Annotated in this window: 90 protein-coding genes, 1 tRNA gene and 1 pseudogene (2 of these 92 running past the window's edge); 44 read left to right on the forward strand and 48 right to left on the reverse strand. The window is 64.1% G+C overall.

What is annotated here, in order from left to right:
* The 8 genes from FHS31_RS01380 to mbfA form a co-directional block, all read right to left on the reverse strand.
* On the reverse strand, window positions 1–13 hold the 5' portion of the coding sequence (locus FHS31_RS01380; RefSeq protein ID WP_167071285.1) for a caspase family protein. Its footprint begins 3,587 nt before the window's first position; 13 of the gene's 3,600 nt are visible here — the first part of the coding sequence; it begins with the start codon at window positions 11–13; its stop codon lies beyond the left edge, outside the window.
* 97 nt (window positions 14–110) lie between these two features.
* Window positions 111–1,001 carry a hypothetical protein gene (locus FHS31_RS01385; protein WP_167071287.1) on the reverse strand — a complete coding sequence of 297 codons (891 nt, stop codon included), beginning with the start codon at window positions 999–1,001 and terminating at the stop codon, window positions 111–113.
* A 29-nt stretch (window positions 1,002–1,030) separates the two neighbouring features.
* Window positions 1,031–2,116: an NAD(P)/FAD-dependent oxidoreductase gene (locus tag FHS31_RS01390; RefSeq protein ID WP_167071289.1), complete on the reverse strand. Its 1,086-nt coding sequence runs from the start codon at window positions 2,114–2,116 to the stop codon at window positions 1,031–1,033.
* A complete protein-coding gene (locus FHS31_RS01395) occupies window positions 2,113–2,820 on the reverse strand; it encodes a methyltransferase domain-containing protein (protein WP_167071291.1) in 708 nt (235 codons plus the stop codon). The genes FHS31_RS01390 and FHS31_RS01395 overlap by 4 nt, the downstream gene beginning before the upstream one ends.
* Window positions 2,817–3,917: a type III polyketide synthase gene (locus FHS31_RS01400; RefSeq protein ID WP_167071293.1), complete on the reverse strand. Its 1,101-nt coding sequence runs from the start codon at window positions 3,915–3,917 to the stop codon at window positions 2,817–2,819. The genes FHS31_RS01395 and FHS31_RS01400 overlap by 4 nt, the downstream gene beginning before the upstream one ends.
* Window positions 3,914–5,134, reverse strand: coding sequence for a beta-ketoacyl-[acyl-carrier-protein] synthase family protein (locus tag FHS31_RS01405; RefSeq protein WP_167071295.1), 1,221 nt, complete (start codon window positions 5,132–5,134; stop codon window positions 3,914–3,916). The genes FHS31_RS01400 and FHS31_RS01405 overlap by 4 nt, the downstream gene beginning before the upstream one ends.
* Window positions 5,131–5,403 carry an acyl carrier protein gene (locus FHS31_RS01410; RefSeq protein ID WP_243843195.1) on the reverse strand — a complete coding sequence of 91 codons (273 nt, stop codon included), beginning with the start codon at window positions 5,401–5,403 and terminating at the stop codon, window positions 5,131–5,133. The genes FHS31_RS01405 and FHS31_RS01410 overlap by 4 nt, the downstream gene beginning before the upstream one ends.
* A 164-nt stretch (window positions 5,404–5,567) precedes the next feature.
* On the reverse strand, window positions 5,568–6,524 hold the full coding sequence (mbfA, locus tag FHS31_RS01415) for an iron exporter MbfA (protein ID WP_167071297.1): 957 nt from the start codon (window positions 6,522–6,524) through the stop codon (window positions 5,568–5,570).
* Window positions 6,525–6,831: 307 nt separating this feature from the next.
* Between mbfA and FHS31_RS01420 the strand changes: the two genes are divergently transcribed.
* The 4 genes from FHS31_RS01420 (at window position 6,832) to FHS31_RS01435 (ending at window position 11,399) form a co-directional block, all read left to right on the forward strand.
* Complete coding sequence (locus FHS31_RS01420; RefSeq protein WP_167071299.1) at window positions 6,832–8,439, forward strand: ATP-binding protein; 1,608 nt, start codon at window positions 6,832–6,834, stop codon at window positions 8,437–8,439.
* Between the two features lie 424 nt (window positions 8,440–8,863).
* Window positions 8,864–10,324, forward strand: a complete 1,461-nt coding sequence (gene sthA, locus FHS31_RS01425) for a Si-specific NAD(P)(+) transhydrogenase (RefSeq protein ID WP_243843196.1) — start codon at window positions 8,864–8,866, stop codon at window positions 10,322–10,324.
* Between the two features lie 56 nt (window positions 10,325–10,380).
* A complete protein-coding gene (locus tag FHS31_RS01430) occupies window positions 10,381–10,902 on the forward strand; it encodes a GAF domain-containing protein (protein ID WP_167071301.1) in 522 nt (173 codons plus the stop codon).
* A 53-nt stretch (window positions 10,903–10,955) separates the two neighbouring features.
* A complete protein-coding gene (locus tag FHS31_RS01435) occupies window positions 10,956–11,399 on the forward strand; it encodes a hypothetical protein (protein ID WP_208408483.1) in 444 nt (147 codons plus the stop codon).
* Window positions 11,400–11,418: 19 nt separating this feature from the next.
* Here the strand turns inward: FHS31_RS01435 and FHS31_RS01440 are convergent, their stop codons facing one another.
* Window positions 11,419–12,255 (reverse strand): ATP-grasp fold amidoligase family protein, encoded by an 837-nt coding sequence (locus FHS31_RS01440; protein WP_243843197.1) that lies wholly within the window; start codon window positions 12,253–12,255, stop codon window positions 11,419–11,421.
* Between the two features lie 381 nt (window positions 12,256–12,636).
* Here FHS31_RS01440 and FHS31_RS16230 point away from each other — a divergent pair, with 381 nt between their 5' ends.
* The 3 genes from FHS31_RS16230 (at window position 12,637) to FHS31_RS01455 (ending at window position 18,540) form a co-directional block, all read left to right on the forward strand.
* Window positions 12,637–15,996, forward strand: coding sequence for a PAS domain S-box protein (locus FHS31_RS16230; protein WP_208408484.1), 3,360 nt, complete (start codon window positions 12,637–12,639; stop codon window positions 15,994–15,996).
* A 633-nt stretch (window positions 15,997–16,629) separates the two neighbouring features.
* A complete protein-coding gene (locus FHS31_RS01450; protein WP_167071303.1) occupies window positions 16,630–17,754 on the forward strand; it encodes an FAD-dependent monooxygenase in 1,125 nt (374 codons plus the stop codon).
* Between the two features lie 15 nt (window positions 17,755–17,769).
* Window positions 17,770–18,540 (forward strand): SDR family NAD(P)-dependent oxidoreductase, encoded by a 771-nt coding sequence (locus FHS31_RS01455; protein ID WP_167071305.1) that lies wholly within the window; start codon window positions 17,770–17,772, stop codon window positions 18,538–18,540.
* Window positions 18,541–18,618: 78 nt separating this feature from the next.
* On the opposite strand, the gene FHS31_RS01460 is transcribed toward FHS31_RS01455, so the two are convergent.
* Entirely contained in the window at window positions 18,619–19,221 is a 603-nt protein-coding gene (locus FHS31_RS01460) for a glutathione S-transferase (protein WP_167071307.1), read from the reverse strand.
* Window positions 19,222–19,225: 4 nt separating this feature from the next.
* Window positions 19,226–19,750, reverse strand: coding sequence for a 2'-5' RNA ligase family protein (locus tag FHS31_RS01465; protein WP_167071309.1), 525 nt, complete (start codon window positions 19,748–19,750; stop codon window positions 19,226–19,228).
* 366 nt (window positions 19,751–20,116) lie between these two features.
* On the opposite strand from FHS31_RS01465, the gene FHS31_RS16690 reads away from it, so the two are divergent.
* The 5 genes from FHS31_RS16690 (at window position 20,117) to FHS31_RS01490 (ending at window position 26,044) form a co-directional block, all read left to right on the forward strand.
* On the forward strand, window positions 20,117–23,056 hold the full coding sequence (locus FHS31_RS16690) for an intermembrane phospholipid transport YdbH family protein (RefSeq protein WP_481883016.1): 2,940 nt from the start codon (window positions 20,117–20,119) through the stop codon (window positions 23,054–23,056).
* Between the two features lie 50 nt (window positions 23,057–23,106).
* Window positions 23,107–23,283 carry a YnbE family lipoprotein gene (locus FHS31_RS01475; RefSeq protein ID WP_167072022.1) on the forward strand — a complete coding sequence of 59 codons (177 nt, stop codon included), beginning with the start codon at window positions 23,107–23,109 and terminating at the stop codon, window positions 23,281–23,283.
* 41 nt (window positions 23,284–23,324) lie between these two features.
* Window positions 23,325–23,663: a YdbL family probable chaperone protein gene (locus FHS31_RS01480; RefSeq protein ID WP_243843239.1), complete on the forward strand. Its 339-nt coding sequence runs from the start codon at window positions 23,325–23,327 to the stop codon at window positions 23,661–23,663.
* 348 nt (window positions 23,664–24,011) lie between these two features.
* A complete protein-coding gene (locus tag FHS31_RS01485) occupies window positions 24,012–24,800 on the forward strand; it encodes a dienelactone hydrolase family protein (RefSeq protein ID WP_167071314.1) in 789 nt (262 codons plus the stop codon).
* Window positions 24,797–26,044 (forward strand): MFS transporter, encoded by a 1,248-nt coding sequence (locus FHS31_RS01490; protein ID WP_167071316.1) that lies wholly within the window; start codon window positions 24,797–24,799, stop codon window positions 26,042–26,044. Before FHS31_RS01485 ends, FHS31_RS01490 begins: the two co-directional genes overlap by 4 nt.
* Window positions 26,045–26,251: 207 nt before the next feature.
* Here the strand turns inward: FHS31_RS01490 and FHS31_RS01495 are convergent, their stop codons facing one another.
* The 4 genes from FHS31_RS01495 to manD form a co-directional block, all read right to left on the reverse strand.
* Window positions 26,252–28,651: a glycoside hydrolase family 31 protein gene (locus tag FHS31_RS01495; RefSeq protein ID WP_167071318.1), complete on the reverse strand. Its 2,400-nt coding sequence runs from the start codon at window positions 28,649–28,651 to the stop codon at window positions 26,252–26,254.
* A gap of 1 nt (window position 28,652) precedes the next feature.
* Window positions 28,653–29,903 carry an MFS transporter gene (locus FHS31_RS01500; protein WP_167071320.1) on the reverse strand — a complete coding sequence of 417 codons (1,251 nt, stop codon included), beginning with the start codon at window positions 29,901–29,903 and terminating at the stop codon, window positions 28,653–28,655.
* A gap of 136 nt (window positions 29,904–30,039) precedes the next feature.
* Window positions 30,040–30,966 carry a sugar kinase gene (locus FHS31_RS01505; RefSeq protein WP_167071322.1) on the reverse strand — a complete coding sequence of 309 codons (927 nt, stop codon included), beginning with the start codon at window positions 30,964–30,966 and terminating at the stop codon, window positions 30,040–30,042.
* A gap of 151 nt (window positions 30,967–31,117) precedes the next feature.
* The gene (gene manD / locus FHS31_RS01510; protein ID WP_167071323.1) at window positions 31,118–32,326 is read right to left on the reverse strand and encodes a D-mannonate dehydratase ManD; all 1,209 of its coding nucleotides are present in this window, start codon (window positions 32,324–32,326) and stop codon (window positions 31,118–31,120) included.
* A 90-nt stretch (window positions 32,327–32,416) separates the two neighbouring features.
* On the opposite strand from manD, the gene uxaC reads away from it, so the two are divergent.
* Genes uxaC through FHS31_RS01525 form a run of 3 tightly spaced genes read left to right on the forward strand, consistent with a single transcriptional unit; the run spans window position 32,417 to window position 35,923 of the window.
* Window positions 32,417–33,832 (forward strand): glucuronate isomerase, encoded by a 1,416-nt coding sequence (gene uxaC / locus FHS31_RS01515; RefSeq protein ID WP_341786258.1) that lies wholly within the window; start codon window positions 32,417–32,419, stop codon window positions 33,830–33,832.
* Entirely contained in the window at window positions 33,829–35,139 is a 1,311-nt protein-coding gene (locus FHS31_RS16695; RefSeq protein ID WP_167071325.1) for a mannitol dehydrogenase family protein, read from the forward strand. Before uxaC ends, FHS31_RS16695 begins: the two co-directional genes overlap by 4 nt.
* 31 nt (window positions 35,140–35,170) lie before the next feature.
* On the forward strand, window positions 35,171–35,923 hold the full coding sequence (locus FHS31_RS01525) for a FadR/GntR family transcriptional regulator (protein ID WP_167071327.1): 753 nt from the start codon (window positions 35,171–35,173) through the stop codon (window positions 35,921–35,923).
* On the opposite strand, the gene FHS31_RS01530 is transcribed toward FHS31_RS01525, so the two are convergent.
* On the reverse strand, window positions 35,920–37,419 hold the full coding sequence (locus FHS31_RS01530) for a glycerol-3-phosphate dehydrogenase (protein ID WP_167071329.1): 1,500 nt from the start codon (window positions 37,417–37,419) through the stop codon (window positions 35,920–35,922). The genes FHS31_RS01525 and FHS31_RS01530 overlap by 4 nt on opposite strands.
* A 121-nt stretch (window positions 37,420–37,540) precedes the next feature.
* Here FHS31_RS01530 and glpK point away from each other — a divergent pair, with 121 nt between their 5' ends.
* Window positions 37,541–39,034: a glycerol kinase GlpK gene (gene glpK / locus FHS31_RS01535; RefSeq protein WP_167071331.1), complete on the forward strand. Its 1,494-nt coding sequence runs from the start codon at window positions 37,541–37,543 to the stop codon at window positions 39,032–39,034.
* A 114-nt stretch (window positions 39,035–39,148) separates the two neighbouring features.
* Here the strand turns inward: glpK and FHS31_RS01540 are convergent, their stop codons facing one another.
* The 3 genes from FHS31_RS01540 to FHS31_RS01550 are packed head-to-tail and all read right to left on the reverse strand — an operon-like array spanning window position 39,149 to window position 44,744.
* Window positions 39,149–41,044 (reverse strand): glycoside hydrolase family 2 protein, encoded by a 1,896-nt coding sequence (locus FHS31_RS01540; protein ID WP_243843198.1) that lies wholly within the window; start codon window positions 41,042–41,044, stop codon window positions 39,149–39,151.
* A gap of 21 nt (window positions 41,045–41,065) precedes the next feature.
* A complete protein-coding gene (locus FHS31_RS01545; RefSeq protein WP_341786259.1) occupies window positions 41,066–42,379 on the reverse strand; it encodes an alpha/beta hydrolase family protein in 1,314 nt (437 codons plus the stop codon).
* Window positions 42,380–42,434: 55 nt separating this feature from the next.
* Window positions 42,435–44,744 carry a TonB-dependent receptor gene (locus FHS31_RS01550; RefSeq protein WP_167071335.1) on the reverse strand — a complete coding sequence of 770 codons (2,310 nt, stop codon included), beginning with the start codon at window positions 44,742–44,744 and terminating at the stop codon, window positions 42,435–42,437.
* Window positions 44,745–44,978: 234 nt separating this feature from the next.
* Between FHS31_RS01550 and FHS31_RS01555 the strand changes: the two genes are divergently transcribed.
* Entirely contained in the window at window positions 44,979–46,295 is a 1,317-nt protein-coding gene (locus FHS31_RS01555) for an MFS transporter (RefSeq protein ID WP_167071337.1), read from the forward strand.
* Between the two features lie 69 nt (window positions 46,296–46,364).
* On the opposite strand, the gene FHS31_RS01560 is transcribed toward FHS31_RS01555, so the two are convergent.
* Window positions 46,365–48,689, reverse strand: coding sequence for a beta-glucosidase family protein (locus FHS31_RS01560; RefSeq protein WP_167071339.1), 2,325 nt, complete (start codon window positions 48,687–48,689; stop codon window positions 46,365–46,367).
* A gap of 82 nt (window positions 48,690–48,771) precedes the next feature.
* Here FHS31_RS01560 and FHS31_RS01565 point away from each other — a divergent pair, with 82 nt between their 5' ends.
* A complete protein-coding gene (locus tag FHS31_RS01565; RefSeq protein ID WP_167071341.1) occupies window positions 48,772–48,912 on the forward strand; it encodes a hypothetical protein in 141 nt (46 codons plus the stop codon).
* Between the two features lie 117 nt (window positions 48,913–49,029).
* Here the strand turns inward: FHS31_RS01565 and FHS31_RS01570 are convergent.
* Both FHS31_RS01570 and dld read right to left on the reverse strand, forming a co-directional pair.
* A pseudogene (locus tag FHS31_RS01570) lies at window positions 49,030–49,179 on the reverse strand (DDE-type integrase/transposase/recombinase); the annotation flags it as partial.
* 43 nt (window positions 49,180–49,222) lie between these two features.
* Complete coding sequence (gene dld, locus FHS31_RS01575) at window positions 49,223–50,920, reverse strand: D-lactate dehydrogenase (RefSeq protein WP_167071342.1); 1,698 nt, start codon at window positions 50,918–50,920, stop codon at window positions 49,223–49,225.
* A gap of 135 nt (window positions 50,921–51,055) precedes the next feature.
* On the opposite strand from dld, the gene FHS31_RS01580 reads away from it, so the two are divergent.
* Window positions 51,056–51,925: a glucosamine kinase nucleotide-binding domain-containing protein gene (locus tag FHS31_RS01580; protein ID WP_167071344.1), complete on the forward strand. Its 870-nt coding sequence runs from the start codon at window positions 51,056–51,058 to the stop codon at window positions 51,923–51,925.
* Between the two features lie 32 nt (window positions 51,926–51,957).
* Here FHS31_RS01580 and nagA read toward each other — a convergent pair whose 3' ends face one another.
* Together nagA and FHS31_RS01590 are read right to left on the reverse strand one after the other, a co-directional pair.
* Window positions 51,958–53,109, reverse strand: coding sequence for an N-acetylglucosamine-6-phosphate deacetylase (gene nagA, locus FHS31_RS01585; RefSeq protein ID WP_167071346.1), 1,152 nt, complete (start codon window positions 53,107–53,109; stop codon window positions 51,958–51,960).
* Entirely contained in the window at window positions 53,106–54,224 is a 1,119-nt protein-coding gene (locus FHS31_RS01590) for an SIS domain-containing protein (protein WP_243843200.1), read from the reverse strand. Before FHS31_RS01590 ends, nagA begins: the two co-directional genes overlap by 4 nt.
* A gap of 29 nt (window positions 54,225–54,253) precedes the next feature.
* On the opposite strand from FHS31_RS01590, the gene FHS31_RS01595 reads away from it, so the two are divergent.
* The 6 genes from FHS31_RS01595 (at window position 54,254) to FHS31_RS01620 (ending at window position 62,352) form a co-directional block, all read left to right on the forward strand.
* Window positions 54,254–55,099 carry a protein phosphatase 2C domain-containing protein gene (locus tag FHS31_RS01595; protein WP_167071348.1) on the forward strand — a complete coding sequence of 282 codons (846 nt, stop codon included), beginning with the start codon at window positions 54,254–54,256 and terminating at the stop codon, window positions 55,097–55,099.
* Between the two features lie 10 nt (window positions 55,100–55,109).
* Window positions 55,110–56,204 (forward strand): anhydro-N-acetylmuramic acid kinase, encoded by a 1,095-nt coding sequence (locus FHS31_RS01600; protein ID WP_167071350.1) that lies wholly within the window; start codon window positions 55,110–55,112, stop codon window positions 56,202–56,204.
* A 104-nt stretch (window positions 56,205–56,308) separates the two neighbouring features.
* On the forward strand, window positions 56,309–59,077 hold the full coding sequence (locus FHS31_RS01605; RefSeq protein ID WP_167071352.1) for a TonB-dependent receptor domain-containing protein: 2,769 nt from the start codon (window positions 56,309–56,311) through the stop codon (window positions 59,075–59,077).
* A gap of 63 nt (window positions 59,078–59,140) precedes the next feature.
* Window positions 59,141–60,703, forward strand: coding sequence for a sodium:solute symporter (locus tag FHS31_RS01610; protein ID WP_167071354.1), 1,563 nt, complete (start codon window positions 59,141–59,143; stop codon window positions 60,701–60,703).
* Window positions 60,704–60,722: 19 nt separating this feature from the next.
* Window positions 60,723–61,616 carry an N-acetylmuramic acid 6-phosphate etherase gene (locus tag FHS31_RS01615; RefSeq protein ID WP_167071357.1) on the forward strand — a complete coding sequence of 298 codons (894 nt, stop codon included), beginning with the start codon at window positions 60,723–60,725 and terminating at the stop codon, window positions 61,614–61,616.
* Window positions 61,609–62,352, forward strand: coding sequence for a GntR family transcriptional regulator (locus FHS31_RS01620; RefSeq protein ID WP_167071359.1), 744 nt, complete (start codon window positions 61,609–61,611; stop codon window positions 62,350–62,352). Before FHS31_RS01615 ends, FHS31_RS01620 begins: the two co-directional genes overlap by 8 nt.
* A 375-nt stretch (window positions 62,353–62,727) precedes the next feature.
* On the opposite strand, the gene FHS31_RS01625 is transcribed toward FHS31_RS01620, so the two are convergent.
* The 9 genes from FHS31_RS01625 to FHS31_RS01665 all read right to left on the reverse strand — a co-directional run bounded on the left by FHS31_RS01625 (window position 62,728) and on the right by FHS31_RS01665 (window position 77,902).
* The gene (locus FHS31_RS01625) at window positions 62,728–63,378 is read right to left on the reverse strand and encodes a hypothetical protein (RefSeq protein ID WP_167071361.1); all 651 of its coding nucleotides are present in this window, start codon (window positions 63,376–63,378) and stop codon (window positions 62,728–62,730) included.
* Between the two features lie 26 nt (window positions 63,379–63,404).
* Entirely contained in the window at window positions 63,405–64,100 is a 696-nt protein-coding gene (locus tag FHS31_RS01630; protein WP_167071363.1) for a hypothetical protein, read from the reverse strand.
* A complete protein-coding gene (locus FHS31_RS01635) occupies window positions 64,097–67,309 on the reverse strand; it encodes a beta strand repeat-containing protein (protein ID WP_167071365.1) in 3,213 nt (1,070 codons plus the stop codon). The genes FHS31_RS01630 and FHS31_RS01635 overlap by 4 nt, the downstream gene beginning before the upstream one ends.
* A 1,872-nt stretch (window positions 67,310–69,181) precedes the next feature.
* Entirely contained in the window at window positions 69,182–72,283 is a 3,102-nt protein-coding gene (locus FHS31_RS01640) for a two-partner secretion domain-containing protein (protein ID WP_167071367.1), read from the reverse strand.
* Complete coding sequence (locus FHS31_RS01645) at window positions 72,283–72,885, reverse strand: ShlB/FhaC/HecB family protein (protein WP_167071369.1); 603 nt, start codon at window positions 72,883–72,885, stop codon at window positions 72,283–72,285. Before FHS31_RS01645 ends, FHS31_RS01640 begins: the two co-directional genes overlap by 1 nt.
* Complete coding sequence (locus FHS31_RS01650; protein WP_167071371.1) at window positions 72,846–73,964, reverse strand: ShlB/FhaC/HecB family hemolysin secretion/activation protein; 1,119 nt, start codon at window positions 73,962–73,964, stop codon at window positions 72,846–72,848. The genes FHS31_RS01645 and FHS31_RS01650 overlap by 40 nt, the downstream gene beginning before the upstream one ends.
* Before the next feature lie 286 nt (window positions 73,965–74,250).
* Window positions 74,251–74,412 (reverse strand): hypothetical protein, encoded by a 162-nt coding sequence (locus FHS31_RS01655; RefSeq protein WP_167070888.1) that lies wholly within the window; start codon window positions 74,410–74,412, stop codon window positions 74,251–74,253.
* 16 nt (window positions 74,413–74,428) lie between these two features.
* Window positions 74,429–75,541 (reverse strand): LLM class flavin-dependent oxidoreductase, encoded by a 1,113-nt coding sequence (locus FHS31_RS01660; protein WP_167071373.1) that lies wholly within the window; start codon window positions 75,539–75,541, stop codon window positions 74,429–74,431.
* A gap of 36 nt (window positions 75,542–75,577) precedes the next feature.
* Window positions 75,578–77,902 carry a TonB-dependent receptor gene (locus FHS31_RS01665; RefSeq protein ID WP_167071375.1) on the reverse strand — a complete coding sequence of 775 codons (2,325 nt, stop codon included), beginning with the start codon at window positions 77,900–77,902 and terminating at the stop codon, window positions 75,578–75,580.
* A gap of 158 nt (window positions 77,903–78,060) precedes the next feature.
* On the opposite strand from FHS31_RS01665, the gene FHS31_RS01670 reads away from it, so the two are divergent.
* Genes FHS31_RS01670 through FHS31_RS01690 form a run of 5 tightly spaced genes read left to right on the forward strand, consistent with a single transcriptional unit; the run spans window position 78,061 to window position 82,532 of the window.
* Complete coding sequence (locus FHS31_RS01670; protein ID WP_167071377.1) at window positions 78,061–79,017, forward strand: aldo/keto reductase; 957 nt, start codon at window positions 78,061–78,063, stop codon at window positions 79,015–79,017.
* A 4-nt stretch (window positions 79,018–79,021) separates the two neighbouring features.
* On the forward strand, window positions 79,022–80,098 hold the full coding sequence (locus tag FHS31_RS01675) for an ABC transporter substrate-binding protein (protein ID WP_167071379.1): 1,077 nt from the start codon (window positions 79,022–79,024) through the stop codon (window positions 80,096–80,098).
* The gene (locus FHS31_RS01680; RefSeq protein WP_167071381.1) at window positions 80,098–80,928 is read left to right on the forward strand and encodes an ABC transporter permease; all 831 of its coding nucleotides are present in this window, start codon (window positions 80,098–80,100) and stop codon (window positions 80,926–80,928) included. The genes FHS31_RS01675 and FHS31_RS01680 overlap by 1 nt, the downstream gene beginning before the upstream one ends.
* Complete coding sequence (locus tag FHS31_RS01685) at window positions 80,925–81,668, forward strand: ABC transporter ATP-binding protein (RefSeq protein ID WP_167071383.1); 744 nt, start codon at window positions 80,925–80,927, stop codon at window positions 81,666–81,668. Before FHS31_RS01680 ends, FHS31_RS01685 begins: the two co-directional genes overlap by 4 nt.
* 15 nt (window positions 81,669–81,683) lie before the next feature.
* Complete coding sequence (locus FHS31_RS01690) at window positions 81,684–82,532, forward strand: NADPH-dependent oxidoreductase (protein ID WP_167071385.1); 849 nt, start codon at window positions 81,684–81,686, stop codon at window positions 82,530–82,532.
* A gap of 75 nt (window positions 82,533–82,607) precedes the next feature.
* Here FHS31_RS01690 and FHS31_RS01695 read toward each other — a convergent pair whose 3' ends face one another.
* The 14 genes from FHS31_RS01695 to FHS31_RS01760 all read right to left on the reverse strand — a co-directional run bounded on the left by FHS31_RS01695 (window position 82,608) and on the right by FHS31_RS01760 (window position 96,463).
* Window positions 82,608–82,886 (reverse strand): DDE-type integrase/transposase/recombinase, encoded by a 279-nt coding sequence (locus tag FHS31_RS01695; protein WP_167072026.1) that lies wholly within the window; start codon window positions 82,884–82,886, stop codon window positions 82,608–82,610.
* A gap of 100 nt (window positions 82,887–82,986) precedes the next feature.
* Window positions 82,987–83,541: a cupin domain-containing protein gene (locus FHS31_RS01700; protein ID WP_167071387.1), complete on the reverse strand. Its 555-nt coding sequence runs from the start codon at window positions 83,539–83,541 to the stop codon at window positions 82,987–82,989.
* A 16-nt stretch (window positions 83,542–83,557) separates the two neighbouring features.
* Complete coding sequence (locus FHS31_RS01705; RefSeq protein ID WP_243843245.1) at window positions 83,558–85,129, reverse strand: FAD-binding oxidoreductase; 1,572 nt, start codon at window positions 85,127–85,129, stop codon at window positions 83,558–83,560.
* Window positions 85,130–85,169: 40 nt separating this feature from the next.
* Complete coding sequence (locus FHS31_RS01710; RefSeq protein WP_167071390.1) at window positions 85,170–86,147, reverse strand: fumarylacetoacetate hydrolase family protein; 978 nt, start codon at window positions 86,145–86,147, stop codon at window positions 85,170–85,172.
* Complete coding sequence (locus FHS31_RS01715) at window positions 86,144–87,094, reverse strand: NAD-dependent epimerase/dehydratase family protein (RefSeq protein ID WP_167071392.1); 951 nt, start codon at window positions 87,092–87,094, stop codon at window positions 86,144–86,146. Before FHS31_RS01715 ends, FHS31_RS01710 begins: the two co-directional genes overlap by 4 nt.
* Window positions 87,091–87,792, reverse strand: a complete 702-nt coding sequence (locus FHS31_RS01720) for an EthD domain-containing protein (protein ID WP_167071394.1) — start codon at window positions 87,790–87,792, stop codon at window positions 87,091–87,093. Before FHS31_RS01720 ends, FHS31_RS01715 begins: the two co-directional genes overlap by 4 nt.
* Before the next feature lie 19 nt (window positions 87,793–87,811).
* Window positions 87,812–90,223 (reverse strand): TonB-dependent receptor, encoded by a 2,412-nt coding sequence (locus FHS31_RS01725; RefSeq protein ID WP_167071397.1) that lies wholly within the window; start codon window positions 90,221–90,223, stop codon window positions 87,812–87,814.
* A gap of 109 nt (window positions 90,224–90,332) precedes the next feature.
* On the reverse strand, window positions 90,333–90,860 hold the full coding sequence (locus FHS31_RS01730) for a hypothetical protein (RefSeq protein WP_167071399.1): 528 nt from the start codon (window positions 90,858–90,860) through the stop codon (window positions 90,333–90,335).
* Window positions 90,857–92,014 carry an alpha/beta hydrolase family protein gene (locus tag FHS31_RS01735; RefSeq protein WP_167071401.1) on the reverse strand — a complete coding sequence of 386 codons (1,158 nt, stop codon included), beginning with the start codon at window positions 92,012–92,014 and terminating at the stop codon, window positions 90,857–90,859. Before FHS31_RS01735 ends, FHS31_RS01730 begins: the two co-directional genes overlap by 4 nt.
* 5 nt (window positions 92,015–92,019) lie before the next feature.
* Window positions 92,020–92,922 carry a VOC family protein gene (locus FHS31_RS01740; protein ID WP_167071403.1) on the reverse strand — a complete coding sequence of 301 codons (903 nt, stop codon included), beginning with the start codon at window positions 92,920–92,922 and terminating at the stop codon, window positions 92,020–92,022.
* An 11-nt stretch (window positions 92,923–92,933) separates the two neighbouring features.
* Window positions 92,934–94,043 (reverse strand): FAD-dependent oxidoreductase, encoded by a 1,110-nt coding sequence (locus FHS31_RS01745; RefSeq protein ID WP_167071405.1) that lies wholly within the window; start codon window positions 94,041–94,043, stop codon window positions 92,934–92,936.
* 122 nt (window positions 94,044–94,165) lie between these two features.
* Window positions 94,166–95,083: a LysR family transcriptional regulator gene (locus FHS31_RS01750; protein ID WP_167071407.1), complete on the reverse strand. Its 918-nt coding sequence runs from the start codon at window positions 95,081–95,083 to the stop codon at window positions 94,166–94,168.
* A 435-nt stretch (window positions 95,084–95,518) separates the two neighbouring features.
* Complete coding sequence (locus FHS31_RS01755) at window positions 95,519–96,133, reverse strand: PEPxxWA-CTERM sorting domain-containing protein (RefSeq protein ID WP_167071409.1); 615 nt, start codon at window positions 96,131–96,133, stop codon at window positions 95,519–95,521.
* 186 nt (window positions 96,134–96,319) lie between these two features.
* A complete protein-coding gene (locus FHS31_RS01760; RefSeq protein WP_167071411.1) occupies window positions 96,320–96,463 on the reverse strand; it encodes a hypothetical protein in 144 nt (47 codons plus the stop codon).
* Between the two features lie 68 nt (window positions 96,464–96,531).
* On the opposite strand from FHS31_RS01760, the gene FHS31_RS01765 reads away from it, so the two are divergent.
* The 8 genes from FHS31_RS01765 to ppk2 all read left to right on the forward strand — a co-directional run bounded on the left by FHS31_RS01765 (window position 96,532) and on the right by ppk2 (window position 104,970).
* Window positions 96,532–97,677 carry an aminotransferase class I/II-fold pyridoxal phosphate-dependent enzyme gene (locus FHS31_RS01765; RefSeq protein ID WP_167071412.1) on the forward strand — a complete coding sequence of 382 codons (1,146 nt, stop codon included), beginning with the start codon at window positions 96,532–96,534 and terminating at the stop codon, window positions 97,675–97,677.
* Window positions 97,674–99,071 carry a class II fumarate hydratase gene (fumC, locus tag FHS31_RS01770; protein ID WP_167071414.1) on the forward strand — a complete coding sequence of 466 codons (1,398 nt, stop codon included), beginning with the start codon at window positions 97,674–97,676 and terminating at the stop codon, window positions 99,069–99,071. Before FHS31_RS01765 ends, fumC begins: the two co-directional genes overlap by 4 nt.
* Before the next feature lie 166 nt (window positions 99,072–99,237).
* Window positions 99,238–99,435: a hypothetical protein gene (locus FHS31_RS01775; RefSeq protein ID WP_167071416.1), complete on the forward strand. Its 198-nt coding sequence runs from the start codon at window positions 99,238–99,240 to the stop codon at window positions 99,433–99,435.
* 181 nt (window positions 99,436–99,616) lie between these two features.
* Window positions 99,617–100,183 (forward strand): vgr related protein, encoded by a 567-nt coding sequence (locus FHS31_RS01780; protein WP_243843201.1) that lies wholly within the window; start codon window positions 99,617–99,619, stop codon window positions 100,181–100,183.
* Between the two features lie 4 nt (window positions 100,184–100,187).
* Complete coding sequence (gene glmS, locus FHS31_RS01785; protein WP_167071418.1) at window positions 100,188–102,011, forward strand: glutamine--fructose-6-phosphate transaminase (isomerizing); 1,824 nt, start codon at window positions 100,188–100,190, stop codon at window positions 102,009–102,011.
* Between the two features lie 113 nt (window positions 102,012–102,124).
* The gene (locus FHS31_RS01790) at window positions 102,125–103,720 is read left to right on the forward strand and encodes a flavin monoamine oxidase family protein (RefSeq protein ID WP_167071420.1); all 1,596 of its coding nucleotides are present in this window, start codon (window positions 102,125–102,127) and stop codon (window positions 103,718–103,720) included.
* 1 nt (window position 103,721) lies between these two features.
* Entirely contained in the window at window positions 103,722–104,162 is a 441-nt protein-coding gene (locus FHS31_RS01795; RefSeq protein ID WP_167071421.1) for a c-type cytochrome, read from the forward strand.
* Window positions 104,163–104,205: 43 nt separating this feature from the next.
* Window positions 104,206–104,970 carry a polyphosphate kinase 2 gene (gene ppk2 / locus FHS31_RS01800; protein ID WP_167071423.1) on the forward strand — a complete coding sequence of 255 codons (765 nt, stop codon included), beginning with the start codon at window positions 104,206–104,208 and terminating at the stop codon, window positions 104,968–104,970.
* Window positions 104,971–105,082: 112 nt separating this feature from the next.
* Here ppk2 and FHS31_RS01805 read toward each other — a convergent pair whose 3' ends face one another.
* Window positions 105,083–107,806, reverse strand: coding sequence for a TonB-dependent receptor (locus FHS31_RS01805; protein ID WP_167071425.1), 2,724 nt, complete (start codon window positions 107,804–107,806; stop codon window positions 105,083–105,085).
* A 167-nt stretch (window positions 107,807–107,973) separates the two neighbouring features.
* Here FHS31_RS01805 and FHS31_RS01810 point away from each other — a divergent pair, with 167 nt between their 5' ends.
* The 6 genes from FHS31_RS01810 to FHS31_RS01835 all read left to right on the forward strand — a co-directional run.
* On the forward strand, window positions 107,974–109,836 hold the full coding sequence (locus FHS31_RS01810; protein WP_167071427.1) for a M3 family oligoendopeptidase: 1,863 nt from the start codon (window positions 107,974–107,976) through the stop codon (window positions 109,834–109,836).
* Between the two features lie 217 nt (window positions 109,837–110,053).
* The gene (gene lon / locus FHS31_RS01815; RefSeq protein WP_167071429.1) at window positions 110,054–112,459 is read left to right on the forward strand and encodes an endopeptidase La; all 2,406 of its coding nucleotides are present in this window, start codon (window positions 110,054–110,056) and stop codon (window positions 112,457–112,459) included.
* A 170-nt stretch (window positions 112,460–112,629) separates the two neighbouring features.
* Entirely contained in the window at window positions 112,630–112,902 is a 273-nt protein-coding gene (locus tag FHS31_RS01820; protein ID WP_167071431.1) for an HU family DNA-binding protein, read from the forward strand.
* Window positions 112,903–113,002: 100 nt separating this feature from the next.
* Window positions 113,003–113,077, forward strand: a tRNA-Val gene (locus FHS31_RS01825).
* 165 nt (window positions 113,078–113,242) lie between these two features.
* Complete coding sequence (gene zapE / locus FHS31_RS01830) at window positions 113,243–114,352, forward strand: cell division protein ZapE (RefSeq protein WP_167071433.1); 1,110 nt, start codon at window positions 113,243–113,245, stop codon at window positions 114,350–114,352.
* 50 nt (window positions 114,353–114,402) lie between these two features.
* Window positions 114,403–115,343 carry the 5' portion of a glycosyltransferase family 39 protein gene (locus tag FHS31_RS01835; RefSeq protein WP_167071435.1) on the forward strand. It continues 655 nt past the right edge of the window, so the window shows 941 of its 1,596 coding nt (coding positions 1–941); its start codon is at window positions 114,403–114,405; its stop codon lies beyond the right edge, outside the window.

Below are 115,343 nucleotides of genomic sequence, written 5' to 3' on the forward strand. Positions count from 1 at the left end.
GTGCCGCGGCCAAAGGGCGTATCATTAGCGCAACATGCTGTCCTGCAAACCGCAGGGCAAGACGCCGTATCAATTGCCACCGAGGCTTCCGTTTAAGCCCGCGAATGCGGTCAATGTCTTGCGGAGCGCGGCCCGTGATAGTCGGCGAAATAGCCGATCAAGCCATAGTCTTCAGTGGCCCGGCTGTAGCCGCCGGTCATCTGCGCATAGTAATGTGCCGGCGAAAATCGGAATTCCGCCTCGCGGGCAACGGGAACGATTTTCAGGTTCGCATCCGGCATGATGATATGCGCAAAGCGGATCGCACCTCCCATTACCGTAATGTAAGGCCGACTGGCTTTATCGGAATATGCTGAAGCGTCGTTGCGGCCCATCGTCACGACAATCCCGTTATCGGCAACGTGAACCGCGGTGAGCTTGCCGTAGAGCTGCGGGGCAGGAAACATTCCGGACACGGGGATGATCAGGGAATCGCCGTCGATCCGCAGCACGTTTGGATCGTGGGATTTGATCAGGGCGGCCGTGCCGAGGCCAATCCTGTCGAGAAATCCTTTGGAAAAGACACCCGCCGCTTTCATGCGGATTATGCGCAGCCGCAAATCGCCCCGGGGCGTAACCTCCGGCACGGATACGGCAGTGAAACCAAGCGGCAATCCGATCTTGTGGAGCTTGCCCTTGATCAGGATTGTGTTGCCGGCGAACGAAATGCGCGCATCCGTTATGCCCGCGCCGGACGCCGGCACGACGTGGCGGTTTATCAGCGCTGCCATGGTCGCGGCTGGCACGACGACGCGGCACTTGGTGATTTGGATGCCATAGGAATTCACATCGTTGAGATCGATGATCTTTCCTGGCTTGGCCGCGACCAATGTGCCTTCGAGATCGTCGATCTGGGAACTTGCATCATCGAATTGAAATAGCCGGATGTGCCGCATCGAGATATGCGGAGCGGCCCGGTGTGGCGCGGCGGCCGGCACAGATGCCGCCAGCGAAAGCGCCACGATGGCTTCGCATCCGAGGCGCCCGAGACTCACTGCGGCACGCGGGTCAACTTGGCGAGGTGACCCGCCATGGCAGGGTAGAGGCTGAGCATGGCCCAGACCGCGTTACGCGACCAATCCTGCTTCCCGGCGCGCTGAAGCAGCATAGCGAGCCGGACCCGGTTGCCGAATTCTTTGCGGACGGCGGTGGCATGATCCCGTGACGTTCCGCCTGCGGAAACCATCGCCGCTCCCATGACCGCGCTGCGCAGCGCAATCGCCATGCCCTCACCGCAAAAGGATGGGATGACCGTTCCTTGATCGCCAAGCCTGAAGAAGCCGTCGAGTGCATCTCCTGCGTGGAGAAAGCCGTAGGGTACGCCGGCGATCGCAAGGGGCTTCGGCGATAGCGGGACGGCGTCACCCAGCAGCGCCTCAAGGTGCGGTTCGAGCAGAAGGCGTGCGAGCAACTGCTCCCAAGTCCCGCCAACGCTCGCCAGCTGGCGCTTGCCGATCAGTAAGCAGAGATTGGCCTTGCGGTCTTCGACCAACTGGAGCCCCGCATAGCCGCCCTCGAAGAGGATAACGACGATCAGGCCCTCAAGCTCTGCGCCGGCGGACGGCGAAAGCTGCCAATACGTCTTGAAGCCCACATAGCCAATCTCGCAGCCGCCGGTATCGCGCGCCGCGCCCCGAACCTCATGCTTTCCGCTGGCGAGCATCAGCACCGCCGGGCGCAGACTTCCGGCGGCCGTCTCAACACAGGTCGAGCGTATTTCCCGCGCCGCCGTACCGCGTTCGATGGTGGCGCCCGCCGCCGCCGCCCTATCGAGCAATGCCGCGTCCAACCGCTTGCGCGTGATCCCGCGCGCGATGAAAGGCAGCGGCGCTTCGATGGTGTGGCGCCCGTTGACGAGGCGCAGCGTGGTGATCGCGGACGCGCCGAGGTAATCCAGATCAACGCCCAGCCTCGCGAGGGTCTGTTGCGGGCCCTCGGAAAGAAATTCGCCACAGATCTTGTGCGCCGGTTGGCTGTCCCGCTCCAGCAAGCGGACATGACGCCCGGCCCGCGCCAGCAAGGTGGCGGCAGCTCCCCCGGCAAGACCGCCGCCGACAATGACGACATCATCCGTCATTTCAGCCGCTCAAGGCACCAGCGAAAAGGAAGGCGCCAGCGCAGTCTCACCGCCTGGCTGGGAAGCCCGGCCGAGGCGATCAGGCGCGTCCAATCGGCCTGCGTGAAACTTCGAGCGACGGATAGAGCGCCGTCATGCCGCACGATCGGGTGCCAGCGAGCCAAAGCCGCCAGCGCGCGAAAGCCATGATAAGCGATCGGGTGGCGGTGAAGATCGTTGATGAACCATCCGCGCAGGGCGCGACCGTCCATCCAGCGGAGGAACGCGACAATCTCGGCGTCGGTCATATGATGGGTAACCAGCGAGCTAATGATCAGATCGATCGGCTGCGCTGGGTCCAGGGAGAAGGCATCGCCGGTGATATAGTCGATCGGCATGTCCGCCGGTGTGCGGGCGCGTGCGGCGGGGGCACTTCGGGGGTTGATGTCGTAGCCCATTAGATGCACCGATGGACGGTGTTTGAGGCTGCGTGCCAGCGCACGGAGCATGTCGCCGTCGCCGAAGCCGACGTCGAGGATCGTGATCGGGGTATCGATCGGCACATTCCGCAACGCGCGTTGCACGAACCGGAGCGTAGGCGGTCGCGCGCGCGTCACGCCGTTCACCCGCGCCAGATCGGCAAGCACGGCCGCGAATGTCTCGGCTGAGAGATCATCGCCGTCCATCTGTTCGGGTTCCGTCGAGCGTGCGGCGAGCGAGGTCATCGCTTGGCAAGCCGCGTGAAGCGAAAGCTCTCTGCAGCCAGCCCTGGCCCGAACGCAATTGCGAAACCCGCTCTCTCTACCACATCGGCCTTTTCGATCATGGCGGCCAAGACGAACATCAACGTCGCCGAAGACATGTTGCCGAAGTTTCGCAATATCTCGCGCGACCAATCGAGCGCTTGCGGGGCGAGCCCGAAGCCCTGTTCGACCGCATCCAGGATCGATCTTCCCCCGGCATGAACTGCCCACAAGCCATAGTCCGCCGGCTTGCGACCACGCAGCAGTCCTTCGACCGCGCCGTCGAAGATCTCGGCGGCCAGCGCACGGCCGATGTGGCCCGGCACCTCGCCGCCCAGATGCATATCGAAGCCCTGGTCGCCGATCTGCCACGTGATCGATCCCGCGGTGTCGGCGATCGTCGCGGCGCGGAAATCTTGAAGTGCGATGCCATGCGGCTCGGCGGTGACGATCGCGGCTGCACAGCCGTCTCCGAACAGCAGCATCGACAGCATGCGTTCGAGATCGGGCGTGCGCTGAAAGTGCAGCGAACAAAGCTCGATATTGACGACAAGCACACGGGCGAGGGGGGTTGAGCGGACGATATGGTGCGCGAGACGAAGCGCGTTGACGGCCGCGTAACAGCCCATGAACCCTACCAGCGTTCGCTCGACGCCGGGATTGAGGCCAATATCCGTGACGATGATCTGATCGAGCCCGGGCGCCACGAAGCCGGTGCAGGAGGCGACGACAAGGTGGGTTATGCCTTTGATCTCGGCCTCATCCATCCGCAACGCACCGATCGCCTCGGCGGCGAGCTGCGGCGCCCAGCGTGCGTAGCGCGCCATCCGCGCGGCGGTGCTAGGCCACTCGCCGAGCCCGTAGAAGCCCTCGCTGTCCGTAACCTGGCCATCGGGGAGCAGCACCGGCTCGAGAAAGGAAAAGCGGCGATCGATGCCGGCACGGGCGACCATGCGCAGGAAAACCTGGCGGCGCTTGTCATCGGTTATGGTGCCCGCAACGAAACGCACAAACGCCTCATGCACCTCGTGCGGCGGAACGGCCGTAGCGATGCGGTTGATATGCGCGACCGCCGTCATGCCCGGCGGCCGATCAACACGGCGTTGAGGCCGCCGAAGGCGAAGCTGTTCGAGACAAGATGATCATAAGCGATATCCGAGCGCGCGAGGGCCAGCGGAATATCGCAGGCGGGATCATCCCCGACATGGTTGAGGATAGCCGGCGCGCGCCCAGCCTGAAGCGCTTTCAGGCCGAGCAGAAACTCCAGCGCGCCCGATCCGCCGATCAGGTGACCGTGCGCGGATTTGGTGGCGATCACCAGACTTTCGGACAGCGCATCGCCATAGACCGCGCGAATCGCCGCAGCCTCGGTCGCGTCATTAAGGCGGGTGCCGGTGCCATGGCTGGAGATCAGCACCGGCACGTCGAGTGGGAGCCCGGCATCGGCGTGCGCCGCGCGAATGGCCGCCTCTATGCCAGTCTGATCGGGCATGGTGATATGCGCGGCATCGCTGGTCGCGCCGTACCCGATCAATTCGCCGTGGATTGTGGCTCCGCGCGCGACCGCATGATCCCACGCTTCGAGCACCAGGATCGCCGCACCCTCGCCGAGTACCATCCCCTGCCGGTCGATCGAGAAGGGCCGGCAGGTGTCGGTCGCCAAGGCGCCGAGGGATGACCATGCGACCCACGAGCCCAAGGTCAGGCACGCCTCGGTGCCGCCGGCGATCACCACATCGGCGCGGCCGGCACGGATCATGTGCATGGCTTCGCCGAGCGCGTGGGCGGAAGAGGCGCAGGCGCTGGCGATGGTTAGGGCAGGGCCGTGGATGCCGAACAGCATCGCCAATTGGCTCGCCGGCGCCGATATCATCGCGGTCGGGATCGTCTGCGGGTGCACCTTAGTCTGCCCACGCTCGTAAAGCCGCCGGTACGCGCCGTCGAAGGTCTCGTTTCCGCCGCTGCCGCAGCCGATCAGAATGGCGGTGCGCCGGTTCAGGACGGGATCGCCGATCAGCCCGGCATCTTCGATGGCCTCGGTCGCCGCCACGAGAGCGAATCGCGTCAGCGGATCGATCTGGCCAACGGCGCGGCGATCGAAATGCACCGCCAGCCCGGATTGGTCCAGTTCTCTGATCGGCGCAGCTGGGCCCGAAAGACGAGGCTCGCCATCGCGCGGCAAGGCGAAAGCGGTGATCGCGCCGTGGCCTTCGATGGTGCGTGACCAGTTCGCCGCCAGGCCCTGGCCGAGGCCGCTCACGCACCCCATCCCGGTGACGGCGACCCGGATGGTCAAGCGGCACCGACCTTTGCCATGATCAGGTCAACGAACTGCCCCAGCGTCTCGCATACGGTCACATCCTCGACAGCGATTTCCACGCCATATTTGTCCTCAACGGCGAACAGCACGCTGACCACATCCAGCGAAGCAATGTCGAGCGAAGCCAAGGTGGCGGAGGGATTCAATCTTTCCGGGTCAATTCGCGCTTCCTCCGCAATGATGGCGATGATTTCGGCGGTGGTGGGCGGGACAGTCATGGGGTCGACACGTGTTTTTGTTTCCATTTGCCTGCGGGATTAACGGATCAGAACGATCGATATCAGACCTTGGCACCATCTGGTGCCGAATGCGCGATTTTGAAATGGCTACGTCGCTTACCGACATAGACATAGCGCGGTGCACCGCTGCTGTGCATGCGGCGGGTCGCCATGCATCGGTGCGAACTCGGCTAAGCGCCACCGATCAGGATGCCGGCCGCCAGCACGAGCATGCCGCCCAGCATGACCTTGGCGGCCGCCGCGATTGGCGGCGTATCCATGTAGCGATATTGGATCCAGGCAATCGCGCCGAGTTCGATGGCAACGACGATGCCGGCGACGATCAGGGCCAGCTGAAAGTTGGGGATGAGGAACGGCAGCGTGTGCCCGATGCCCCCCGCCGTGGTCATCGCCCCGCAGACGATCCCGCGTAGCAGGGGCGCACCACGCCCGGAGAGCTTGCCATCGTCCGCCAGCGCCTCAGCAAAGCCCATCGAGATGCCGGCGCCGATGGATGCCGCCATGCCGACGAGGAAGGCGTTGAACGGCTGGTGCGTCGCAAAAGCGGCGGCGAACACGGGCGCCAGGGTCGAAACGGACCCGTCCATCAGTCCGACAAGCCCGGGTTGCACGATCTGAAGCACGAAGCGGCGCTGCGCATGATCGTCTTCGGCGGCTCGCTTACCAGGCGGCAACCGCTTTCCTTCGACCTCATTCGCGGTGGCGATATGCTCCATCTCGACGGCGGCGAGATCGCCGAGCAACTTGCGCACGGCGGGATCGGTCGTGCGGGCCGCCGCCTGACGATAGAAGCGGCTCGCATTATGCTCCATGGTGCTGGCCGCGGCGCGGATCGCGTCGACCCCCCGCCGGATCACCTGCTTCGGCGAAGGCGGGCAGGGTGCGCCGCGGACTTCCCGCCGGGTGATGTAGGGAAGATGCTTTCCGAACCGACCCTGATAGAGATCCAGAAGGGCGCGGCGGTGGGTGTCCTCTTCCGCCGCCATCTCATCGAAGACTTTTGCCGAGTCCGGGTAATCCGTCCGAAGATATTCGGCGAAGTCACCGTAGATGCGACTATCCTCCTCCTCATTGCTGATCGCCAGTGCGAGCATTTCGCGCTCGGTCAGCTCGTCAAACGCCCGCATGGTATCCTCGGCTATTTGGGTTGCGCACTGGTCTTCGGGGCATGCCTGTCGGTGCGGGCGCTGCCTACTTTCTCACCGGCGTCAACTTGGTGGCTCTGCTCTGTGGTAATGGCGGTAATCGCGATACCCTCCTAGATCGTCGGCGGCGAGAGGGATTCCATTCTTTGCTGCTTCTGGGGTCGGTTTCTGAGTGCCGTGATCAGTTTTCAATGATGTACCGGCCCAAGTTAAGGTAGCGCATGTCCCACTAAGATAGGATCCTCGGCAATCAAAGTGATCACGGTCAATCGGCCGACGGGAGGCGATAGTGTTACAGGGGTTCCAGCAGTTCATCTCGGGCGGATACGAGCCGCACGGCTACTGCCTTTTGTGGCAGCCGGGCCTGATCTGGACCCACGTGATTTCGGACGCTCTGATCGCGGCGGCCTATTTCTCGATTCCGCTTGCGCTGGTCCGCTTCGTCCGGAGGCGTCCGGACATCGCGTTCGGATGGATCATCTGGCTGTTCGCGCTGTTCATCCTCGCCTGTGGAACGACCCACCTGATGGGGATCTGGAATCTCTGGCACGGCGATTACGGTGTGGAGGCGCTGGTTAAGGCGATTACCGCCGCCGCCTCCGTTCCGACGGCTTTCCTGCTATGGCGGCTGGTCCCGCAGGCGCTCGCCATCCCTTCGCCGCTTCAATTGCAGTACGCCAACGAAGAATTGCGGGCCACCGTCGCGGATCGTGACCGTGCCCTCCAGCAGGTCCAGGCCGAGATCGCGCATCGCGAGCGGGCCGAGGCCGCCTTGCTGCAGGCGCAAAAGATGGATGCGATCGGGCAGCTGACCGGCGGCATCGCCCACGATTTCAACAATCTCCTTCAGGCTGTAGGAGGCAATCTGGATCTCATCCGGTCTCAGCCGGGCAATCCGGAGAAGATCGCTCGCTGGGCCGACAATGCCAGCAAGGGCGTTGTTCGCGGGACGAAGCTGACCGGGCAGCTGCTTGCCTTCTCACGCACGCAGCGACTGGAACTGCGGCCTCTCGAACTGAACGCCTTGCTTCAGGGCATGCAGGAGCTGATCCGGTCGAGCGTTGGCTCGTCACTGCGCTATGATCTGCAACTCGAGCAGGATCTCTGCCATGTCCTCGGCGATCCGACGCAAATCGAACTCGCTGTTCTGAACCTGGCGATCAATGCGCGTGACGCGATGCCGCAGGGGGGCGCGTTGGCGATATCGACCCAACAGGTGGCCATCGACGTGGGCCACGCGGATCTGTCTCCTGGTTCCTATGTGGAACTCGCGGTCACTGACACCGGGGTTGGAATGCCCCCCGAGATTCTCGCGCGCGCGCTTGATCCGTTCTTCACAACCAAGGGCATTGGTTCCGGCACGGGGCTTGGATTGAGCATGGCCTTCGGCGTCGCCAAGCAGTCGGGTGGCACGCTTACGATCCGGTCGACCGTTGGCGAGGGGACCACGGTCGCGCTGCTTTTGCCGTGCGCCGAGGCGGAAGAGGCGAGGCCCGCGTCGCCGCCAACGCTGACCGACATAGCGCCTGATGGCTTGCTCGGGCTGCGCATCGCGGTGGTCGACGACGATCCTGACGTACGTCAGTTCGTGGTGGACTGCCTATCGAGCCACGGAGCGACATGTGAGGCTTTCGAGGAAGGAGCGGCGTTCCTGACCCGGTTTACGGATGGATTGGTCGACCTAGTGTTTGTCGATTATGCGATGCCCGGCCTGAGCGGGGCTCAGGTCGCCCGCCGCACAAAGGAAATCGATTCCCAGGTACGGGTCTTCGTCATGACCGGCTACGCGGACAGCCGCGCGCTGGATGAGATACTGGGCGACGTCGAGGTGATGAGAAAACCGTTCTCGGCCGAAGTGTTGCTGGCAGCGGCTAAGTCTGGATTCATACAGCGATAGGCTGGGAGGCGCTATCCCCCAGCTATCAGCGTCGCCGCGAAAGGAACAGGAAGACCAAGCCGATCACCGCGAGTAGCGCGCCGCGCACAGCCCAAGGACGCTGGTCAATCATGAAGCTGGACGCTGGCCACTTTATCAGACCCACGCCTTGACCAATCCATAAGAGTCCGGAGAGCAAGGCCGCTACACCCAGGATCTGCAGAGCAATCTTCACGCTTGTTCCCCCTAAATTATCGTAAGTTAGCGCTCAAACAACTCACAGCAGAAGGATACTGATCAGATCCGCTCCGCGAATTGCTTGTAGCGATGTGATCCGGTCTTTCAACTTACTTACCGCAATATGGGTCGACGACCCTATTTTGAATCGGGGGCTCTGTCACTCCACTTACCTTTCCGTAACCATATTCCGCCAGGGTCGCGCGCTATGCTAATGACCCCCATCGGTGTGCCGGTGCCCGCGAAGCCTGCCATGCGACCGCATTACGATCTGGTCGTAATCGGCAGTGGGCCGTCAGGCCGACGCGGGGCCGTACAGGCGGCGAAGCTCGGGAAATCGGTATTGGTGGTGGAGAAGGGGCGGCGCGTCGGCGGCGTTTCGGTTCACACCGGCACGATTCCGTCCAAAACGATGCGCGAGACGGTGCTCAATCTCTCGGGCTGGCGCGAGCGGGGCTTCTATGGACGCAGCTATCGTGTGAAGCAGGATATCTCGGCCGCGGACCTGATGGGCCGGCTGCACAAGACGCTGAGCTACGAAGTGGAGGTGCTGGAGCACCAATTCCATCGCAACGGCGTCCAATGGGCGCATGGCATGGCGCGCTTCGTTGATCCCCATACGATCGAGATCGTTGCCGATGATGGCGATTGCCGACGGGTGAAGGCGGACCGCGTGTTGCTCGCCTGCGGCACCAAGCCGTTTCGTCCCGATTATGTGCCGTTCGATGGATCGATCGTGCTCGACGGCGACGAAATCCTCGATATCGAGCGGCTGCCGAGGAGCCTGACCGTGATCGGCGCGGGTGTGATCGGGGTGGAATATGCCACGATCTTTTCGGCGCTGGACGTCGCGGTCACGCTGATCGAGCCGCGCGAGACCTTCCTCGATTTCATCGACAAGGAGCTGATGGAAGAGTTTGTTCACGAGCTGCGCGATCGCAATGTCGGTTTGCAGCTCGGATCAGCGGTCAAGGAAATCGCCGTTGCGAACGGTCGCGCGCGGTGTCGGCTGGAGAATGGTCGCAGCGTGGTCAGCGACATGCTGTTGTTCGCGGCGGGCCGGGTCGGCGCCGTGCAGGGGCTGGACCTCGAGAATGCCGGGCTTACCGCCGATCATCGCGGCCGGCTCTCGGTCGATGGCCAAACGATGCAGACCACGCAGCCCCACATCTACGCCACCGGCGATCTGATCGGCTTTCCCAGCCTTGCCTCCACCTCGATGGAGCAGGGCCGTTTGGCGACATTGCATGCTTTCGGCCACCAGCCGCCGTCGCCGCCGGAATTCTTTCCGTACGGTATCTATTCGGTGCCGGAGATATCGGTGGTGGGGATGAGCGAGGAGGAGGTGCAGCGCCGCGGTATCGCCTATGAAACCGGTATCGCCCGGTTTCGCGAAACCTCGCGCGGCCACATCATGGGGCTGGAGAACGGGATGATGAAGATGCTCTTCTCCATCAAGTCGCGCCGCCTGCTGGGCGTCCACATCATTGGCGAAGGTGCGACCGAGCTCATCCATATCGGCCATGCGGTGCTCAACCTCAAAGGCACGATCGATTACTTCCTCCAGAACACGTTCAACTACCCGACGCTGGCGGAAGCCTATAAGATCGCCGGCCTGGATGCCTGGAACAAGCTGCAAGCGGCGGTCCCGCTGAAAGTGTCGAACTGACCAAATCCGTCGTTTTGACCTGGCCAGAGGCGGCTTTGGCCCGCTAGGGGTGGCCTATGGCAAACGGCTGGATCATCGATGAAGAGGCGCGGCTGCAGACGCTGCGCTCCTTCGGCATATTGGACAGCGCCGCCGAGGACGCATTCGACACTTTGGTCGAGAAAGCCTCCGCGCTTTGCGAGACGCCCGTTGCGCTGATCACGCTGCTCGATCGGGACCGCCAGTGGTTCAAGGCGGCGATCGGAACGGAGATTCGTGAGACACCTATAGAGCTGGCGATCTGCACGCATGCCCTGGCGCACGGCGGCACTTTGGTGATCACGGACCTCAGCGAAGACGAGAGGACCAGCAGCAATCCCCTCGTGGCCAGCGAGCCGCACGCACGCTTTTATGCCGGATCGCCGATTGTGGTGGAGGGTCAGGCGCTCGGCACGCTCTGCGTGCTATCGTTCGCGCCGAGACCGAAAGGGCTTTCCGAGGTGCAGCGATCCGGCCTGGAAGGCTTGGCGACCGAGGCCGCGCGACTGATCGTCAAGGATCGGTTGGAAGGGAAAGCGGTGCCTGCGGACAGGCGTTGAAAGGCGCCCGGTCCTCGGCATGGTTGCGCGGACGAAGATCGGCTCTGGAGACGATGATGGCGAACCTGTCCGCTAAGGCCCCTTGGCACCTTTGGCTCGTCGGTATTGTGGCGGTCCTGTTCAACGCAATAGGCGTGTTCGATTTTGTGATGAGCATGGCACAAGGCGCCGCCTATCAGGCGCGGGCCGGCATGACCGCCGAGCAAATCGCGCATTATCAGGACTTGCCAGCGTGGATGATTATCACGTGGGCGGTAGGTGTGTTCGCGGCTTTCGCGGCATCGATCCTGTTGCTGCTGCGTCGGCGCGCGTCTTATCCCGTGTTCGTTCTGTCGCTAGCCGCGTTTCTGATCAGCCTGGACTACACATATCTGCTTACCCACGATGGCGCGATTATGGGACCGCAGATGGCGATTACCAGCGCTGTCATTACCGTGTTTCTGCTACTCTTCTGTTGGTATTCGCGCTGGATGATCGGGCGAGGCAAGTTGGTCTGACGGAACAAGGCACCTGCCGCTAGGCGCGCAATTGTCGTGCGATGCAGCCTTTTGCCTGCGCGGCCAGCCACAGGCGTCCCATACCTTCGTTCAGCGCGGGCGGATCGATGGGGCATAAACCGGATCCAGGGTAGAAGCTCATCTCGCCGAACAGCGGCTGTTCATCGGGCTGATAGAAATCCACCCTCACAAAGTCGAAGTCGGCGGCCAGGGTTTCGGCTGCGTCCAGCATCGCTTGCAGGGCGGTCGGACGTGCGACCGTCGACTTGTCACTGCCCAAAGCATGCCAGTCTCGATCATACAGTACCCAGCGGTGGCGCCGTTCGCGATCCAGGTGAACTTGGACGTGCGTCGCTTGTCCGCCGAATACGAAAACCTTGTAGTCGAGCGGCAGCTCGCCATCCCTACCGATCATCGGCTCGATCAGCAGCCCGCGGGGGATGTGGGCGTAAGCCCACTCATCAAGCCACCATCCGTAATGGCCGCGCATCCATTTGGCCGACGAAGATCGCGCCCTGCGCCAGTCGGCTGCACCGCTCCGGACGAAGACGTTCTGATTGCAACCATGGCGCGATTTGACGACAATCGGCCCGTCCACAGGGGCTTGCAGCGGCAGCTCGATCCCTGACCAGAGCAGAGGTACGACCCACTCCCGTCCCAACTGGCTCGCCGCAAAAGCCTTTGCGGTCACCTTGTCGGCTAACAACGGCATTCTTGGATCCCGGTCGAACAATTTTCTTACCTGGATCAACTCGGTCAACAACGTCGGAACGGTAAGCTTTGGCACGCGCCCATGACGCCACAAATAGGTCAGGCCTATACGCACGCGCGCTGCAGTCTCGCTTTCAAACATCATCGGGCTTTTGCAATCGTCGACACTTAAGCAGCCCCAAGCCTGATTGTTCTACGACCGATCCCGCAATCGGCCATCAACTTGGCTCCCTGCGACGGTGGGTTGATGAGATGGTATCAACCTGCCAGCACGCTGAAATGTTCAGGAGTAACGCAGAAGATGAAGCCCAGCCCGCCTGGGGCAATCAGCATTTGGGCGCCGCTCATATCTCCGCGATGCTTCCAGCGGAACCGGTTGATCGCATCATGCCACTGCGTTCGACCGCCCGGCGGCCAAGCGCCGAACCTTGCGGTGACCTAAGGTGATTGCCGCCGGTCATAACGAACGAGCTTGGAACCGGCAGGATCGGATACCAGTTTCGTACCTAGTAGGCCGGGGGATTGCGTGACCAAACTCGCCGATGTCTTTCCAGGATCTGGCGAGATGGCCGCGCTCATGCGCAACAACGATTGGGAGCGGTCGTCACTCGGGCCCGTCGATCGGTGGCCGGAAGCCCTCAAGACGGCGGTACGCATCCTGCTGACCAGCCGGTTCGATATGTGGGTTGGCTGGGGTGACGATGTCGCATTTCTCTACAATGACGCCTACCGCCCGACGCTCGGCAGCAAACATCCGGCGTCACTCGCCAAACCGACCAGAGAGTTGTGGGCGGAAATCTGGCCCGACGTCGGCCCGCTGATCGAGCAGGTGTATCGTACAGGGGAGGCTACGTGGAGCGAAGCGATGCTCCTGTTGCTCGAGCGCAATGGCTATTCGGAAGAGACCTATCACACCTTTTCCTACAGCCCGATTTTCGATGATGACGGCAAGGTAGGTGGGCTCCTTTGTGCGGTCGTCGAGGAAACCAACCGGGTCATCGATCGGCGCCGATTGGAATCGCTGCGTATTCTGGGAGCAGAACTGACGAGCGCAGAGTCCCCGCAAGAGGTTCTCGGTGCGGCCCAGAATGCGCTGATGAGCAATACCAAGGATATCCCGTTCAGCCTGACCTACATGTTCTACGATGGCGATGCGCACCTTATCGATCGTTCGGGGTTCGCAGGCGCGCCGTCGGATCGTGTCGAGCGGCTGATCGCCAAGCAAAACAAGCGGTGGCCGCTTCACGATGACGGCGCTCTCATCAATCTCGATCCCGGATGGCCGAGTGGTGCCTGGAGCCGATCGCCTCATCAAGCCACCGTCGTCTCGCTACGAGGGCAGGGCGGCGAGGACGCTCATGGCGCCATCGTGATCGGTCTTAATCCTCATCGTCCGGCGAACGCGGAATATTTCAGCTATTTGAAATTGCTTGGAGCGCAGATCGCATCCGGCCTTGCCAGTTCCCAGGCGCGTGACGCAGCGCGTCGCCGCGCGGCGGCGTTGGCTGAAGTGGCGTCGCTCCGCGAGCAGGCCGAACAGACGCTGCGCCAGGTCAATGCCCAGCTCGCTGTCGAAGTCGAAACGCGAACGCTGGAGCGTGACCGTCTTCGAAATCTGTTTCAGCGCGCGCCGGGCTTCATGTGCGTGCTGCAGGGCCCGGACCATGTCTTCGAGTTCATGAATGAGGCCTATTACCAGCTGGTCGGTCATCGCGACCTGATCGGCTTGCCGGTGGCGGTCGCGCTCCCTGAAATTCTGGGACAAGGCTTCATCGAGTTGCTCGATGAAGTTTTTCACAGTGGACGGCCCTTCATTGGCCGAAAGATGGAAGCCAATCTTCAGCGCGCGCCCGGCAGTCCGCTCGAAAAACGGTATCTTAACCTTGTCTACCAGCCGATCGTCGAGGCCGACGGCAGCATTTCCGGCATATTCGCCGAGGGTCATGACGTTACCGATCAAGTCGTCAGCGAAGCCGCTCTCCAAGAACTGAACGCTGAACTTGAGCGCAAGATCATCGAACGGACCCAGGCGCGCGGTCTCACCTGGCAACTGAGCCCGGATTTGTTGGGGGCACTTAACTCCGAAGGCTATTTCGAGACCTCGAATCCAGCCTGGCAAACGGTGCTCGGTTGGAGCGAGGCCGAGGTCGCCAGCCACTCCATCTTTGATTTCCTTCATCCAGATGACGTCGAACGTACGCGCGGAGGCTTCCTGCTAACCCAACAGGGGCAGGCCGCGATCCGCTTTCCAAACCGATTTCGATGTAAAGACGGGAATTATCGCTGGATCAGTTGGGTCGGCGTCCCTGAGGAAGGGATGGTCTATTGCTCGGGCCGTGACATCACCGAAGATGTTGCCGCGCAGGAAGAGCGCGATCGCCTCTGGACGCTGACCGAGGATTTGCTGGCTCGGGCGGACTATGCGGGCAACCTGATCGCGGTCAATCCGGCATGGACGCGCGTGCTGGGCTGGTCGGAGAAAAAACTTCTTACGGAGCCGTATGCAGCGATAATCCATCCCGATAACGTGCCGGACGTCACAGCTGCTCTGGCGGAAATGGGGAGGACTGGGCAGCCGACGCGCTTCGAGAACAAGATCCTTGCGGCTGACGGTCAATGGACACCGATCGGCTGGACCGTTTCTCCCGAACCGGGCGCTGATTTCTTCATTGCCATCGGCCGGGACCTTCGCAGCGATAAGGCACGGGAGCGTGAACTTATCGAGGCGCAGGAAGCGCTGCGCCAATCTCAGAAGATGGAGGCCGTCGGCCAACTCACGGGCGGAATAGCGCACGACTTCAACAATCTGCTCGCCGGGATCAGCGGTAACCTGGAATTGCTGGAGCTTCGCCTGAGCCGCGGCGAAACGACCAGCCTCGATCGCTACGTTAGCAACGCCCAGGACGGAACACGACGTGCCGCATCGCTGACGCAGCGCCTGCTCGCTTTTTCACGCCGCCAGACGCTCGATCCCAAGGCCATCGATGTCAATGCTTTGATCAGCGGAATGGAGGATCTCATCCGCCGCACGGTTGGGCCGGCGATAGAGGTGGAAGTGGTCGGCGCCGGTGGGCTGTGGACGACCATGGTCGATCCATCGCAGCTTGAGAATGCCTTGTTGAATCTGGTGATCAATGCCCGCGATGCCATGTCGGGCATGGGCCGGATCACGATCGAGACGGCCAACAAATGGCTGGACGACCGCGCCGGCAAAGCCAGAGAACTCCCGCCGGGTCAGTATATCTCGCTCTGTGTCACCGATACCGGCACGGGGATGTCGTCCGACGTGATTGAGCAGGCGTTTGATCCCTTCTTCACCACCAAGCCGCTTGGCCAAGGAACTGGGCTCGGCCTTTCGATGATCCACGGCTTTGTCCGCCAGTCCGGTGGTCAGGTGCGGATCTATTCGGAATTGGGGCAGGGCACGACGATGTGCCTTTATCTTCCGCGTTTCGCCGGTGCCGCCGAGGCCGAAGCCGGCGCCGAAACCCACCAATCGCCCGAGGAGGGGCACGGCGAAACGATCGTCGTCATCGACGATGAGGAATCAGTCCGCGCATTGGTGGTCGAGGTTCTGAATGACGCGGGATACACCGTCGTCGAAGCCAAAGACGGCCCTTCCGGGCTGGAGGCGTTGCGATCGGAGCGTAAGGTGGATCTCCTGATCACCGACGTCGGGCTACCCGGCGGGTTGAACGGGCGGCAGGTCGCGGACGCGGCAAGAGTATTCCGGGAAAACCTGCAAATCCTGTTTATCACCGGTTATGCGGAGAATGCAGCGGTGGGCAATGGCTTCCTGGAGCATGGCATGGAAGTCATCACCAAGCCCTTCGGGGTTACAGCGCTTGCGGCCAAAGTTCGCGATATGCTCGATCGGCGGCTGTGATCTGCCGGTCATCGCTCGGACCGTCTCGCGCTGAATCAGATGGGCGCACCCTCGATAATGTGAACGGTTAGACCGCCTGCCGTTCGCGCCTTTTGCCGCATGATGCGAAGATCGTCCACGCCCGGCTGTTGAGGCAAGCAGGCGCCGCCACCTGCGCGGCGCGGCTCTCGATCGGCTCGGGCTTTCGTTGCCGTCTAGCGGGCGTGCAGTGGAAGGCTGAAGGCCAGCATAGCCGTGCAGGCGCACGGACAAGGCGTCGACCTCCTGGCGGAGCGGCGAGGCGACCATTTTCACGAGTGAGATCTGCGGACCGGGCTTGCGGCCCCGTGACCGCTCAGAGAGGACGCTGGTGTGGACCGGCCCGAATTGATCGATGGACCCAACCGCTACGTGTGCCCAGCACGCTCAGTTGCAAGCGGCGGCGACGCACAACAAGTCGCAGTTTGCGATAGCAGCTATCGCAGCCATCAATTCGACGGCGTCGCGCGCGGCGCATACGCCGGTCATAGCTGAAGGGCCGGTCCGCCCTAACGGGAAGTTCGGACCTCGACCTGATGCCTCACGCCTGTCAGAAACCGCGAAGACCATAACGGGCGCAGTGTTCATCATCCTGTGCTGTCCGGAGGGGACGTCATGATCGTGCAGAAAGTCCTGGTTGTGGGCGCGGGCCTTGCCGGCCTGTCGGCGGCGATCGCGCTCGCGCAGCGCGGGGTACAGGTCACGATTGCGACGCTTGATCCGCGGGCCGAGGGCACATCGATCACGATCACCAATCGTGCAGTCGACGCGGTCGAGGCGCTCGGCGTGCTCGACGCCTGCTTGGCCGAGGGCCTGACGCCGGCGGACGGGAAGTCGATCTTCTCGGCCGTGTGGGACGGCGCGGGCAACCCTGTGCCGGTGCCGACGTCACCGATCCCGCCGACGCGGCTGCCGGCCTACATTGCCATCTATCGCCCCGATCTCAGCCGCATTCTCACTGACGCCGCAGAGGCGGCCGGCGTCACGATCCGCGCGGGCGTCTCGTTCACTGCGCTGGAGGACAAGGGATCGCATGTCGACGTCGCGTTCACCGATGGCGCGCGCGACCGGTTCGATCTGGTCGTCGGCGCGGACGGCGCGCATTCCGCGGTACGCCGTGTCATCCATCCCGGCATTGCGCCGATCTATACCGGCTGGATGAGCTTTCGCCTGGTGCTGGAAGACGGCCCGGACGGCCCGGCGGGTTTTTACACCCTGCCCGCCGGCAGCGGCATGCTGGCGACCGTACGATTGCCAGGCAACCGGCTCTATCTCGCGGCGGGCAAGCAAATGGAGAATCGCCGGATCGACCAGGCCGAGGCGGTGGCGCTGCTCGATACGGTGCTGGCGCCGTATAGCGCACCGCTGATCCGCGCGATCAGCAACCGTCTGCAAGACCAGCCGAAGGTCTTCGCGCGCCCGTTCGATTATGTGCTGGTGCCTTCGCCCTGGCATCGCGGGCGCGTGACGGTCATCGGCGATGCCGCGCACGCGACGACGCCCAACCTTGCCTCGGGTGGCAGCATCGCGCTCGAGGACGGCGTCGTGCTGGCGGAGGAGCTGGAAAAGGCCGACAGCGTCGCGGGGGCGCTCGATGCCTTCATGGCGCGGCGCTATGCGCGCTGCGCGATGGTCGTCGAAACCAGCCTCGCCATGATGCGCCGGGCGGATGACGGAGACCCTGCCGGGAACGCCGCCTTGCGCGCCCAGGCGATGGCCGAACTCGTAAAGCCCTATTGAGCCGAAGGATATGCAATGACCCGTCCCATCGCCCTGATCACCGGCGCCTCCGCGGGCATTGGCGCGGCATTCGCGCGGCAGATCGCTGCGCGCGGCTACGATCTGGTCCTCGTCGCCCGGCGCGAAGACCGGCTGCGCGCGCTGGCTGGCGAATTGGCCACCGATAGCGAAATTCTGGCCGCCGACCTGGAATCGGATGCCGGCATCGCGCTTGTCGAAGCCCGAATCGCAGACGGCCCGGCGCTGACGCTCGTCATCAACAATGCCGGATTCGCGGCGCGCGGCGCGGTCGCGACGCTCGATCCGGACCGCCTGACCGCGATGCTGCGGCTCAATGTCATCGCACTCAGTCGCCTGTCGCACGCCGCGATGCAGCGCATGGTGGCGGACGGCGCGGGGGCGATCATCAATGTCGCATCGGGGACGGCCTTCCATCAAATCCCCGGCAATGCCGGGTATGGCGCATCGAAAAGCTATGTGACCGCCTTCACCCGCCACATGCAGGGAGAGGCCCGCGGGACGGGAGTCGCCGTGCAATTGCTCGTGCCGGGTGTGATCGACACCGAGTTTCACAGCATCGCTGCGACCTCGATCGACCGTTATCCGCCGGGAATGGTCATGCAGGTGGACGACCTGGTCGCCGCCTCTCTGACCGCACTGGATCGCGGCGAGGCCGTCTGCATTCCCTCGCTCGCCGATGTCGGACTATGGGATGGATTTACCGAGGCCGAAGCCGCGCTCGCGCCCAACGTGTCGCGGCAAAAGCCGGCCGAGCGCTATCGCTAGGCCATGCGGCCGAGCCCGCGGTATGGACAATTCACCAGCGCCGTCCTGTCCGCATATAGTCGGACAGCTGCGGTCCGCTTAAGCGGGTTGCCAGGCCTTCAGCCGTACCATGATCTGCCCGAACAAGGGCGACGCGGTCTGGTCGGTGAGCCATCGCTGTATTCCGGGCAGATGCTGGTCGCCAAACCAGTCCGGATCCGTGGCCGCGAATTGGCGCACGAACGGCATCAGCGCGGCGTCCGTGAACGCCCGCGTCGGGCCGCACAGATACGGTTGGTGACAAAGCCGCGTTTCTAAAGGCGTAAGCAGATCGAGTGCCGCAGCGCGATGGTGCGAGGCATTCGATCCGTATCGCTGCGGATATTTGTAACGATCGAGGTGGAATTTGAAGGGGCCGTCGTTGGCATCGATCAGCGCGCGGTCTTCGCCATCAAGCCATCGTTCCGGATCGTGGCGTACCAACGCCCAGCGCATGATATCGAGGCTCTCCTCGATCACCGCGCCGTCCGGAAGCACTAACACCGGGACGGTGCCTTTAGGTGAGGCCTCGATCATTTGAGGTGGTTTGGCCGAGAGCTTTATCTCTCTGATCTCGAAGGCTGCGCCGCTCACCAGAAGCGCCATGCGCGCCCGCATCGCATAGGGGCAGCGGCGAAAACTGTAGAGGACCACGCTGACCATAGGGTTACCTGAACATATGCTGCGAGATCGGCTCCCATGGGCCGCCGCGGTATCGCCATACCGCAAGTCCCGTGAACCCAATCCCGCGCGGCTGAAAATCGCCTGCCAAGCTTGTTAAGAGCGTCTTCGCTTCGGTCGGCTGAACCTTATTCTGGATCGTGACGTGGGGCCGCCAGCCGGCTGCGTCTTGCGGGACAAGCAGGCCGGCAAATGCGTCGGCCAACTCGGCGCGCAAGGATTCAAGCTCCGGCGCCTCAATCCTTATCGCCACCCCGCGCCCAAGGTTGATCAGACCAGAGGCTGTAGCGGGCGGCCTTGCGCGTTGCGTCGCTTCCGAAAGCCGTCGTTTCAGCTCGCCCTCGATCGACGGCGGTAGGTGATGAAACAAGGTAAGGTGGGCGGGGAGCTGATTTCGATCTGGGGGGAAATGCGCTCGGCGAAGCCCATCCAGCCATGCAAAATCATCTCGGCCGAAGAGCGCCGACACGATGATTGGCGCGGCTGGGGCGCTGACGGGAAAGTCGGTCATGCCGCAGCCTACGGCGCAAACGCTGGCCGAACCAGCTTAGCCGGGCGCACGGTCGGCGCGACATTCCTCAACGGCTTGCCCTTCCAGACGTAATTGTCGGCAAGCAAAGACGGTGTTGCCGCTGCAGGCTATGGAGGACCAGCCCTCCTTTTACCCGAAGAGGGAAGTGCCCGCCGTCACACCCCCCCAAGTAGGTGACGGTGGGCGCCACCTGCCCGCTGCGACCCGACGATCGCCGTGGTAATCAAGCGTCCTTCTATGCCGCCATCCGGCTTCGCGTTCGCCGAACCCAAAACCCTCAATTTATCCGTCGGCTCAAATGAACCGATTCATTCTCGGGCAGAAGGTCGTTATCCTACTCTCCGAATGAAGCACGTTCGCGCACTATCAATAGCTGTGGCTGCGTTCGTTGGCGTGGCCGCTTTAGGGTCGTGGTGGTCTCGCGTACGGATTGCGACGGCGCTCGTCGATCAAAAGCTGGCGGCTGTGCATGTCACGGCTCACTACAGGATAACGCGCCTCGGCCCATTTCTGGAGCGTCTGGAAGACGTTCGGATCGGGGATCCGGCTCGACCGGATCTGACCGCCAAGCAGATCGAGGTGGCTATCGGCTATGGCCTTCATGGACCGATTGCTACCGGCGTGTCGGTCACCGGCGCGCAATTGCATGCGACGCTCGATTCAGCGGGCCTCCATCTCGGTGCCATTGACCGGCTCCTACCCAAATCGACCGATGGCGCAACGACCCTTCCCAAGCTCGTGCTTTCGATTGCCGACAGCCGCCTGCTGCTTGATACACCCAACGGCGCGATAGCATTGCAGCTGGACGGCACCGGCAATCCCGGCAAGCGGTTCGCGGGAAGGGCGGTGGCAGAAGCCCCCGCGCTCCGCTTTGCATCCTGTTCACTGGGCGCGGTTCATGCGACCGTGACAGTCGTGATCCGAGAGGGCCGACCGACTGTCTCTGGCCCGATCACGATCGGCGCGACCAAGTGCCCGTCGCTGTCGCTGGGCAGAGGCGTGGCGCAGGTTGCCGCCACCTCTAGTCCGACATTCGAGCAGGTTGACCTTCAATCGAAGCTCGAGGGCTTCGGCGGCGTCGCCGGGCCGGCGCGCTTCGCAAGCGTTCATGGTGCTGCTCAAGCAAGCGGGATGCTCGGCAATCTCGTTGTCCGGACCGAACTTGGCCTCGATCGGCTCGCCTTGCCAGCTTTGGCGAAGGAGATCGCCCACGCGGGCAAGATGCCGGCCGGTTTACCGATCACACCGACAGCCGTGCGGGCTTCGGCCGCCCTTGCGATGCTGCTGTCAAACTCCCAAGCGGATGCCGATCTCGATGTGGTGATCACCGGGCGGCAGGTGGCGTTACACGTCCGAAAAGCCGCGCTGGCGGATGCGACCGGCGCGCGATTCACCGCACTCGCGCGTGGCGGGATGCTGTGGAGCGCCGGAGGTTGGCGGCTTGACGGCGATGTGACCGCTGGGGGCGGCGACCTGCCGGATGCCGGGCTTGAACTCCGTCAGTCGGCGCCGGGCGCGTCGCTCAACGGCACCGCGCAATTGGCATCCTACAGCGCCGGCGCGGCGCGGATCGCGCTTCCGGCCGGGCGGTTTGAATGGCGCGAACAAGCGATACGCTTCGATGGGCGCGTGCTGGCTGATGGTCCGATCGGCGATGGCTTCGTGCGCGGTCTGGAGCTGCCGGTGCGTGGCCGCGTGTCGCGTACCGGCGACATGGTGGTTGGCGAGGGATGCCAGCCGATCGCCTTTCGATCGTTGCGCTTGGCGGGCGTCGCCTTCGCGCCGTTCAGGACGACGCTCTGCGGGCGACCGCTGGTAAAACGCTCCGCCGGGGCCCCGCTACGTCTGGATGCGACAACACAGCCTTTACAGCTCACCGGCCTAACCACCGGCGGGGCGCCGGTCACCCTCGATATCGAGGGCACGCACCTGACTAAGAAAGGCTTCGAGGCTCAGGCATTGCGTGCGGCATTTGGTGACAGCCGGCTCCAGATCGCGCGCCTGAACGGACGCCTGGGCGGAACGATCGGCGGGACATATTCGAACGCGGGCGGCGCGATCGCCAACGTGCCGTTGCGCCTGTCTCAAGCTGATGGCCATTGGGCCTTTGCCAACGGAAACTTGACGTTAAGCGGCAGCCTGCAGGTTGCCGACGCTGCCGTCCGCCCGCGCTTTCTGCCGCTCGTCACCAACGATCTTCGTTTCCTGCTCCATGATGGGTCGATCGATGCCACAGCAACGCTGCACGATCCGAAATCCCGCGCCAAGGTCGGCGATATCGCGCTTGTTCACCGGCTTGCGGACGGCGTCGGCCATGCGACCATTGCCGTGCCCGGTCTGGCGTTCGCGCCCAAAGGCCTCCAGCCCGAGGCGCTGACCCCGCTAACGCTCGGCGTCGTCGTCGATGTCGCCGGTTCGGTTTCGGGGAGCGGGCGGATCGATTGGTCGTCCGCAGGCACCAGCAGCGCGGGCGTGTTCGGAACCGACCACCTCGATCTCGCCGCTGCCTTTGGTCCGGTGTCCGGCATCAAGGGCCAGATCCGGTTCACCGATCTGCTCGGGCTGGTCAGCGCCCCGCATCAAGAGATGACGATCGCCGAGATCAATCCCGGGGTGGCAGTCGCAAACGGGGTCGTCCATTTTCAACTGATATCCGGCAACCGTGTGGCCATCGAGGATGCACGCTGGCCCTTCGCGATGGGAGCATTGCGCCTGGAGCCGACCACACTCGATTTCAGCGGAGAGGCGGCGCGGCGGCTGACCTTCAGGGTCGATGCGCTCGACGCTGCCGCCTTCATCCAGCAGCTGGATTTTCCCAATCTCGCCGCCACGGGACGGTTCGACGGCGCCCTTCCGATGATCTTCGATGACAGGGGCGGCCGCATCGAAGGCGGTTCGCTCGTCGCGCGCAAGGATGGCGGCACGCTGGCGTATGTCGGCGAGCTCTCCAGCGCTCAGCTGGGCACGATGGGCAAGCTCGCTTTCGATGCGCTGAAGGCTATCCGCTATTCGTCGCTTCAAATTCGCTTCGATGGGCGGCTCGACGGCGAGATGATCAGCCAAGTCAATTTCACTGGCGTCCGGGAGGCGACGCCGGATCAGGCGCTGATCGCGCGGATGATCCGCAATCTGCCTTTTCGGTTCAATATTCGGATCCGCGCGCCTTTCCGCGGGCTGGTCGGCTCCGCACGGGCCTACATGGATCCGCGGCTGCTGCTCACGCAACCGCCGACAACGCCGGCTGAACCCGCCGTTCAGTCCGTCGTAAGCGAGCCGGTGCGATGATTATGTCATGCTTGACGCTGTTAGCTTTGGATGCGAGCCCATGGACCATGATGCGGAGGCTATTACCCGGTCTTGGACTGGCATTGGCGGGGTGTGTGACCGTGAAGGCGCCGGACAAGCCGATCGAGATCAACCTCAATATCAACGTCAAGCAGGAGGTCGTCGTCAGCCTGAAGAAGGATGCCGAGGACTTCATTACCAACAATCCGGACCTGTTTCCAAAATGATAAAGCGCAAACCCCTGCTGATTGCTGCCGCCTTTGTGGTGATGCTGGGCGCGGGCGTGCCTGTCGCCGCGCAGATGAGCAGCGAGGTCGAGGCGGCCCTCGAAAGCGGCGCTGTCGGCGAGCAGGCCGACGGCTATATCGGATTCACGCGACCGCCCCCGGCAGCGCTCAAAGCCCAGGTCGACGCGATCAACATCAAGCGCCGAGAGGGCTATACCCACGTCGCCCAGGCGAAAAATGTGCCGATCGAGGCTTTTGCCGCCTCAGTCGGCTGCCACACGCTGACATCGCTCAAGCCCGGTCGTGCTTACCAAATTGGCGGCGCCTGGGCCGTGAAGGGCGCTAATCCGATCTCGTTGCCTGCCCAGTGTGGGAGCTAAGTCGCGCGACCATCAAGCGTTCGTTGGGTAAGCGGCCCGACCGCTGCCATCGCTAAGATCATCGATACTTCCCAGCCAACGACGGCGCGCTTCTCCCCTGTCCGAACACGCGATTGCGTTCGTCCGGTCGTTTGGGCGAGCAAGCTTACTTGCGATGTCGGGGCAATCGAGTATCGTCAGTGGTCTGTCGGTATCGACATATCGTGCGACGGCGTCGTTCTTCGAAAAGGGACGAAATAAGGGACTTCGAGAGCATGCTTCTGGCTCGCATCATTGGCTCATAACCGGGATTGATCGGCCACCGGCGCAAAGGTGCGCAAACATGATAATCGTCGACGGAGGGGCAGCATGCAGGCGGCTGAGGTTATAATTTCGACGCCGTCGGGCCCGATGCGATGCTTTATCGTCCATCCCGAACCGGACATCCCGTATCCTGTTGTGATCCTCTATATGGACTTCTGGGGATACCGCGACGAGCTGAAGACCCTCGCGCGCCGGCTCGCCAGCGTCGGTTATTATTGTGTGGTGCCCGATTTTTACCATCGCGAAGACGCGACCGTGCTGAACCAATTCTTCGATGCCAACGGTCGCACGGTGTCGGTCTTCAACCTCGACAGGGAGCAGCTTGCTATCGCGGCCGCGCCGCTGCGCAGACTTACCGATGCCATGGTGCTCGATGATACAAGCGCGGTCTTGACCTATGTCGATCAAGATCGTCGCGCCCTGGCGACCCATGTCGGCGCGATCGGCTTCTGCATGGGCGGGCGCCACGCGATCGAGGCGGCCCAGCGCTGGCCGGAACGCTTCGTCGGCACTGCCTCGCTCCACGGCAGTTATCTGATCTCGGACCGGCCTGAATCTCCGCACCTCGCACTCGGCCGACTGCGGGGCGAGCTGTACTGCGGATACGCCGAGAACGATCTGACCGCCGAAGGCGACATGATCCCGCGCTTCGAAGCGCTGCTGGCCGACAGCCCGGTACGCTACAGCCGCAGCCTTCATGCCGGCGCGCATCACGGCTACGCGCTACCGTCCCGCGACGTCTATGACCAGGATGCGACCGAACGCGACTGGGAACTCATCCTTGCGATGTTCTACCGGACCATGCCGCCCTATGGCGGCGTGGTGCCGCAGTGACCGCGCCGCGCGTCGGCGAGCGTGCGCTGCTGCTCCTGCTATTGCTGGTCGCCACCTTCAACCTCGTCGATCGCCAGATCATCAATATCCTTGCCGACCAGATCAGCCGCGAACTTCACCTGAGCAACACTCAACTAGGCATCCTGACCGGGCCAGCGTTCGCGATCTTCTACGCGCTGATGGGGGTGCCGATCGCGCGGTATGCCGATCGGCCCGGTACCGATCGCGTCCGCCTGATTGCCGTCGTGGTTGCGCTCTTCTCCGCGATGACCGCGGCGTCCGGGCTGGTGACCTCCTACGCCCAGCTCGCCATCGCGCGCGTGGGCGTCGGGCTCGGCGAAGCAGGGTCGGCGCCAGCTTCCTACGCGCTCATCGCCGACCGTATCCCGCGGGAGCGCCGCGCACGCGCCATCTCGCTGCAGGGCCTGGGCGTGCCGTGCGGCATCCTGTTGGGCCTCGTGATGGGTGGGATCGTCGGGCAGTCGCTCGGCTGGCGCGCAGCCTTTCTGATCTGCGCCGCACCCGGTCTGTTCATCGCAATGGCGGTAAAGCTTTTGCTGAAAGATGTTCGCACGGCCGAGCCGCACGGTCTCAAGGTGGCTCCGGCCGCGCATGGACGTCTGCGCGTGGTGATGCAGTCGCGCGCGCTCATCCTCCTCATCTGCGCGACAGCGACGAGTTCGATCGTAACAATGGGCCAGACGGTATGGGCGCCGGTCGTCTTCATCCGCGCATTTCACGTGCCGATCGCACAAGTCGGGCTGTGGCTGGGCATCGTCAGCGGGCTGAGCGGTATCGTGGGCATGTTGGCCGGGGGCGCGGTCGCGGATCGGCTGGGAGGCAACAACCCGAAATATTACATGATCGTGCCGATGTTCGCGGTTCTCGTCGCGCCGCCATTCTACGCGCTTGCTTATTCAGCGCCGGACTGGCGGATCGCGCTTGCCCTGCTGATCATACCTAGCACCCTTGCACTCTTCTTTTACGCCCCAGTCTTCGCCAGCGCGCCGCGGCTGGTGCCCCCTGCGTACCGGAGTTTCGCCGGTGCCCTGGTGCTGCTGTTCATCAACCTCGTCGGCGCGGGCCTGGGACCGCTGGCAGTCGGCATAGCGGCGGACGCGCTGACGCCGAAAGCGGGCGATCAGGCGCTGCGCTGGGTTCTGATGGTGTTTCCCCTGCTCAACGTCATTCCGGCCTTTTTCTACTGGCGCGCTAGCCGGCACATTGCCTCAGAGCTAAAATGACCAGCGCGCATGATGCGTCGCGTGCTGCGCGTGCGCTTATCGAAGAGAGCGAATGAGGCCTGCAACCCTCCGCAACCCTTTGAGCTCGATCGCTAAGCGCAAGCAAGAATGCCTTCGGGAACGAGCCAAACGAGAGTACGTCGTCTGGCGGTTTCCTCATCATAGCGGACCAGGTTAGTGGCGATGCCTGTGAACGGCGTTCGGCGTTCAGTCCAGCATCAGCGTGACACCCTGCCGGCCAGCGATTTCGACCGTGGCGCTCTGGCCGCCCGAAACCGCCAGCCGCCGCCGCTCGCCCGGCGGCAGCAGGATTGCGATACAATTATCGCCGAACAGCCCCGGGCCCGTGCGCTTCACTGCGACGCGGATCACGTCGCCTTCGCAAACGCAGTCGCCCGTCCAAATATCGCGCGCAGGTCCGCGATCACCCTGATCCTCGCAAAAGCGCCACGAAAACGCGCCGTCACCGACGCTCGGGAACATCCAGAGGCCGCGGCGGAAAGGATCTGGCCGAAAGCCACCCGGCGCCAGATCGACCGGAATGCTCGATCCCGCCCGCGCCAGCAGCGGCGGAGGACGGTCGAGCTCGGCGGCGAGCGCCACCGTCTGGCCGCCACGGACATGCGCGCCGCTCCAGACGTCGATCCAGTCCGATCCCGCCGGCGGCCGTACCTCGCGTCGCGTCACGCCCGGATCGCACACCAGGGGCACGAGCAGATCGCGGCCGAGCAGATGATCGTCGCCATCCGCCCACGCTTCCGGATCGCCTGGGAAATCGAGCCAGAGCGGCCGCACGACGGGTTCGTAATCGTCATGGTAGCGCCGCAGCAAATCGTAGAGATAAGGCGTCAGCGTCTGCCGCAACGCCATCAGATGGCGGATAGCGGGCAGCAGTTCGGGATACATCCATGGCTCGTTGACCGAACGATCGTCGTTCCAGCTGTGAATGCTGAATCGCGGCATGAAGATGCCCGCCTGCACCCAGCGCAAGAATAGCTCGGGTTCGGGCTTGCGCCCCGCGAAGCCGCCGATGTCATGCCCGCTGTTGGAAACGCCTGAGAGGGCCAGGCCGAGGCCCATCTTGGCGTTGTAGCGGATCGTCTTCCAATCGGTGCGATTGTCGCCGCTCCAGGTCTGGGCGTAGCGGTGAAGCCCCGTCATTCCGGATCGGGTGACGACATAAGGCCGCAGCTCGGGATCGTGCGCGATCTGCGCGGTGCGAGAGGCGCGGCTCATCAGCAGCGCCATCAGAGGGCGCGCCTCGGCGGCGGGGCGGGGATCGCCCCAGAATTCCAGGCGCGCGTTCTTATCCCACACGCCATATTCGTTATTATCGTTCCAGGTGGCGCGGATGCCGTGATCGAGCAGCGCGCTTTTCACCTGGCCGCGCCACCAGGCGGCGGCTTCGGGGTTGGTGAAATCGATGAAGGCGCCGAGCTCGTCCCAAAATTGTCCTTCAACCGTGCGCCCATCCTCGTCAGCGATGAAAAGGCCCTGCGCATCCAGCGCGGCATATTGCGGATGATCGCGGAGCAGGGCGGGCTTGATATTGGGGACGAGTTCTATGCCTGCATCGGCGTAGCTTTTGACGAACGCGGCCGGGTCGGGAAATTTGTCGCGGTTCCAGTGGAAGACGTAGCGTTTATCGCCGATCGACGTGTAGCCGGAGGAGAGGTGGAAGCTGGAGCAGCCGATGTCGTGTTCTTCCAGCTTGGTGATAAACTCCGCCATCTGTGCCTGCGCGTCGGGCGCGTCAGTGTACGTCATCGTCGATCCCGAATAGCCGATCGCATAGCGCGGCATCAGCGCGGGGCGACCGGTCATCCAGGTGAAGCGCCTGGTGACCGTCAGCGCATCGGGCCCGGCGATCATCGTCAGATCGAGATCGCCGCTCTCCGCGACCATATGGCGATAGGGACCGTGATAATTGTCATGCTCGCGTCCGAAATCGAAGGCGACATCGGCCATCGTGTCGTAGAATTCGCCATGCGCGCGGCCCTCGGCGTCGACGGCAAGAATGTAGGGGATCGACTTGTAGAGCGGGTCAGACGTCTCGGCGTCATAGCCCATTGGATCAAGGTTGGTGAGGCGGAAGCTGTTGCCCGCCCGGTCCATCGGCCCAGCGCGCTCGCCGAGCCCATAAAAGCGCTCGCCGGCGTGACGCGCTACATAATGATGCACCTTGCGGTCGAACCAGCCGAAGTCATAGGCTTGGGTCGGTCGATCCTCGGCCATGCGCACCCAGCCATCGCCGTGCCGCTGCAGCCAGCGGCAATGGAGGCCGTGCAGGCGGATTTCGAGCCGGATCTGCGCGGTTTCGATCGCCAGCGCGTCTATGGTCTGATCCACAGCGAAGTCGGGGCAGGCGAAGCCCTCGAGGCTCATACGATCGCGACCCGGCTCCGTGATATCCTCTGCGCCCGGCGCGATCGCCCAGCTCGGCGGCCCCTTTACCCGGCCATCGGGCAGCACCAGCAGGCGGACGACATCCTCCTCGAGCACGAAGACATGGGCGACCGCGCCGGTATCGGCGGTGAGCGTGATCTGGCCCGTGGTCCGCCGGGTGACGGCGAACAGCGGTGGGTTGGAAAGCGTGGCGCGGCGCATGTCAGGCCCTTGCTGTGGCTGGCGTCAGCCGGCCGATCATGGCGATCAGCACCGCGGCGCCGATCAGGTCAAAAAACGAGAGGCAGGCGAACAGCGGTGTGTATCCGATCGTATCGGCAAGCTGCCCGATCGCGAGGCTGAACAGCAGCCCGCCGAGCCAGCCCGCCTGGCCGACGAAGCCGTTGGCGACGCCCACTTCCTCGGGCGCGAAAACGTCCGTCGAAAGCGTGTTGATAAGCACCGAAATCATCTGGTGGGCAAAGCCGCCGATGCAGAATAGTCCGATCGCAAGATAGGGGCTGACGGCGAGCCCGATGCAGCCTGGCGCGATCATCAGCAGCGCGCCCAGGCAGATGCCGGCCACACGCGACGGGATCAGCGGCACGCCCCTCTTGATGAGCGCAGGGGAAAGGTAGCCGCCAAGCACGCCCCCCAGATCCGCCGCCAGAAAGGGCAGCCAGGCGAACATCGCGATGTGCTTCAGGTCCATATGCCGTTCGGTGGCGAGATAGAGCGGGATCCAGAAGCTGAAGGTCTGCCAAGCGGGTTCGGCGAGGAAGCGCGGAATGGCGATCGTCCAGAAACGGCCGCTGCGCAGGATGTCGCGTGCGCGCGCCTTGTGCTGGGGTGCGGCGGGCCGATCGGCGGCGATATAGGCCTGCTCTTCGGGGGTGATCGCGCGATGCTTGAGGGGCGAGCGGTAGAAAATGTACCAGGCCGCCGCCCAGATCAGCCCGACGCCGCCCGTGACGACGAACGCCCAGCGCCAGCTCAGCGCCAGCGACACCCCGATCACGATCGGCGGTGCGATCAGCGCGCCGAGCGAGGTGCCCGCATTGAACCAGCCTGTCGCCACCGAACGCTCGCGCGCCGGAAACCATTCGGCGATTGCCTTCATGCCGCTCGGGATCGCCGCCGCCTCGCTCAGCCCCAGCAGTCCGCGAAAGAAGGCGAGCCCAGCCCATCCGCCTGCCAGCGCGTGCGCGACATTGGCCAGCGACCAGGCCACCGCGAACAAGGCGAAGCCGAGTTGCAGCCCGATGCGGTCGACGATCAGTCCGCAGATCGGCTGCATCACCGTATAGGCCGCCTGAAATGCGCCCACCACATAGCTGTATTGCTGCGTCGTGATATGCAGCTCGCCCTTGAGCTGCGGGGCGAGCACACCGAGCGAGTTGCGCGCCAGATAGTTGAGGATCGTGCCGACGCTGATCAGCGCGACCATCCACCACCGCAAGTGGCGGATTTTCATACGCTGCCACCGTGGCAAAGGAAACCCGCTCTCCCCCGTTCGTCCCGAGCGCAGTCGAGGGACGTGCCCCAAGCGCCGCGCCTAGCCGCACGTCCCTCGACTGCGCTCGGGACGAACGGAGAGCTAGACCGAATGGTCACACCCGCCCGTCCGGCTGGATATGGATCACCGTGTGGCGCGCCGGGATCGCGCCCTTATGCTGCACCGTCTCGCCGGCCAGCCGATGGCCGAAGCGGGCCGCAGCCGCCGGGCCGTGATTTGCCAAACGCGCGGCGAGATAGCCGGCATCGAAGGCATCCCCGGCGCCGCTTGTATCGACGGGTGTAACCGGTCTGGTCGGCACCAACTCCCGCACGCCATCGGCCGAAACGAATGCGCCGTCCGCCCCCAGCTTGACGATCACCTCGCGCACGCCGTGCGCGTGCCAGCGATCGGCTATGGTTTCGGCCGTTTCGGTTTGGCCGTGCATCAGCGCCTCATCGTCCAAGGTGGGCAGCGCAAGCGTGGCGTGGGCGGCGAAATCGAGAAAGGCGGTCTCGGCTTCAAACGGGCTTTCCCAGCCGCGCAGGCGGAAATTGCCGTCGAAGGCGACGATGCCGCCACGCGCCCGAACCCGATCGGCAAGGCCGGCGATCAGGCCGCGATCGACGCTGTTGAACAGCGAAAGCGTTATGCCGGACAGGAATAGCAAATCGGCATCGGCCGCCTGCTCGAACAATATCGCGCTTTGCGGCAGCGCGAAGAAATCGCGCGCCGCCGAACGATCGCGCCAATAGGTGAAGCTCCGCTCGCCGTGATCGTCGACCCGGATCGCATACAGACCGGGCACGCGTGAAGGATGTCGCGCGATCAGCGAGCAATCGACGCCCTCCTGATCCCAGCGATCGAGCAATTCCTCGGACCATGCATCACTGCCCAGAGCGGTCATGAAGGCCGGGCGATGGCCCAGCCGCGCCAGCGCCACCGTCATGTTGAGGACATCGCCGCCGTAGGTAATCGGGCCGGTCGCACCGATGTGACCGGAGATTTCGATCATCCCTTCGCCGAAGGTGACGATCTTCATCACATCCGCCCCCGCAAGGGGGAGGTGAGGCCGAAGGCCTCGTCGGGGGAGGATTGCGGCGCCTTAGAGGACATTGCTTCCTCCGTCTCCGTCAGCTTCGCTGCCACCTCCCCCTGGCGGGGGAGGATTGGTTCATGGAACGCCACGGCGCCTACCAGTTCCACATCGTGCCATCTTCCAGGCGCGCGATCGGCAACTGACGCTGGTCGTAGGGATATTTGGCGGCCAGTTCCTCGTTGATATCCACGCCGTGGCCAGGCGTCTCACCGCAGATCAGGAAGCCCTTGTCGAAGCTGTAATCGTGCGGGAAGACGTCGTCGGTTTCGGGCGAGTGGCGCATATATTCCTGGATACCGAAATTGGGCACCCAGGTATCGAAATGCAGCGCCGTGCCCATCGTTACCGGCGAGAGATCGGTGGCGCCGTGGCAGCCGGTCCGGATCTGATAGAGGCTGGCGAGATCGGCGATCCGGCGCAGATGGGTGACGCCGCCGGCCCCCACGATGGTGGCGCGAATATAATCGATGAGCTGGTTCTGGATCAGATCCTTGCAATCCCAGATCGTGTTGAAGATCTCGCCGACGGCCAGCGGGGTGACGGTGTGCTGGCGGATCAGCTTGAACGCTTCCTGGTTTTCGGCCGGCGTCACGTCCTCCAGCCAGAAAAGCTGATAGGGCTCCAGCATCTTGCCGAGGTTGGCGGCTTCCTGCGGCGTATAGCGGTGGTGGCCATCGTGTAGCAGGTGATGATCGAAGCCGTAGGTGGCGCGCAGCATCTCGAACAGCTTGGGCACGGTGTTGAGCGCCTTGCGCGTATCCCAGCCCGTGACGCTGGCAAGCGTCGCGTCGGCGGGCTCGTAGAAGAGCTTGCCGCGGCCGACGCCATAGGCATCCTTCACGCCGGGAATGCCGGTCTGCGCGCGGATCGCCTTGTAACCCATGTCGATATATTGGCCGACCGCATCCACGGTCTCAGCGATGTCGCCGCCATTGGCATGGCCATAGACCATCACCTTTTCGCGGCTGCGGCCGCCGAGCAGCTGGTAGAGCGGCATATCCGCGCTCTTGGCCTTGATATCCCACAAGGCGACGTCGACCGCGGCGATGGCGCGCATCGTTACCGGGCCGCGCCGCCAGTAAGCACCGCGGTAGAGAAGCTGCCAGATATCTTCAATCTGCCGGGCATCGCGCCCGATCAGCAGCGGGCAGACATGATCCTCCAGGTAGGCGACCACGGATTTTTCACGGCCGTTGAGCGTGGCGTCGCCGATGCCGTAGACGCCTTCTTCGGTGACGATCTTGAGCGTCACGAAGTTGCGCCCAGGCGAAGTAACGATCACCCGCGCGTCCTTGATTCTCACGCTATCCTCCCAAACTGTTTGCAGGGTGCTAGACGTGGCCAGCGTGATTGTCCATATTGGTCAGGCCAGATTGGAAAGGCCGTTTAGATTGTGAGCGCTCCGTTGATCCTCCATCCCGATCGCCTGTTTCCGGCCGATTTGACGACGCGATCGATCGCTAGGCGATTGTATGCGGAGGTCGCCAGCCTGCCGATCATCAGTCCGCACGGCCATACCGATCCCAGCTGGTTCTCATCAGACGCGCTGTTCAGCGATCCGGCCAATCTGCTGATCGTGCCGGACCATTATGTCTTCCGAATGCTGCACTCGCAGGGCGTGCCGTTGGAGGCTTTGGGGATCGCGCGGCGGGACGGCGGCGCGGTCGAACGCGATCCGCGGACGATCTGGCGGCTGTTCGCCAAACAGTATCATCTGTTCCGCGGCACGCCCTCGGCGATGTGGCTGAACTGGGTGTTCGCGGAGCTTTTCGGGCTGGAGGAACGGCTCTCGCCCGAGACCGCCGATCTGTATTATGACCGCATCGATGCGGCGCTGGCGACCGACGCCTTCCGCCCCCGCGCGCTCATGGACCGCCTCAATATCGAGGTGCTGACCACCACCGAAAACCCGCTCGATCCGCTTGAAGCGCATCAGACGATCCGGGCCAGCGGCTGGCAGGGGCGCGTCTTAACCGCCTACCGCCCCGATCCGGTGGTCGATCCCGAGTTCGAGGGCTTCTTGGCAAATCTCGACAAGCTAGGAGCGATCACAGGGAAAGATGCCCGCAGCTGGCAGGGCTATCTCGACGCGCACCGCGATCGCCGCGCTTTCTTCAAGGCGATGGGCGCCACCTCAACCGATCACGGACACCCCACCGCGCGCACCGCCGATCTCCCTTTTGCGGAGTCGGAGTCACTTTTCGCGCGCGTCCAGTCACCTTCCGTCACGGCTGCAGACGCCGAACTCTTCCGCGCCCAAATGCTCACCGAGATGGCGCGGATGAGCACGGAGGATGGGCTCGTCATGCAGCTTCACCCCGGCAGCTTCCGCAACCATAGCCGCAACACCTTGGCCAACTTCGGCCGCGACAAGGGCGCCGATATCCCGACGCAAACCGGCTACGTCGAAGGCCTTAAACCCTTGCTCGATCGTTTCGGAGACGCGCCCGGCTTCACCCTCATCCTGTTCACCCTGGACGAGACCGCCTATTCCCGCGAACTCGCCCCGCTGGCGGGCTTCTATCCCTGTTTGCGTCTCGGCCCGGCGTGGTGGTTCCACGACAGCCCCGAAGGCATGATGCGCTTCCGCGAGCAGACCACCGAGACCGCCGGCTTCTACAATATGGTCGGTTTCAACGACGACACCCGCGCCTTCCTTTCGATCCCAGCCCGCCACGATGTCGCACGGCGAATCGACTGCAGCTTCCTCGCGCGGCTCGTCGCCGAGCATCGGCTCGACGAGGATGAGGCGGCAGAACTGGCCTACGATCTCACCTATCGCCTCGTGAAAGAGGCCTATCGCCTGTGAGCTGCGAACGCCTTTCCAACGCCAGCTTCTCGGCACGCTACGATCGCGGCGCGGTCAAGGCGGGCGTCGTCCACCTCGGCCTCGGCGCCTTCCACCGCGCACACCAGGCGCCGGTGTTCGATGCGCTGATCGCGGGCGGCGATCCGCGCTGGGGGATCACCGGCGTGGCGATGCGCTCGCCCGATGTCGTGACGGCGCTGGGGGCGCAGGATGGGCTCTACAGCCTTTCACGACGCGGCGGGAATGAGGGCAAGCCGCAGGTGATCGGCGCGCTCAAGGCGCTTCAGGTCGCCGCGTCAGAGCCCAAGGCGGTGATCGCTTCGCTGGCCCATGCCGATACGCATCTTGTGACCCTTACTATCACTGAAAAGGGCTATCTCGATTACGGGCCGACGAGTGCTGCGGGGCTGATCGCCCGCGCGCTGGACCAGCGACGGGCGGCGGGTCTCGCACCGCTGACAGTTCTTTCCTGCGATAACCGAGCGTACAATGGCGCGGTGGCGCGCGACGCCGTGCTGGCCGCGGCGCAAACGGCGACCCTCGCTGACGCCACCCTCAGCTGGATCGCCGAGGAGGTCGCCTTCCCCTCGTCGATGGTCGATCGCATCACCCCGGCCGTCACGGCCGCCATGATCGCGGAGAGCAGCGATGCGCTCGGCCTGCGCGATCAAGCGGCGGTGTGGACCGAGCCGTTCTGGCAATGGGTGATCGAGGATCGCTTCGCCGCCGCGCGGCCTGATCTTGCCAGTGCCGGCGTTCAGATGGTTTCCGATGTCGCGCCTTGGGAAACCGCCAAACTGCGCCTGCTCAACGGCGCGCACAGCACCTTGGCTTATCAAGGCCTGCTGCGCGGGCATCGCTTTGTCCATGAGGCGATCCGTGATCCGGTGCTGGCGGGCCTGGTTGGTCGACTTTGGGATGAGGCGACTACGACGATTGATCGGTCCGTGGTCGACGTAACCGCCTATCGCAGCGCACTCCGCAAACGCTTCGCCAATCCGGCGTTGCCACACGCGCTAATCCAGATCGCCGCCGATGGATCGCAAAAGCTGCCGCCGCGCCTGCTCGCTCCAATGACGGAGCGGGCGGCGATGGGCCTTTCCAGTCCGGCGTTGGCCGAAGCAGTGGCCGGCTGGATCGCCGCGCACATGCGGATCGAGGGCCTCGCCGATCCTATGCTCACCGATCTGCAGTCGCTCGCAAATGAGAAAGCACCCGTCGAAGCGCTGCTCGCCTGTATAGCCCCGGATTTCGGCCAATCGGCTGAAATCACCGCGGCTTTGGCCAAGTTGCGTGAGATTGCTTGAAATGCGGCTGCGAACACCACAGGCTGGCCTCATGTCTCCCGCCACCACCCGTACCGAAGGCCGTCTCTACGAGCGGATCGCAAACGACATCCGCCAGGCGCTCGCCACGGGGCGATACGGGGTCAGCGATCGCCTGCCTTCGGAGCGCGATCTGGCCCAGCAATATAGTGTGTCGCGGCCTACGATCCGCGAAGCGATCATCGCGCTGGAGCTGGATGGGCTGGTCGAGGTCCGCACCAACTCCGGCGTCTATGTCATCGCGCTCCAGCCACACGGCGGCAAGCTTACCGAGACCGATGTCGGGCCGTTCGAGCTGCTGGAAGCGCGCCGCATCTTCGAGGCGGAGATTTGCGGGCTCGCCGCGCAAATGATCGACGACGAACAGGTCGCCCGCCTGCGCGCACTGACCGTCGATATGGAGAGCGGCGATTTGCTTCGCGCTGAAGCCGCCGATCGCGAGTTCCATATCGAGATCGCGCGGATCACGCAGAACAGTGCGATGGAGAAGACTGTCTCGATGCTGTGGGATGCGCGGATGAAGTCGCCGCAATACGCGCTGCTGACCGGCAAGGCGCGCGCCGCCGGTATCGCGCCGCGCGTCTCCGAGCATCGCCGCATCGTCGCCGCGCTCGCCAGCCGCAATGCTGAAACGGCGCGCGAGGCAATGCGCGATCACCTCGGCCGGGTCATCGCACATCTGCTGGAAGCGACTGAGGTCGAGGCGATCGAGCGCGCGCGCGCCGAGGTGGATGCCAAGCGCCGTCGGTTCGGCGCGATCGGCTAGGCGGCTTTGTTGGCGAGATATGCGTCAATCCGTTCGGCGGTGCCCTTGGGTACATGCAGGCCGAGTTTGCTGCGACGATAGAGGATGTCCTCTCCCGTTCGTGCCCATTCGTGGCGGACGAGGTAGTTCACTTCGGCGAGATACAGCCCGCCGCCGAAATCCTCGCCCAGACCTTCAACGCTCCGGGCCTCGCCCAACACCAACGACGTCCGCGTACCATAAGAGCGCGCCAGACGGCGAAGCAGGGGAAACGGCAGGACTGGATATTGGCCGCGCAGGCGCTCCAGAAAGCTGTCAAAATTCCCATCGGCGATGTCGCCGCCGGGCAGCGCCGCGCCAGCGGTCCATCCCGACTTCGACGAGGGGAGGAAAGGCGCCAGCTTTTCCAGCGCATGTTCCGCGAGCTTACGATAGGTAGTGATCTTGCCGCCAAAGATGCTGAGCATCGCGGGGCGTCCTTCGCCGCCCTCGACATCCAGCACATAGTCCCGCGTTACTGCCGAGGCGCTGGCGGCATGATCGTCATAGAGCGGGCGGATGCCCGAGTAGGTCCAGACCACGTCCTCGTCGGTCAGCGCCTTGGCGAAATAGCTGTTGGCAGCGTCCAGCAAGTAGCGGGTCTCTTCCGCCGAGATGATCGGACGTCCGGGCGCTTCCTCCCAGGGCAGATCGGTGGTGCCGATCAGCGTGAATTCGCGCTCATAGGGGATGGCGAAGACCACGCGCTTGTCGGGCATTTGAAGCAGGAAGGCATGGTCGCCAGGATAGAGACGGGACACGACGATGTGGCTACCCTTGACCAACCGGACGCCGCGATCGTTGCGCGCATTGCCGGTCTTGCCCAGCACGTCCGCAACCCAAGGGCCGGCGGCATTGACGAGGATGCGGGCGTGTACCTCGCGTGGGCCGCTCGCGTCCTCGATCGTCGCGTGCCACAGGTTCGCCACGCGATCGGCGGAGAGCAGTCTGGTGCGCGTCAGGATCGTCGCGCCGCGCTCGGCGGCGTCGAGCGCGTTGAGCGCGACCAGGCGGCTGTCCTCCACCCAGCAGTCCGAATAGACGAAGGCGCGGCCCATGTTCGGCTTAAGGCCGTCGCCCTTGCTATCCTTGTCGAGAAGGATGGTGCGCGTCGCGGGGAGTGTCTTGCGGCCGCCGATGTGGTCGTAGAGTAACAGCCCCAGCCGGACCATCCAGGCGGGGCGGGGCGAATTTTTCTGAGGAAGGACGAATTCGAGCGGCCAGATGATGTGCGGCGCGATGGCGAGCAGGCGTTCACGCTCGATCAGCGACTCGCGAACCAGCCGGAATTCGCCATATTCCAGATAGCGCAGGCCGCCATGGATGAGCTTGGTGCTGGCCGAAGAGGTATGGCTGGCGAGATCATCCTGCTCGACGAGCAATACCTTGAGGCCGCGCCCGGCGGCATCGCGGGCAATGCCTGCGCCGTTGATGCCACCGCCGATGATCAGCAGGTCATAGACACTGGTTTCGGGCATAAGCACATTTCCGGAAGGTGAGGCGAAAGTGAGGCCAACGCGGCTCGCTTGACGCAGACCCAAGGACTGGTAGTGAATTGGCCTGACCAATTCAACGATAATATGCCCGGAGGAGAGCAGAGTGACCGCCGCAAAGCACATCCTCGCGATCGATCAGGGCACGACCTCCACGCGCTGCATCGTCTTCGATGGCGCGGGCGCACCCGTCGCCACCGCACAGCGCGAGTTCGAACAGCATTATCCTGCCCCCGGCTGGGTCGAGCATGATCCTGAGGATATCTGGCGCGATACACTGGCCACGGCGCGCGAGGCGATCGCGCAAAGCGGGGTCGGCGCGGCGGGGATCGCCGCGATCGGCATCACCAACCAGCGTGAGACGGTGGTGGTCTGGGACCGCGCGACGGGGGTGCCGATCCACAACGCCATCGTCTGGCAGGATCGCCGCACCGCCGAGACCTGTGCCGCGCTTAAGGCACAGGGCCATGAAGAGATGGTGCGGGCCAAGACCGGGCTGCTGCTCGATCCCTATTTCTCCGGCACCAAGCTCGCGTGGATGCTAGACCATGTCGAGGGCGCACGGGCGCGGGCGGAAAAGGGCGAGCTCGCGTTCGGCACGATCGATTGCTTCCTGTTGTGGCGGCTGACCGGCGGCAAGGTTCACGCCACCGACGCGACCAATGCCAGCCGCACCCTGCTGTTCGATATCCATGCACAGCGCTGGGACGAGGAGCTTTGCGCGCTGATCGGCGTGCCGATGGCGCTGCTGCCGGAGGTGCATGATAACAGCCATCACTTCGGCGACACCGCGCCCGATCTCCTCGGCGCGGCGATTCCGATCGCGGGGATGGCCGGCGATCAGCAGGCGGCGCTGTTCGGCCAGGCCTGTTTCGAGCCGGGGATGGCCAAATCCACCTATGGCACGGGCTGCTTCATGCTGCTCAATACCGGCGAAGAGGCGGTCAGGTCCGAGAACCGGCTGCTGACCACGTCGGCCTATCGGCTCGATGGCCGCACGACCTATGCGCTCGAGGGATCGATCTTCGTGGCGGGGGCGGCGATCAAGTGGCTGCGCGACGGCATCGGCGTGATCGCGCGGGCGAGCGAGACCGACAGCCTCGCCACGCGCGTGCCCGATAGCCACGGCGTCTATATGGTGCCGGCCTTCGTCGGCCTCGGCGCGCCGCACTGGGATCCCGATGCGCGCGGCGCGATCTTCGGGCTCACGCTGGGCGCGACCGCCGCGCATCTGGCGCGCGCCGCGCTGGAGGCGGTCGTCTATCAGACGCGCGACTTGTTGACGGCGATGGTAGAGGATGGTGGCGCGAAGCCGACTGTGATGCGCGTGGATGGCGGCATGGCGGCGAACGACTGGCTCTGCCAGTTCCTCGCCGATCTGCTCGAGGTTGAGGTCGAGCGGCCCGCGCATCTGGAAATCACCGCGCTGGGGGCGGCGTTTCTGGCAGGCCTTTGCGTGGGTGCGTGGAAGGATCTCGATGCGCTGGCGGCGACGCGCGCGGCTGGGCGACGGTTCAAGCCTGGGATGGATGCCGATTTGCGGCGGCAGCTGATCGCGGGTTGGGAAGATGCTTTGTCGCGGACATTGCGGCATCCGTAACGCAATCCCCCTCCCTGGAAGGGAAGGGTTAGGGGTGGGTTGATCAGAGGCGGGCGGCATCAAGGGGAGGCGACCCACCCCCAGCCCCTCCCTTTCAGGGAGGGGGGCTAGCGGTCACTTCGCCTTCGCAGCCTTCGCCAGATAATAATCCGACAGCACATAGAAGGCCATCTTCCGCACACCTGTCTCAGAAATCAGGCCCTTCCGGTTCCAGCCCATCTGGAAATCGGGGTTCTGGCGGCGGGGGGAGCGGAAGTCCTTGAGGATCCAGGGCGACATACCGCGCAGCGTCGGCATTTTCGCCGCCATCGCCAGCGTCGCACGATAATAATCCGCCTGATAATCCTCGGAGAATTTCTGCGGCTTGTGAAATCCCGCCAGCGCATCCGCGCCGAATTCGGAGAAGACGATCGGCTTGTTGTTGGGCACGTTCCATGTCGTGGCCGGCAGATCGCTCAGGCGATCGGCGGTGTACCAGCCATTATAGGTGTTGAGCGCCAGCACATCGACCGAATCCGCCAGCGGATCGGCCAGTGTCATCACCGGCGCGCCGGGGCCCTTGCCATGGTCCACGAGCAGCGCCGCGCTCACCAGCCGCGTATCGTCCAGCTTCCGGACATCGGCGATCAGCGTGCGCAGGAAGCTGTTGCGCGCATCGCTGACCGGGGTTTCGTTTGCGACGCTCCAGATCGCGATCGATGCGCGGTTGCGATCCCGCAGGATATTCTCGGCGAGCATATTGCGCGCGGTGGCCAGCGTGCCGGGATTGTCCCAGGCGATCATCCAATAAACCGGAACCTCGCTCCAGACGAGCAGGCCGAGTTCATCGGCGGTGCGCGTCATCAGCTCATTGTGCGGATAATGTGCGAGGCGGACGTAATTGCCGTGCAGCCCGTCCTTCACCTCGCTCAGCAATGCGCGTGCCGATGCCGGCGTGATCGCGCGGGTCGGCTCGGCGCCGATCTCTTCCTCGTGCAGCGAGATGCCGCGCAAGAAGATCGGCTTGCCGTTGAGCAGGATGTCGGTGCCACGCACTTCGATGGTGCGGAAACCGACCCGGTCCTTCCAATGATCCTCGCCGGCATCGACCACCACATCATAGAGCCTGGGGTTTTCGGGCGACCAGCGGACGAGCTTTGCCGGAGCGGGGCGGAGCGCATGCCAATCGCCCTTGGCATCCGTGGTGCCAGGAAGATCGACACCGAGCGCAGCGATCTTCAGGCGCAGCGGATGATTGACGGCGTCCGCGCCGTTGAGATGGACGTCCACTGCTAGCTTGCCGTCTCGCGTCAGGCGCACCCAGGCATCGTCCACGAAGGTGTCGGGCGTCTCAACGAGGCGCACGGGCCGGGTGATGCCGCCGTAATTCTCCCAATCGGTCACAGGAGGCGGCACGCTTGTGGGGGTGGCAACGGAGTCGACACCAATGGTGATCTGATTGTCACCGTCACGCAGCAGCTTGGTCACTTCGAACGAGAAGGGCGTGAAACCGCCCTCGTGCCGGCCGACCGGTTTGCCATTCAGATAGACGTAGCTCGCGTAGTTGGCGGCGCCGAGGCGAAGGAAGATGCGGCCTTTGCGGGTGGCCGGCGCATCGAAGTGGCGCTGATACCAGACGAGCCCCTGATAATGGCGCATCTGTGGCGCCTCGGTCAGCCAGGACGATGGCAGCACGGCGATCGGTGCATGATCGAGATTGAACTCGTAAAGTGTGCGATTGTCACTGGCCATCGCCTTGGCGACATCGATATCGATGAAGCGGCGCTGCCCGGGATCGGGGGTTTCCCCGTGAAATCCTGCCAGCCCCGCGCGATACGGATCGATCGAATAATGCCAGGGTCCGGACAGGTCGAAACCCTGCCGCATGTCCGCGGAGACAAGTGCGGGCTCGGTCTGCACCGTCGCCAAGGGCAGCGAGGAGATGACGGTCGAGGGCGGCTCGACCGCCGCCATCGCCGGGCTCGCGACGAGAGCGATCAGGGTTGCAAAGCCGGGGCCGACCATCCGCATAAACATCTCCTGCTGTGCCGCTCAGTTTGCCGGCTTGGATTCGAACATAAGCCCCCCGATCCGGCTCGGCTGGAAGCCCTTCCAGATGGTGGAGGCAGGCGCGCCGGGGCTGAAGCCCGCGTAGCGGCCGGTCGGCGCGTCGGCCCATTTGCCGTCACGCGCGTCTGGGACCAAGCCGTCGATATAGGTGGCTTTGTCGGCCTCGCCCTTAACGTAGCGATCAAGGAAGGCGGTAATGAAATGCGCCTGGATGGGCAGCAGTCTGTCCTTGCGCCAGACCGGATCCTCGAACCAATCCTCGTTCCAGAAGGTGGCCCGCATTTCCGGGGGCGCGCCAATCAGGGCGATACTGTGCCCCGCCTCCTGGAAGGTCAGCAGATAGCGTGGGGCATGCACTTCTTCGTCAAACAGCGAGCGGACCCCGGGATCATAGCCAACGACATGATCCTGACTGCCGACGATGAACAATGTCGGCGTATGGATCGTGCCGACGCCCGGTTCGGCCCACATATTGATGCCGCGCACCAGCTTGGGCGGCGAGATCGCCACCACCGCCTTGAGATCGGCGATCCGGATATCGCCCTGCTTCGCGCCGTCTTTGACATAAGGTGCCAGCGTACCCCGGGTCATGGACGCGAGCGCCGGATCGAGTGGTGCGCCGGCTGCGGTGAGCACGCCATAACCGCCCATCGAATAGCCGATCAGAGCCGTGTGCGTGGGATCCGCGCTGGCGAACGGAGCCTGCCCGGTGCGGGCACGGCGCTGCGCCTCGGCCGCCAGGAAGACGATGTCGAGCGGGCGGCGCGTCACCGGGCCGGACATCGCCTGGACCGTGCGGATGCTGATCGGCGGATCGCGGAAAGCGGGCGCCACGACGACATAGCCCTTGGTCGCCAGATTCTCACCCAGCCATGACAAAGCCTCCGGCACATTGCCGTAGCCATGGGCCAGGATGATGAGCGGGAATGAGCCCTTGGCGGCGGGTGCCGCGGGCGTGGCAATCCCGGGAACGGTGAAGGGAATCTCGGCCCCCGTCTCGCCGGTCATCGAACTATGGTAGGTGGTGCCGGGCCCAGGGTTGGCTGCCGGATACCAGACCTTCGTCGTCAAATGGCGATCGGAGACCTCAGGCTTGTCCGTGCCATAGGCCGGATTGGCCTGGCCCGGCTGTACGAACTCGACATCGGCCACGCCGATCGGAAAAGGCCCCAGCGCCGCCAGCTGCGGAGAGTCCACAGCCGGCCTCGCCGGGGCTTCCTGCGCCGTTACCGCGACCGGGTGAGCCGTGGCCAATGCGATAAAGGCCGTGAGGACGCGGACGGCGTGACGGGGCACTGCGCAGCTCCTCGAGGAGAGGGGAAGGGGCGGGGCCGTGTGCCCCGCCACAGGATCAGAAGTTAAAAGCGAGGCGGACGCCGCCGTAGCGATGGAAGTCCCGCGGCAGCACCGCTTGCGTCGCGATCTGGTTGCCGAAATTGCCGGCGGTGTTCACCAGCGATCCGTAATATTGCTTATCAAGCAGATTGTTGACGAAGCCGATCACTTCCCAACGGCGATCCGCGGCGCGGACACCGATGCCGACGTTGACGATGCTGTATGCCGGCTGGATCGTTTCGGGATCGCGCGGCGTGAAGAACAGGCTGCTTTGATACTGCCAATCGACTTGCACCACGCCCTTCAGCGTATCGGTCAGCGATGGCGCATAATCGGCACCAACCTGGAATTTCCATTTCGGCGCCTGCACGGCCCGCGTGCCGGTCAAATTCTGGAAGGTGGGCGAGGCGGTGGTGACGCAGCCTGTCGCCGCGGTCTGCAACGGATAGCATTGTGCGACGGGATAAGAGCTATATTTGGCATCGAGATAGGTGACCGATCCGCGCAGATTCACATCCTGACCAATCCGTGCGCTGGTCTCGACCTCGACGCCCTTGGTTGTCAGACCGCCGACGTTGGTGAGGCGAAAGTTGGAGGTGCCGTCAGCCAGTGTCTCGATCGTCTGCGCCTGCAGATCGGTATAGTGCGTGCTGAACAGGGTCACATTGGCCGTCAGGCGATGATCGGTTGACTGCCAGCGAACGCCGACCTCCTTGTCGCGCGATTTCTCAGGCCGGATCGGGCCGGCAGCGGCCCGATTGGCGTTGAAGCCGGTCGTGAGATCGTAGGTCTGGCCCTTATACCCGGTCGCATAGGTGCCGAACGCCATCAGATTGTCCGTGATCTGATACCGCAGGCTGACCTTCCAGGTCGGCGCCGTCTTCTGGGCACCGCCGCTGAAAAACGAGCGCGCGGGCGCCACCGCCAGATTATCCTGGTACGTATAATCAACCTTCTCGTTCTGCACGCGGACGCCGCCGGTCAGCGTCAACTTGGGCAGGAAGGTCCAGTCGACCTGCGCAAAGCCGGCGATTTGCCGGGATTCGATCGTGGCATACCAGTTCGCCGCCGAGAAAGCGGGCCCCCGCACGAACGGCCGCGCGAAGTTCACATCGGCATAATAAGCGCCGATGGTGTAGCGGAACGGCTTTTCGGCGGGCGACTGCAGGCGCACTTCCTGCGTGACCATATGCTCCTTGAATTCGCCGACCTGGTTGTTGTTGCCGAGCGCTCCCGAATAAGACGTGTCGTCCTGATCGAGATAATCGGTCTGGTGGAAGTGATCGTATGAGGTGATCGAGGTCAGCGTCATATCGCCGAGGCCGAGCTCACCGCGCAGATAACCGCCATAGCCCTGATATTTGGTGCGCGAATTGAAGTTGTTGCTGACGTCGGTGTTGTCCGGGCTGACGACGACTCCCGGCATCACGACCGCCTCGGTCAGGCCCGCGGTGTTGCGGAGCAGCGCGGTCGGCGACATGTGCGTGAAGGGCCGGCCGACGGTGGTGTTGCCATTGAGATAATTGCCCGACAGCGTGATCTTGAGGTTGGCATCCGGCGTCCAGCGGATCTTGCCGCGGAAGTTGCCTGCCTCGTGGCCGTTAACGCGCTTGCCGTTGAACAGGTTTTTGACGTTGCCGTCCCAGTTCGAATAGCTGCCCGATACGACATAGCCGAGATCTTCGCCCATCGGACCGGACAGGCTGACGTTGCCGCCATATTCGCGATCGCTGGTCGCCAGCGCATTGGCCTTCGCGTGGAATGTCGAGGTCGGATCCTGTGTGATGATGTTTATGAGACCGGCCGAAGCGGATTTGCCGTAAAGGGTGCTCTGGGGCCCGCGCAGCACTTCGATGCGCTGCACGTCGGGCAGATCGGTGAAAGCCCGCGCCGCAAAAGCGAGCGGCACTTCGTCGACCAGCACGGCTACCGAAGATTCGACGCCGATACCGAATGCGAAAGTGCCGACGCCGCGCAGCGATACGTTGGAATTGACCGGCTGCTCGGCGGTGCGGATCACCAGCGAGGGAGAGACGCGGCCGAGATCGCTGAACTGGGTGACGCCTGCCGCTTTCAGCTGCGTCGGCGCCAGAACGGAAACCGCGAGCGGCACGTTTTGAACGTTTTCCGCGCGCTTGTTCGCGGTGACGACGATCGTACCCAAGTCCGCGCTGTCCGTTACGGCCGGGCCAACGTTGGCTGGCGCCTGCGAAGACGGGGTGGTCGTGTCGTTGCTGGGGGTCGTCTGAGCCGATACGGCCGTCGCGGCAAGCGCGGCTGCCAGCGCGAATGCGGACGATCCGATACGAATGGAATTAAGCGCCATGGCTGCCCTCTCCTGATATCTCGCCTGCTGCTTCTGGCAGGCCTGTGGTATGACCGCGTTACGATGTGGTCAGGCCAAATGCAATCCTGCGATGAAATCTGCTCACTGCTGTGGTCTTCAGGACACGATGCGAAGCTGGCGAAGGAGAGGATGCTTGCTTTGGCTTGACCAAAATTGCGCAAATTGGCAGACCAGATCGGCCGGCGCGCGATCGGCACCACGTAGGAGAGCGCGATGACGGCAACCGATGAGCAAAAGCCTGCGCACGTCGGGCGGCGCGGCAAGATCCGCTGGATCGTCTGCGGCTTTCTCTTCTTCGCGGTCGTGCTCAGCTATGTCGATCGCCTCGTCCTGCCCGTGCTCAAGCCCGATCTTCAGGCGCGCTATGGCTGGAGCGAGTCGGGCTATGCCGATCTCGCGATCTGGTTTCAGGCGGTCTACGGGCTTTCCTATGTAGCGTTCGGGCGGCTGGTCGATCGCGTCGGCGCACGCACCGGCTATGCGATTGCAGTCGTCCTCTGGACGATCGGGCATGTCGCGCACATCGCCTTCACCTCCACGCGCGGCCTTTTGATCGCGCGCATTCCGCTGGCGATGGGTGAAGGCGGCGCTTTCCCCGCTGCGCTCGCCGCCACCAACGAATGGTTTCCGGCGCGTGAGCGCGCGCTGGCGATCGGCATCTTCAACGCGGGTTCGAACGTGGGCGCGATCGTCACGCCGCTGATCGTGCCGTTCATCGCGGTTTCGTTCGGCTGGCGCATGGCGTTCATCGCCACGGGGTTGCTGACCGTGGTGTGGCTGACCGGCTGGCTCGCTTTTTATCGGTCGCCGCGCCAGCAGCCCCTGGTCAGCAAGGCGGAACTGGCGTGGATCGGATCGGAGCCGGCCGACGCCGTGAAACCCCCGCGCGTGCCGCTGGCCCGGCTGCTGCGCCTGCGCCAGACCTGGGCCTACATCCTCGGCCGCTTCATGATCGATCCGGTGTGGTGGACCTTCCTCTTCTGGCTGCCCGACTTCTTCAGCCGCCGCTACCATCTCAAGATGACCGAGTTCGGCCCGCCACTGGTCGCCATATATCTATGCGCGGATGTCGGATCGGTCGCAGGCGGATGGTTTTCGTCGCACCTGATCGGCCGGGGCCGGGCGCTGGGGCGAGCGCGCAAGACGGCGATGTTCGTAGCGGCGCTGTGCGCGGTGCCGATCGCATTCGCCGCGTCCGCGCCGGGCATCTGGACGGCGGTCGCGCTGATCGGTCTGGCCTGCGCGGGCCATCAGGCCTTTTCCGCCAACCTTTATGCTTTGCCGGGCGATCTCTTCCCACGACACATGGTGGGCTCGGTGGTCGGTTTGGGCGGGCTGGGCGGCGCGCTCGGCGGGATGCTGATGGCGAAATTCGCGGGCGCCATTCTTGAAAAGCTCGGCAGCTACCAGCCGATCTTTGTTGCCGCCGCCTTCGCCTATCTGACGGCGCTCGGCATCATCCAGCTCATTCTGCCGGGGTATTCGTCGGCGCACGGGAAAAACAACACCGGCAATGGCATTAAGAGCTAAGCGAGCCTTCAGGGTGCCGAAGACCTGTGCCGCAACCATGTGCGGACACTGAGGCGAAGAAGGTGTCGGCTAGCGCTGAAACGTGCCCGCTTTTACCAGATCGCCGGGCGATGCTGAGTTGCCGGCCCAAACGGTAAACCGGCCCTTCGGAATGACCCACGCCTTGATGGCGGCGTTCCAGACGCTGAGCGGGTGGTTGCTGCCGGCAGGGTCGATCGTGATTTCGACCGCCTTCGAGGCCCCCGGCGCCAGGTCAATATGTTGGAACCCGATCAGGCGCTTGGGCGGCTGCGGCGCGCCCAATGCGTCCGCGCTGGGCGGCAGAGAAAGATAAACCTGCATCACCTGCCTTCCGGCGTTCTGGCTGCTGTTCTTCACGGTCGCCGATACGCGATATCCGCCCGATTTGGCTTCGGGCGACAGCCTGGGCTTTGTCGCGGTGAAGCGGGAATAGGACAGACCGTGGCCAAACGGAAAGGCTACGCAGGGATTGGAGGCTGCCGTCACGGCGCAGGAACCGCTCACATTCGCGTCATACCACCGATAGCCGATGGCAAGCTTTTCGCTGTATATCACTGTCTGCTTGGAGCCGCTGGGCACTCCGGGATATTGCTGCGCGGTAACGGCATCGAGGAATGTTTTGCCCGCGATCGGAAAGGTCACCGGTAGGCGGCCGGAGGGGTTGACCTTGCCTAGCAAAAGATCGGCGGTGATATTGCCATCCTCCTGCCCCGGGAACCAGACCTCGAGGATTGCGGGGCCTTGGGCGCCCACCAATGCAGGATCCATCGCGATGCTGGCATTGTCCTTAAGGACCAGCACGGTCTTCTGCGCCATCTTCGCTGCTGTGGTGGAGTTGGCGGAAAGGATCGCCTTGATCATCGCGGTGGTGCCGCTGAGCTTGGCCTGATTGTCGGCCGGATTAACGGTCGCAATTTTGCTGGGCTTGGCCACATACCAATCGAGCGACATGCCGGCGGAGGCCAAGGCGGCGAGCTTCTGGCCATCGGCCGTTGCAAAGGTGGCGCGGTCTGCGCCCTCTTCGCTGTTGGTGCCGGCCATGATGACGATCGAGTCCGCTTTGGCGATGATCACCAGGGCCTGATCGAAGGGTACGGATTTTCCGTCGATCGTCGCGGTGGCGTTGTCGTCGTCAACCAGCACCAGCTTTACCGTGGCGCTTTCGGGAAGGCCGCCGCGCAGGCCCTCGATCGGGCTGACGGCATAATGCGGCACCACGTCCGAGCTGCCGCCGCCCGCGCCGATCCATTTGCCCAAGATCGAGCCGCCGGTGATCGCTTGCTGGGCGTAAGGCTGCGATGCCTTGCCGACGAGGACGATGGTTTTGGCCGTTGCCGCAATCGGCAGAGCGCCGTTGTTCTGGAGCAGGACGGCGCCGCTGGCGCCGATTTCGCGCGCAATTTTGCCATTCGTGACGAAATCGATCGGCGTCTGCACCAGCGGGCGATCGAAAATGCCGGCCTTGAACATCTGCGTGTAGCGGCGCTCCAGCGCGGTATCGATCTCGGTCTGCGTGATCGTTCCGGCCTTCAGCGCGGCGCGGATTTTCACGGGCGTCCAGTGAAGCGGTGTCGGCATTTCATGATCGGTGCCGGCGGCAAGCGAGGCCTCGGTCGTCTTCATCGCGAAGAAGTCGCTCTGGACGTAGCCGGAGAACTTCCAGTCGTCGCGCAGCACCTGCGTCAGCATCGGCTTGTTGTCGCACGCCTGCAGGCCGTTGAGGAAGTTATATGAGCACATGATCGCTGCGACGTGACCGTCTTTCACGCTCATCTCGAAAGGGATGAGATAGAGTTCGCGGAGCGTCTGCTCGTCAACCGTCTCCTGGATGGTCATCCGGTTGGTTTCCTGCTCGTTGGCGACGAAATGCTTCGCCATGCCGATCAGGCCCTTTGACTGGACAGCCTTTATCTCTGCCACCGCCATCGTGCCGGCGAGATAGGGATCCTCGCCATAATATTCGAAATTGCGGCCGCCGATCGGCAGGCGAGCGAGGTTCATGCCCGGCGCCTCAAAAACGTGCAGCGCGAGGTTGTTCATCTCCCTGGCGATGACGCCTCCGAACGCCGCGGCAACGCGCGGATCGAAGGAGGCCGCAACCGCCATAGCCGAGGGGAGGGCGGTCGCCTGGGCGGAGGTCGGATCGGTATAGGGGCGCCAAACCGGTTCCTTGCCGCCGTCCATCGCCGCCTTAACGCTTGTTGAGATGCAATCATTCTGGCCGACGCCCACCGGCCCGTTCGTGATGCGGAAGGTGGGAATGGCGAGAGCCTTGATCCCGCTGACGTGACGCGCGCCATAGCAAGCGGGCAGTTCCGGGAGAATCTCGGGCGTGCTGCCGGTGAGCTGCTGCAGCTTCTGGTCTAGGGTCATTTTCGCGATGAGCTGCCGCGCGCGGGAGCGTGCGATGCTCTCTTTTGCCTGATCGCTGGATGGCGCGCCTTGCTTGGCAACGATGGCTTTCGCCATCCACGGCAAGGCCGCGGCCGACGTCAAAGGAGCCGAGAAAACGCTGGAAATTAGCGCGCATGCCAATGAAGGACAGGCAGCGAATTTTCGCATTACCATCGCAAGACCTCTCCGTGATGCGTGCTAGTCCACGCTGCACGTCAAATGGCACGGCTCATCCGGCCTGACCACAAAATTTTAGAATATTAGAGAAAATCGCTTAATTACCGCATCTTGGTCGGAGTATTCTGGTAAGGCCAGATTAGCGCAGTCTATCGGTGGTGATCTGCCCGGGCGAGCCGTGGCGCTTGAGCGCCTTCTTCATGAAGGCAAGGGCGGCCTTCCCGTCCCCGGTTTTGGTGACGTAGCTCTCGAGTATCTCACCCTCGTGATCGACGGCGCGCCAGAGATAATGGTCTGACAACGCCCCCCTCTGGCGATAGCAGTGACGCGGCCATTCACTCGGCCCAAAAACGCTCGCGCGTCGTGCTTCCGATCCCTGGGTTGAGCTGATTGCACGGGTCGAGACCACGATAGAATCCCGCGAGATCGGGTTTTGCCCGGTAAAGGTGCCCGACGTTATGTTCGGCCGGATATTCGGCACCCCGCTCATCGAGCATCTTCCACATCATATGTTCCAGCGCCAACGCATCCGTGCCCTTCCTCACGATATAATCCTGATGAAAGACCTGGCAGAAGAAGTGGCCATAGTAGAGGCTATGGATCACTGGGCTTGCGATATGATCGGGTAAGACTTCCACCCAGTCGCGCGTGTTGCGTGGCAACGCGATATCGAGCGCGACGATGTCTTCCACCTCATCCCGATGGATGGCCCGATAGCGAACCGCGGCGCCTGCGGTAACAAAGCGGTGGAGAAACGCACTGTTGGCTTCGTCGGGCGTGCATTCGAAGAACGCGCTATCGGGATGGCCGAATTGCTGCGCCAGAACGGATCGCGTTTTCACCGCCTCGGTGAACGGCATCTTCACAATCAAATGATGTTCGAAGCGATCGCGAAACTCTCTCATCCTTGGCGGGAGATGGTCGGGGAGCAATCGGCCAAAGCGTTGCATCAACCGATCACTCAGGTTCGGCCCAAGGAAACCGAAACGGTCCGCCCAGCCATCGATGCGCGCCTTAGCGGCGAAGAGCGTTGGAAGGCGGGACGTTCCGAGGCGCTTTATCGCAGCGAACATATCCTTGCCGTAGACGTCGGCGATATCGAAGGCGGTGCGGTGCATATACTCACCCGCGACCGGCAGCTCATCGAACGCGCTCAAAATGGTCCGCCTCAGATCGGTGAACTTGGCCGGGTCATCGGTTCCGAGATAGAAGGTTACGTCGCCTTCGGACTTTGGGAAGGTATCGAGGCGCACGGCGAAGACGATCAGCTTCCCGGCGCTGCCTGCCGTTTCGTAGAGGCAGCGCTCATCGGCGTTGAACCTTGCCGGTTGGTCGCTGTCGATCTGCCGGACATGCTGGGCATAGGATCGGTCATGAGCCAGCCGATCGGTGCAGTCCTGAACGTCTTCCGGCGCGAACGAGCCAGCCTCGAGCCGATCCAGTACGTGCTCGGGATCGTCACCGAGCTCGACGCCGAGGTGATTGACCAGACGGAGTTGACGATCCTGGCCGATGCTGCCGAACAGCCCGAGCTGGGTGTAGGCCGGCCCGCGTTGCACCAGCGATCCTCCCGAATTGTTGCACACCCCGCCGATGACGGACGCTCCCAAGCAGGAGGATCCGATCACCGAATGCGGTTCCCGACCGATAGGTACGAGAACTGCCTCTAGTTCGTGCAGGGTCGCTCCGGGAAGGCATATGACCTGTGAACCTCCGCGGACTAAATGGATGCCCTTCAGCCGGCTGGTACTGATGACAACCACGCCTCCGGGATAATCGTCGCCCGCCGGCGTCGAACCGCCGGTAAGGCCGGTGTTGGATGCCTGCATGATAATGGTGACGTCGGCGGAAACGCAGGCCTGAGCCACTCTCCAAAGTTGCGTGAGGCTGCCGGGCCGTACCACAGCGATCGCGCTGCCCGTGCCGGTTCGATAGCCGGTCCGGAACCGGGCAGTCTCCCGAGCGCCAGTGAGGACATGCCGCGGGCCGACAATCTCTCGGAAGGCATGGTGAAGGGGATGATCGATGCGCATCGTGAGTTCCTACCCTAAGGGCAGATCGCCGACCGCGATCCGGCCTATCGGCCACCGCCGCTTCGACTTAGCAGTTGCCGAGCGTTGGTCGAAGGTGCTTAACCGCCACCTTCCTTCCCGCGGAATTGGGATTTCATGACCTTCTATCTCGGTGTGGATGCGGGCGGCAGCAACTGCCGTTGCCGGATCACCAAGCCTGATGGAACCGTGATCGGTACGGGGGCCGGCGGCCAGGCCAATGCCCGGATCGGGCTCGACAGGCTTTATGCGGAACTCGTTCTGGTCACGGATCAGGCGATTGGCGAGGCCGGACTTTCCGAAGCGCAGGTGACGCAAATCCACGCGGGCATAGGGCTTGCGGGCATTTCGCGGCCGGGGATACGCGAAGGTCTGGGCGGTTTCGCCTTTCCGTTCGCTTCGGTGGCCTATGAGAGCGACGCATATATTGCCAACCTGGGCGCCAATGGGGGCGGCGAGGGCGCTATCCTGATCATCGGGACGGGCAGCATCGGCCATATCCGGCTGGCCAGCGGCACATTCACTATCGGCGGTTACGGGTTTCCCATATCGGACGAGGGAAGTGGCGCGGCGCTGGGCCTGAGCGCGATGCGCCATGCTTTGAGGGCACTCGACGGCCGGACGCGCAAGACGCCCCTTAGCACCGCCGTCACGGAGCGGTTCGATCATGACACCGCACGGGCCATCGCCTGGATGGCCGAGGCCAGCCCGCGCGACTACGGAATCTTCGCGCCATTGGTCATGGACTATGCTGAGGCTGACGATGAGATCGCCCGATCTATCGTCGAGGATGCGGCGCTCCACATCGAACGCTTCATCGAGACGATTTTCGCCCGAGGGGCGCCCCGCTGCGTGCTGGTTGGGGGGCTGGCGCCGAGGATGAAGCCATGGTTGCGTTCGCGAACGGTGGAAAGGCTGAGTGAACCGCTCGGCGATCCGCTCGACGGCGCCCTTGCGCTGGCCCGTGAGACATCGCTCTCCGGCTGATCGCGGCCCCGCCGGCGACGCTCGGCCATTTCTCATTCGCCGTTGTCGTCGCGGTCTCCGGCGATCCACGTCCGCGTTACACGCCGTTGCGCGTCGAGGTGGACCAGGTCGGCAGACAGTCCGGGCGCGATCGATCCCCGCTCGTTATCGAGTCTGAGAAATGTCGCCGGATTGCCGCTCGCCATCCGTGATGCTTCGCAGATCGTGCAGCCGAGCATATCCATGGCGTTGCGGAACGCCTGCGCCATGCTCAGCGCCGAGCCGGCGAGCGTGCCATCCGGCCCTCGGCATGTACCATCGACTATTTGTATCGGCTGACCCATGAGAGTGAAGGAATTCTTCACGCCTCCCACGGGAGGCATTGCGTCGGTGACGAGCATCGCTCCTTCCATCCCGCGGGCGTTGATCGCGATCCGCAACGTCGCCGGATGAACGTGCAGCCCGTCCACGATCAGGCCGAAGTGACTGCCGCGATCAATCAAGGCCGCGCCAACCATCCCCGGCTCGCGACTACCGAGCTGCGTCATCGCGTTGAACAAATGCGTGAATCCGCATAGTCCGTCCGCGAGCGCTGCCCGGGTCTGTTCGAAGTCAGCCAAGCTGTGGCCGGCGGCAACCAACACATCCGCCGCGCGCAGCTGAGCGATCGCTCCCGCCGGAGCGAGCTCGGGCGCCAGCGTGACCAACCGGACACCCTTGGTAGGGCGTGTGAGACGGGCCAGCACCTCACCATCGATCGGGGCGAACCGGACATCGTCGTGGATCCCTTTCTTGGCGGGATTCAGATGCGGCCCCTCGATATGAAGACCAAGAACGCCGGAAATCCCATCCGCCAGGGACTGCTCGATCGCAGCGATCGCCCGATCGATCACCGGTACATGGTCGCTGATGAGCGTCGGCAGCAGGCCGGTCGTTCCGAAACGCCGATGCGCCTCGGCGATCTTGCGGATACCCTCCACCGTCGGCGCGTCGTTCAAAAGCACATCACCGCCGCCATTGACCTGAACATCGATGAAGCCGGGCGCCAGCCAGCCGCCGCCCATGTCGATTGTCGGCCAATCGGCCGATAACGAGGATGCGGGTGTCCAGCCCACAATCCGGCCATTCTCGATCAGCAGGGCTTGCCCTTCGGCAAGGCCATTGGGAAGGACGAGCGTGGCGCCGGTGATCGCCTCGCGGCTCATAGCGTTTTGGTGACCTTGGCCAGATGAGGCGGGCTATCCGGATTCCGGCCTCTCGCGAGCGACAGGGCGTTCGCCAGCGCATAGAAGCTTTGGATGGCTCCAATCGCCTGGACGATGGGATGCCGTGACGACTCCATTGGAAGCACGATGGACGCCGCACCGATGTCCCCGGCGGCTCCGGCGGCGATGACCGTAGCGCCGCGCGCGGCAAAGTCCTCCAGCCGCTCCTTCAGGCCCTCAGACGAGACATCGGCGGGGCCGAAGACCAGCACCGGATCGCCGTTCTTCACCAGGGTCATTGGGCCGTGAGCAACCTCCGCGACACTGAACGCTTCCGCGTACAGGCCTGCCGTCTCCTTGAGCTTGAGCGCGGCTTCGCCCGCGATCGGCAGCGTCGGTCCGCGTCCAAGGACGAGCAGATCATTGGCATCGCGAAGGTGGGGGAGGGCGTTGCTCCAGTCCTGCGCGCCGGCGGCGCGGAGCGCCGGCGCGATCGTCGGTAGCGCCTGTCTTAGTCCATCATCCTCGCTCCATTCTGCTACGAGATGGGTCAGCGCTACGAGGGTGGCGACGAAGCTTTTGGTGGCGGCAACGCTGGATTCCCGCCCCGCCCGGACCGGGATGGTAATGTCGCCAAGCGCGGCGAGAGGGGATTCTTCATCGTTGACGATCACGACGACCAGCGCCCCCATGCGTTTCGCGTCCTCGGCGGCTGCGATCAGATCGGGACTTCGGCCAGACTGAGAGATAGCGATCAGCGGCACGTCCCGGAAGGATGCCGATGTCCGGCGGTATAGGGAGCCAATCGAAGGCGAATGGCTCAGCGTCGGGACACCGGCATAAACTTCCAGAAGATGCTTGGCGAAGGCCGCCGCCTGATCGGAGCTGCCGCGGGCCAGAGTGGCGGCGAACGGCGGCGCGAGCTTCCGCAGCCTCTGGCCGGCTTCGCGCACCAGATCCGCGTTACTCCGCAACTGAGCCTCACAGATCTCCGGCGCTTCCAACGCCTCGGACAGCATCAACGTGGAAACAGTGGACATGGTGGTCTTGATACCAGCAGCCAAATAACATGCAATGGTATCATAGTGGTTGTTATGGAGAGCGGCGTAGCGCATGGGAGCCCCAGGCTTTTCCGGAGCGTGTCATGTTGACGGTCAATGTCGCTGCATCCGATTACCTTGGGGGGGTGAATGAGGATGTTGTCGGTTATTCCGCTAATGCCGCCTGGGTCATAGATGGTGCCACAGGCATCGGTCCGGCACTGCTCGATGCTCCTAGTGACGCGGCGTGGCTTGCGCACGCCATCGACGGCCACTTCCGCCGCCTATTGGACGAAGATCCCGCTATGCCCACCCGTGCGCTCGTCCGTCAGGCGATCCTGTTCTGTCGCACGGCGCTCGATGCCCAGGCGCTCCGCCCTGCCGAGGGACCGCACGAGCATCCTTCTGCCGCCTTTGCCATGCTGCGCCGGTTCGACGATCATATCGAGCTAAGTGGACTGGCCGATTGCCGTATCGTCTACGAAGATGATGCCACCGCCACCCACATTTTCAGCGACCGGTCTCTCGACGTCGTTGAGGCGCGCACCCTTTCACTCGTGCGGGAAATCGTCCGCAGCGAGCCGGATTTGGATGCCGAGAGCCTTTTTCAGAGATTGCTTCCCCAACTCCGCGAGAACCGTGGCCTGATGAACAGGGAAGGCGGCTATTGGGTGCTTGGAACGGAGCCCGCAGCCGCGGATCACCTGGCGTGTAAGATCCTTCCCTATCGGCCGGGACAGCGCTTCGCCCTTGCAAGTGATGGATTTCTACGCCTCGTTGAAATGTTCGGCCTTGCCGGCCCGAGTGACCTGCTGGCGATCGACAGCGAGGAGGGCTGGAGCCATTGGCGGGATCGGTTGCGAGACGCTGAGCGTGAGCCCGGCTCATGTCGCCGCTATCATCGCGTGAAGGTGCATGACGACGCGAGCTTCCTGAACATCGAGATTTGAAAGGCAGCGGATGCGGATACTGGGATATATGAGCGGAACGTCGCTCGATGGCGTCGATGCTGCGATCCTGGAAACGGATGGTGTTAGCATCGCGAGTTTCGGTGCTGCCATCCTCGTCCCCTTTGAGGCCGAAAAGCGCCAAACGTTGATCGACGCGACGGAAGATGCCCTCCGCTGGGATGGTGTCGGCCCGAGACCCGCGTCCTTCGCGGCAGCGGAACATGTGGTGCTGGATACGCACCTGCGTGCGGCGCGGATGGCCATGTCCGAAGACGGAGGTCGGATCGATCTGGTCGGCTTTCACGGGCAGACCGTTTTGCATCGTCCGGAGCGACGCCTGACCGTGCAACTGGGTGACGCAGGGGCTTTGGCCACCGAGCTTGGCGTACCGGTCGTGGCCGATTTGCGCCAAGCCGATCTCGCAGCGGGCGGGCAGGGGGCGCCTCTGGTGCCGATCTATCATCAGGCACTTGCCGATCGGATCGGTATGAGGCGGCCGGCCGCGTTCCTGAACATCGGCGGCGTCGCCAACCTGTCCTGGTTTGGGATGGACGGCGAGATTGTCGCCTTCGATACCGGCCCGGGTAACGGCATGATAGATCTGTTGCTTCAGAGCCGTGGAGCTGGCCGCTATGATGAAGATGGCAGGCTGGCGGCCGCTGGTCGGGTCGACCAGGCGGTACTGGACCAACTTCTCGCCGCTCCATTCTTCGATCGAACCGGCCCGAAATCACTGGATCGTTATGACTTTTCGCTCGCGACGGTCGATGCCCTCTCGATCGAGAATGCTGCCGCCACGCTGACCGCTTTCACGGTCGAAGCGGTTAGGATCGCGGCAACGTCGCTTCCATCGCCTCCGACCGAGTGGATTATCTGCGGTGGCGGGCGGCATAATCCGACGCTGATGCGGCACTTCGGTGCTCGGGTCGGGCCATGGCGTTCAGCCGACGACTGCGGCTTCAGAGGCGATTTCGTGGAGGCCGAGGCTATGGCCTATCTTGCGGCGCGTTCCACGAAGGGCATGCCGCTCACCTTCCCGGGCACAACGGGCGTGCCTTACCCCACCACGGGCGGTCGGACCTACCTGCCCAATACGCTCAGCTAACGAAGAGATTGCTACTTTACAGGCGCATGACACTTATGTTCTATTGGTATTAGAGACGTATTGCCGCCGAGTCACGAGCGGGTGTCAAAAAGGGGAAATTGAAGATGAAGCTGGGATACCTTCGTCAGGCCAGTGTGCTGGCATTGGCCGCTACCGTGCTGGTTCACGCACCCGCCATCGCCGCTCCGCAAAACGCCGCCTCCCCCACGCCGACCAGCGCCGATCAACCGCCCGCCAGCGGCCCGGCCGAGGCTGCCGGCGGCGAAATTGTCGTCACCGGCTCTCGCATCCCCCGCACAAGCCTGACCTCGACCAGTCCCGTCGCCTCGACCACCGCGCAGGATATCAAGCTGCAATCGGCGCTTACCGTCGAGGACTTCTCGACTAAGCTGCCGCAGCTGGCCGGCGGCGTTCGGCAGGCGTCGCAAGGTAGCGACGCTTTCGGTGCGCAGGTGCTGGACCTGCGCAACTTCGGCCAGAGCCGCTCGCTGGTCCTGCTCGACGGTACGCGCGCGGTGCCCTTCAGCTTCCGCAACTCGGTGGACGTCAACGCGCTCCCGGCCTCGCTTATCAAGCGCGTCGATGTGCTGACCGGCGGCGCCGCGGCGGTATATGGCGCTGACGCCGTTGCCGGTGTGGTGAACTTCATTCTCAACGACGATTTCAAGGGCGTTCAGGCCTCGGCATCGAGCCGCTTCGCTGAGCATGGCGGCAAGGAATATGGCGGCTCCGTCATGTTCGGCACCGGCCTGGGTGACCGTGGCCATGTCGTTGTCGCAATGGATTATACGCAGCGTGAACTGACCCGCTCCGGCACCCGCGACTGGGCGATCACGCCGAACTCCACGATCCCCAGCATCGGCGGCGTCTTCACCGATGTCGCCAGCGGACGGAAGTTTGGTTTCACGGACAGTGGCCAGTTCACGACGACGCCGGCGGCGACGTCAAACATCAGTGCCACCTATCCGCTGATCGAGCCGCTCAAGCGGATCAACGCGGCGGCGCTGTTCAACTATGAGATCACTCCGACGGTCGAGGTCTATGGCCGCGCGCTTTACACCAACGCCCGCACCCAGGAATCCGGGACCCCCGGCCCGAACCCGCCGACGATCAGCCAGACGGTGGGGATCAATGCCACCAACCCGTTCCTCACCAGCGACATCCGCAACCAGCTGACGTTTGTGAACGGCGTAGCGCAGGTCAACGTCTCGCGCTCGCTCGCCGAACTCGGACTTATCACCTACCATACCGAGCGGAACACGTTCCAAGGGCAGCTCGGGCTACGAGGCCCGATCACCGGCAACATCAAGTGGAACGTCTACGGGCAGTACGGCCGCTCCACCGAGAATTCGCCGATCACTGGCGACGGCCTTGTGACCAACGCGGCAGGCGTGAACAATTTCGCCCTGAACGCCAATACGGCGAATATCTTCGGCCCGAATTCTTCGAGCCTGGCGACCGCGCTCGGCACGACGATCAATGGGTTCGACCGCAAGCGCGATCAGCTCGTGACCTCGGCAAACCTCAGCGGCACGCTCGCCGACCTGTTCAGCCTTCCCGCCGGGCCGATCGGCTTTGCGGTGGGCGCTGAATATCGTCGCGAGACTGCGGCGATCGTGCAGGACTCCGCCCTCCTCACCGGCAACACCTTCCGGGAGGGCGTCCAGGCAGCTTACACTGGCGAATTCGATGTGAAGGAGCTGTACGGCGAGTTGCTGGTGCCGGTGCTTCACGATGTGCCGCTCATCAAGAAGCTCGATCTGGGCGGCGCGTACCGCTATTCCGACTATAACCTGTTTGGCACGCACGGCACCTGGAAGGCCGAGGTGAACTGGCAGGTCGACAGCAACATCCGGCTGCGCGGCACCTATCAGCGCGTTCTTCGCGCGCCGAACTTCGGCGAGTTCGCGGCCACCACCTCCTCGCTGCCCTTCAACAATCTCATCACGGTCGCCCGGCTCACGCCGCGCTACGCCGGCGATCCGTGCGTCATCGGGACCGGCAATGCCGCCCAGTGCGCGCGTTTGGGTGCCCCTGCGGTAGGCTCGGCCAACTCGCTGGCGCCGAGCTATCTGGAGGGCAATTATTATTATGGCGGCAACCCGGACATCAAACCCGAAGTCGGCACTACAAAAACTGCCGGCGTTGTCTTCACCCCGACCTTCGCGCCGCGCCTGACGCTGACCGTCGACTGGTATGAACTCAATCTCAAGGGCGCGGTCGGCGTGATCCAGCCCGTGGCTGCGATCACCAGCTGCTACATCACCAATCCGACGGCCTCGAACCCGCTCTGCGCACTCGTCACGCGCGATCCGGCGAACGGGCATTTCCTCGATGCCTACGTCAACAACCAGAACCTGGGCCGGATCGTGCAGCGCGGTATCGACATCGCGGCCAGCTATACGATCAAGACCGATTGGCTTCCGGGCTCCGGCGTCCGCTTGTCTTACCAGGGCAACATCGTCACCAGCTACACTATTCAGGCCAACCCGACCGTTACCGCGATCCAGTGCAAAGGAACGTTCGGCGCGACCTGTTCGAGCGACGGCACCACGCTGGTGCAGCCCGACTACCGGCATAATGCCTCCGTTTCCTGGCTGTTCGGTCGTGGGATCGTGCAGGTGAACTGGAACCGGATCGGCAAGGTCAAGAACAGCGCGGCCGGCGCCACCGACACGATCGCTGCGCAGAACACGTTCGACCTGTCCGCCTCTTATCAGCTCAACCGTGTCCTGACGCTGAGCGGTGGCATCTACAACTTCACCGACAAGGATCCGCCGTTCGTGGCCAGCGGCGGCGTGTTCAACACCTTCCCCGACACGTACGACGTGACCGGGCGCACCTATGGCATTTCGCTGACGGCGCGTTTCTAACGCGCATCGCCCATGAACTGTTCGGGCTCGCCCGAGCAGTTCATGGGATTGCCGAACGGACGAATGAATTTGGCCTTCACATTTCTCGACTGGGTCGTGATCGCCGCGTACGTGCTGGTGCTGTTCGCGGGCGGCTGGCTGTTCATGCCACGCCAGACGGAATCCACCCGGGATTACTTCCTGGCGGGCAATACCGTTCCGGCGTGGCTGGCGGCGGTTTCCGTCTTGTCCGCCACCCAATCCGCCGCGACCTTCCTCGGTGGCCCGGACTACGGCTACAACGGCGATTATTCCTATCTGAGCACGAGCATCGGCTCGCTCCTCGGCGCGGTGATCGTCGCCAAGGTGTTGATCCCGCGCTTTTATCGTTCCGGGCTGACGACGGCCTATGAATTGCTGACGCAGCGCTACAGCGTGCGCGCGACGCGCTGGGCGGGTGGCATGTTTCTGGGCGGGCGCGTCCTGGCCGGTGGCGCCCGGGTCTATCTCGCCGCGATCGCGGTCTCGATGGTGACGACCGGCGCCGTCGGCCCCGGCAGCATCGTGATGGCGGCAGCCGCGCTCATGATCGCCAGCTTTCTCTTCACGTTCGTCGGCGGGCTCAAGTCAGTGCTCTGGAACGATCTCGTTCAATTCGTGATCTATCTCGGCGCGGCGATGGCCGTGTTGATCTTCCTGCGGCATTCGATCCCTGCCTCGAATGCGCAACTCATCGAGGGCCTCGCGCACGCGCCGGGAGGCGTGAACAAGCTCAGGCTGTTTGATTTTTCGATGGACCTGTCGAAGCCGTTCTCGATGCTGGCGGTCGTTACCGGCGTGACGCTGCTCTATGTCGGCAACTTCGGGCTGGATCAGGATACGACGCAGCGTCTGCTGGCTTGCCCTGATGCGCGGACCGGATCCCGGGGACTTTATCTGTCCGTGCTGGCGGCGGTCCCCGTGGTGGCGGTGTTCATCACGATCGGCCTGCTGCTCTATGTCTTTTACGATCGACCGGATCTGATGGGCGGCAGCACCGCCGCCACCGCCAAGGAGTTCGCTGGCGAGAGAGTGAGCGTCTTCATGCACTATATCCTCACGCAGGTGCCATCCGGGCTGCGCGGGCTGGTGACGATCGGCGTCGTCGCCGCCGCGGTCGCGACCACCAATTCGGCGCTCAACGCAATGTCGTCCGTTGCCGTGCAGGATTTCTATCGTCCCTGGCGCGAGCAGCGTGGCGGCTCGTCCGAGGATCACTATGTTCGCGCCGGCCGCATCGGTATGGGGCTGGTCGGGCTCGCCATGTTCGGAACCGCCATACTGTCATATTATTGGCAGCATCATAGCCGCATGGGTCTGCTCGAGTTTGCGCTGCAGGTGATGGTCTTCTCTTATGCCGGCCTGCTGGGTGTCTACCTGACCGCGATCTTCACCCGGCGGGGTTCGACGAATTCAGTGATCGCTGGCTTGTTGGGCGGTTTCTTCGTGATCCTGCTGCTTCAGCCCGGCATCGCTCGCGTCATCGGTCTGCCACCCACCTTGGCGACACTCGCATTCCCGTTTCAGCTTTGCATCGGCACGCTCGCCACATTTCTGATTTCGGCCGCTCCGGCGGATCGGAAAGCCGCCGATATGTCTTTCGCGTAAGCGTTTAACTGAGGAAATTATGAATACCGAGATCATCGATCCTCGCTATGTCGACGTCGACATCTGGCCTACGGCCATCGCCGTCGAGGCGATGCTGGAGGGGCAGCTTGCCGCGGTCGCCGCGATACGATCTCAGGTCGAAGGCATCGCGCGCGCAGCGGAGGCCGCGGCCGAAAGATTGGGCCAAAGCGGTCGGTTGATCTATGTCGGCGCCGGCACCTCCGGTCGCGTGGCCGTTCAAGACGGTGTCGAGCTTTTTCCCACCTACAATTGGCCGCACGAGCGGCTCCTCTTTCTGATGGCCGGTGGCTTGGACGCCCTGACCGAAAGCGTCGAAGGCGCCGAGGACGACGAGGCGGCCGCCGCCCGCGAAATCGACTCGGCGGCTCTGCAGCCGTCCGACGTGGTGATCGGCGTGGCCGCGAGTGGCCGCACGCCCTATACAATCGCGGCGGTCAATGCGGCACGGGTTGCCGGAGCTTTGACCATCGGCGTGGCCAACAATCCCGGCAGCGCGCTCGTAAAGGCTGCTGAATACGGTCTGACGATCGATACCGGCGCTGAGATCATCGCCGGTTCGACGCGAATGAAGGCAGGAACCGCGCAGAAGGTGGTCTTGAACATGCTTTCGACTGCGACGATGCTGCGTTTGGGGCTGGTGCACCGGGGGCTGATGGTGAACATGCGCGTCTCGAACGAGAAGCTGCTCAATCGCGGCCGCGAAATGGTGCGGGACATCGCCGGGGTCGATATGAATACCGCGGCGCGGGCTCTCGATGCGGCAGGCCATGAGATCAAGCCGGCGGTTCTTATCGCGCTTGGGGCCACGCCCGCGCAGGCGCGGGAGGAGCTCGTTGAAGGGCTCGATAACCTGTCGCGCGCGATCAATAGCTGGCGTTTACGCGATGCGTGAGATCCTGGCCGCGAGACCGGACGACAGCACGCCTCTGTATCTACAGTTGGCCCGGAACATCCGCCATCATATCGCCAACGGCGGCATCGATCCGGGGAACGCGCTGCCATCCGAACGCGACCTGATCGAAATGACTGGCTTGTCGCGCGTGACGATCCGGAAGGGCATCCGCCAGCTTATCGAGGAGGGTATCCTTTTCAGGAAGCAGGGGTCCGGTACGTTCGTCGCGCGTCGGATCGAGACAGGCTCGGTTCTCACCGGTTTTAGCGAAGACGCCCGATCCCGTGGCGAAGACACGGGTGTCATCTGGATGATCAAGACATACGCGCAGCCTACGGACGAAGAGGCATCCATGCTGCAGATCACGGGATCGGTCAGCGTCGCGCGGCTGGGGCGGATTCGCCTTGCTGGCGGAGAGCCCTTGGCGATCGAGCATGCCGTCGTCGCCGCTGAGTTTCTTCCGAACCTGGACCGTATCGGCGACTCGCTTTACGCGGCGCTGGAGGTGGGCGGTCACCGCCCAACGCGCGGTCATCAGTGGATCCGGGGCGCGCTCGCCACGCCTACCGAGGCGGGCATGCTTTCTATCGAACAGAATGCCGCTGTTTTGAGGATCGAACGGCTTGCTTTCCTGGAGGGCGGGCGTCCGATCGAATTCACAAGATCAACCTACCGGGCCGATCGCTACGTTTTCGTATCGGATCTCGAGGGCGGGCAAAGTTCTTCAAAGCTTTAGACAAAGGGGTCCTTCGCGCGGGAATCATGCCAACGCAGGTGTAGCAACGGCACGCGCGATTGAGGAGACGGAGGTGCAGAGAGATGCCACGGTTCTGCGGCGATTTGGCTGAACTTCATGTACGGCGCCTTGGCAGCGACAAGACTAGCGGGTTGGACGGCATTCAACCACTAGTACCAAAACCGACCGCGATGTTCTGCTCCACTTCGCCGGCGACCAGAGCGAGCAGGCATCCATGAGGTGCGCGCGCGCCAAGCGACTGGTGGTGCTGTCAAACTAATTTGAACTCAACTCCAAACGATGTGGGTCAGGCTTTGCGGCGTAACGCCTGCGGCTCGCGGACCCGATCGAGTGGGGGTAGCTTTCTCAGGGCTCTCAGAAAGAATTGGGCGCGATGCGGACGATGTCCGGATTGGCGGCGTTGGCGGCATAAGTGATGCGGAGTGAAGCCGGGCCGGTAGGGGCCGATCTGCTGCTGGTGCCGGATTTGAACGGGATCCCGGCGGCGACGACTTCGACTCCTGCGCCCTGATCATCGACAGCGGCGAACATCAGCAGTGCGTTGGCGCCGACAGCGCCTACATCCGCTTTCGCGCGCGGCCGGATCGGCAGCGCCTGGAAATAATTGCCGAGCTGGACGGCGGCGATCGAGATGGATTCGCGTTGCGCGGTGCTCGGCTCGCCTTCGATTGCCCAGATGACATTGACGCTGGTCAGCCGCTTTGACGTCGCACCGAACACATAGCCGATCTTCGCCGCGCCCGGCCCCGGGGGCAGGTCGGCCAGCGTGATCTGGAGGGCATCGGTGCCCTCGACCGGGTTCGAAGCGGTTTTGACCTTGGTGTCCCCGCCGAAATCGGCGGCGATAGCGGCGCGGACTTCCGCCTGCGTCATGCCGAAGCGCGCATGGCGGAAGCCGCCGATGCGATAGGCGGGCTTCGCGGCGGCGGGCGCGGGCGGCTGCTGGGCGAGCGCGGGCTGGGCGAGACAGGCGAGGATCGGCAGGATCGCGGTGAAAGGCCGCATGGCATGGCTCCGGAAGCGCGCAGGCATCAAAAGTCGCCCGGCTGGATGCGATAGATGTCCGGCGTCGCGCTCTGTGCGAAACCGATATGGAGGATGGCGGGCACGCCATCCGACGGCGGCGGCAGATCGGCGCGCGATCCATCGGGGCGGATGAGCTGGTAGCCTACGCCCTGTAGCCGCACCTCGACCAGCCCGCCCTTGACCCCCGCCGCCCCGAACAGCGACAGCGCGTTCGGCCCGACGGCGATGCCGCGCTCGACCGAGAGGAATTTCCAATAATAGCTGATAAAGTCGGCGACGACCGCCTTGGCCGCTTCGGTCAGGGTAGCGCGGTCGGCGGCGACGGCATGATCGAACGACCAATCGACATTGACGTGCATCAGGCCTTTCGATCGCCAGCCAAAGATATAGCTGACCGCAGCCGGCCCTGGCCCAGGCGCGAGCTTCGGTAGGTGCGCCACGATCAGCGTGGTCCGCAGCACGGGATCTTCAACCGGCGGATCAATCTTTGCGCCCGGAAAATCGGCGGCGATCTGCGCGCTCGCCTGCACGGTGGTCATCCCCCACTTCGCCTTACCGTAGCCATCGACCGCGTAAGCGAGGCCTGTCACCTGGAAGGCCGTCGGCTGACCGGTGGGGGAGGCGCCCAGCGCCGCCGGGCTTTGCGCCTGCGCCGCCCCGGACGCCGCCAGCAGGCCGGCAAAAAGGAGAGAGCGGATCATTTCGACGCCACCAGGCCGATCTTGCCGTTCGCGACTTGGACAGTGCCGCCGAGTGCCTTCATCTTGGCGATCAGCGAGGCTTCCTGATCGCGCAGGCTTTGCGCCTGGAGCAGATCGCCGGGGCTGATGCTGCCGGGATTGGACTGGATCTTCTGCACCAGCGCCTGCTCCTGCGCGACGACACTGTTCAGCTGCGCGGGAACGCTGCCGTAGGTGCTCACCGCCCGGCTGAGGTTGAAGCGGTCCTGATCGCTGTTGAACTTAAGCTCGTCCAGCTTCTGCGCCACCTCGGGATTTTGGGCGACATAGTTCATCAGATCGACGGTCGGCTTGTCGCCTGCCTTTTGGAACATCTGCAGCGCGGTGTTATATTTGTTCTGGACGTCGGCGGCCTTGGCCGCGGCCGCGTTCGCCGCCTGGCAGCTGGAATCGCAGCCACCCCCGCCGGTGAACATATCGCTGATCATGTTGCCGATGCCGGTGGCGAAATTTACGATCGGTTTGGTGTCGAAGGAGAAACTCGGCGCGATCTCCAGCCCGCCGATGCCGATCGATATGCCCAGCGAGAAGCCGATCGTCACGGTGCCGTCGCTATAGCCCGATGTGGAGGACGCGCCGATGCCGAGCGAGCCCGGCGAATAGACGGTTATCGATGCGCTGCCGCTGACGCCGCCGCCGGAGATGGTGCCGGACGTGCCCACCGAGGCGCCGACGCCCGCCCATTGCTTTTCGGAGACGACAATCGTGCCGTTGGCATAGGTGGCGCTGTTGGTGCTGCCGGCATCGGCGAAGACGCGCGCGGTGGAACTCGAGGAGCCCGAAACGCCGCTGCCGAGGTCGCCACCCACAGTGAGGTTCTGATAGGCGTCGGCGCTGGCCAAGGTGGTCAGCGTCAGTCCGCCCGTGCCGAGCGAGGCCGTCGCCGAGGCCGAACCGTCGGCGCCATAGGTCATAGAGGCGGGGCCGATCGCCAATGTCACCGCAGCATGCGCGCCCGCCGAGGCCGAGAGCGTGATGCCGGTGACGCCGAACGAAGCGAGCGTTGCCGCCGATGCGCTGGCGCTCGCGGTGATGCTGAGCGGGCCATAGGAGACCGAGGCGCTGCCGCTGCCGCTGCCGCTGGCCTGGGCGGCGAAAGACAGCGCGGTCTGCGTGGTGGTCGCCGATCCGCTGCCCGATCCGGTGGCGTTGGCCTGGAAGGTCGTGACCGAGGCGGGCGGCGTATAGGCCACGTTTGGCGTCGCTGACAGGAAGCTGAAGTTGAAGACGCTGCTGTCCGAGACGACGAAGGTGCCGGACGACGAGCCGACGCCGCTGATCGGCAGCATCTTATATTTATAAGCGTCGCTGCCGATCAGGCCGATCGGGCGGAATTCATAAGTGCCTGTCGCGAAATTGGTGCCGCCGGTATAGGGCTGGCCGTTCTGGTAGACCGTGACGAGCACGCCGACATCATCGCCGGGCAGGAAGCCGGTGACGGGCGTGCCCGGATAATTGGTGGAGCGCACCGCGCTGATCACGCCGGGTGTGCCGATCGCCTGATAGGTGGTGCGATCGCCGTTGTCATAGATGCGGCCGCCGCCGGAGACGTTGACCTGCACAACACCCGGCGCGATCGTCATCGCGCCCGCGGTATTGCCGCTGGCGGCGAGGCTGTAATTGCCGGCCTTGGCGCCACTCAGGCTGCCGACGACCTGCGCATAGGTGCCGGGCGCCAGCGACAGGGAGTACGGCTGTGCGGAGACGCCATCGGCAATCAGTATATTGCCGCTGACCGCGTCATTGTTGATCACGCCGGTGAGCGTGACGCTGCCCGGGCCGAAGTTCGCCTGCGTGCCGAGGTAACAGACGCTAGCGTAGGAACAGCCATTGTAGGGCGCCAACGATGAGATGCCGCCATATTGGCCCTGCACCGCTGCCACTGACCAGGTCAGCGGCTTGGGCGTGACGATTAGCTGGCCCGTGCCGACAATAGTGGTGATCGTATAATTGCCGGCCAGGCTGCCGCTCAATCCGGTGATGGTGAAGCTGCGCGTGCCCGCATCGAGGATCAGGTTGCTGAGCCCATAACCAATCGTCTGCTTGCCGAGCGTATAAGATTGCCCGGCCATGCTGATCACCGGCAGGACCGCGTCGTTACGCGCGATATTGGTGATCGTGAGCAGATCGCTGATCGTGCTGCCGTAAACCGCGCTCGCGGAATTGAGCGTCGCTGTGAGCGGGCGCTGCGTAATGGTGATGGGCGACGCCGTGCCGCCGCTCATCACGAAATTGGCGGAGTTGAGCGTTGCGCCGATCTGGTGCGTGCCGGCGGTGAAGGCGGCCTGCGAGCTATCGAAAGACTTGCCGTCGAGCAGCGGCACGACGCTGACCTGGTTCATATAACCGGTCGGCACACCGCTCAGCGTGAAGGAATAGCCGATCGTATCACCGTAGACCCCGGTGGAGGGGGCCGTCGTCGTATAGGTGACCGGCTTCTTGGCGACGGTGACGGCGCCGATGATACCGGAGGGCAGCGCGGACAAGGGCAAGACGTAATTGGCCGCCGAAGCGCCATTGAGCGCCCACGACCTGTCGATTGCGCCGGAGGGCGAAAACGAGAAGCTCCAAGATCCGGCCGCCAACATGGAATTGGGATCGTAGAGAAACGATGAGGTGCTATTGATCGCGATTATTGTCGGCGCGACGCTGTCTCCGGCAACAACCCCGGTGAGCGTGCCGAAGCTCTTTGCCGTATCGAGGTAGGTGATCGACTGGTTCGTGTTCGCTGCGATTAGGCTATATCCCAGCATCTTCGGATTGATCGTGTACATGCCCGCTGTGTTGCCGCCTGTGGCCAGCACATAATTGGCCGAAGCCGCACCGGTCAGGCCCGACAATGTATCGGAATACGTGCCTGCATTGCTGCGATCGGTGATCGCCAGGCCATGGGTGCCGGCAACCGCATCGGCCCCAACCAGGCCGGTGAACGTCACCGCGCCGAACACCGGCGTGCTGCCGTAGGTCGAGCTCGCATTGGCGATCGCGTAGGTGATCGGCTTGGGGTTGATCGTCAGAGTCGTAGAGATCTGATCGACCGCGTAATTGCCGGCGTCCGCGCCTGAGAGGCCTGATGCGGTGACGGTGTAGCTTCCTGCCGGTGTTTGCCGGCCGATGGTCAGGTTGGCGCCGCCGCCGCTCGCCGCCACCACAGCGCCGCCGGACGTCACCGTATTCCCCCGCGATGATACCGCTCAGCGTCGGCAGGCCGAGATTGGCAACGGTGCCATAGGTCGAGCTGAGCGGGTAATAAGCGGCTGAAAGCACGCGCGGCGTAACCGTGAGTTGCAGCGTATCGCTGCCGGCCAGCCGATAATTCGATGCCTGCGATCCGGTCAGGCCGGTCGCGGTGAAGCCGTACGTGCCGACCTTGAGCGAACCCGATCCAGAGGCGGGGAGCAAGGGTGACGTAACGATTGCCGAGACCCTGGATTGGTCGGCCGGCAGCACATTGTCCAGATTGGCAAAGCCGATCGTGCTGCTCGCCTGATAGAGGCCGTAGGAGACGCTGCTGTCGCTGAAACTGAGTACGACTGCGGCGGTGACCGGCCGCGGGGTGATGGAAACCGTGCCGGTGGCGACGCCACTGTTGGCAAGCGTGTAATTGAACGCGCTGTCGCCGCCGATGCCCGTGAGCGTCGTCGCATAACTGCCGACGGGAAGCATGGTGCTTGCGGCATAGAGGCTAGTGCCAGATTTGATTAGGGTGGCGTCGGGCACGACGATGTCGCCGCTCTCGATGCCGCTCAGCGCTGCCGTGGGAAGCGCGGTGCCGTCGCCGTAGACCACTGAACCGCCGGCAATGCTGTAGGTCAGAGGCTTGGGCGTGACGCTGACCAGACCATAGCTGTTGCCAGTGGCGGCGATCACATAATCGCCCGCCTGCGCACCGGTGAGGCCGGTGAGTCCGAGATACCAGGTGCCGACGCCGCGCCGCCCGATCGTCGCGTCGAACGTCTGGCCCTGGATATTGCTGGACGATATGCCGATGCCGCCGCTGACCGTATCGCCGCTCAAGACGCCAGCGAAACTCAGGCCTGAGGCTGCAATCGTTTGGCCGTAGACGAAACTGCCGCCGCCCACCGTATAGGTCAGCGCCTTGGGATTGATCGTCAGCGTGCCGAGCGTGTTGCCGACCGTTGAGACCGTGTAATTGCCGGCGTTGGCACCTGTCAGCCCCGTCACCGATAGCTGATAGGTGCCGACTGATGTGTGCGTGCCAAGCGCGACCGCCGCATTGTTCTGACTGGCGCCGACCACGCCCTGAACGCTATCCGCGAAATAGGTGCCGAACAGGGAAGCGGTCGGCAGGGATGCCACCGTGCCATAAGTGCTGCTGGCATTGCCCACCGAATAAAAGATCGTGGCGGGCGTGACGGTGTAGACGCCGATGTGATTGCCCGTCGGCGCGATACTGTAGTTGGAGGCGCCGGACCCGCTGAGCGCGCCGACCGAGAGGCCGTAGGTGCCGGCGTTGAGCGCATAAATATCGTTGTAGGCCGTGACGGCGGAGCCATTGAGCGACAGCTGGCCCGCAATGGTCCCGTAATCGGCGCCGACAAGGCCATTGAGCGTGATGGTGGGGAGGACATCGGTCGTCCGGAACGTGCGGCTGCGATCGGCGACCGAGAAGGTAATCGGCTTGGGCGTGACGGTATAGGTGCCGGTGCGGGGCGCGCTGTTGAGATCGTAGGAATAATTGCTCGCGGCGCCGCCGGTGATGCCGTTGAATACGAAGCTGTGCGTGCCCGCCGAGGCAACGTAGCCGTAGGTGTCGCTGCCGAGATATTGCAGCGAGACCGTGCTGCCGTCGCTCTGCAGGAAGGGCTGGGCGGTATCGAGGCCGGTGAGGCCGGTAACGGTCAGGACCGGAGAGGGCGTGCCGTAAACGCCCGAAAGGCTCGCCACCGAGAAGGTCAGCGGGCGCCGGGTGATCGTATAAACCGCGCTCGTGTTGCCGGTATTGGCAATCGTGTAATTGCTTGCGTCGGTGCCCGTGAGGCCGGCGGTGATGCCATAAGAGGCCGCCGTGCTGGTGTTGGTCAGAGGCGAGGCGCTGCCGTTCGCCAGCGTCGTCGCGTTGACTGATCGCCGTTGATAAGGCCGGTCAGCGTCGGCACCGCGAGCGTCGGTATGTCGCCATAAACGGAAGTACCACCCGTTGCGACATAAGTGATCGGCTTGGGCTGAATGGTCAGCGTGCCGTCGATATTGCCGGTGCCGGAGAGATCATAATTTGCCGCCGAGGTGCCCGCAAGGCCGCTGCCTGAGACGGTATAGGTGCCGACGCGGGCGCTCGTCGAAAGGCCCGCGGAGGACAGCGTTGCCAATGACACGTTGTCGCTGCCGACGATGCCGTTGAGCAGCGATGAAGGCGAAGCGAGCGTGCCGTAGTTCGTGGTGCTGTCGTAGATCTGATAGGTCAGTGCTTTCCGGGCGATGGCGATCGTGCCGGAGATGAGCCCGCTCGTGTCCAGCGTGTAATTGCCCGCGCCCGCGCCGCTGAGGCCGGTCAGCGTGAAGCTATGGTTACCCGCCCCCAGCAGGGTGGCGAAGCCGAAGCCCGCGCCGTTCGCGGACAGCGTCGTGCCGGCGACGGTATCAAGCGTCGCGACGGGCGCCACCACATCATTGTTGAGAACGCCCGATAGCGTCACCAGCGCGGCGGGCGCGCCATAAGTATAGCTGCCGTTGGTCACCGTCGGCAGCAGCGCCTTGGGATTGATGTGGATCGTATCGGTGGTGGTGGTCAGATTGTAGAAATAGCCACCGGGCGCATTAGCGGTATCGATCGCAGCAGTCGTGGTGATCGTATAGGTGCCGGGCGCCGAATAAGCCGCCGGTAGCCCGCTGGTGGTGAGGCCGGTGAAGGCGCTGGAGAGCGTCCCCAGCGTATCGGTGCCGCGCAGCGCGCCGGAGGTGATGTGATACTGCACCGGCACCGGATTGGCGTCGCCATAGCTGATATCGCTATACGCGCTGCCCTTGCCCAGCGAGACGCGGGTGAAATTGCCGCCGCCGCCACCGACGGGCGCCGCCTGGCCCCAGCGCGTCGTTACCCCATTCTCCACGAAGGCGACGAAGCCCGAATAGCCGTTGGTGACCTTAGCGGTGGCCTCGTCCGTCCAATTGACGCTGCTGCCGCTGACCGTCAGCCCCCCGCTGGTGTTGCCGGAGAGCGATCCGGTGATCGTCACGGCGCCGGTGCCCGCGACGTTGACCGGATCGATCGCGGTCTGGCCTGCCCCGGTGGCGGGAAAAAACGCCCAAGTGACATTCTGGTCGCTGCTGTTGAGCGTGATGTTGCCGCCCGAGATCGGGCCGAGGCGGTTGCCGGTGGCGCGGGTATCAACGGCGTGGTTGGTCAGGCCCGCGCCGGTGCCGAGTGTGAAGCTGATGTTGCCGGGGGTCTGGCCGCTGCCGGTCTGTGCCGAGATGATTGAATTGAAGGTCTCAATATAGGCTGCGCCGGGATCACGATCGGCGTCGATCACGCCGTTGGCGGCGCTGTCATTGGCGATCACCGTAAGGCTGCTGCTGTACAGCGTCAGATAGCCGCTGATCGTGACGCTGCGCCCGGCGCTGAGCGTCAGGTTGCCCGAATGGCCGCTGGACGCAAAATTGAAATCCACGGCCGCATTGCTGGAGCCCCAGCCGATATCGTTGCTGGCGCGCAGGACCACATCCGTGCCCGCGTTCATCAATCCAATGATGTCGCTGGTCTTGAAATAGGTGATGTCCGGGTCCGCGCCGGGCGCCGAATAGGGAACGTTGCCGTCGGCGGGGAGGGTGGTCGCGTTGTAATTGTATAGCGACAGCACATTGTCATCGAGAACACTGATGTTCTTCGGATCCAGAAGCAGCGCGCCGCGCAGCCCGGTGGCAACCCGCGGCAGGCTGGTGGTGAGCAGCCCGTGTGACGAAAGCTCGACCGATCCGCCCGTGACGCTGCCGCCCGCGCGGATCTGCCCGGCCTGATTGGTGGAGAGGTTGCTCCAGACGATCGCGGTCCCGCCGTTGGCGCCGCCGCTGACATCGATGGTGGAAGCGGCATCGAAATTGGTTGTGTCCGCCGCGGCCAGCGTGGGCAGCGCGCCGAAGCGGGTGACGAAGCTGCCGGTTTGCGCAGCCGTCGCCTGGCTGGCGGCGGCGCCCCCCTGGAACATCCCGCCGATGCGGACGAGGCCGCCCTGAGTGCCCCCGGCGGCGGTGAGCGTCGCGCCGGTGAGCGCAACGGCATCGCCGCCCGTGATATCGATGCGCCCGCCATCGTCGGCGCCGGAGGCATCGATGTCCCCGGAGACGGTGACCCGGCCGCCGCTGCCGCCATCCAGCACCACCACGCCGCCCTGGCGCGAGACGCTTTTGGCGGCGATCACGCCTGACATGTTGACCGCCTGCCGCACCGCCGCGCGCGCCGTCGCCGCGCTGAGCATGACAATGCCGCCCGGCGCTTCGATCCGGCCGCTGTTGGAAACCAGAGGCCGCCCGCCGGCATCGGTCAGATCGGCGGGGACCAGCACTTGCAGATAGCCGTCGCCCGAGAAATCGAGCGTCGCCTGATCGCCCGATCCCAGCGCGACCTTACCCAGCGACGAGACAATCAGCCCTTCGTTGCCGACGTGGGCGCCGAGCAAAGCGATCGCGCCGCCCGAAATCCGCCCCTGATTGAGCACCAGCCCGCCCGCAGACCCTGCGAAGCGCAGCCGGCCCGCCATGAAATCGTCATTGCTGATATCCAGCGTCGATCCGATGAAGCCGCCACGCGCATCGATCGTGCCGGTCGGCGTGACGACGATGCCGTTGCGGTTGACGAGGAACACCTGGCCGTTGGCGGTGAGGCTGCCCGCGATCTTGGAGATGTCGCCGCCGGTGACGCGGTTGAGCAGAGCGGAGTTGGCGTCCGGCTGCGCGATCGTCACCTTGCCGCCTGCGCCGATGCCGAAGCTCTTCCAGTCGATTACCGCGCGGCTGCTGCCCTGTGTGATCGCAAGGTTGGCGCCGCTGCCGCCGATGCTCGCCGATCCGGCGACGACCTGACCGCCGCTCGGCACTTCCTGGGCAAACCCCGCGGTCGCGAACAGGCCGGCGCAAGCGGCCGAACATAGCCAGCGCGCACGCATCTTGGGGGCGGAAGCGGCCATCAGAACTGCACTCCAAAGGATACGGATAGGCGGTCGCCGGGCGCCACGCCGTTGGCGAGGTGGCTGTGACCATATTCCACTGAAGCATTGAGCCCTGCGCCCAGCGGCAGCCCTTGCGCCGCGAAGTGCAGGCCGATGCCATAGGAGCGCGCCCAATCGGGATTGAGCGGATCGGCGAAGACATAATGGGCACGGCCGATCGCGGCATAAGCGTAGGGCGTCGCCAGCAGGCGCAATTTGCGATGGCTGAGCGGAACCGGCCGGGAGAGTTCGCTCCGCAATACCGCGCCGCCGTCGCTGCTCAAATTGCCGGCGGTGAAGGACGAGAGGCTATCAAGCCCCGAGAGATCGAAGCTGTAGGCATTGGGCACGGTTGTGCCGAACGAGGCCTGGCCGCGCGCGATCACCGCGATGCCGAAGCCCGCGGGCAGCGCCTGATCGACCTCCAGCCGCGCCTCCAGCGTCGCGAACTGGGGATCGGAGCCGCGCGATGTCGGCGTATCGGAGGCGAGGACCGAAGCCGTCGTGCGCGCGCCGAGGCCGGTGATGCCCTTCGAGAAAATCAGATCGGCTGAGATCTGGTTGCCGGCAAAGGGCTGCACCTGCCAGTCAGCTCGCCCTGCAGCACCGTGAGACGATCGTGGCTGAGATCGATGCCGAAGAAGGGCAGGCTCTGGGTTTCGTCGGTCAGGATCAGCGATCCCTTGGCCGACAGCGCACCGGTATGCACGAAGGTCAGCGGCGCGAGCAGGCTGAACGATCCACGATACAAACGGCCGTTGCTGGCGAAAATAGGATTGCCGACTTTCGGATTGGTGTCGGAGATCGTGAATTCGGGATTGATCGATACACCCGTGCCCGTGATCGGCAGGATCAGCCCGCCGCCGGCGACGCGGCGCAGCGCGTCATGCCCCAGGTCGAAGCGCGGGTTGACCGAGAGGAAGCCGTAGAATTGCTCGCCGTTGCCGGTGGGCGAATTGATCTGGGCCGAGAGGTTCAGTCCCCAATTGTTGAACGAGGGGCCGAGGCGGTTATCGCCGCCGATGCTAAGCCCGAACGGCGGGAAGCCGCCATCGAGGATCAGCCGCGCGCCACCCGGCTGTTCGCCCTGGCCCAAAGTGCTGCGCACCTTGGCGCCGGGAACGGCACCCGCCGCCGCCAGCCGCGCATCCAGCTCGGCCAGCTTGGGCTTCCTCTTGCCGACGATGCCCTTCATCTTGCGATGCACGGGCCCGCGGATCTGCCAGGGCAAGCCGCTGTCCTGTAGCGACTCGACGAAGCCATCGATCAGCGCGAAGTGGAACGTTGCCCCGTTGGCAACGCGCTGTTCGGGCACGACGACCCGAGCGAGGAAATAGCCCGCCCGAACATAGCTCGCCTCCAGCGCGGCGGCGGCGCGATAGAGATCGCCGACCGAAACCTCATGCCCCTGCAGCGGTTCGAGCAAGGCGCGGGTCTTGGCCGCCATCTCCGGATAGCCATCGTCCACAACAATCGCGGCGACGGTGAGCTTGACCTTGTCGGAGCCGCGTGGGGCCTCGGCCGGAAGGCTGCGCGGAATGGCCAGCGGCGGCGGAAGGACCGGAGGCGGCGGCAGCAGATTGCGCGGCGTTACTTGACTGGGCGCGATAGGCGCCTGCTGGGCGACCGCCCCAACGCCGACCCCGCCGGCCAACGCCATAAAGCCGAGCAGCTTCGCACTGCTTTTCGCCTTACGCGAACACCACACCCCAGGCGTCAACACAGACGCTCGCCCCCAATGCTACTCAAAACCGAAAATCGATTCTTAACCGCCGCTTACAGGAAGTGAAAATCTATACAAGCGATGAATAATCAAAGCGTTAGATGATAAAGCAAGAGACGCCGATTTCCGGGAATTCGCTCATACGTCTCGTGGCAGGATGCCGATGTGCAGGGAAGCCATAGACGATCGTAGGAAGAAATCCCGCCCTGGGCTCCGACGACATTCAAACCACCAATACCGAAACTCCGGCCGCGATCTTCTGCTCGACTTCCCCATCGCCGAGCGCGATCGGGAGCGGAATGCTGCGGGTAGGTGCGGCGGCGTCGGCCCCCTCGGCCTGCACCCATTTCGCAGCCGGCCAGAGGCCAGCATCGTCTAGGCTCAATCAATGAGTCCTGAGCCTAAATCGCGCCGACGAGGCTGCCCTGATCCTGGCTGACGCGCGCCGGTGCATCCCGCAGCAGCGGCAAGAGCTGTTCTCCCTGACGCTTGATCTCCTGAAGATACGGCGTGTCGGACAGCACGAAATGCGTGACGCCGAGATCGCGATACTTCCGCAGGGAAGAAGCGACCTCCTCGGCCGATCCGACCAGCCAGGTCGTCGCCGCACCGCCGCCGCCATATTTGCCGGGGGTGGTGTAGAGGTGGTCGTCTATCACCTCGCCCTTGCTCTGCAGATCGAGCAGGCGTTGCTGGCCGACGGCGGGGGCGCGGCGATGCTCGTCCGTACCGTTCGCCGCTTTCATGATCTCCACCTTCGCCTCCGCATCGGCCCAGGCCTCAGCGGAGGTATCGCGGATCAGCGTGGTGATGCGCAGGCCGAATTCCAGCGGCGGCAGATTCCGATCGAGGTCCCGGCTGAGGCGTTTAAGCCGCGCGATCCGATCGGCGATCTGATCGCGCGGTTCCCCCCAAAAAAGCTGGACGTCGGCTTCTGTCGCAGAGACGCGCTCTGCAGCGTCCGAGGCGCCGCCGAAATAAAGCCGCGGGTGCTTGCGCTCACCGCGTGCCGTGATGGGCGGCGCTACCGTCGATCCCCTTACCTGGAAATGCTCGCCGTCGAAGGTAACATCGGTCTCGGTCCAAAGCTGGCGCAGCAGGTGCATGAATTCCTTGGTGCGGCCATAGCGCTGCGCCTGATCGCCCTCGCTATCGCCATAAGCCGCAAGATTATCCTGCCCCGAGACGATATTGATCCGCACGCGGCCACCGCTCAGATGATCGAGCGTCGCCGCCGCCGATGCGAAATTCGCAGGGCGCCAATAGCCGGGGCGGATAGCGATCAGAGGCTCGAACGTGGTGGTGCGCGCGGTCAGCGCCGTCGCCAACGTGAACGTGTCGGGGCGGCCCCAGCCGGCTCCGATCAGCGCGCCCCCCCAGCCATATTTTTCGAGCGCCAGCGCATGGCTGGTGAGCGTTTCGAGGCTGCCGCTGCCGTCGGATTGCACATCGCCGCGATGCCCCCCGCCGACGACATTGGGAATATACCAGAGGAACTCGGTCGTATCCGTCATGTGAAGACCTCGCATTTGCTTGGGAGTGGGGAGGCGTCAGAGCGTGACGCGGAGGGTGCCGCCGATCGTACGCGGCGTGCCGATCTTTCCGCCGTAGCCGTAGGTGTTGGCACCCACGACCGCGAGCGCGCTCATGTTCTCATAATAGGTCTTGTCGAAGGCGTTCTCGATCCAGACCGAGGCGTCGTAACGCCCGCCGAAGCTCGCGCCGATGCGGAAGGCGGCAAGGCCATAACCGGGGATGCGGCCATAGGGGCCATCGTCCACCGTGCCGAACATGTTCGAGCGATAGGAATAACGGCCAATGAAATAAGGCGTCACGCCGTGGCCGGCATCGAAGCGATAATCGACGATCGCGTTCCCGACCCATTTGGGTGACTGATAGACGCGCTGGCCCGTCAGATCACAGACCGCCGGGCCGCCGACGGGGCAGGAGGCGTTATGATAGCTGCTGTACCGCGTATCGTTGAACGCGCCGTTGACGGTGAACGACAATTCTTTCGTCGCCTGCCAGACTGCATCGGCCTCGATGCCTCGCGCGCGGATATTGCCGACGTTGGTAAGAAAGGATTTGCCGCCGTTGAGCGGGTAGATGTTGGCCTGCAACCCGTTGAGCAGGGTCCAATAGCCATCGATGTTCAGTGTCAGCTTGCGATCGAAAAGCTGTTGTTTGACGCCCACCTCATAGCTGCGGACTTTCTCGGGCTTCAGGATCAGCGGCGTGCCCGCGCTGGTTGCGCTGTTCAGGTTTAGGCCCGCGCCCTTGTAGCCCGTCGAGGCCGAGGCATAAGCAAGGAGATCGCTGGCCGGCTTCCACGAAATGCTCGCCAGCCACGAGACGTTGTTGCCCTTGACGGTGACGTCATAATTGAAGGGAATTGTCGTTGCCGCATAAGGCGTGCCGGTGGTCGAGGTGACCGAAATGCCGTCGCGCTTGTCATGCGTGTAGCGGATGCCGCCGGTGAGCGTCACCGTGGAGGTCAGCTTGTAATTGGCTTGGCCGAATGTCGCAAAGCTATCGACCGACGTATCGACGTCATCCAGATATTGCGATCGCGGCGCGACAGTGATTGCCGCCGCCGCCGGGTTGGCGGTGCGCGCATACGCGGTGAGAAAGGCTGAGGCGTCGTTGCCGAATTGGTTGAGGATGTAGTGATCCAGCAGATGCTGGTGGAAATAATAAGCGCCCACCTGCCAAGAGAAGCGGCGCGTCTGATCGGACGCCAGCCGGAATTCCTGTGAGACCTGTCGATCGTCGGTGATCGCGATATTGCGATCGAGAATGTTGAGCGGCGTGGAATCCGACTCCTGCAAAGCATCGAAATGCCAAAAGCGATAGGCGGTGACGGAGGTAGCGGTGGCGAAGCCCAAATCCCAATCGGCCTGGATCGACGCGCCCCATTGCTTGGTCCGCATTTGCTGGGGGGCGTCCCAAACCACACTGTCCGTGCTGGCGGTCGGTGTATAGCCGAGCGTGGCCAGCGCCGAGAGCGTCCGCGCGGTGCCGCTGGAGATGCTGGCGGGCAGCACGGTCTTGATCGCGCTGACGCAGCAGGTGTCGCGCTCCCGCGAATAATCGGCGATCGTGCGGATGCTGAGCTTGTCGGTCGGCGTGAACAGCAATTGCGCCCGCCCGCCCTGGCGGTTGACGCTGTTGCCCGCCTTGCCCGTGGTTAAATTATCGATAATGCCGTTGCGGCCCGTGTCGAAGCCGGTCAGGCGGAAGGCGAGCAGGCCGTCCACAAGTGGGCCGGTGATGCTGATGCGCTCCTGGTGGTAGCCGTAATTGCCGCCGGAGACTTCGCCGATCGCGCCCCAATTGAAGCTCGGACCGCGCGTCGTGACGTTGACCACGCCGGCGGACGTATTGCGCCCGAAGAGCGTACCCTGCGGTCCGCGCAGCACCTCGACCCGATCGACATCGATCAGATCCTGCAACGCCATCCCCGGGCGCCCGAAATAGACGTTATCGACATAGACGCCGACCGAGGAATCGAGCCCGTCGGAGGCGCTGGAAACGCCGATGCCGCGAATGCCGAGCGAACTGTTGCGCGGGTTGCTGTTATAGGCGGTGAGGCTGGGCGTACGCTGCTGGAGATCGGCAACCGTATAGCCGCCGGTTCTCTCCAGCGACGCGCCCGAGACCACCGACAACGCCACGGGAACGTCCTGCGCGCGCTCCACCGTGTGCCGAGCAGTGACCGTGATTTCGGCGCCGTCGTCCGCTGCGGCAACTGGCGCAGGATCGGCGGGTGCTTCGGCAGCCGCAGGCGCCGCTACCGTTCCGGCATAGGCCGGCGAGGCGGCCCACGAAGCCGCGATCGCCAGAGCCGATAGTCTCGCCTTGAAATCCGTTCGCATTGCCGTTCCGTCCCGTTGCTTTCGGCAGCGCTGATTAAACCCACAATCCCCACCGGGTAGCTAGGGATTCTAAAAGCGGTCATAGTTTTTGTGTGTCGAACTTCCGGCCGGCTTGGCCGAACACGCGGGGGTAACCTCGCGTTTCGGAGAACCCAAGCATGCCCCGCATCGGGAAATTTGAAGTCGGCCAGCAGGGCCTGGGCGGCATGAGCCTTTCAGGCATGTACGGCCGTTCGGACGATTCAGAATCGCTCGCCACGCTGCAGCACGCGCTCGATCTGGGCATCACGTTCTTCGATACCGCCACGGCCTATGGTTCGGGCCATAATGAGCATTTGTTCGGTAGCGCGCTGCGAGCGAAGCGTGACGAGATCGTCGTCGCGAGCAAATTTCTGCACAATTACGAAGGCTGCAAGATCGATGCGCGTGAGGCGGTCGAAGCCAGCCTGAAGCGGCTCGGCTTCGATCATATCGACATTTATTACCTGCACCGCGTCGATGCCGAGATTCCGGTGGAGGAATCGATCGGCCAACTCGGCCGGCTGGTCGACGAGGGCAAGATCGGCGGCGTCGGCATTTCGGAAGCGAGCGCGGATCAACTGCGGCGCGGCCACGCGACCTATCCCGTCACCGCGCTGCAGAGCGAATATTCGCTATGGTCCCGCGACATCGAGTTCGAGATTTTGCCGACCGCGCGCGAGCTGGGCATCGGTTTCGTCGGCTTCTCGCCATTGGGACGTGGCTTCCTTGCCGGCGCCTTGCCGACCGACGCGGACGATCGCCGCAACATCCATCCGCGCTATCGCGAGGAGGCGATCGCCGAGAATGCCAAGCGCCGCCGCCTGATCGAAGATGTCGCCGAACGACTTCACGCGACTCCCGCGCAGGTCTGCATCGCCTGGGTGCAGGCCAAGGGCGTGGTGCCGATCCCAGGCACGCGCCACATCCGTCACCTTGAGGACAATTGGGCGGCCAATGCGATCACGCTCGATGACCAGACGATCGCCGATCTCGATTCCGCTTTCCCCCACGGCACCACGGCGGGCGATCGCTTTCCGCCCGAGCAGATGAAGCAGGTGCCCGTGCCGCCCGCCTCGGTGCTGGCCGACGCCTGACGCCGTGAGCAGCAAGGCCCTGCCGCGCGGATCGATCCCGTTCGCGCTCTTCGTGCTGCTATCGATCGCAGCACTGTTCGCCTTCGCGCCCATCCGGCGTGCGAAGGCGGCGAGGGCGGGGCTCGCGCTCGATGCCCCGCTGCCGAGCAAGATTCCGCCGGGCGTCGTGTTGCGGATAGGCGATCCCGTCGACAAATGGATTTTCCAGCATCTCGGATGGGAGAAGCAACTGCCGTTCACGATCCAGTGGGCGGAAGTTACCGGCGGCCCTAACGTAACGGAGGCGTTCCACGCCGGTGCGCTGGACGTCGGCTATGGCGCGAACGTGCCGCCGATCCACGCGAAGTGGGCTGGCATCCCAGTGCGCATCATCGGCTTCCGCCAGTTCGCCCCGGGCCACGATCCGGGCTATATGATCGGCCTCGCCCCGGGATCGAACATCCGCACGATCGCGGATTTGAAGGGCAAGCGCATCGCCTTCAGCCGCAGCCAGGTGCAGGCACAGGTGGTGCTGGAAACGCTGCTGGCCGCGGGCATCGATCGCAAGCAGGTCACCCTGGTCGAGCTGCCCTCCAGCATCGGCGGCGATGTTTACACCAATTCGCTCGCCGGCCGCGAAGTCGACGCGGCGCCGCTCCGCGCCGGGCTTGTCGCGCATCACTACATCACCAAGTTCGGCGATCGTGGCGCCACGCTGCTCGCGCATCCGCCGTTCCGCGATGATGGCACCTTTCTCTACGTTCCCGAAAGCGTGCTCGCCGATCCCACCAAGGCGGCGGCGTTGCGGATCTTCCTGCAATATTGGGGACGCGCGCAGGCCTGGGCCAATGCCCATCCCGAAGAGCTCGCCAAGGGCTATTATGGCGGCGTGCGTGGCCTGCCGATCGCGGACGCGCGGCTGGAGGTGAAAGCGCTCGGCCCCGCGGACGTGCCGCCACGCTGGGATGCGGCCAAAGCCTATGTCCAGCGTGCGATCGATTTGCTGTCGCCCGCTACGGGACGACCGCGCTTCGAAGCCGCCACGCTCTTTGATCCCCGTTTTGAATCCGTCGCAGCCAGCGGCTTTCAGAAGGACCATTGATGGCTACGCTTTCTGCTCTTGCGACGGCGCCACCGGCAATCCGGCCCGCCGCGCGTAACCGCTTCCTCGCGCACCGCGCCGCGCGCTTCGGCATCCTGCTGGGGCCGGGCCTGCTGTTGCTGTACTGGTCCGTCCTGTCGTTCAACGGCTGGCTCGATCCCCGCGTGCTGCCTGCCCCCTGGACCGCTGTGGAGGCAGCGATCGAATTGATCCGCGACGGCCGGCTGCAGAGCAACCTCGCCGTCTCGGCGGGGCGAGCGCTCGCCGGGCTGGCGCTGGGATCGAGCGTGGCGCTGGCATTGGCTTTGCTCTCCGGGCTCACCGTACTCGGCGGCTATGTCATCGATGGGTTGGTGCAGATGAAGCGCGGTATTCCGATCCTCGCGCTTATTCCCTTCATGGTGCTGTGGCTGGGCATCGGTGAGGGGTTGAAGATCAGCGTGATCGCGATCGCGGTGTTTTTCCCGATGTACATCCAGGTCCACACCGCGCTGCGCGCGATCGACCTGCGCTTCGTGGAACTGGCGGAGACGCTGCGTCTGTCGCGCTGGAAATTCCTTGTGAGGATCGTGCTGCCCGGCACGCTCCCCGGTGTGCTGACCGGCCTGCGCTTCGGGACGACTGCGGCATGGCTGGCGCTGGTGGTGGTCGAGCAACTCAACGCGACCAGCGGCATCGGTTACATGGTCACGCTGGCGCGCGATTATGCGCAGACCGATGTGATGCTGGTCGGCCTCGTCGTCTACGCGATTCTCGGCTTCGGATCGGACCTGATCGTGCGGGCGCTGGAACGCCATGTCCTCCGCTGGCGCAGGAGCTTTGGCCGATGACCGCTTATGATGGGCAGGCATTCGCCGCCGCCACGATCGAACCCGCGGTTCGCATCCGCGATCTCCGGCGCACCTTCACGCTCAAGGGCGTGCTGAACGGCATCGATCTCGATATCGCGCCCGGCGAGTTCGTGGCGCTGCTCGGTCCCAGCGGATCGGGCAAATCGACCCTGCTCCGCGCGCTCGCCGGCCTCGATTATGAAGCGTTCGGATCGGGCGAATATCAGGTGCCTGATCGCACCTCGGTGATCTTCCAGGATGCGCGTTTGCTGCCATGGCTCAACATCCTCGACAATGTCACGCTCGGCCTTGGCCGGCAGGTGCGGGAGCAAGGGCGTGAGACGCTTGCCGAAGTCGGCCTGGCTGGGCGCGAGGGCGCGTGGCCGCACGAACTTTCAGGCGGCGAGCAGCAGCGCGTCGCCCTCGCCCGCGCGCTGGTCCGCCAGCCCGAACTGCTGCTTGCCGACGAGCCCTTCGGTGCGCTCGATGCGCTGACCCGCACGCGCATGCACGATCTGCTGCGCCGCCTGTCCGAAGTTCATGATCCCGCCGTGCTCCTCGTCACGCACGATATCGACGAAGCGATCGTCCTCGCCGATCGGATCGTGATGTTGGAGGGTGGCAAGCTGGCGGTTGATATTCAGGTCGATCTTCCGCCCGATCCGGATGCGCGCGCGCATCGCTCGATCGACCTGCGCGCCGAGCTCCTCGCCCGCCTCGGCCCCTCGCAAGCCGCTTAGTCTTCGGAGACAATAATGCCCCAAGCTGCCCAACGCACGTCCACCTCCGACGATCTGCGCACCTATCGCCTGACCGATCGCTATCGCGGGCCCTTCGATCTGCCGGTCGACTGGAATGATACGCTGGACACGCTGGTGCGCCATCGATCGGTCCGCGCTTATCTCCCCAACGCGCTGCCTTTCGGGACGATCGAATTGCTCGTGGCTGCGGCGCAATCGGCGGCCTCGTCCTCCAATCTCCAGCCATGGAGCGTGGTCGCGGTCGAAGATCCGGAGCGGAAGGCGCGGTTGGCCGTCCATGCCGGCAATCAGAAACATCTCGAGCAGGCGCCGCTGCTGCTGATCTGGCTGATCGATCTCCACCGGCTCGAAACCATCGGCCAACAGCGCGGCGTTTCCACCAACGCGCTCGCCTTCCTCGAGACCTTCCTGCTCGGCGCGGTCGATACCTCACTGGCCGCGCAAAATGCGGTCGTCGCGGCGGAATCGCTGGGCTTGGGAACGGTCTATGTCGGCGGCATCCGTAATCGCCCGCTGGAGGTGGCGGCCGAGCTGGACCTACCGCCGCATGTGTTCGCCTTGTTCGGGCTGGCCGTCGGCGTACCCGATCCTGCCGCGCCGGCATCCGTCAAGCCGCGCCTGCCGCAAGATGCGGTCTTGTCGCGCGAAACCTATGGCAACCGCGCCTTCGAGGAGCCCACCGCCGCCTATGATGCGCATATGCAGGCCTTTCAGCGCGAGCAGAATCTACGGCAGCGCGCCTGGAGCGCGCAGGCAACGGAACGTGTCGCAGGCCCGGAATCGATGAGCGGTCGCGATGCCTTGCGCGCGCAGCTGGAAATATTGGGCTTCGCTCTCAAATAATTGCGGCCCACGGTGCTGTCAGATTAAGCCGAACTCGTCTCCACACTATGGAGACCGATCTTTGAGGGCAGGGGTCTAGCTCACGAGGTTTTGCCACTCGGCCTGAGCGGCTGAGCGGCGTTCCTTGTAGACGGTGCGATCGATGAGATGGCGTTCGAGGGCGAAGAGATTGTGGACGTTCGCGTGAACCGAGGCGAACTTTTGTAAGCTTCGCATTCGTCGAAACCGCAGCATCGCCCGTTCTCGTCGTCGGAAGGGCAGGTGGCTGTTCTCCACCCGATTGTTGGCGTGGCGGCCGACGTTCCGCAGCGATAGCGGGAACCGCACATAGAGCATCACGACCAGCCGGATGATCTCCGGCGAGGAATTGAAGCGTTTGAACGGGTTGTCCGGTCTTGATTTGTAGCGGCGCGTTAAGCGCGGCTAGCAGGGCGTGACGCTGGGGTAACTTGCTCTAATAGAGCCCGTCGGTGAACGCTCCGTCGATCAATATGAAGGCAATCCGGCAATTTCGATCCGAACGGTTTGACCATGCGTGATTGGTGCCGCGCTGGATGACGACGTCGCCCGCGCGGCATATCGTCTCCCCCTCGTCCACGATCAGGACCAGTTCGCCTTCGATCACGATGCCATAGTCGATGCTTTGGGTGCGGTGCATGAACGGATGCGGCGCGCCCTTGGCGACGGTGGACGCGTCCGCCATGCCAATCGCGGCGAAATGTTCGCGCGCCTCCTCCTCGCTGATCGTCTTGAAATCCTCGGTCTCGGGTGGAATGTCGAGTATGCGGATGCGCGTGCCGCCCGGCGGCGGTGGCAGGATCAGGCCGGTTTCGGGGTACTCGCCGCTCGCCTTGTCGATCTTCGCAGGCGTTTCGCGCGTGCTCCAGATCTCGTAGAAAATGGGACCCTTCGGGCCGATCTTCTCGACCCGGGTCGGGGCCGCGTCGGACTGGATGATCGCCCGGCCCTCGGCGTTGTGGCCGGTCACGATGCGGCGGATGGTCGTCATGGGATGCCTTTCGGATTTAGTTGGAGGGGGACCGGCCCGTGGGCCAGATCCCCTGTTTGCCTGGGGCCATGATGCCCGCGGGGTCGATCGCGTCCTTCAGTCGCGACGTCAGCCGCCACAGCGCGCGGTCGCCGGCGTCGTACTGCGTGGCGATCAGGTCCATGAAGGCGGTGTGGCTGCGGTAAGGCGCTGCGCCCATCGCGTCGGCGGCGTCGAACAGGCGGGGAAGCAGCGTCCGCACCGCGGGCCGGTGCCGGTCGTCCTCCCGGTCGAACGCCACCAGCGCCAGCCCGATCGCATGGCGCGGGAACAGCGTGAAGCCGCCCGCATAATCGAAGCCCTGCGCCTCGACCTCACGGCGGATCGCCCGCGCTGCCACGGCGATCTCGCGACCGGTCGGCGGCAGGACCAGCGAGAAATCGGTATGCGCCGGCTGGCCGCCGCGCCACGCCGCGACGCGCACCATGTCGAGCGACGGAATGCCGAGCTGCGCGCGGTCGGCAGGATGCACCGCCGCCGGATCGATGTCGCCGGGATAGGTCCGCACGTCGAGCACTGCGCCCGGTACGGCGGACACCGCCGCACGAACCGCCGCCAGCCGCGCGTCGACCAGCGCCTGTGTACCGTAAAGGCCGAAGCGCGCGTTCCAGTATCCGACATGGAACCGCTCCATCACGCGGGCGATGCGATCGTCGTCGATCGGCACGTCTGCCTCGCAGAAATCGGCGCGCTCGCCGATCGCGGCGGCGACGATCGCGGCGTTGCCGATGACGGCGTTGCTCTGGATCGTGCCGTCGATCAGCAGCGGGCGCAAGGCGTCGACCAGAGCCGCGAGATCGTCGCTGCGAGGCACCTGGACACTGCACGCCGCCGCCGCCGCGGGCCGCGGCATCATCCACACCCCGGCCTGCGTCACGATGCCGAAGCTCGATTGCAGGTACAGCCCCTCGACCGAGGGGCCATAGCCGCCCTTGTAGAGATGCGCCGCCGGGCTGCCCGCCTTGGCGGCCATGCCGGTGTGGACCAGCTCGCCGGTCGGCAACACCACGTCCAGACCGCAAAGCTGCGCCGCATGATCGCCATAGGGCGTGTAGCCGAAGCCGCGTTCCAGCGCGTTGCCGATGACGCTGCCCCAGCCGATGTCCGGCACCGACGGCATCAGCCGCGAGCGGGTGGCGCGCAGACGCGCGTGCAATTGCATGAACGTCACGCCCGGCTCCAGCACCGCGACCGCGCACTCCTCGTCGACCGACAGGATGCGGTTCATCCGGCGCAGATCGACCACCAGGCTTCCGGCCACGCGCGGCGAAGCGCCGCCATAGGCATAATTGCGTCCCGCCGACACCGGCCACAAAGGAATCGCGTGATCGGTGGCGATGCGCAGGATCGCCTGCACCTCGGCGACGTCGCCTGGCAGGGCGACGCCCGCCGGCGCGACGGTTTCCGGCCCCATGAAGGAATAGGGATCGACGTGCCCCGCCACGGCGTCGTCGATCAGCACGTTTTCGCTGCCAAGCGCATCGCGCAGTGCGCGCACCGCCGCCGCCTCGATCGGCACGCCCGGCGCGCAGGGGGGCATGGCCAGCATCGTCGCCACGGGGTCGTCTCCCTGTATCATTCGGCTTGTGTCATTTGGCCGCAACCACACTCTGGTCGATCGCGCCGAACAGGGGGGCGTCGTCGGTCGTGCGGGCTTCCATCCGGACGCGGTCGCCGAAGCGCATGAACGGGGTCCGCGGCGCGCCCTCGTCGAGCAATTCGATCCCGCGTCGCTCGGCGATGCAGGACGATCCCACCTCGCGGAAATTCGCGTTCGACACCGTGCCCGTGCCGATGATAGTGCCCGCACACAGCGCGCGCGTCCGCGCGGCATGGGCGACAAGCTCGGGCAGCGAGAAGGCCATCGGATAGCCCGAGGCCGTGCCGAACCGCACCCCGTTCCAGTCGACGACCAGCGGCAGATCGACGCGCCCATCGCGCCACGCTGCGCCCAGCTCGTCGGGCGTCACCGCCACCGGCGCCATGCTGCTGGCGGGCTTGGCCTGGATCCAGCCGAAGCCGGTTTTCATCTCAATGGGCGCGATCGCGCGCAGCGACCAGTCGTTGATCTGCACGACCAGGCGGATATGCCGTTCGGCATCGGCCGCCGTCACGCCCAGCGGCACGGCGTCGACGATGACGCCGAATTCGCCCTCGAAATCGATGCCGTCCGCCTCGCTGGGAAAGGCCGCGTCCTGCGTGGGCGCCAGGAAGGTGTCCGACATGCCCTGATACATTAGCGGGCGGCCCTTGGGATTGGGTTCGAGGCCGAATACCGCCTGCATCAGGTCGCCGTGGCTTTCGAACGCCGATCCGTCGAGCCATTGCCAGGCGCGCGGCAGCGGCGCGAGCGCCGTCGCCGGGTCGAACGGGACCGCGCCGTCCGCCGATCCCGCTTCGAGCGCCGCGAACCGGGCAGCGAGCGCCGGCTGCACCGCGTCCCAGCGATCGAGCGCGTCCTGCACTGTGGCGGCGATATCGCCGGCGGGAACCGCGCGGGAAAGATCGCGCGCGACGATGACGAGCGCGCCGTCGCGCGTGCCGTCGGGAACCGTGGCGAGCTTCATGCCCCCTCTTCCATGGCGCGCAGGACCAGCGCGTCGAGATCGCCGTCATGACCGAAGCCCAGCGCATCGGCGAGCGGCGTCGCCAGCGGCGGCTGGCTGCCGAACTGCGCCTCAATCGCCGCATCGGGGGCATAATCAACGTGCGCGCCGCAGTCGGGAAAGCGCCGCCCGAGCGCGGCAACAAGATCGCCGAAGCGGACGCACTGCGCCGGCAGCGTCAGCGCCCGCCGCCGCCCGAGCCGATCGCGCTCGATCGCGCCGGCGTGAAGCAGCGCGGCGATGCAGGCCTGCACCGAGATCAGCCAGGTCGCGCCGGTGACGGCGACCGGCAGCGTGATCGCCTCGCCAGCAGCGAAGCGATAGAACAGCGTGTTGAGGAACGCCGACTTGAGCCGCGTATCCGCCCCCGGCCGCGCCACGATGCCGGGCAGCCGCAGCGCCAGTCCGTCGATCCAGCCGCGCGCGCTGAACTGCTCGATCGCGATCTCGATCATCCGCTTCTGCGCGCCATAGGTCATCGTCGGCAGCGGCATCGTGTCGTCGTTGACCGCGGTGGGCAGCGGCGGGCCGAACACCGCGATTGAGCTCGCAAATACAATGCGAGGCGGCGCGTGCTCGTTCCGTAGTACCTCCAGCAACGCCAGCGTCGCGTCGATGTTGATGCGGCGGGCGAGCCCGTAATCCGCCTCCGCCGCACCACCCAGCACGCCGGCGAGATGGAACACGAGGTCGGGCGCATCCGCCACGAGGCGCGCGCGAATCGCCGGGTGGCCGAAATCGCCTTCGCAGCGAATGAGCCGGGGATCGTCCAAGTCGTCCAGGCGCAGGTCGTTGAGGACGATCGCCGCTTCGGCGAACCGCGGATCGGCAAGCAGCGCGCGGACCAGCCGCGCGCCAATGAAGCCATCCGCCCCCGTCACCAGGATGCGCCGCGCGGCGTGCGTCACAGATGACGATCCGTCAGCAGCTCACGCAGCCGTTCCTCGGTGAATTCCTCGGCGACGATCGTGAGCGAGCGATCGCGGTCGATGCCGTCGGCATCGAACAGCCTGGGCGCCCGCGCTGCGGCGGCCATCGCGGCGGCGGGATCTTCGAACCAAGCCTCGACAACGCTGTCGACGAACCGCTCGCCGTGCGGCGGCGCGGCGACGGCGTTGTCGGCCAGCGCGACTACACCATCCCACGCCGCCATGGCGTTCGTCATGCCATCGCGCGCTGCCTGCCAGCAATCATCGTCCAGACCCGGCGCTCGGCTGGCGAATACGAACAGCTTGGCCGGCGCCCTGGGCCCCTCCACGATCGTCCGCGGCGTGACGTTGAGGCGGACGACGCTGGGATCGTGGACGAAGCGCGGCTCATCGGGGCGGAGGTGCTCCAAATAATAGGGCGTCGCGACCGCCGCCTGCATAGCCGCCATGCTTTCGAAATGCAGCTCCGTCACCAGATCGCGTTCGATCGCATGGGGGCCGTCGCCTGCGGGATAGCCGCCATCCACAACGTGGTTCTGCACATAATAGGCCGGCATCGCGCCCGCGTCCGCCGGCGGCAGTACGACCATCCGACCATGCACAGTGCGCAGGTGCGATTGCGCCGCCTGCCGGGTGAGGCCGGGCGCGCGGCGCCCCAGGAACAGGAATTTGATCATCCCCGGGGCGCCCGCGATGCTAGAATTTGAACGCTGCCCGCGCGCCATAGGTCCGCGGCGGCGCATAGGTCGAGGTGATCTGGTTGCCGACGCTCCCCACGAATTGCGCGTAGGTCGGCACGGCGCGATTGGTGAGATTGCGGATGAAGCCCGTCACTGTCCACCGGTCTTTGGCATCCCCGAAGCTCAGCGATGCGTCATAGGTCGTGTTGCCGCCGGTATTCTGCTGGGGCAGATAATCGAACCCGATGACGGTGTTCGATCGGTATTGCAGGCTACCCGAGACCACCACCTTGTAATCGTCGAGCGGTATGGTCTGTTCGACGCCTGCGTTCACCGACCATTTCGGCGAGTTGTAAGCGCGTTTGCCGGAGCAATTGACGACGTAGATGGGGCTTGCGGCGCTCGGCGTCGAGAAGGGGCAACCTACGACCGGCTCCAGCGCAGCCTTGGGCGTATTATACTGGTAGGAGGTCACTCGCGAATCCAGATATTGGACGGTGCCGCTGAGCTGCGTGGTGGGGGTGACGAGGAACTGCGCATCGATATCGACACCCTTCAAGGTCGAGCGGCCGACATTCTCTGTGAAGAAGTTCACCGAATTATTGGCGTCGATCCCAAAATGGGAAACCTGCTGATCGCGATATTTCCAGTAGAAGGCCTCGATGTTGAGCTGGACGCGATTGTCGAAGAAGCGGTTCTTCGATCCTAGGGTCCAGGCATCGACATATTCGGGCTTGAACATCTCATGCCCTGGGGCGACCGAAAAACCGCCCGAGCGATAGCCCGTCTCATAGCTCGCATAGAGCAGCGAGCGCGGTGCCAGATCGAACTCGCCCGCGACGCGGTAGGTGAAGCGGCCCTTGTCGATGCTCGACACCACGGTGTTCGGAATGAACAGGGCGATGTTACCGCTGGTGCCATAGGGCACTGGCACGCCCGGAATCGTCGGCCCACCCACGAACTGCGCAAGCGTATCGACGACCGGCAGCGAGGGTCCGCCAAAGCAGGTCGGTCGAGCGCAGGCTTCCACCAGTGTCGAAACGTTGGCGTTGAAGGTCTTGTCGTCCTTGGTGTAGCGGCCGCCGCCGACGAGGCGCAGGCGATCACTCAGATGCAGCGTCAGGCGGCCGAACCCCGCGTAGGATTTGGTCTTCGACGTGAAATTCTGGAATGAGATGATCTGATACTGGTTGATCGCATATTGGCCGCGCACCGTCTCATCGAAATAATAACCGCCGACCAGCCAATCGACCGGGCCGATCCTTTTGCCCTGCAAGCGCGCTTCCGTGCTGAATTGCTGATCCTTCTCGACATTATGGGACGAGCGGAACGAAGGCCCGTTGAACACGAAATCCAGATCCGAACGGCGATAGGCCGGGATGACAGTGAGCGTGCCAAGGCCGGTCTCGAGACTGGCCTCGCCGGTCACGCCGTAATAATTATTGTCCAGATACGGCCGGCTGAGCGGCGCGGGATTGACGAACGCGCCGGGAATCACCTGGCCGCTGAAATAGGCCCGGCTCGCCGGTGAAAGCAGCCCGCTATAGGGATCGAGATTGGCTGGTGTGAAAGTGTAATTCGCCGGCGACTTGGCGGTTGACGGGGAGCCCGGCGTGTAATTTTCCGTGCCGATATAGCTAGCGCCGCTGCCGACGCCGCCCTGGTGCGAATAGTCGCCAGACAGACGGAGGCTGATACGGTTGTCCGGCTTCACTAAAAGCTGCACGCGCGCCGCCTTGCCGTTCTCGTCGCCGGTGCCATCCTTGTAATAGCCGGTGTGATAAACGGACGTTGCCGCGACGCGCAGCGCAGCGATGTCGCTGAGCGGGACGTTGGCCGCGACCTCGGCATTGATGGCGTTATAATTGCCGGCGCCCAGAGCGACATTCAGCGAGCGCTCGCCGAGAACCGGCTTGTTGGGGATGATATTGATCGCGCCGCCGGTCGCGTTGCGTCCGTAGAGCGTGCCTTGCGGCCCCTTGAGCACCTCGATCCGCTGGAGATCGAAGAAGGTGCCTGTCGTTGATGTCGGGCGTCCGAGGTAAACTCCGTCCAGGTTGAACGCGATCGCCGGATCGGAATACGCATTGTTGGTGTAATTGCCGACGCCGCGGATGAAGAAGGTCGTATTGGCGCCGCCGCCCTGCTGCACGGTGAGCGCCGGTGCCACCGCGTTCAAGGTCGATGCGGTCATGACGCCCTTGCCCGTGAGCTCCGCGGGCGAGACGACATCGATCGCGATGGCGGCGTGCTGCGCACTTTCGGTCCGGCGCTGGGCAGTGACGACGATATCGGCGAGCCCTTGCGTAGGCATCTCTGCCGCGGGCGCTACCGCTGCGGGCACGGGCGCCGCGGTCTGCCCATGAGCCATCGTGCCGACGGTGATTGCGAGCAATGCCGTAGATGTCTTCAGGAATGCAGAATGCATCGTAACCCCTCCTTGGCGGCCGCTTTTCCGGCGGTCCATGACCGCTCTTCCACCACAGGCCGGATCATCAGAGAAGTTGTTTGTATTTATCGAAATGCATCGATCATTTTTATGATGATGGCGACGATTTGGTCCGCCTTTGAGCAAAAATCGGCGGGCGCCGGATCGACGGCCAATAGGACATGCCGAGCGCCTTCCGCAGAATTGGGGGTGTGGTGACGATCCCAGCAAGACCGCCGTAAAGCGTCTTCACGATCAGCGCCGCAGGGGGCGAGAGCGCCACCGGCCCGAACGCCAACATCAGCAACGCTGCCAAACCGCCGAGCAAAGGCATCGCCACCATCGCGCAGCCCAGCACCCGCAAGAGCTGCGCCGCCCGCGTCGGCACCGGTCCCACGGGAACGACGGCGCCCTTGCTGATCCTTGCGAGCATGATCAGCGACGGCACCAATCCGCCCAGGCAGGTGATGCCGAACGTCTGCGGCAGGAAATCGATGGCGAGCGCGGAGCCCCGCACCGGCGCCCAGCCGAACACCAGGAAAAAGAAGCCGACGCTGACCAGCGCGTTGATGAAGAAGCTCAGGATCGTCTCGCGCCGCAGCAGCGCGTACAGATCCAGGACCTCGCCTCGGCTCACGCGGTGCGGCCGCCGAGCGTCTCGGCGAACCAATCGGAGATATATTCGCGGCCGAAGCTCATATTGTCGGCGCCGACATGCTCGACCCCGCCTTCGCGGGCGGTGAAGATCTTGAGCTCACGCCGGGGCGAATTGACCAGTTGATCGTAGCTGCGGTGCGCATAGTCGAGCCCGATCTGGCGGTCACTTTCGCCGTGCGTGACGAGAAACGGCACGGTGATCCGGTCCATGATGCCATCCAGCGTCATGCCCTTGGCCTTTTCGAGGAAATCCGCCTGGCTCTTGGCGCCGAACACCCACCAGACATGGCTCCAGTAATGCGGCACGGGATTCTCGCCCTCGCGCCGCATCCTTTTCTGCTGCACCTCGGCCCAGTCATGGTTGGCGCCCCACACCGCGCCGCTTGCAAAGCGCGGCTCAAATGCCACCGCGCGCGGCGCATAATGGCCGCCGAGCGAAAGGCCGGTCATGCCGATCGCCTTCGCGTGAACCTCGCCCTGCGTTTCCAGCCAGTCGACCCAGGCCGAGGCCCAGGCCTCGCTGTCCGGCCGTGCGGGCAACCCCTGCAGGCGCAGCGCCTCGCCCGTGCCGGGCTGATCGACGCACAGGCACGAGATACCGCGCTTGGCGAGCGCATGCGGCAGCCAGGAGAAGAAGATCAGTTCCTTCGTGCTGTCCAGCCCATTGCAATAGACCACCGCCGGGCGCGGCCCTTCGCCCGCCCCACGGGTCCACAGACCCGACAGCGTCTTGCCCTCGTAGGGAATCTCGACCCGCTCGACATTGTCCCCGGCAAAGGCCGTGCCGCGCGTGAAGGCGTCCAGCGCCTTGGCGTAGGTTTCCTCGCGGCCGGGATGGCCATGGCCCTGCATCCGCTCGGCCATCTGATAATAGAGCGCGGCGCGCTTCAGCTTGTCGCCCGCCGAGAACAACCGCCCCTTCGCCTTGTCCTCGGTGGCGAGCGCGGCAAGCTTGTCGGCCATCTTCGACCATTCGGCCATGAATGCTGCGGTGCCGCTGTCCTCACCGCGCGCCGCCGCGTCTCGGATCGGCGCGCACATGTCGATGATCTCGCCAATCTTCGCCCCGCTTTCGAGCGCAATCGAAACCGACAGGTTCCAGACGTAATTGGGAAAATATTCGAACAAGGCCATGCGGTTTATACTCCCACCGGCTGAAACAGGCCGGTGTCCGCTTCCGGATGCGGCATCGTGTGGGGGCCGCCGACGCCGGTCTCCCACTGGTCCATCACCCCCGGCCCAGGTTGGTGAACCTTCGCCTCGTGCGCAGCGTCGTCGACCGCCTCCAATTCCGATGTATATTCGACCGCAAAACCGTTCGGTGTCGTGAAATAACTGAACGTGTTGTTCCCCGCGGTATGGCGGCCCGGACCCCAGCGGATGTCGGTGCCATGCTTCTTGAGCCGGGCGATGCCGCGCATCATGTCGTCTACCGTCATCATGTCATAGGCGACATGGTTGAGGCAGGGCGGCCCCGGCAGGACGGCGATGCGGTGATGCCATTCGTTGCAGCGCAGGAAGCTCATGAAGTCACCCAGCCAATCGGACACGCGGAAGCCCAGCACATCGACGAAGAAGGCGGTCATCGCCTTGTGATTGGGCGAATGCAGGACGATGTGGCTGATCTTCTGCGGTACGCCGTCCCAGCGCAGCATCGGCCGCGACGGGCCGCGCGCGACATCGCTCGAAATTTCGAACGGTAAGCCGTCGGCGGAGAAGAAGCGGAAACCGTAGCCGCCGCCAAACGTCGTCAGCTCCTTGGGAGCGAACACGGTTGTGCAGCCCGCGGCCTCGACCCTGGCGAACAACGCATCGACGTCGGCGCGCGTGTCGGCCGCCAGCGCGATGATGTCGATGCGCTTTGCCTGCGAATGGCGCAGACGCACGACGTACAGCTCATCGCTGCCTTCAGCAGCGAAATGGTCCATGCCGTCCTGCGCGCCGACGTGCTTCAGGCCCCAGACGTCACGATAGAAAGCGCGCTCTGCGTCGATCTCGGGACAGCCATAACCTACATAGCGGATCTCGGTGACGCGACTCATCTTTGCTTCCTTCAGATCGGTGCCGCGGTGACGGCGAACATGTCGTGGGTGGCCTTGCCCTGCTCGACGCGCGGCCCCTTGCCGATCTGCCCCAGGCAGATGGCCAGGCTTTCGCGGACGATATAGGCGCAGCGATCGAACCGGCGATCGCGGTAGGCCGCGAAGCCCGCCTCGGGCGTCTCGGCGCGCGCGAGTTCCTCGGCGAGGACAATCGCATCCTCGATCGCCATGCCGCCGCCCTGGCCCAGGTGCGGTGTCGTCGCATGGACGGCGTCGCCGAGCAGCGCCACCCGCCCTTTGTGCCACGGCCCCTCAACCAGCAGCCATTCGAGCGGCTTGTAGACCACGGCGTCATCATCGACGATCTGCGCGGCCAAGCCGGCGATCGCTGGCGGCATTCCCGCCAGCTTCTCCCGCATTGCCGCCGCCAGCCTCTCACGCGGATAGCGCGGATTACCGGGCTCGGGCGTCGTCAGATACATGTACATGAGGTCTTCGGCGAGAGGCACCAGCCCGACGCCGATCGGTCCCTCATAAGCGTGCAGCCCGGTGACGTCGGCGGGGCGCGCGAAATTGTAGCGCCACACCGCCTGACCGGTGAATTCCGGCGCGGGCGTGTCGGGGAAGATCATGCCGCGAGTCTGGGAGTAAAGGCCGTCGGCGCCGACGACGATATCGTAGCGTCCGTTCGTTCCGTCCGAGAAGACAACGTCCACGCCCTCGCCATCGTCATCGAGACTCGTCACCGTCAGGCCCAAGCGGACGACGGCGCCGGCAGCGATCGTGCGATCGCCGAGCACCTTATGGAGCGCCCGCCGCCCGATGCCGACATTGGCCGGATACCCTTCGACCAGCGCGGGCGAGGCGATTTGCGCGACCTTCTGCCCGTTGGGCAGGAACACGCTTACATAGTCATAGCCGAAGCCCGCGCCGACATAATCGTCCAGCAGATCGAGCTCCTTCATCGCGCGCACGACGTTGGATTGCTGGATGATGCCGACGCCATAGACCGACCAGTCAGGATCGCGCTCGATCACCTCGACAGCGATGCCTTCGCGGCGCAGTGCGATGGCGGCCGTAAGTCCGCCGATACCGCCCCCGATCACCAGAACACTGGTCATCGCGCCGATCCGCCAACTGAAAACGTGCCCATGCCATCCCCTCGTCAGGCCCCTTCGGGGCTCCTCCATTCAGGGGATAGCTATCCTCGATAATCTGTAAACCTGAACGAATTTATCGAAGATCATTGATGTTTTTTATTGATCGCGCCCTGATCGCGCAGCCTCTCACGCAGCCAGATGAGGCCTGGATCGCCAGCGCGAGCGGGGTGATGCTGGACCATCTGGCGCATCGTCGGAAAATCGAAGGGGATCTCGGCGATTGCGATCGGGTGATGCGCTGCCATCACCAGCGCCAGCCTTTCGTGCATCAGCGCGAGCCGCGGCGTATGCATCAGCAACCACGGCACGACCGCGAACGAAGGCGCGACCATCTCGACCCGGACCTGTTTGCCCATCATGGCGAGTGCCCGATCGCTGAACACCGGCGTGCGGTGATAGCCGATCGCAACGGTGACATGACCTGCCGCGAAAAACGCCGCCTCATCGATCGGCCCCGCGAACAGTGGATTTCCCCGCCATCCGACAATGACATGACGCTCGTCGAACAGATGCTCGGCGGGCAGGCTCCGATCGATATAACCTTCCGGGGTGATCAGCAGATCGATGGCGCCTTGTTCGAGCTGCGCGAAACTCTGATCTTCGCTGATCAGCAATTCGAGGCGCACGGTCGGCGCTTCCCGCGCCAGATCGCGCGACAGGGGAGCAAGAACCGCGGTCGAGATGTAATCGGATGAACAGAGCCGGAAGGTGCGCTGCGATGTCGCCGGATCGAACCGCGTCGACGTCGCGATCAGGCTCTCTATCGCGCGCAGGCTTTCGAGTACCTGCGGCAGGAGACTTTCCGCATAAGCGGTTGGCAGCATCCGCTTGCCGTGCGCGACGAGGATATCGTCGCCGAAATAGTCGCGCAGCCGCTTCAACGCCGAACTGAGCGCGGGCTGGCTGAGGTTGAGCTCCTCCGCCGAACGCGATACGCTGCGCGTGCGCATCAAGGTCTCGAACACGCCAAGCAGATTGAGATCGAGACCTTTGAACCGCATCGTTCCGTCCTTTAGGGACGCATAGCGATTTTTGAGAGATGCCTGAATGGCCTGGCAAGTTGGGTCATGAAATAAACGTCATCCGCGCTCGCTATCAAATACACCCCGCCGCCGCGATATCGATATGACAACACCCATTTCACACATAGCCTTAAAGGACGAAGCTCATTCTGCCGAGCAGGCAAGCCGGCTATGGTGTGGGCCGCGAGAGTGGCTTTATCAATTAAGTGCGGGTGCCACTTTCCGCCGCTTCACGATAAAAGGCTTCGTACCCCTTTTGCGCGCGACGTACGAACGTAACCGCTACACTGACGGCCTTTACGATTACCGGCGGATTAGCGGACAAGTAGGGATGCTTCGCGCATTCAAACGACTGCTTTCGAGAAACGTAAATACAAGCTCGAACGGCTGCGATTGGGTCGTTAGCGGTCGCGCCTAGATGAAGCTAAGTCCGGGGCTTCTCTTCCGCAGCGTGAAACCAATGGCGCCAAAGCCCATCAGCATCATTGCCCAGGTCGCAGGTTCAGGCACCGAAGCGGCTCCACCAGCAACGGCGGCGCTTCCGACATTGAGGGTGATCGTATCCGATGGGGTCGAATAATTGAAAGTACCCTCTGTCAGCCCGAGAGAGGCGATCGAGCCAGAGAAAGTCGAACTTCCGGACAAAGCGGCCCCGGAGACATAGCTGGATGAAAGCGCAAATCGCTTAACGCTACCCAATAGACCGAAGAAATCGCCTGAAAATGAAATTGCATTGGCACTCACATTGAGGTTGCCGAAACTCCTTGAGCCGCCGGTTAAACCACCGTATAGATTGTACAAGCTTGTGAAGCCTAAATAGATTGTTGCCGAACGTGTTTGAAATACACCAGCTTGGACTATAGAGCTGCTACCCAGGTTCGTGGAGCCGGTCAGATCAAGCGAGCCAGACTCTGACATGATGACGGTGCCGTTGCTCTCAACAATGTTGATAGTGACAGCCGACAACGCTGCCGAGGCGTCAAAAAAGACTGCGACCGCCGCTGCGGCTACCTGAATTGCTCGGCTCATACGCATACCCCCACTTGTAGCCGAAGCCACGCTATCGATTTTCAGGATAGGATCCGAAAGCGCCCATCGGCGAGGCGGTAGTCAGTAAACCTATTTAAGGTGGCCACAATGACGATTCCTTACAACGAACGCGGCGCTCATTTGTCGACCCCGCCAGTCGCTGGGCCGGTTGTTGTCTCACCGCTTTCAGGTGACCCATCCCCACCGCCCGCCAATTGTGTTGCCGCTCTTGTAGCCGCCCTCTTCCATCGGCCGAAACGGGACGAACGCCCGCTTTGCGGCAAGGCGAATATAGGGGTGAAGGTCGGCTGTTGGGTCGATGGTCGCCATCCCCGCCTAGTCCAATCGCGCTCCGAGAGCGGGTTTGCGAGCGGCGTGCTTCGCGCATAACAGGCGTCATGCCCGTAGAGATCGAACAGTTCCATGCCATCGCCATCAGCCGGATCGCGCATGCGATGAAGGCCGAAGGCGCGAGTATCATCCATATGGAGTTCGGCCAGCCCTCCACCGGCGCGCCGGCGGCGGCGATCGCGGCGGCGCATCATGTCCTCGACAGTGATGGCATGGGCTATTGGGAGAGCATGCCGCTCAAGCAGCGGATCGCGGCGCTGTATGGCGAGGCTTATGGCGTCGACGTCGATCCTGAGCGGATCATCCTCACCTGCGGCGCTTCTCCGGCGTTCGTATTGGCGCTATCCTGCCTGTTCGCGCCCGGCGCGCGCGTGGCGCTGGCGCGGCCCGGCTATGTCGCATACCGCAACACATTGAAGGCGCTGCATCTGGAGCCGATCGAGCTGGCGTGCGGCGATGCCGAGCGGTTCCAGATCAGCGCCGCGCAGATTGCCGCGCTGGAGCCCGCGCCCGATGGCGTGATCCTCGCCAGCCCCGCCAATCCCACCGGCACGATCATCGCGCCCGAAGAGCTGGCCGCGATCGCCGAGGTCTGCGGGCGGCGCGGGATCGCGGTGATCTCGGACGAGATTTATCACGGACTGACCTACACTGGCCCCGCGCAATCGATGCTTCAGCATTTGGGCGATGCGCTGATCGTCAACAGCTTCTCCAAATATTACAGCATGGCGGGCTGGCGACTGGGTTGGCTGGTGGTGCCGGAAGCGCTGATCGGCGCGGCGCGGGCGCGGATGGGCAATCTGTTCCTGACGCCGCCATCGCTGGCGCAACATGCCGGGCTGATCGCGATGGACGAGCGGGCGGAGCTAGAGGGACACATCGAGACCTATCGCCGCAACCGCGCGCTGCTGCTGGAGGCGCTGCCCGCGCTCGGTCTGCGCCGCATCGCGCCGCCCGATGGCGCTTTCTATATCTATGCCGACATCGGCCATCTTACCGACGACAGTCTCGCTTTCTGCGGCGCCCTGCTGCGCGACACGGGCGTCGCCACCGCGCCGGGTGTGGACTTCGATCCGGTAGAGGGGCGGCGCTTCATGCGGTTCAGCTTCGCGGTTTCGACGCCGCTGGTGGAGGAAGCGATCCGGCGGATGACGCCATGGTTTGCCGTGCTCAACAAGGAGGCCGCCGCGTGACCGATACCCGCACCGAAAGCGACAGCTTCGGCCCCATCGAAGTCCCGGCAAGCGCCTATTGGGGCGCGCAGACGCAGCGATCGATCGAGAATTTCCCGTTCGGCGCGCAGGAGCGGATGCCGATCGGGATCATCCATGCGCTGGCGATCGTGAAGCAGGCGGCGGCGCGGGTGAATCGGGCACACGGGCTGGATGCCGAACTGGCCGATGCGATCGAGGCCGCGGCCGCTGCAGTGGCGGCGGGTGAGCATGACGATCAGTTTCCGCTGGTGATCTGGCAGACGGGCTCTGGCACGCAATCGAACATGAACGTCAACGAGGTAATCGCGGGGATCGCCAATGAGGCGTTGACCGGCCAGCGTGGCGGCAAATCGCCCGTCCATCCCAACGATCACGTCAATCAGGGCCAGAGCAGCAACGACAGCTTCCCCACCGCGCTGCACATCGCCGCCGCGCTGGCTTCGCGCGATCGGCTGATGCCCGCGCTGGAGCGGCTGGAGGCGGCGCTGCTCGGCAAGGCGAGGGCGTGGGATCCTATCGTCAAGATCGGCCGCACCCATCTGCAGGATGCGACGCCGCTGACGCTGGGAGATGAATTCTCGGGCTATTACACGCAGATCCGTCTCGCCCGCACCCGCATCTGGCCGATGGTCGAGCATGGCCTTGCCAGGTTGGCGCAGGGCGGCACGGCGGTGGGGACGGGACTCAATGCGCCCGAGGGTTTCGCCGTCGCGGTGGCGGCGGCGATCGCCGATATCACCGGCTTCGCCTTCGAGACCGCGCCCAACAAGTTCGAGGCCTTGGCGACGCACGACACGCTCGTCGATTTCCACGGGCGGCTGAATTCGCTGGCGGTGGCGCTGACCAAGATCGCCAACGATATCCGCCTGCTCGGCTCCGGCCCGCGCTGCGGCCTCGGCGAACTCAGGCTGCCCGAGAATGAGCCCGGCAGCTCGATCATGCCCGGCAAGGTCAATCCCACCCAATGCGAGATGCTGACGATGGTCGCCGCGCAGGTGATGGGCAACAATGTCGCGGTCACGGTCGGCGGGATGCAGGGGCATCTGGAGCTCAATGTCTTCAAGCCTTTGATCGGCGCCAACGTGCTGCGCTCGATCGATCTGCTCGCCACCGGTATGGAGAGCTTCGCCGAACGCTGCGTCGAGGGGATGGAGGCGGACGAGGCGCATATTCGCGATCTGCTCGATCGATCGCTGATGCTCGTCACCGCGCTCGCGCCCGAGATCGGTTATGACAATGCGGCGAAGATCGCCAAGCATGCGCATCATGAGGGGCTGACGTTGAAGCAGGCGGGGCTGGCTTTGGGGTTGGTCGATGAGGCGACGTTCGATCGCGTGGTGCTGCCGGAGACGATGCTGGGGCGCGACCCGTAACACCGTTCGCCCTGAGCTTGTCGAAGGGCCGTACTTCTTCATCCACCTTTACAAGAAGGACGACCGTTCGACAGGCTTAGGGCGAACGGATCAAATCATTCGTTCGGTTGCGGAACCGAAACGGCGGGCGAACGTCCTGCTTTCAGAACTTTTTGGGAGGCAAAAAATGATCGGTAAGTTGATCGGCGCGCTGGTAGGCGCGGAAGTCGAGCGCAAGCGCCAGCAGAGCGGGCTCAAGGGCGCGATCATCGGCGCGATGGCGGTCGGCGTGATGCGCCGGATGGGGCCGATCGGCCTTGTTCTGGGCGGCGCCTATGTAGCGAAGAAGGCTTTTGACCGCAACAAGGAAACCGCTGCGGCCTAGCGCATCCGGCGCTCGGGGCCACCCGTGATCAGCCACAGTAAAAGTGCCAGCCAGGCCGCATAAACCACGGCGAGCGCGGTGATTTCCAGAGTGTGCATCGAACGGCTCCTGATCTTCGCCTGTCCTTATGACCGCCTCCTCTTGCAGCCGCGTGTCACGGTTCGTCGCTTCTGCAACACGCATGTTGCCTGAGCTGAGCGACCGGCGCGGCGAGCGGCGAGGCTTGACCGAGGGGGAGAGACGGCTCGCCGCGTCCATCTTCGGCACCGCGCTCGATCCTCATGCTGTCGAGGTGCGGCGCTGGGCGTGGTGGGCGCTGCAGGGGCGCGAATGGGTGATGGCCCCGGCGGGCCATCTGCACTTTCATGCCAAGGGCAGCGGCTGGTCGGCGGATTTCGCAGCCGAGAGCGTGCCGCTGCAGGCCTTCTTCCTGCATGAATTGACGCACGTCTGGCAGCATCAACGTGGCGTGAACCTGATCCTTCGCCGCCACCCCTTTTGCCGGTATCGCTACCGGCTGGAGCGCGGCAGACGCTTCACCGATTACGGCCTTGAGCAGCAGGGCGAAATCGTCCGCCACGCGCATCTGCTGCGGCACGGCTATGCCGTGCCGGGCAATCCGCCGCGGGCTGCCTATGAGGCACTGCTCGCCGATGCCTTCGCCAAGCCCTTGCGCGCGGACCCGCGTTCAGCTTGGAGCAAGTGGATCGGGCGCTTTGGCGCGCGACTTCGGGGCGTGAGGGACTAAGGCCATGTGCGGCATCATCGGCATCGTCGGCAAGGAAGAGGTGTGCGGGCGGCTGCTCGCCGGTCTGCGCCGGCTGGAATATCGCGGCTATGATTCGGCGGGCATCGCCACCGATCATGACGGCATCATCGATCGCCGCCGCGCGCCGGGCAAGCTCGATAACCTTGCCGCCGTGCTGCACGAGAATCCGCTCCCCGGCACCACTGGCATCGCCCACACCCGCTGGGCAACGCACGGCGCGCCGACCGAGGATAACGCCCACCCGCACGCCACCGAGCATGTCGCGCTGGTCCACAACGGCATCATCGAGAATTTCAAGCCGCTGCGCGAGGAGCTGCAGGCGCGCGGCCGCGTCTTCAAATCGCAGACCGATACCGAAGTGGTGGCGCATCTCGTCTCCGAGCAGATCGAGCAGGGGGCCGAGCCCGCCCAGGCGGTGTCTACAGTGCTCAAGCGGCTGCACGGCGCGTTCGCGCTGGCGATCCTGTTCCGCGAGCATCCCGATCTTCTGATCGGCGCGCGACTCGGTTCGCCGCTGGTGGTCGGCTATGGCGATGGCGAGACCTATCTCGGCTCGGACGCGCTCGCGCTGGCGCCGCTCACCCAGCGCATCTGCTATCTCGAAGAAGGCGATTGGGTGATCATCACCCGCGAAGGCGCGCAGATCTTCGACAAGAATGATCAGCCTGTCGAACGGCCGATCACGATCAGCGGCGCGACCGATATCGCGCTGACCAAGGGCAATCACCGCCACTTCATGCTCAAGGAGATTTACGAGCAGCCGATCGTCGTCGCGCAGACGTTGCGCGCCTATCTCCGCCGGCTGGAAGGCACGCTGGCGCTGCCGACCGAAGATTTCGATCTGGCGAGCGTCAAGCGCGTTACGATCGTCGCCTGCGGCACGAGCTTCTACGCGGGCCTCGTCGCCAAATATTGGTTCGAGCAATTCGCGCGTGTCCCCGTCGATATCGATGTCGCCAGCGAGTTCCGCTACCGCGCGCCGGTGCTGGAGGAGGGCGGGCTCGCGCTCTTCATCAGCCAGTCGGGCGAGACCGCCGATACGCTGGCGGCGCTGCGCCATGCGCGGGCCGAGGGGCAGAAGATCGCGGTGGTGGTCAACGTGCCGACCTCGACGATGGCGCGTGAGGCCGATTTGCTGCTGTCCACGCACGCCGGCCCCGAGATCGGCGTCGCCTCGACCAAGGCCTTCACCTGCCAGCTCGCGGTGCTGGCCGCGCTCGCCGCCAATCTCGCTCGCGCCAAGGGGCGGCTGTCGCCTGATGAAGAGCGCGCGATCGTCCGTCACCTGTCCGAAGCGCCCGCCGCGCTCAATGGCGCGCTTGCTTACGACGAGGCGATCCAGGAGATGGCGCCGATCATCGCCGCCGCGCGCGACGTGCTCTATCTCGGCCGCGGCCCCGATTATCCGCTGGCGATGGAGGGCGCGCTCAAGCTCAAGGAAATCAGCTACATCCATGCCGAGGGCTATGCCGCCGGCGAGATGAAGCACGGCCCGATCGCGCTGATCGATGAGAATGTGCCGATCATCGTCATCGCCCCCTCCGGCCCGCTGTTCGACAAGACCGTGAGCAATATGCAGGAGGTGCAGGCGCGCGGCGGCAAGGTGGTGCTGATCAGCGACTATGACGGCATTCAGGCGGCGGGCGACGGCTGCGTCGCCACGATCACCATGCCGAAGGTCCATCCCCTGATCGCGCCGCTCGTCTATGCGGTGCCGATCCAGCTCCTCGCTTATCATGTCGCCGTGGCCAAGGGTACGGACGTCGATCAGCCGCGCAATCTGGCGAAGAGCGTCACGGTGGAGTGAATATCCTCCCCCTGGCGGGGGAGGAATGGATCGCCGATCAATACGTTATTTGACGCCTCGCCGTTCGTCATGGGCACGCCGCACGCTGCTGCGGCGCAGCAGGGGGCTGGACGATGAGCGAAGCGGGATTTGGGGCGCCGACGCGGCGGCAGTTATTGACCGCAGTCGGCAAGATCGGCGGCACCGCCGCGCTTTATCAGCTCATGACGACCATGGGGCATGCGGCGGAAACCCAGTTCAGCGGGCCGCCCAACCTCAGCGGTGCGCGCAAGGGCGCGTCCGTTATCGTGCTGGGCGCGGGCCTCGCCGGAATGCTCGCCGCTTATGAGCTGACAAAGGCCGGCTATAAGGTTCAGATCCTCGAATATCAGCAGCGCGCCGGTGGTAGAAACTGGTCGCTCTACGGCGGCGATACCTACACCGATTTAAGCGGCGCGACCCAGCATGTGAAGTTTGCCCCGGGCAATTACCTCAACCCCGGCCCGTGGCGCATCCCGCACCATCACCGCACCCTGCTCCACTATTGCAAGGCGTTCGGGGTGAAGCTGGAACCCTTCATCCAGTATAACCACAACAGCTTCGTCCATCACGAGAAGGCGTTCGGCGGCACACCCCAGCGCTTCAAGGCGCTCGCTGCCGATTTCGAGGGCAATGTCGCCGAGCTGCTCGCCAAGTCCATCGATCAGAAGGCGCTCGATCAGGCACTGACCAAGGAAGACCGCGAGAAATTGCTGGAGGCGCTGCGCGAGTGGGGGATGCTCGATGCGGACATGAAATATGCCAAGAACCTGAAATCCTCGAGCCACCGCGGCTATGATCGGCCGCCCGGCGGCGGCGTCCCCGGCGCGCCGACGCCGTCCGATCCGTTCGCGTTCGGCGAGGTGCTCGACAGCCATATCTTCACCAACATGGCGTTCTTCATGAACGACGAGATGCAGACCACCATGTTCCAGCCCGTCGGTGGCATGGGCATGATCGGCAAGGGCTTCCAGAAACAGGTCGGCCAGATGATCACGCATGGCGCCAAGGTCAGCAAGGTGATGCAGGACGCCTCGGGCGTAACCGTCACCTATACCGATATGCCGGCCAATATGGTGCGCACCGCCAAGGCCGATTATTGCGTCTGCACCATCCCGCTAGGCATCCTCAATCAGATCGATATTAACGTGAAGCCCGCCAAGAAAGCGGCGATCGGCGCGGTGCCCTATTCGGGCCAGGTCAAGATCGGGCTCGAGATGAAGCGCCGCTTCTGGGAGGAGGATGAGGCGATCTATGGCGGGCATAGCTTCACCAGCCAGGATATCGCGCTCGTCTCCTATCCCAATTACAATTATTTCCAGGATGGGCCGGCGGTGCTCCTCGGCTCCTTCGCCAACGGCATCGGCGCCTACAAATTGGCGGGGATGACGCCCGAGCAGCGCATCGAGGCGGCGCTTGCCCAGGGATCGGTGTTCCACCCCGAATCCTATCGCAAGGAATTCCTCTCGGGCGCATCGGTGGCATGGCACCGCAATCCCTGGACGCTCGGCTGCTGCGCGCGCTGGACCGAGGAGATGCGCGCCGCGCATTATCAGACGCTTGTCGAGGTCGACGATCGCATCGTGCTCGCGGGCGAACATGCTTCCTATATCGGCTGCTGGATGGAGGGTGCTTTGCTGTCGTCGCTCGACGCCATCACCCGGCTCCACAAACGCGCGCTGGAGGCCTGACATGCGGAAGACCTTGATCCTCAGCCTCGCGCTGCTCGCTGCCGCTCCCGTGATCGCGCAGCAGGCGAGCAAGACCAATGCGCCGGTGATGGGCGGCGACAGCACCGGCTCGGCGACGCACTCGACGCTGCCCGCCGATGGCGAGGGCCTGTATCGCGGCGTCTGCCAGAGCTGCCACATGCCCGATGGCAAGGGCGGCACCGGGGCGGGGACGATTCCCGCGCTCGCCGGCAATCCGCGCCTCACCTCGTCGGCCTATGTCATCCTGATGGTGGGGCAGGGGCGCGGCGGGATGCCGGGCTTTGCCGATTTGATGACCCCCGCGCAGATCGGCGAGGTCGCGCGCTACGTCTGCACGCATTTCGGCAACAGGTGCCAGGGTGACGCCTCGCCCGAGACGGTAAAGCGCGTGCTTGCGTCGATCAGCCACCGGCCGGCGTAGGTACGCTCACGGAACAATCCCCGCCGTGATACGATGGCTTGGTATGAGCGACGACAAGCACGATTACGCGCACGATCTGGCCCGCCTCCAGCTGGCTCTGGTCAACACCCAGATCGCTACGGCCAAGAGTGGCGAACGCACGGTGATCCTGTTCGAGGGCCGCGACGGCGCAGGCAAGGACGGTTCGATCAAGCGGATCACCGAGCATCTTTCCAACCGCGCCACGCGCGTGGTGGCGCTGCCCAAGCCATCGGATCGCGATCGCACGAGCTGGTATTTCCAGCGGTACGTCGCGCATCTGCCGGCGGCGGGCGAAATGGTGATCTTCAACCGCAGCTGGTACAATCGCGCCGGCGTCGAGCGCGTGATGGGTTTCTCCACGCCGGCCGAGCAGGAGGAATTCCTGCGCGACGCGCCCAATTTCGAGCGGATGCTGGTCGAAAGCGGGATCAAGCTGATCAAGCTGTGGCTCGACATCTCGAAGAAAGAGCAGAAGGAACGGCTCGATGCACGGCGCAAAGACCAGCTGAAGGCGCTCAAGGTCTCCGATCTCGATGCGGTCGCGCAGAAGAAGTGGAACGATTACTCCAACGCGCGGGATGAGATGCTGCTCCAGACGAGCAGCCCGATCGCGCCCTGGATTTGCGTGCGCGCCAACCACAAGAAGCCCGCGCGGCTGGCGATCATCGCGCATATCCTCCACCGCATCGCGCCGCCCGAGATCGCCGCCAAGATCGCCGCGCCGGAGCCCGAACGCCTGTTCCCCTTCGATCGCGAGGCGATCAGCGACGGTCGGCTGTATCGATAGCCGCAGTTCCCCTCCCTGGAAGGGAGGGGTTAGGGGTGGGTGGATCAGAAGCGAGCGCTCCGATGGAGAGCAACCCACTCCCAGCCCCTCCCTTCCAGGGAGGGGAGCAAAATCACCCTCCCGCGGGCCGTTGGAAGGGCCTCGGCGGCAGTTGCGTGAACAATTTGCGGATGCCGATCCGGAACGTCCGCCCGGCCGGATCGAGATAGGCCGATTGATAGCGGATCGGCGTATCCCCGAATGCATCGCGGATATGCTGGCGCGTATCGAACAGGTTGGTCAGCGAGAAGGTGACGCGCAGATTGCGCGCCCAATCCTTGCCGATGAAGCGCGGCATCTCGCCGATGTTGAAGAAGCTGCGCAGGTTGAGCGTCGCCAGTGATGAGAAATGCAGATCGCCGGTCGAACTGCCCGGCGCCGCATCCACGGTGGTGCCGCTCTGCCAATTGCCTTCCAGCCGCGCGCCGATGCCGTTGTTGGAATAGCCGAGCTGGGCCTGCACCTGGTGCGCGGCCTGGCCGCCGCCCGACGTGATCGATCCGCCGTGGAGCAGATCGATCACCGGCACGCCGGGACGGATCAGCACGCGGTCCTGGATCGTCCAGGTGTGATAGAGCGCGATCTGAATGCGCCCGCCGGCATTCTGGCGGAAGCGTTGCGCGCCGCCACCGCCGCCGCGCCCGAACCCACCAAAGCCGCCGCCGCCAGGGCCGAAACCGCCGCCGGGACCGCCACCTGGTGGCCCGCCAAAACCGCCTCCCGGCCCACCGAAGCCGCCACCGCCGGGCGGTGGACCACCCGGAGGCGGCCCGTCACCGGGCGACGGGGGCGGCGGGCCGCCATCTGGTGGCGGGGGCGGAGGCGCATCTCCGCCACCCGGCGGGCGCGGGAAGGCGCCGCCGAAGCGTGCCTGCATCGCCTTACGGAATGCCGCGACCACCGCAGGCGATGGCTTCAACGGGATCGAGAAGGTGAAGCCGCTGCGCAGCGATTGCGTATCCTCGCGATCGAAATTGACCGGGCGGCTGTCGACCGAGGTGAGATCGCCATCGGCATCGCGCACGAATCGTTCGGGGAAGGCGCCTTCGATCGCCGCCGTCGGCTCGGGCAGCGTTGCGATCGCATCGCGGATGCGGCTCTTCACATAATTGATCGTCACGTTGAGATCGGATTTGGCGAGCGGCTTGAACTGCACGCCCAGCCGGATCACGGTGCGATCGTCGTTGGTCAGGTTGCGATTGCCGCCGCTGATCGAAATGACGTCCGCGGTTACGCCCTTCTGCGCATCGAACACGCGCGTCTGCGCGGTGACCAGCAGGGGATTGCCGAGCTGTGCCACGGTCGGCGCGCCCTGATCGTTGGTATAGGATCCGATGAAGGTGAGGTTGGCGATCGGCGACCAGTTGATGCCGCCGCCCCAGGTGGTGAGCGTGCCGAGATCGGAGAGCTGATTGACGGCGATATTGGCGTTGGCGGTCAGCTTGCCGAGAAAGGGCAGCACGTCATTGGCTTTGCTGGCGATGGGCAGATCGACGTTGAGCTGGAAATTGCCCGCCTTGCGCGACAGGCTCACCGTCTGATCGAGGTTGGCGCGGTGCGAGGAGGAATCGATCGCGGTGAGCGTGCCGCCGATCTTGATCGTCGAGCTCGCGTCCCCGGCGGGCAGGTGGAACAGCTTGCCGTTGCTCACCATCTGCGTATTGGCGGTGTTGGTCACGGATCGCGCGCGATCGGTCAGCAGTCCACCCAGCGCGCCGGTAAGATCGCCATTCGGGTTAAGCGTCGGGTCGCGCGCCGTCAGCCGCGCCTGGATGGCGCTGCTGTCATATCCCGTTTCGCTCGCGGTGCGGCTGTCGCCATGATCGTAATTGCCGGTGAAGTTCCAGCGCCACTTGGCCGAGAAATTGCCGTTGGCGCCGATACCGAGATGTTCGGTGAGCGAACGCACCCGCTGGCCCAGCGCGTCGGTGCCGAACGTACGATCCACCGTTCCGCCCGCCGGCAAGAACGGGTCGCCCGCGGGCACCACCAAGGATGCCGAGGGTAACCCCTGCAGCGCATTGCTCTGCGAGCCGGTGATCGTGGCGTTGACCGTCGCCGAAACGCCACCCAGCGCGCGGGCGTAGACCGTGTTGAGCGTCTCGGTCCTAGTCGTCGGACTGAGGGTGCGATAGGGACTGAGATCGATGCCATCCGGGGACATCGAGGTCAGCCCGCGCTGGCTTTCCAGCAGCCGATCGGTCTGGTTGTAACGACCGTCGATGTTGACGCGATTGTCGCCCTGGATGCGGAAGAGATCGGCATTGGCGTCGCCGCCGGTGCCGCCGCCTTCGGTGGTCGTTCCGCCGTTGACCGCGCCGGTCATCGATCGGAAGCGGCGGCGCAGCACGATGTTGACCACCTTCTGATCGGCGGAGAAGCCATATTTGAGCGCGACCTCCTCGGGCAGGATTTCGGCGCGCAGGATCGCCTCGGTCGGCACGTCACGGATTTCGGCGAAGCTCGAGATGCGCTTGCCGTTGAGCAGCACCGCCGGCGCCTCGCCACCGCGCCCGCGCACGCTGGTGGTCTGCGGGGCGAGCTCATCGAGCAGATCGGAGACCGAATTGACGCCATAAGCGCGGATGTCGGCAGGGTTGAGCGTCTGCTCGGGCGGAATGTCGCCGATCACCGAGCCCGGCGGCTTCTGCCCGCGTACGACGATCTCGTCATCGGCATCGGCGGCCATATCGGCGGCGGCCTTGGCGGCCTTAGCCGCGGGCTTGGTCGGCGTAGCTTGGGCCAGCACCAGCGTCGGCAGGCTGGCGGCAAGGAGAAGGATGAATCGGAACGTCATGTTCGCGCCCCTACCGCAATAAGGCGACGAAAAATGTCTGCCTTGCAATATGCGCCGAGCGCGTGCGGTGCGCGATACGATCTTCGGATGGGGCTGGCATTTTGGCAACGAAGCTGAAAAGCTGTGGGCTATGAAACCGCGATCACGCGGACTGGGGATGTGCAGCAATGACATTGGAAATGGATCGGCGGGATGTGATCGCCACCGCACTCGTACTGGCGGCGGCAGGCGGCGGCGTCGCCCATGCGGCAACGGGCGCGGGCGAATCAGCCGCCGCCTGGGATCTCACCGAAATCTATCCGACCGGCGCGGCCTGGGATGCGGACCGTCAGGCACTCGCCGCGCTGATCGAGAAAGCGGGCAGCTATAGGGGCAAGCTCGGCACCGATGCCGCGACGCTGCGCGCGGCGCTGCAGGCGCAATCCGATGCCGCGCTCAAAGTGTCACGGCTGTACACTTACGCCAGCCTCAAGGCCGATGAGGATGTGCGGATCGCGCCCAATCAGGAGCGCAAGCAGATCGCGATGGACCTGTACGGCAAGTTCGGCGAAGCGATCGCTTTCACCTCGCCCGAACTTTTGGCGGTCGGCAAGGCGAAGGTCGAAGGCTTTCTCGCCGCCGATCCCGGTCTCGCCAAGTTCCGCTTCCAGATCGAGGATACGCTCCGTCAGGCGCCGCACACCTTGAGCGCCGAGGCCGAGCAGGTCATCGCCGCCACCGCGGTGCCGTTCAGCGCGCCCAGCGACGTGCATCAGCAGCTCACCGCGTCCGATATCCCGAGGCCCACGGTCACGCTCTCGACCGGCAAGCAGGTCCGCCTCGATGATCAGGGCTATACGATGTACCGCGATGCGCCAAACCGCGCCGATCGCAAGCTCGTCTTCGATAGCTTCTGGGCGAGCTACAAGACGTTCGAAAACTCGATGGGCGCCAATATGAGCGGCCAGGTGCGGACCGAAATCTTCACCGCCAAGGTCCGCAAATTCCCGACCGCGCTCGGCGCCGCGCTCTACGGGCCCAATATTCCCGAGGGTGTCTATCGCACGCTCGTCGCGCAGGCCAATGCCGGGCTGCCGCAGTTCCACCGCTACCTCGATCTGCGGCGGCGGATGCTCAAGCTGCCCGATCTCCATTATTACGATATCTATCCCTCACTGGTATCGCTCGATCGCACCTTCACGCTGGAGGAAATGCGCAGCCTGACGCTGGCGGCCACCAAGCCGCTGGGCGAGGATTATGGCGCCACCTTTGCCAAGGCGACCGCGGCGCGCTGGATGGATCCGCGCGCACGCACCGGCAAGGCGGCGGGCGCCTACATGAACCCCGGCGCCTATGAGGTACATCCCTATCTGCTGCTCAATCTCTCCGACAAATATGACGGTCTGACCACCTACGCGCACGAATGGGGCCATGCGATGCACTCGCTGCTCGCCAACAAGGCGCAGCCCTTCGAGACATCGAACTACCCGACCTTCATCGCCGAGATTGCCTCGACCTGCCACGAAATGCTGCTCGCCCGCTTCATGCTCGCCAATGCCAAGACCAAAGAGGAGAAGCTCTTCTACATCGGCCAGCAATTGGAGACGATCCGCGGCACCTTCTACCGCCAGACGATGTTCGCCGAATTCCAGGCGGCGATCCACGATCTCGCCGAGAAGGGGGAGGGCTCGTCCGGCGGGCGCTATACCGAAATCTACCTCGATCTGCTCAAGCGCTATCATGGGCCGAAGATGGAGCTGAACCCCGTCTATGCCGCCGAATGGGAATATATCCCGCACTTCTACGGCGGCTTCTATGTCTTCCAATATGCCACCTCGATCACCGCGGCCAACTATTGGGCCGAGCAGGTGCTGACCGGGGGCGCGGCGGCGCGCGATCGTTATCTTGGCGTGCTGCGCGCGGGCGGATCGGACTATGGCTACGAAATCCTGCGCAAGGCCGGCCTCGATATGGCGACGGCGGCGCCGTATCAGGCGATGGTGGGGACGTTCAGTAAGCTGCTCGATCAGGCGGAGGCACTGCTGGCCTAACCCAAACCCTCTCCCCTTGTGGGAGAGGAGGGGCCCAAGCCGCAGGCTTGGGAGGAGAGGGGGAAGCGGTGTCCTCTCCAAGCTCGCTTCGCTCGCACCCCTCACCCTAACCCTCTCCCACAAGGGGAGAGGGAATCCTGTTGCGCATTGATCTCCGGTCGTATGCGCCCCATGTTCTCGTTGAAGCCGGGATCCTTGCGCCCGGCGCGGAGTATCGATGCTAGAAACTTTCCCCGTCCTGCCGCTGCGCGACATTGTCGTCTTCCCGCAGATGATCGTTCCCCTGTTCGTCGGCCGTGAAAAATCGGTCGCGGCGCTGGAAAGCGCGATGGCGGCCGACAAGAATATTTTCCTGGTCTCGCAGCTCGATCCTTCCGAGGACGATCCCGATGCGAGCGGGCTTTACGATATGGGCGTGGTCGCCACGGTGCTGCAGCTGCTGAAGCTGCCCGATGGTACGGTGCGCGTACTGGTCGAAGGGCAGCGCCGCGCCAAGCTCGAAACCTTGCGCCAGGATGGCAGTCATCTCGTCGGTGACGTCACCGAGGTCGAGGAATTGGTGGCCGACGCCGAGGATAAGGAAACGATCGGGCTGATGCGATCGGTGATCGATCAGTTTCAGCGCTACGCCCGGCTCAACAAGAAGCTGCCCGAGGAATTGCCCGGCCAACTTGCCGAGATCGAGGATGCGGGCAAGCTCGCCGATGCGATCGCCAGCAATATCGCGGTCAAGGTCGCCGAGAAGCAGGCGATGCTCGTCGAGGCGATTCCTGCGCGACGGCTGGAGATGGCGTTCGGCTTCATGGAAGGCGAGCTTGGCGTATTGCAGGTCGAAAAGAAGATCCGCAGCCGCGTCAAGCGCCAGATGGAGAAGAGCCAGCGCGAATATTATCTCAATGAGCAGCTGAAGGCGATCCAGCGCGAGCTGGGCACCAGCGAGGGCGATGAGGGTGGCGACGAGATCGCCGAGCTTACGCAGAAGATCGCGACGCTCAAGCTGAGCAAGGAAGCGCGCGCCAAGGCGACCGCCGAGGTCAAGAAGCTCCGCACCATGGCGCCGATGAGCGCCGAGGCGACGGTGGTGCGCAACTATCTCGACGTGCTGCTCGGCCTGCCATGGGGCAAGAAGAGCAAGATCAAGAAGGATATCGCCGCCGCGCAGGCGGTGCTCGATAACGATCATCATGGCCTGGAGAAGGTCAAGGATCGCATCATCGAATATCTCGCCGTGCAGGCGCGGACCAACAAGCTCAAGGGCCCGATCCTCTGCCTCGTCGGGCCTCCGGGCGTCGGCAAGACCAGCCTCGGCCGCTCGATCGCCAAGGCGACGGGGCGCGAGTTTGTGCGTCAGTCGCTGGGCGGCGTGCGCGACGAGGCCGAGATTCGCGGCCACCGCCGCACCTATATCGGCTCGCTGCCCGGCAAGATCGTCACCAACCTCAAGAAGGCGGGGACGAGCAATCCGCTCTTCCTGCTCGATGAGATCGACAAGCTCGGCCAGGATTTCCGCGGTGATCCCGCTTCGGCTCTGCTGGAGGTGCTCGACCCCGAGCAGAACGGCAAGTTCCAGGATCATTATCTGGAGATCGACGTCGATCTTTCGGACGTGATGTTCGTAACCACTGCCAACTCGTTGAATTTGCCGCAGCCTTTGCTCGATCGCATGGAGATCATCCGGCTCGAAGGCTATACCGAGGATGAGAAGGTCGAGATCGCCAAGGCGCATCTGCTGCAGAAGCAGATCGATGCCCATGGCTTGAAGCCCACGGAGTTCAGCTTTTCGGACGAGGGGCTGCGCGATCTGATCCGTTACTACACCCGTGAGGCGGGCGTTCGCACGCTGGAGCGCGAGATCGCCAAGGTCGCGCGCAAGGCGCTGCGCCGCATCCTCGAGGGCAAGGACAGCCGGATCGAGATCACGCCCGACAATCTCGGCGACTTCTCGGGCGTCCGCAAATATCGCTTCGGCGTTTCGGAGGAAGAGGATCAGGTCGGCGCGGTCACGGGCCTCGCCTGGACCGAGGTTGGCGGCGAGCTGCTGACGATCGAGGCGGTGACCGTGCCCGGCAAGGGCGAGGTCAAGACCACCGGTAAGCTCGGCGAAGTGATGAACGAGAGCGTCCAGGCCGCCTGGTCGTTCGTCAAGGCGCGTGCGCCGGTCTATGGGATCAAGCCGAGCCTGTTCGCCAAGAAGAACATCCATATCCATTTGCCCGAGGGCGCGGTGCCCAAGGACGGCCCTTCGGCGGGCATCGGCATGGTCACGACCCTGGTCTCGACGCTGACCGGCATCCCGGTTCGCCGGGAGATCGCGATGACCGGCGAGGTGACGCTGCGCGGTCGGGTGCTGCCGATCGGCGGGCTCAAGGAAAAATTGCTCGCGGCGCTGCGCGGCGGCATCACCACGGTGCTGATCCCCAAGGAGAATGAGAAGGATCTCGCCGAGATTCCCGACAATATCCGCCAGGGGCTCAAGATCATTCCGGTCGCGCATGTCGATGAGGTGCTGGCGCTGGCGCTGAGCCAGCCGGTGGTGCCGATCGAATGGACCGAGGCGGACGAACTCGCCACCGAGCCGCCGCATCCACCGGCGCCCGAACCGGCAAGCTTCTCGCGCCATTGATCTGAAGGATATCTCCCGGCTCGTAACGATGCCGGGAGGGTCTTGCCCTCGCCGATCGCGTCAATTCGGGCGCGATAATTTCGATCTGTCGCCTAAACGCCGTCTTTGCCTTTGACAGCCGCGTATTCCGCAGTTTTAATGGCTTATCCGCGAAGACGGAAGGGAGAGCGATGAACAAACAAGAGCTGATCGTGGCCGTATCGGAGGCAACCGGGCAGGCCCGTGCCGATGTGGGCCGTATCGTTGAAACAATGCTTTCGATCGTAGGCAACACGCTGCAGCGCGGCGATGAGGTGCGACTCGTCGGCTTCGGCAATTTTTCGGTGACCAAGCGCAAGGCCTCCACCGGCCGCAACCCGCGCACCGGCGAGCCGCTCAGCATCGCCAGCACGGCCCAGCCCAAGTTCCGCCCGGGCAAGGTGCTCAAGGAATTGGTGAACTGACCTACATCCTCCCCATCTGCGATGGGGAGGATTTACAACCCGCTTGCCAGTCCAAGGCCGGCCCGCTATCCGCCCCGTCCGGCGTGGCCTCCCTGCTTAGGGGCGCATAGCTCAGCGGTAGAGCACACCCTTCACACGGGTGGGGTCGCAGGTTCAATCCCTGCTGCGCCCACCACGCCCGCCCGTTCCATTTCCCAACCTTCGTGCTCCGGCGCCTGCCGGAGCGCTGGATCATCATGCGCCGCGCTTGCCGCCACCGCTCCGGCCCGCGCCGAAGCACCGAGGTGCCTAGCGCCTTGATGAAGTCGGCTTTAGGGAAACGGCGAATGAAGGGGCGCGCGTGACCGGTAAGCTGATTGATCGCTATGAGGCCCTGATCGCGGGTGGCGAGCTTCGCCCCGATCCCTGCCAGCGCGAGGTCGCCGAACGGCTCGATCGTCTCGCCGCAGAACTCGAAGCCGCCAAGCCCAAAGGCCTGCTCGCGCGCTTCCGCAAGACGGCGCGGCCGCGCGGGCTGTACATCTGGGGCGGGGTCGGGCGCGGCAAGTCGATGCTGATGGATTTGTTCGTCGCCAGCGTGGACATACCGGCTAAGCGGCGCGTACACTTCCATGCCTTCATGCTGGAGGTCCACGATCGCCTCCGTATCGAGCGGCTGCGCGAGGTGGGCGATCCCATCCAGCCCGTCGCCGAGGCGCTGGCCGCAGAGGCGCCGTTGCTCGCCTTCGATGAGATGGTGGTCAACAATATGGCCGATGCGGCGATCATGAGCCGCCTGTTCACCGCGATGATGGATGCGGGCACGGTGATCGTCGCCACGTCCAATCGCGCGCCGGGCGATCTCTACAAGAACGGCCTCAACCGCCAGCTCTTCCTGCCCTTCATCGCCCTGCTGGAGCAGAAGCTCGACGTGCTGACGCTGGATGGACCAACCGATTACCGGCTGCAGCGCCTTGCGGGTTTCCCGACCTGGTACACGCCGCTTGGGCCGGCCGCGACGCAGGCGGTGAGCCGCGCCTTCTTCCGCCTGACCGATTATCCGCCCGAGGATGCGGTGCATGTTCCCTCCTGCGATATCGCCGTCGGCCATGGTGGGCGGACGCTGCATGTGCCCAAGGCGCTGAAGGGCGTCGGCGTCTTCTCGTTCAAGCGGCTCTGTGCCGAGGCGCGCGGCGCCTCCGATTATCTGGCGATCGCGCATGAGTTTCATACCGTCATCCTTGTCGGCATTCCCGTGCTGGGGTCCGACAAGCGCAACGAAGCGGCGCGCTTCGTGACGCTGATTGATCAGCTCTACGAGCATGGCGTGAAACTGCTCGCCACCGCCGCCGCTGAGCCCGAGCAACTCTATCCCAAAGGCGATGGCGCTTTCGAATTCGAGCGCACCATTTCGCGGCTGCGCGAGATGCAATCGGCGGATTATCTCGGGCGCGGCCACGGTGTGGTTTGATCTGAAAGGCCGCCTCGTTATGGTGCCCAAGGGGTGGCAAGGGATTTGGTTTGTCCGATCGTAGCGTGAGCGGGGCAGGCAGGGGCGTGGGGCTGGCGATCGCGGCCGTGGCCGCTTTGCTGTTTTTGGTGCTGGCCCGGCATTTCGCCGGTCTGCAGAATGTCTGGATCGACGAGAGCACCCAGCTTTCGGGCAGCGCCTTGCCGTTCGCGCGGATGTTCGCCTGGCTCGCCGGCCATTACGAGCCGCTCGGCGTGCCCGGCGATCGCATGCCTCCGGTCAGCTATGCGCTGGATGCGCTGTGCGGGCGGACCGTGTGCGGCGGGGTGATCGCCTATCGCTGGCTGCATATGATCGTCACCGCTGCCGGAATCGCCGGACTGGTGCTGCTGGTGGCGCGCCGTTACGGCTGGGCGGGGGCCGTCGTGAGCGGCGCCTTTCTGGCGCTGACACCCCAGATGCTCGCCACCGGTATCGAGATCCGCGCCTATCCGATCTTCTTCGCGGTGACGGTGCTGCAGCTGTGGCTGCTGTTCGGCCTGATCGAGGCGGAGGCGCTGTCGTGGCGCCGCCTGCTGCCGTTCGCGCTGGCGGGCGTGCTGGCGCTCTATACCCACTTTTTCGGTATCGTATCCAGCTCGGCGCTGTTCACCGGGCTGATCGCGGCGCGCGCGCGGAGTTGGGAAACGCTGATCCGGATCGGCATCGCCTGGGCGCTGGTGCTGGCCAGCGCGGCGGGGATCGCGCCCTTCGTGATGGGGGCGAGCGCGATCAGCCAGGGGGTCGAGAATGCCGGGCCGCCCGGGCTGCACGATCTGCTGCTCTTCGCGGCGCGCGTCGTCGGGCACAGTTCGATGATGCTGCACCCGCTGCTGATGGTGGGGTTCGCGCTGGCGCTGGCCGCGCTGCTGCTGATCGCGCTGATCCGTCTTGCGCCGCCAGTGCTGCGGGCGCTGCGTGCCGTCGCCGATCCCGCCGTCGCCGTGTTCGT

This window comes from Sphingomonas vulcanisoli (assembly GCF_011761305.1).
GTDB lineage: Bacteria > Pseudomonadota > Alphaproteobacteria > Sphingomonadales > Sphingomonadaceae > Sphingomonas_I > Sphingomonas_I vulcanisoli.

Bases quoted from the DNA above. Each gene is read 5' to 3' on its own strand.
- FHS31_RS01390 (WP_167071289.1), bottom strand. From the start codon at position 2,116: ATGACGGATGATGTCGTCATTGTCGGCGGCGGTCTTGCCGGGGGAGCT.
- FHS31_RS01395 (WP_167071291.1), bottom strand. From the start codon at position 2,820: ATGACCTCGCTCGCCGCACGCTCGACGGAACCCGAACAGATGGACGGC.
- FHS31_RS01400 (WP_167071293.1), bottom strand. From the start codon at position 3,917: ATGACGGCGGTCGCGCATATCAACCGCATCGCTACGGCCGTTCCGCCG.
- FHS31_RS01410 (WP_243843195.1), bottom strand. From the start codon at position 5,403: ATGGAAACAAAAACACGTGTCGACCCCATGACTGTCCCGCCCACCACC.
- mbfA (WP_167071297.1), bottom strand. From the start codon at position 6,524: ATGCGGGCGTTTGACGAGCTGACCGAGCGCGAAATGCTCGCACTGGCG.
- sthA (WP_243843196.1), top strand. From the start codon at position 8,864: ATGCTAATGACCCCCATCGGTGTGCCGGTGCCCGCGAAGCCTGCCATG.
- FHS31_RS01430 (WP_167071301.1), top strand. From the start codon at position 10,381: ATGGCAAACGGCTGGATCATCGATGAAGAGGCGCGGCTGCAGACGCTG.
- FHS31_RS01435 (WP_208408483.1), top strand. From the start codon at position 10,956: ATGATGGCGAACCTGTCCGCTAAGGCCCCTTGGCACCTTTGGCTCGTC.
- FHS31_RS01440 (WP_243843197.1), bottom strand. From the start codon at position 12,255: ATGATGTTTGAAAGCGAGACTGCAGCGCGCGTGCGTATAGGCCTGACC.
- FHS31_RS01450 (WP_167071303.1), top strand. From the start codon at position 16,630: ATGATCGTGCAGAAAGTCCTGGTTGTGGGCGCGGGCCTTGCCGGCCTG.
- FHS31_RS01455 (WP_167071305.1), top strand. From the start codon at position 17,770: ATGACCCGTCCCATCGCCCTGATCACCGGCGCCTCCGCGGGCATTGGC.
- FHS31_RS01460 (WP_167071307.1), bottom strand. From the start codon at position 19,221: ATGGTCAGCGTGGTCCTCTACAGTTTTCGCCGCTGCCCCTATGCGATG.
- FHS31_RS01465 (WP_167071309.1), bottom strand. From the start codon at position 19,750: ATGACCGACTTTCCCGTCAGCGCCCCAGCCGCGCCAATCATCGTGTCG.
- FHS31_RS16690 (WP_481883016.1), top strand. From the start codon at position 20,117: ATGAAGCACGTTCGCGCACTATCAATAGCTGTGGCTGCGTTCGTTGGC.
- FHS31_RS01475 (WP_167072022.1), top strand. From the start codon at position 23,107: ATGCGGAGGCTATTACCCGGTCTTGGACTGGCATTGGCGGGGTGTGTG.
- FHS31_RS01480 (WP_243843239.1), top strand. From the start codon at position 23,325: ATGCTGGGCGCGGGCGTGCCTGTCGCCGCGCAGATGAGCAGCGAGGTC.
- FHS31_RS01485 (WP_167071314.1), top strand. From the start codon at position 24,012: ATGCAGGCGGCTGAGGTTATAATTTCGACGCCGTCGGGCCCGATGCGA.
- FHS31_RS01495 (WP_167071318.1), bottom strand. From the start codon at position 28,651: ATGCGCCGCGCCACGCTTTCCAACCCACCGCTGTTCGCCGTCACCCGG.
- FHS31_RS01500 (WP_167071320.1), bottom strand. From the start codon at position 29,903: ATGAAAATCCGCCACTTGCGGTGGTGGATGGTCGCGCTGATCAGCGTC.
- FHS31_RS01505 (WP_167071322.1), bottom strand. From the start codon at position 30,966: ATGAAGATCGTCACCTTCGGCGAAGGGATGATCGAAATCTCCGGTCAC.
- FHS31_RS01525 (WP_167071327.1), top strand. From the start codon at position 35,171: ATGTCTCCCGCCACCACCCGTACCGAAGGCCGTCTCTACGAGCGGATC.
- FHS31_RS01530 (WP_167071329.1), bottom strand. From the start codon at position 37,419: ATGCCCGAAACCAGTGTCTATGACCTGCTGATCATCGGCGGTGGCATC.
- FHS31_RS01540 (WP_243843198.1), bottom strand. From the start codon at position 41,044: ATGCGGATGGTCGGCCCCGGCTTTGCAACCCTGATCGCTCTCGTCGCG.
- FHS31_RS01550 (WP_167071335.1), bottom strand. From the start codon at position 44,744: ATGGCGCTTAATTCCATTCGTATCGGATCGTCCGCATTCGCGCTGGCA.
- FHS31_RS01555 (WP_167071337.1), top strand. From the start codon at position 44,979: ATGACGGCAACCGATGAGCAAAAGCCTGCGCACGTCGGGCGGCGCGGC.
- FHS31_RS01560 (WP_167071339.1), bottom strand. From the start codon at position 48,689: ATGACCCTAGACCAGAAGCTGCAGCAGCTCACCGGCAGCACGCCCGAG.
- FHS31_RS01565 (WP_167071341.1), top strand. From the start codon at position 48,772: ATGGCTTTCGCCATCCACGGCAAGGCCGCGGCCGACGTCAAAGGAGCC.
- dld (WP_167071342.1), bottom strand. From the start codon at position 50,920: ATGCGCATCGATCATCCCCTTCACCATGCCTTCCGAGAGATTGTCGGC.
- FHS31_RS01580 (WP_167071344.1), top strand. From the start codon at position 51,056: ATGACCTTCTATCTCGGTGTGGATGCGGGCGGCAGCAACTGCCGTTGC.
- nagA (WP_167071346.1), bottom strand. From the start codon at position 53,109: ATGAGCCGCGAGGCGATCACCGGCGCCACGCTCGTCCTTCCCAATGGC.
- FHS31_RS01590 (WP_243843200.1), bottom strand. From the start codon at position 54,224: ATGCGCTACGCCGCTCTCCATAACAACCACTATGATACCATTGCATGT.
- FHS31_RS01595 (WP_167071348.1), top strand. From the start codon at position 54,254: ATGTTGACGGTCAATGTCGCTGCATCCGATTACCTTGGGGGGGTGAAT.
- FHS31_RS01600 (WP_167071350.1), top strand. From the start codon at position 55,110: ATGCGGATACTGGGATATATGAGCGGAACGTCGCTCGATGGCGTCGAT.
- FHS31_RS01605 (WP_167071352.1), top strand. From the start codon at position 56,309: ATGAAGCTGGGATACCTTCGTCAGGCCAGTGTGCTGGCATTGGCCGCT.
- FHS31_RS01610 (WP_167071354.1), top strand. From the start codon at position 59,141: ATGAATTTGGCCTTCACATTTCTCGACTGGGTCGTGATCGCCGCGTAC.
- FHS31_RS01615 (WP_167071357.1), top strand. From the start codon at position 60,723: ATGAATACCGAGATCATCGATCCTCGCTATGTCGACGTCGACATCTGG.
- FHS31_RS01620 (WP_167071359.1), top strand. From the start codon at position 61,609: ATGCGTGAGATCCTGGCCGCGAGACCGGACGACAGCACGCCTCTGTAT.
- FHS31_RS01625 (WP_167071361.1), bottom strand. From the start codon at position 63,378: ATGCGGCCTTTCACCGCGATCCTGCCGATCCTCGCCTGTCTCGCCCAG.
- FHS31_RS01630 (WP_167071363.1), bottom strand. From the start codon at position 64,100: ATGATCCGCTCTCTCCTTTTTGCCGGCCTGCTGGCGGCGTCCGGGGCG.
- FHS31_RS01640 (WP_167071367.1), bottom strand. From the start codon at position 72,283: ATGGCCGCTTCCGCCCCCAAGATGCGTGCGCGCTGGCTATGTTCGGCC.
- FHS31_RS01650 (WP_167071371.1), bottom strand. From the start codon at position 73,964: ATGGCGTTGGCCGGCGGGGTCGGCGTTGGGGCGGTCGCCCAGCAGGCG.
- FHS31_RS01660 (WP_167071373.1), bottom strand. From the start codon at position 75,541: ATGACGGATACGACCGAGTTCCTCTGGTATATTCCCAATGTCGTCGGC.
- FHS31_RS01665 (WP_167071375.1), bottom strand. From the start codon at position 77,902: ATGCGAACGGATTTCAAGGCGAGACTATCGGCTCTGGCGATCGCGGCT.
- FHS31_RS01670 (WP_167071377.1), top strand. From the start codon at position 78,061: ATGCCCCGCATCGGGAAATTTGAAGTCGGCCAGCAGGGCCTGGGCGGC.
- FHS31_RS01680 (WP_167071381.1), top strand. From the start codon at position 80,098: ATGGCTACGCTTTCTGCTCTTGCGACGGCGCCACCGGCAATCCGGCCC.
- FHS31_RS01685 (WP_167071383.1), top strand. From the start codon at position 80,925: ATGACCGCTTATGATGGGCAGGCATTCGCCGCCGCCACGATCGAACCC.
- FHS31_RS01690 (WP_167071385.1), top strand. From the start codon at position 81,684: ATGCCCCAAGCTGCCCAACGCACGTCCACCTCCGACGATCTGCGCACC.
- FHS31_RS01700 (WP_167071387.1), bottom strand. From the start codon at position 83,541: ATGACGACCATCCGCCGCATCGTGACCGGCCACAACGCCGAGGGCCGG.
- FHS31_RS01705 (WP_243843245.1), bottom strand. From the start codon at position 85,129: ATGCTGGCCATGCCCCCCTGCGCGCCGGGCGTGCCGATCGAGGCGGCG.
- FHS31_RS01710 (WP_167071390.1), bottom strand. From the start codon at position 86,147: ATGAAGCTCGCCACGGTTCCCGACGGCACGCGCGACGGCGCGCTCGTC.
- FHS31_RS01720 (WP_167071394.1), bottom strand. From the start codon at position 87,792: ATGATCAAATTCCTGTTCCTGGGGCGCCGCGCGCCCGGCCTCACCCGG.
- FHS31_RS01725 (WP_167071397.1), bottom strand. From the start codon at position 90,223: ATGCATTCTGCATTCCTGAAGACATCTACGGCATTGCTCGCAATCACC.
- FHS31_RS01735 (WP_167071401.1), bottom strand. From the start codon at position 92,014: ATGGCCTTGTTCGAATATTTTCCCAATTACGTCTGGAACCTGTCGGTT.
- FHS31_RS01740 (WP_167071403.1), bottom strand. From the start codon at position 92,922: ATGAGTCGCGTCACCGAGATCCGCTATGTAGGTTATGGCTGTCCCGAG.
- FHS31_RS01745 (WP_167071405.1), bottom strand. From the start codon at position 94,043: ATGACCAGTGTTCTGGTGATCGGGGGCGGTATCGGCGGACTTACGGCC.
- FHS31_RS01750 (WP_167071407.1), bottom strand. From the start codon at position 95,083: ATGCGGTTCAAAGGTCTCGATCTCAATCTGCTTGGCGTGTTCGAGACC.
- FHS31_RS01755 (WP_167071409.1), bottom strand. From the start codon at position 96,133: ATGAGCCGAGCAATTCAGGTAGCCGCAGCGGCGGTCGCAGTCTTTTTT.
- FHS31_RS01760 (WP_167071411.1), bottom strand. From the start codon at position 96,463: ATGGCGACCATCGACCCAACAGCCGACCTTCACCCCTATATTCGCCTT.
- FHS31_RS01765 (WP_167071412.1), top strand. From the start codon at position 96,532: ATGCCCGTAGAGATCGAACAGTTCCATGCCATCGCCATCAGCCGGATC.
- FHS31_RS01775 (WP_167071416.1), top strand. From the start codon at position 99,238: ATGATCGGTAAGTTGATCGGCGCGCTGGTAGGCGCGGAAGTCGAGCGC.
- FHS31_RS01780 (WP_243843201.1), top strand. From the start codon at position 99,617: ATGTTGCCTGAGCTGAGCGACCGGCGCGGCGAGCGGCGAGGCTTGACC.
- glmS (WP_167071418.1), top strand. From the start codon at position 100,188: ATGTGCGGCATCATCGGCATCGTCGGCAAGGAAGAGGTGTGCGGGCGG.
- FHS31_RS01790 (WP_167071420.1), top strand. From the start codon at position 102,125: ATGAGCGAAGCGGGATTTGGGGCGCCGACGCGGCGGCAGTTATTGACC.
- FHS31_RS01795 (WP_167071421.1), top strand. From the start codon at position 103,722: ATGCGGAAGACCTTGATCCTCAGCCTCGCGCTGCTCGCTGCCGCTCCC.
- ppk2 (WP_167071423.1), top strand. From the start codon at position 104,206: ATGAGCGACGACAAGCACGATTACGCGCACGATCTGGCCCGCCTCCAG.
- FHS31_RS01805 (WP_167071425.1), bottom strand. From the start codon at position 107,806: ATGACGTTCCGATTCATCCTTCTCCTTGCCGCCAGCCTGCCGACGCTG.
- FHS31_RS01810 (WP_167071427.1), top strand. From the start codon at position 107,974: ATGACATTGGAAATGGATCGGCGGGATGTGATCGCCACCGCACTCGTA.
- lon (WP_167071429.1), top strand. From the start codon at position 110,054: ATGCTAGAAACTTTCCCCGTCCTGCCGCTGCGCGACATTGTCGTCTTC.
- FHS31_RS01820 (WP_167071431.1), top strand. From the start codon at position 112,630: ATGAACAAACAAGAGCTGATCGTGGCCGTATCGGAGGCAACCGGGCAG.